The following is a 115,343-nucleotide window of genomic DNA, read 5'->3' on the forward strand; positions in this document are numbered from 1 at the left end:
GCTCACCCTCGCCAACAGCGACCTCGAGCAGGCGCGCGACCAGGCGCTCGAGGCCACGCGGGCCAAGAGCTCGTTCCTCGCGGCGATGAGCCACGAGCTGCGCACCCCGCTCAACGCCATCATCGGCTACACCGAACTGCTGCTCGAGGAGCACGCCGAGCTCGCCTCGCCCGGGTTCGCCGCCGACCTCGAGCGCGTCGCCTCGTCGGCGAGGCACCTGCTCGGCCTCATCAGCGACGTGCTCGACCTCTCGAAGATCGAGGCCGGCAAGTTCGCCCTCCACCCCGAGGACATCGACCTCGGCGCCCTGCTCGGCAGCATCGACGCCGCCTGTCGCCCCGGCCAGCAGCGCCGCGGCAACCGCTTCGTCCTCGACGTCCCCGAGCCGCTGCCGGCCCTGCACGCCGACGCCACCGCCGTGCGCGGGATCCTCATCAACCTCCTCGGCAACGCCCACAAGTTCACCCAGCACGGCACCGTCACCCTGCGGATCCGCGAACACACCGAGGCCGGCGCCCGCCGGATCGTGTTCGTCGTCGAGGACACCGGCATCGGCATGAGCGAGCCGCAGCTGCGCCGGATCTTCGACAACTTCACCCAGGCCGACGCCTCGATCTCCCGCCGCTTCGGCGGCACCGGCCTCGGCCTCGCCATCTCCCTCAACTTCGTCCAGCTGATGGGCGGCGACATCTCCGTCACCAGCGCCCCCGGCGTCGGCTCGGCCTTCACGTTCTGGCTGCCAGCCGGTAAGTCATAAAAGACTGGACTTGCCCCATCGGGCATGTCCCATGGTGCATGTCTTGGAGAGCATGTCGCTCCGAACATGCTCTAGAGCGCATGTCCCCGGGGACATGCGCTCTATCCGGCTCCGACCCTTCGACGCCATCGGCCCACACTCGTGCGACAAGCGCCTTCGAGCATGCCTTTAAAAGCATGCTCTTAGGGGCAGCTTACTTCGAGGGCCCTGCCGGCAGCGCCGTCGGCTCGGCCAGCGCCGCCGCCAGCGCTCGCTTGCGCAGCTCGGCGCGGATGTGGCGCTCGACCAGCCCGCTCACCAGCGTCGGCCACACCAGCGACGCCGCCATCAGCGACCACACCGACCACTGCAGCTTCACCATCAAGAAGAACAGCAGCGGCGTGAGCGGCAGCGAGATCGCCACGATCAGCGGGCGAAGCAGGAGCTGCCGCTCCGCATCGTTCCAGAACCACCACGTCGGCAGGAACCCGAGGCGCTGGGGCCGATCCGTCAGGGCGCGGCGGGCAGGGAGCTCGGACATGGGCAGGCCGCTCGAGGTCTAGCACGTGCCGCGGACGGCTGAGGCCGCAGCCGGCGAGCGATCTGCGCCGCCCGCTTCGTCCCGCCCCGGCGCCACCCCGCGAGCTCCGCGTCGTCACCGCGCGTCGTACATGCGCGAGGTCTCCGTTTGCACCCCTTGCGAGCGTTGCTCAAGGTCTCGACGCGACCACCCGCGCGGTGGTGGCGACAAGGAGTCGACCATGAATTTCGCACCGCAGAAGCAACACCAGTGGCTGCAGCAGCTCATCGGCGAGTGGACCTACGAGACCGACCCCTCGGTCGACCCCGGCCCGGGCGGAGCCAGCCGCGGCCGCGAGACCGTGCGCGCGCTCGGGGACCTGTGGATCGTCGCCGAGGGCAGCGGCGATCAGCCCGGCAGCAGCCCCGGCGCCTCGCTGATGACCCTCGGCTACGACGCGCAGAAGGAGCGCTTCGTCGGCACCTGGGTCGGCGCGACGATGCCTCACCTGTGGGTCTACGAGGGCTCGCTCGACGCCAGCGGCCGGCTGCTCAACCTCGACAGCGAGGGCCCGGCGATGTCGGGCCAGGGCCTCGGGAAGTACCGCGACGTCATCGAGCTCGTCAGCCCGGACCACCGGATCTTCTCGGGCAACGCGCTGCGGCCCGACGGCTCGTGGCAGCCGCTCATGCGCACGCACTACCACCGCGTCCGCTAGCCTCGCGCCTGCGGCCTCGCGCGGCCGGCATCGCGCGCTCGTGCCGGGGAGCGACATGCTTCTCGGGACATGCCTCATCGGGCATGTCCTCATGCGCATGACCACACGGGCATGTCCAAACGGACACCTCGTGGGCGCGCGCCCCCGTGTCGCCGCGCACCTGTTGGTCCGCCGGCCCCCAGCACCCGGGCAGCCCCGAGTCCGGGTGCTCGCACGTGCGCGCGTGCGGGGAAACTCTCGACCTCGCCCTGCAATTTCTGGCCGCCGATCGGCGACTACGACGGCCCATGAAGCGCTCCACCTTCGCCCGCACAGCACCCTGCCTGACCCTCGTCCTCGCGCTCGCCTGCCAGCCCGACGCTGCCGACAGCACCACCGACGGCGCCAGCGACTCCACCACGCTCGCCACCACGGGCACCGACACCGACGCCCCGACCACGACCGAGACCACCAGCGACGAGGCCCAGCCGGCGCCGTGCGACGGCATCCCGCCCGCGCTAGCGAGCGGCGGCGCCGTCGCCGTCGCGGTGATGGACGCGCCGGACGAGATCAGCGTCCAGCTCAGCGACGACGCGATCACCTGCGCCGAGAACGAGCCGACCCTGACCTGCAAGGGCGACTGGTTCCTGCGCATCAACCTCCCGCTGGCGGTGCAGACGCCAGGGAACTACGCGCTGAGCGATCTTTCGACCCTCGCGCTCACGGGCGTCGAGGAGTGCAACAGCTCGACCGGCGGCAACCTCAAGGGCACGCTGCAGATCGTCTCCGTCGACGAGGTCGAGGTCACGGCCCGGCTGTGCAACCTCGAGGGCGCGTGGGCCGACGCCAACCCGACCGTCGCCGCCGACTTCAGCTTCGTCGCCCCGCGCTGCCCGTGAGCGACGGCGGCGGCGCAGGGCGGCGAGGCGCAGCCCCGGCCGCCCTGATAGGCTGACGCAGCATGCCTCCCCGGACGCTCGTGAAGGCCGACCCGCTCGCCGTCGCGGTGACGCGGGCCATCCAGCGCGGCGAGGTCGCCGAGCTGGGGCGGCTGCTCCGCGACCACCCCGACCTGGCCACCGCGCAGATCGTCGACGACGACGGCAGCGCCCGCACGCTCCTGCACGTCGCCACCGACTGGCCCGGGCAGTTCCCGGCCGGCGTCGCGACCGTCCGGGCCCTCGTCGCCGCGGGCGCCGTGATCGACGCCCCGTTCGTCGGCCCGCACCGCGAGACGCCCCTGCACTGGGCCGCCAGCGCCGACGACATCGCGGTGCTCGACGCGCTGCTCGACGCCGGCGCCGACATCGAGGCGCCGGGCTCCGTCATCGCCGGCGGCACCGCCCTCGCCGACGCGGTGGCGTTCGGCCAGTGGCGGGCCGCGCGACGGCTGGTCGAGCGCGGCGCCCGGGCCACGCTGTGGCAAGCCGCCGCGCTGGGCCTGACGGCGCAGCTCGAGGCGGCGCTGGCCGCCTCACCGCCGCGTGAGGCGATCACGAACGCGCTGTGGTGCGCCTGTCACGGCGGCCAGCGACAGACGGCCGAGCTGCTGCTCGCGCACGGCGGCGACCCCGAGTGGGTCGGCCACGACGGCCTGACCCCGGCAGCGGCGGCCCGGCGCAGCGGCGCCCACGAGCTCGCGGCCTGGCTGCAGGCGCGCGACTGATCGCGCATGCCCTTCAGGACATGTCCGTTCGCGCATGCTCATGAGGACATGCTCCATCGAGCATGTCCCCATGGACATCCCGCCTCACCCGAGCGCGCGCTCGAGGTTGAACGCCGCGCTGATCAGCGACAGGTGCGTGAACGCCTGCGGGAAGTTGCCGAGCGCCTCGCCGTGCTCGCCGGTCTCCTCCGAATACAGCCCCAGGTGGTTGCCGTAGCCGATCATGCGCTCGAACAGCAGGCGCGCCTCGTCGAGCAGCTTCGGGTGGGCGCGGCCGGCCCGGGTCAGCGCCTCGACCAGCCAGAACGAGCACATGTTGAACGTGCCCTCCTTGCCGGGCAGGCCGTCGGGCAGCTGGTCCGGGTGGTAGCGGTAGACCAGGCCGTCGGACACCAGCCCGCCCTGGTTCGGCGGGCGCTGGATCGCCTCGAGCGTCTTCAGCATGCGCGGGTCGTCGGGCCCGAGGAAGAACACCAGCGGCATCAGCAGCGCCGACGCGTCGAGCGAGCGCTCGTCGTACGCGGCCACGAACGACTGCTCCTCGTCGCTCCAGCCGCGGGTGAAGATCGCCTCGTAGATGTCGTCGCGGGCGCGGAGCCAGCGCTCGCGCGGGGCCGGGAACGAGCGCTTGTCGGCCAGGCGCAGCGCCCGGTCGAGCGCGACCCAGCACATCACCTTGGAGTTGAGGTTGTGGCGCATGCCGCTGCGCGGCTCCCAGATCCCGTGGTCGGGCCGGTGCCAGCTCTCGCCGACAAAGTCGACGATCCGGCGCAGGTGCATCCACGCGTCGTAGGAGATCGGGCGGCTGTGCTTGTTCGAGAGGTAGACCGCGTCGAGCAGCTCGCCGTAGATGTCGAGCTGGAACTGGCTGTGCGCCGCGTTGCCGACCCGCACCGGCTTGGCGCCGCGATAGCCGGCCAGGTGCGGCAGCTCGTACTCCTCGATGCAGGTGTCGCCCTCGACCGTGTAGAGCAGCCGCAGCGGCGACCCGTCCTCGCCGGGCGGCTCGTGGTAGCGGCGGTCGAGCCAGCCCATGAACGCGTCGGCCTCCTGCGTGAAGCCGATGCGCAAGAACCCGTACAGCGTGAACGCGGCGTCGCGCATCCACGTGTAGCGGTAGTCCCAGTTGCGCACGCCGCCGGGCGTCTCGGGCAGGCCGAGGGTCGGCGCCGCGACGATCGCCCCGGTCGGCTCGTAGGTCAGCAGCTTGAGCGTCAGCGCCGAGCGGTGCACCGTCTCGCGCCAGCGCCCGCGGTACGAGCAGCGCGACAGCCAGCGCCGCCAGTAGTCGACGGTCCAGCGGAACAGGGTCTCCGACTCGTCGGGATCGGGCCCACGCGGGCAGTGGCTGTTGCCGCCGCCGCGGAACACGAACACCGCGTGCTCGCCCTGGCGCAGGACGAAGCGGGCGTGCACGCCGCCCCGCTCGCCGCGCGTCAGCGGCACGCTCGACGACAGCGACATCGTCACGTCGGGCGCTTGGAACACCGCCCCGAACTCGGTGAGCTCGACCTCGTGCGACGCGCGCGCGTAGTCGAAGGCCGGGCGGCAGTCGGCGCGCAGGCTCACCTCGCCGCGGACCGCCCGCACGCGGCGCACGATCTGGTGGTGCCAGCCGTGATCGAGCTCGTCCCCGACCGGCATGAAGTCCTCGATCTCCACCACCCCGCCCTCGCAGAAGAACCGCGTGACGAGGATGTTGGTGTCGGGCCAGTAGAACTGCTTGCTCGGGGCCGCCTGGTCCTCAGCGCTGATGCGGAACTCGCCGCCCTTCTCGTCGTCGAGCAGCGACGCGAACACGCTGGGCGAGTCGAACCGCGGGTGACAGAACCAGTCGATCGCGCCGTTGGTGCCGACCAGCGCGATGGTCCGCATGTTGCCGATGATGCCGTGATCGTGGATGGGCAGATATGCCATCGCCTCACTACTCCTCGTGGAACCACGTCATCCCGCCGTCGACGAAGTACGTCGAGCCGGTCACGTAGGCCGCGTCCTCCGACGCCAGAAACGCCGCGATCCCGGCGACGTCGGCCGGTTGGCCGATGCGCTTCAACGGGATCCGCGTCAGCAGCTCCTCGCGCTTGCGCCGGTCGTCGACCACGTCGCGGTTGATGTCGGTGCGGATGGCGCCCGGGGCGATCGCGTTGACGGTGATCCCGCGCGGGCCGAGCTCGGCCGCGAGGTCGCGCGTCAGCATGCGGACCCCGCCCTTGGCCGCGCAGTAGGCGGCGTGGCCGGGGAACGCCAGCTCCTCGTGGACCGAGCTGACGTTGATGACCTTGCCCGCCCGCTCGCCGGCGAGCCACCGCCGCACCACCGCCTGCGTGGTGAAGAAGGTGCCCTTGAGGTTGGTGTCGATCACCTTGTCGTAGTCGGCCTCGGTCACCTCGACGAACGGCGCCCGCACCTCGACGCCGGCGTTGTTGACGAGGATGTCGATCGATCCCAGCGCCTGCCACGCATCGGCGACCAGCGTCTCGCACTCGCCGGTGCGCCCGACGTCGGCCTGCACCACCACCGCGCGCCGCCCCTCGCCGCGGACCAGGCGCGCGACCTCCTCGGCCGCCTCGCGGCTGCCGTTGTAGTTGACCGCGACGTCGGCGCCCTCGCGCGCGAAGCGGAGGGCGATCTCGCGGCCGATGCCGCGGCTGGAGCCCGTGATCAGGGCCGTCTTCCCATTCAGGCGCATGCGTCCTCCCATGCCCACGTCACGAGGCCATCCGTCGCAGCTCGCCGGCGGCGAGCGACGGGCGGTGCTTGCTCGCGCGTGCGCATCTCTCGAGGTGTGACGCACGCCGGCCCCACGAGCACGGCCTCGCGGCCGCATCGGTCGCCGCCGCGGGCCTCCACGCCGGCTCAGGCGGCCACGCGCGGCCGAACTTCGCGGCCCGCGGTGTTGACGCGACCGCACGCGCCCCTCGGCGCCCGCGGCTCGCGGAGTTGACGCGGCCGCCCCCACTGGCTCAGGCGACCTCGCGCGACCGATCCACGCGGTGTCGACGCGAGCCCACGCGACCCGCGGCTCGCGGAGTGGCCGCCCACGCGGGCTCAGGCGGCCATGCGCGGCCGCGATGTCGAAACAACCGCTCGAGACCGCGGCTCCCGGAGTGGCCGCCACGCGGGCTCAGGCGGCCACGCGCGGCCGCGGTGTCGACGCGAGCGCACCCGGCCCGCGGCTCGTGGTTGACGCGGCCGCCCCGGTGCGCTTGGCTCACCGCGTGGTGATCGTCGTCATGGGCGTCTCCGGGGCCGGCAAGACCACCATCGGCCTGCGCCTCGCCGCCGCTCTCGGCGCGCGCTTCGTCGACGCCGACGATTTTCACCCGCCGGAGAGCCGGGCCAAGATGGCCGCCGGCGTCCCGCTCGACGACGCCGACCGCGCCCCGTGGCTGCACACGCTGTCGGCCGAGATCGACGGCTGGCTGCATCACGAAGGCGCCGTCGTGCTCGCCTGCTCCGCCCTGCGCGCCGTCCACCGCGCCGCGCTGCGCCGCGACCCGTCCCACGTCGTGTTCGTGTACCTGCAGATCACCCCCGCCGTCGCCCGCGCCCGCCTGCTCGCCCGCCGCGACCACTACTTCAAGGCCGACCTGCTCGAGAGCCAGCTCGCGACCCTCGAGGAGCCCGACGACGCCGTCACCGTCGACGCCGACCAACCCGTCGAGGCGATCGTGGCCGACATCGTCGCCGGCCTGTGACAGGCTCAGAAGCGGCCATCGTCGCGCGGCGCACCGCATGTCCTCGCGAACATGTCCTCCTGGACATGGACATCGGGACCTGCTCGCTCGAACATGTCCCGAGGTCACCAGCGCCAGCGCTCGAGATCGCGGCTCACGCCCGCCCGCGCGTGCTCCAGGCCGGGCGCTCCCGAGCCGCCCTACCCTGACGCGTGGACCTGCAGCTCGCCCACGCCCTGGTACGTCCCGTAGAGCGTCGGCGACGTGAAGATCCGGACCGCGTAGGTCCCCTTCGCCAGCGGCCCGCACGACACCGCCACGTCGCGCGTCCCGGTGACCTCGCACTCGACCGCCGCCGCGCTGTCCTCCGGGACAGCCTTGACGATCAGGTTGCGGCCGCGCGGGTTGTCGAGGCTCAGCGTGAACTCGCGCTGCACCGTCACCTGCGAGCGGCGGGGCTCGACCAGCTGCAGGCCGTCGGCGAAGAACTTGGGCCGCATCATCGGCTGGCGGGCGAACTCGCCGCGGGACAGCGGCTGCTCGCGCAGCTGCCAGGCCGGCTCCTCCGGGAAATGCGTCACCCCGATCAGCGCCGGCGGCACGAACAAATAGTCGGAGCGGTACTCGCGGACGAACGCGCCGTCCTTGAGGTGACCCGAGTCCCACGTGGCGTCGATGAGGTACCAGCGGCCGTCGATGCGCGCGGCGTTCCACGCGTGCGACTCGCCCTCGACCTCGCGCGACAGCCCGCGCGCGTCGCCGACGACGACCACCACCTCGTCGCCGGTGACCGCCGCGATCGCCCGCATCAGGTTGGCGTAGCCGGCACACACGGCCAGGCGCGCGGCGAACACCGCCTCGGCGCGCTGGTCGGGGTAGACGTCGCGGTTCAGGTACGACGCGGCGTCGTAGGCGAGGTGGGTGGCGACGAAGTCGTGGATAGCCTTGATCCGGCGCGCCGGGTCGGGCTCGCTGGCGGCGAGGTGACGGCCGACGGTGTCGATGCTGGTGCGCGCCGCGTCGGGCATCGCCAGCACCGCCGGGTGGAGCTCCGCCGGCGACGGCCATGCCGGGCCATTCACCGCGACCACGGGCTCGCTCGCGGGCGCGGGCTCGACCTCCGGCGTCGGCGTCGGCTCGGCGCCCGTGGGCACGGGCGTCGGCTGCGGCGGCCGCTGCCACGGGTCACGCCACGCGTCGTCCTCGGCGGGCGCCGGCTGCGGCGCCGGAGCCTCGGCCGGCCGGGTCTCGATCAGCCCCTCGTACTCGTTGTCGTGGGCCGCCTCGTACAGCCACTGCAGGCCGTCGGCCGCCCGCAGCAGCCCGGCGCGGGCGCGGCCCGTCAGCGGGTGCTGCACGCCCTCGAGGAACCAATCGCCGCGCGTCGAGATCGCCGTGAACACCGCCTCGGGCCGCGACCACAGCAGCGCCGTCAAGAACGCCAGGTTGACCACCAGCGTGCGCAGCACGATCCGGTCCCACGTCGTCAGCACCCGCCGGTCGCGCTGCGAGCCCCGGCGCAGCAGCCGGGACAACATGTCCCAAGCGACAGGTACGATCGGGAACAGCAGCAGGCCCGCGACGCACACCAGCCACACCGGCCCGTTGCGGTAGGCCGCCAGCGACGAGGCGACCCACACCCCGAGGGCCGGCGCCACCACCACCACGGCCGCCCAGATCGCGCGAAGAAGCCAGAATAACAACGTTCCGAGCCAGCTCAGCCGCGCACGCGTCATCCTGGCCGAGCCTAGCACGGCGCCGGCGGCCGCGCCGTCCCTGGCGCAGCGGAGCGGCCTGCGCCGGTGGGGCGCGCGCGCTCACGGGAGCGAAGGGACGCGCGACACGACCCTCGCTACATTCGACGATTCAGCGCACCGCGACGCGCAGCTCAGCGGGGCTCGATGTGGAACACCAGCTCGGCGTGGTCCTCGCGGCCGAGGGCGTCGCTGACGGTCAGCGGCAGCACCCAGTCGCCGGGCGTGGTGAACTCGAGGCTCACCATCCACTTGAAGCCGTCGGGCGTGACCGGCCAGGCCTCGGCCGCCAGCGCCGCCTCCGACTCGTGGCGCGCGCGCCAGCCCGGCGCCAGCGCCAGCGTGAACGGCGGCTGCGGCACGTCGCCGTTGAACTGCGGGTCGTCGGGCACGGGATCGGGCCCGACCTCGATGTCGGCCGCGAGCGCCGTCGGGCCGACGTAATCCGGCCAGGCGCGACCCTCGGCGGCGCGCAAGGCGATCGAGAACTGGCCGTTGTCGGTGGCGATCGGCGTGTCGATCTCGACGTACGGACTGGGGTCCTCCTCGGGCGTACACGCGCCGGCGGTCACGACCGCGGCGACGAGGACGCTGCTGCTGAGTGCGGTTCGAATGCAGGGCACCATGGTGCACCTCCCGAGGAGTCATACGCCGGGGCGACGGCCGGGCAACCGCAAGTCATGCGTGCCAGCGGCCTCGAGCGGACGCGAAGGCCTCGCGCGCCGCTCGCCCGGGCTGTCTCATCGGCCAGGTGATGCCGGCGCGATGACGACCTCGGCCTTGAGGATGCGGTCGCCGACCACCAGCGCCAGGGCGGCCGGCAGGCCGTCGCGGACCTCGCCGACGTGGGTGTAGCGGCCGTCGAGGTGCGGGGCGCGGGCGTGCATGATGAAGAATTGACTGCCGCCGGTGTCCTTGCCGGCGTCGGCGATGCCCACGGCGCCGCGCGCGAATGGAGCGGCGCCTGGCTCCGAGGGCAGGGTGAACCCCGGACCGCCCCAGCCGGTGCCGCCGGGGTCGCCGCCCTGGACGACGTAGCCGGGCACGACGCGATGGAACGTCAGGCCGTCGTAGAAGCCGCGCTGGGTCAACGCGACGATCGCCGCCACGTGCCACGGCGCGGCCGCGGGCGCGAGCGCCACGTCGACGCGGCCGCGCTCGGTGTGCAGCCGCCACAGCAGTTCACGGCCGAGCACCGGCGACGGATCGTGCAGCGGCAGCGGGACTTCGCGGCCGGGCCCGTTGACGCCGGGATCTTCGCCGGCGATCGCCTTCACGCAGGCGCGGGCCGCCGCGCGCACGCTGGCGTTCACGTCGGTGAGCGCGGCGCGACAGACCGGCAGCCCGCGCGCCCCGCCGACCTCGGCCAGCGCGCCCGCGAGGCCGGCGAACAGCTCGCCGTCGCGTTCGCCCGCGGCCCGCTCGACCAGCGCGTCGACGATCGCCGGCGCCTCCGGCCGCGGCGCGTCGCCGGCGAAGCGCCCCTGGACCGCCTCGGCCGCGGTGCCCACGACCGCCGGCGAGCTGTCCCGAAGGCCAGCCGCGATCAGGCCGCCGAGTTCGAGCGCGTCCCACTGCCGACCCGCCGCCGCCAGCGTGGCCGCCCGCACCCGCGGATCGTCGCTGGCCGCCAGCGCCGTCAGTCGGGCCGCCCGCGCCGGCCCGCCGAAGCCCTGGCCGAGCAGACCTGCCTCGAAGGCCAGCCGCTCGAGGTCCGCCGCCGCCCCGACCGCCTCGGCGCAGCGCAGCGGCGGCCGCCACTCGCCCGCGCGGGCCGCCAGCGCCGCCAGCCCGCACGCCAGCCGCGCCTGCACCCGCCGCGCCTCCGGCCGCGCCGCCGCCAGCCGGGCCTCGGCGCGCGCGTGGGCCTCGGCGGCCCCGGGCAGGACGTCCTTGCCGGCTGTCACGATGGACATGGCCTCGAGGACAGGGTGTCCAGAACCTGTCCCATCGAACATGTCCTTTTGTTCAAGCTCGGCGCGCAGCCAGTCCCACAGCGCCGCGGTCGCGGCCGGCTCGGCCAGCTCGCCGAGACCGCGGACCGCCGCCACCCGCACCCACGGATCGGCGTCGCCGAGGCCCGCGCGCAGGGCCGCCAGCGCCTGCGGGGGCCGGTGCCGGGCCAGGCCCTTCAGCGCCAGCGCCCGCACCTCGGGCTCGGCCGCCGCGGCCGCACGCACCAGCGCCGCCGCGCCCGGGTCGATCGCCGCCTCGCGCACCGGCGCTGCTACCTCTGCGTCGGGCTTCGCCGCGGGCGCGTGGGCCAGCCCGTAGACCGCCGCGTAGACCCGCCGCGGATCGCCCTCGCCCGCCATCGCCACCAGCCCGGCGCGGGCCGCCTCATCGAGCGGCAGCCCGCGCCGACCGAGGATCCCCAGCACGATCGCCGCCGCCTCGCGCACCGCCGGCGCCTCCTCGGGTCGCAGCGCCGCGGCCAGGCGCGCGCTCGCGGCCCCGCTGCCGAGCCGCCGCATCGCCAGCACGATCGCCAATCGCTCGTCCGCCCCCGCCGCCGGCCACCGCTGCCACACGGCGTCCTCGAACCGCGCCACCTCGGACCCGAGCGCCCCGGCGACGTCGAGCGCGCGCATGGCCGCCGCCCGCGTGGCCGCGTCGGGGCTCGCCAGCAGCGCGTCGAGCCGCGTCAGCGCGACCGCGTCGCCGATCCGCCCGAGCCCCTCGATCGCCGCCGGGTTCGCCTCCGTGGCCAGCCGCGCCAGCTCGGCCGAGCCGCCCTCGCGCCGCGCCTCGAGGCGAGCGAGCGCGAGGCCCGGATCGTCGCCGCCGTCCGGCGGTCCCGACGGCCGCGCGCACCCGGCCACCAGCGCGATCGACAGCAGGAAGGAGCGCGGAGCCAGCATGGCCGAAAGGTCAGGTCACAGGCACCGCTGCCCGCAGCTGCCCTGCGCGCAGGTGAACAGGCCCACGATCGCCGGGCTCTGCATCGGGTTGACCATGCACTCCTGCGCGCACTGCTGCGGGTCGCTGTCGGCGATGCAGGCGAAGAAGCAGGCGCAGTCCTCGTCGGCGGCGCAGGCCACCTGCTCGTCGCAGCAGCCGTCCTTGAGGCAGGCCAGGCACGGATCGTCGCCCGGGGCCGGCGCGCACACGTCGGGCTCGCCGGTGGTCGTGCTGGTGTCGCCGGTCGAAGTCGAGGTCTCGCCGGTGGTGGTCGAGGTCGTCGTGCCCGGCTCGGTGGTCGTGATCGGTTCGCCGGTGGATGTCGTCGTGCCGGGGAAGGTCGTGGTCGGCTCCTCCGTCGTCGCCGTCCCCGTCGCCGTCGCCGTCCCGTCGGTGGTGCCGGTCGTCGTCGTGCTGGTCGTCGTCGTCGTCGCGTCGGTGCCCGTCTCGGTGCCGGTGCTCGTGGTCGTCTCGGTCGCGGTGCCCGTCGCCTCCTCCTTGCCGTTGCAGGCCGGCGAGGCGACGAGGATCAGGGAGAGGCAGGCGAAGGTCAGATCGTGGCGCATGGTCGAACTCCTGGGTAAGGCGAGTGAAGCCGCGATCGTACGGCACGGCTCCGCCGCTCACCAGGCCCGCGTCGAATGACATGTCCTTGAGGACATGTCCCTCGCGCCAGGGGCCTCAGATCCCCATGCGCGACAGCGCGTCGACCACCGACTCGATCGCGGTCGCGACCTGCGGGTGGTCGACCTCGAATTGCCGGGCCGAAGCGCGCAGTTGATCGACCGTCTCGACGTCGGCGAGCGTCGCCACCGGCCGCGTCGCCAGCTCGCCGCGGTGATGGGCCTCGAGGCGGTCGGCGATCTCGCGCAGCGTCTGCGACAACATCCCGCGCACCTCGGGATCGGCGGTCGACACCGTCTCGAGCTCCTGATGCAAATGTGTAAGGGTCTGGCGCAGTTGGTCCGAGTGACTCACATGGGGGACCATAGAGGATCTTGGCGGGCTGACAAGCGGGCGCAGCCCGGCGGCTCTGGCTTCCAGCGGCGCGGTGACCGGCGTACAGTCCCGGCTCGATGCAGCAGCCAAGGATCAGCCGTCGGCGTCTGGCCGGCCTCTTCGTGTGGGCCGGCGCGGCCCATGCCCTCCCCGCCTGCGGTCAAGCCGCCCCTGCCGAGAAGCGCGTGCTCGTGCTCGGAGCGGGTCTCGCCGGCCTCTCTGCGGCCTGGGAGCTACAGCAGCTCGGCTACGAGGTCACCGTGCTCGAGGGCCGCGACCGCGTCGGCGGCCGCGTGTGGACCTTGCGCGAGGGCCTCGAGCAGGGCCAGTTCGCCGAGATCGGCGCGGTGCGGATCCCCGACGTGCACGAGCGGACCCTCGAGTACTGCGAGATGCTGGGCCTCGAGCTCGACGAGTACAAGGACGGCGCGCCGCTCTACTACATCGACGGCAAGACCTTCCTGCACGTCGAGGGCGAGCCGTGGCCGGTCGACGGCCTCACGGACGACGAGAAGGGCCTCGGCCTCGGCGACTACTGGACCCGCGAGATCGCGGCGACCTTCACCGAGTTCGGCGACCCGCGCATCAACGGCTTCCCCAAGCCGGGCATCGTCGCAGAGTACGACGGCATGGTCTACGCCGATTTCCTGCGCATGAAGGGCACCAGCGAGGCCTACCTCAAGCTCTACGCCGCCGACAACGGCTCCGAGATCAGCACCATCGGCACGCTGGCGTGGATGGGCGCCGAGGTGGCCGACAAGGACTGGGGCGCGACCTATCACATCCGCGGCGGCAACGACCAGCTGACCGAGAAGCTCGCTGACGAGGTCGGGCGCGCCAACATCCAGCTCGGCAGCAAGGTCACCAAGATCGAGCACGACGACGCCGGCGTGACGGTCACGTTCAGCGGGCCCGACGGCGAGGCCTCGCTGTCTGCCGATTACCTGGTGTGCGCGATCCCCTTCACCACCCTGCGCGACGTCACCATCGAGCCGGCCTTCTCCGCCGACAAGACGCGGGCGATCAAGGAGCTGTTCCTGATGAACGCCGGCCGCGGCTACATCCAGACCAAGACTCGCTTCTGGGAGAAGGACGGCATCGGCGGCCTCAAGATCGCCAAGACCGACGGCCCGGCCGAGCGCATCTGGAACCTCAGCGACGTCCAGCCCGAGGGCACGACGATGGGCGTGATCCAGTCGTACACCCAGAACCACAACGCCGACGCCTACTGCGGCGTCGCCCCGGCCGAGCGCGAGGAGTTCTGCCTCGCCGAGGTCGAGAAGTTCTTCCCCGACATCCGCGCCGAGAAGGTCGCCTTCTTCCACTACTGCTGGTCCGACGACCCGTGGGCCAAGGGCGCGTGGACCGACATCCTGCCCGACCAGTGGTGGATCGTCGCCGCCACCCGCAAGCCCGAGGGCCGCGTCACCTTCGCCGGCGAGCACACCTCGGTGTGGGCCGGCTGGATGCAGGGCGCGATCGAGTCCGGCCAGCGCGCCGCCGACGAGATCGCGGCGATGGGCTGAGCTTCGGGGCATGTCCTGCAGGACATGCCCTCTCGGACATGCGTGAAGGGACATGCCCGACCGGGCATGTCCCTTTCGTCATGCGCGCGCGGAGCGGACCCCCCGACCGCGACCTCTGCCTGCGCGCGCGGGGCGAATGCACGGCCGAGCTCGCCGAGGACGGACAGCCGTCACTCGCGCTGCGCCCGGCAGCCCGACCCTCGCGCTGGCCTGCCCACGCGGCGTGCCCTGCCCACGCGGCTTGCCCTGCCCACGCGGCGTGCCCTGCCCCGCGTCCCTGCGCACGCGGCAGTCCGCACCTGCACGCGCGACCGCGCCGTGCGTCGGACTCGCCGTGCGCGCCGGGTGATTGTCCGCGACGGCGCGAGGGAGCGCCGCCTCCGCGTGCTCGCCTCCCTCACCTCGCCGCGGCGGCGCCGCCGGCTTTCTCGCGTGCCCGCCGGCGGCAAACGGCCGATCATCGCGGCGCCTCCTCGCCATGACGGCCCCCGCGTCCCCCTCGATCTTCGCCAACCGCGACGTCGCCCTCTACTGGTGCGTCCGCCTGTGCTCGATGATGGCGTTCCAGATGCTGGCCGTCGCCGTCGGCTGGCAGGTCTACGAGCTGACCGACAGCGCCCTCGCGCTCGGCTACGTCGGCCTCGCGGGCTTCATGCCGGCGGTGCTGCTGGTGCTCGTCGCGGGCCAGGTCGCCGACAGGTTCGATCGCCGGCGCGTGGTCCAGATCGGTCACGTGCTCGAGGGCCTGGTGTCGCTGGCGCTGGCGCTCGGCTGCTGGCAGGGCTGGCTCGACGTCACCGGCATCTTCGTCGGCGTGTTCGTGCTCGGGATCGGCAAGGCGTTCGCCGCCCCGTCGCTGTCGGCCCTGTTGCCCGCGCTGGTGACCCCGGCCGAGCTGCCGCAGGCCGTCAGTGCCACCAGCGCGGCCACGCAATCGGCGGTGATCCTCGGCCCCGCGCTCGGCGGCTTCCTCTACCTCGCCGGGGCCGGGGCGGTGTACGCCGTCGGCGCCGCGCTGTTCGCCGCCTCGGTCACGCTGCTCGGCGTCATCCGCCGCCCGCAGGCGCCGGCGATCGCCGTCTCGCCCGACCCCGAGGCCGGCTCGGTGTTCGCCGGCATCCGCTACATCCGCAGCCAGCCGGTGGTGCTCGGCGCCATCTCGCTCGATCTGTTCGCGGTGCTGCTCGGCGGCGCCACGGCGATCCTGCCGATCATCGCCCGCGACCTCGTGCACACCGGCCCGATCGGCCTCGGCTTCATGCGCTCGGCCCCGGCCGTCGGCGCGCTGGCGATCTCGTTCTGGCTGGCCCGGCGACCGATCGAGCGCCGCGCCGGCCACGTGATGTTCGCCGGCGTGGCGGTGTTCGGCCTGGCGACGATCGTGCTCGGCGTCTCGGAGTCGCTGGCGCTGTCGCTGGTCGCCCTGCTGGTGCTCGGCGCGGCCGACATGCTGAGCGTGGTCATCCGCTCGTCGCTGGTCCAGCTCGAGACCCCCGACATCTACCGCGGCCGCGTCAACGCCGTGAACTACCTGTTCATCGGCGCCTCGAACCAGCTCGGGGAGTTCCGCTCCGGCGTCACCGCGGCGTGGATGGGCCTGGTACCGTCGATCGTGTTCGGCGGGGTCGGCACGCTGGTGTGCGTGCTGCTGTGGATGAAGTGGTTCCCGGCGCTGGCCCAGCGCGACCGCCTGACGGGCGGCTGAGCCGGGTCGATGGGACCGACGAGCCGATTGACCCCCCCAGCCTGCCCACGTTACAGAAGATAGCATCCCATCAGTTGCGTATTAGCCGACACCACCTCGATCCGTCGGTCGAGCCACATTTCATCACAATTATGATGAATATTGCATGCTCGACATAATGGAGCGATATATTTGCCTTGCCCGCTACGACGATCGACGATTTGTACATGTGCGCCAACTGTCGCCTCGTTGCTGCACCCTAATACTGCGCAAGACACTCGTCTCGATCCTGTCGCATTTTTCCAGTGCTGAAGCCAAGAGCCACAGCTACACCTTCGCCAGGAACTTCCGCCGAGGTTCTTGACCAACAAATTCGAGTTCATGTTTGGCACAAGTTTGAAGGTTACCTGAGCTCCATTCGCGACCAAACTGTCGCTGAAGAGCAAAATCGCCCATCAACACAGTTCCGGGCGCGATAGCGTCGTTCACCCGCTCACCATCGCGCGCGCCGGTTCAGCCCGCGAACGCCTTGCCGGCGATCACGCCCAGCGGCGTCGTCGACCCCGCCGCCCCGCCGCCGACCGACGCCGCTGAGGGGTCGAACGCTCGCAGGCACGTCAGCAGCACGTCGGACATGTTGCCGTCGCTGTACGGGTACGGCGTCACCTGGTGGTGGATCCCGGGGTACACCAGTTGCCCGCGGCCGTGGCCCGCGAGCACGATCGGCTGGCGGGCGATGGTATGCGAGATGCCCTCGGCGCAGTCCGAGCTGCAATAGACGATCGACGAGTCGAGCAGGTTGGTGCCGTCGATGTCCTCCCACGCCTTGAACTTGCGCAGCAGGTCGGCGAAGCGCTCCATGATGTAGACCACGCCGTCGTGGACCAGGTCCTGCGCGCCGGCGTCGTGGGTGTGGAAGTGGTGACCCGCCGTCTGCCCGAGCTCGGCGAACACCGTCTCGGCGGCGCCGCCGATGAACATGCAGGTGGCCACGCGGGTGATGTCGCAGGCGAACGCGTAGACCAGCAGGTCGGCCATCACGTCGTTGACGGCGGTGATCGGCTCGACCCCGTCGACGTCGACGTTGGCCTGGCCCGGCACTCCCGGCAGGCTGCACAGCGGCGCGGCGGCGGTGATCTTCTTCTCGAGCGCGGCCACGCCATCGAGGTGGGCGTCGAGCCGCTGGTTGTCGTGCTTGCCGAGGCGGCCGCGCAGGCGCGCGACGTCGTCGCGGACCGCGTCGAGGATGCTGGTCCGCAGCGCGCGGTCGTCGGGCCGCGGCACGAACGCGCCGAACAGCTCGGTCCACACCTCCTGCGGGCTGTAGCGGGGGTACTGCGGCTCGTTCGGGCCCTTGTGCGACAGCGCGAACATGGTCGTGCCCGAGTCCATGATGCTGACGTGCTTGGAGATCCCGAGGTGCACCGAGGCGATCGGGGTGCGTTCGCCGACGACCGCGGCGATGCGCTGGTCGATCGTCGGCCCGCCCGCCTTCGAGAACAGGCCGTCGATCTCGACCATCGTGTGCCCGTTGAAGGCCGTCATGCCCTCGTGGTGGGTGATGATCTGCTCGCAGCGGTTCTGCAGGCCGGTCAGCACGGTCACGTAGTCGCGCACGTCGGCGAGCGGGGCCAACTGCTCGCTCAGCGGATAATCGGGGCCGGTCGCGCTCGGCTCGAAGCGCGGCAGCAGCACGCCGTTGCCGAAGAACCACGTCATGAAGCGAGTCGGCAGCGGCGTGGCGTCGGCGAGCGCGGTGCCGTGCGCGTCGAGCATGGCCTCGAGCAGCGGCAGGGCGACCACGGCCTGGGCCGCGCCGCGCAGGAAGGTGCGACGAGCGAGGGGACGACGAGTCATGACGGGCTCCTATCGAGGGTCCGCGACCGCGCGGAACAGCGGGCTGGCGACGAGGTCGACGAGCAGGCTCTGGACGCGGTGGCCGCTGGCGACGAACCTGTCCTCGAGGACATCCAGCGCGGGCAGCTCGCCGAAGGTCTCGAGGTGGCCGAGGCCGCCGCGCACGAAGTTCTTGATCACGCAGGCCGCAGCCCGCCGATCGTCGACCAGCAGGGCCGCCAGCTCGCGCGCGCCGGCGAACCGGCCGAGGTCGTCGGTGCTGGCTTCGACGTCGATGGCGAGCCCCTGATCCTCGGTGCGGAAGCGGCCGAGGGCGTCGTAGTGCTCGAGGGTGAGGCCGAGCGGGTCCATGCCGCGGTGACAGCTGGCGCAGCTCTGGTCGGTCAGGTGCCGCTGCAGCCGCTGCTTCATGGTCTCCGGCTTATTTGGGTCGGCGGCCGGCAAGTGAGTGTCGACGCCGGGCGGCGGCGGCAAGATGATGTCGCACAGCAGGCGGGTGCGAATGAACTGACCGCGGCGGGTCGGCGAGGTCAGGCCAGGGTGGGCGAAGCGAGCCAGGAAGCTGGCGTGGCCGAGCAAGCCGGCGCGGCCCTGCGCCGCCGGCGAGGCGACGCGGTGAAAGCCCGGCCCGTCGGGCGCCGGCAGCCCGTAGAGCCCGGCCAGCGCGGCGTCGACGAAGGTGGTGTCGCTGTCGAAGAACCGGCGGATGTCGCCGTCCTCCTGCCATACGATCGCGTCGAGCAGATGCAGGGTCTCCTGCGCCATCGACCCGGCCAGCGCGGGCGAGAACTCCGGGAACAGGTCGGCGCTCTTGGCCAGGGTCGGCAGGTCGCGCAGCAGCAGCAGCTCGCTGTAAAATTTGGTGAGGGTGGTCCGCGCCTCCGGTTGCTTCAGCATCGCCGCGGCCGCGGCCCGCACCTGGGCCTCGGTCTCGAGCTCGCCGGCCTCGGCGGCGGCCAGCAAGGCGGCGTCCGGGGTGCGTCCGAGCAAGAAGAACGACATGCGCGCGGCCAGCTCGAGCCCCGTGAGCCGCCGCCGCGCCGGGGCGTCGGAGTCGGGCTCGCCGAGCTCGAACAAATAGATGAAGTGCGGCGATTGCAGCAGCGCCATCAATTCGTATTCGAGGCCGACAGCGAACGAATCACCCCAGGCGCGGCCGTCCTCGGCGATCTGCACGAGCGCCGCGACCTCGCCGTCAGTCAGCGGCCGCCGCCAGGCCAGGCGCCCGAAATCGGCCGCCACGGCGGCGTAACAGGGCGAATCGGCGGTGGCATCATGGACGCACGGGACGAAGCTGGCGAGCCGCTCGCGATCGGCGACGGCGGCCAGAGCGACCGCTCGCGCGGAGGCCTCGCATTGTTCGATGGCGCTCGCCTGTAGCGCCAGCTCCGCCGCGCCGATGGCGTCGAACCCGTGCAGCGGATAATCCTCGGGGGGCGCAGCCGCGGCCGCCGCCTCGTCGCCGAGCAAGTAGCGGATCGAGCCGACGTATTGATGGCGCAGGAGGCGTCGCAGGCCGCCAGGGACCGGCGCGAACGAGTCCTCGTCGCCGCCGCCGGTGGTGCCGTCGATGGGCAGGTCGGTGCTCGCGTCGTCCGCGTCGCCCGGGCCCCTGCCCTCATTCGCCGGACATGCGAACAAGGTGAGACACGATGCGACAGCGATCGTCATCTCTCTTAAAAAATGATGGGTGAGCGACCGCGACATCAGCGATTGCTATGAACGAGGTTTGTCGACCACGCGACGCGAACCGTCGACCAGATCACGCCGCCGCCAGCGCGACCCACGAGTGGCCCAACCTGCCCCATTGTCGGCCCAAAACCCCTGGCGGCCGCAGCACCGCTGCGAGCGATGCTCGTGTCGATGCAGCCCATCGTCGCTAGCGCAGCGACGCTACGCGTCGTTGCCGAGCATGCGGGCCGAACATCGCTCCGCGCTTCGTCGCGTCGCGCGCCCGGGCCGACTGTCGCCGAGACTCGACACGCGGTCGGAGGCGGATTTCATCGCGAAGGTTTGCTCCCCCGCGGCGTCCGGGCTCCACTTTTGACCTGCCCACAAGAACAGGTCGACCGACGTGATCGGCTGCCGTCGCCGCTTCTCCTCGACATGGCTCTCTCGGCGGAGTTAGAGTCCGCGGCGTGCAGAGCGGTAGTTCGTCGAGCCAGCGGGACATGCGCGGACGCCTCGTTCACGGTGCGTTCTCCGCCGGCAGGTCGCTGCTCGCGTCGCGCACGGAGGTGCTCCTGGTGAACGCGTCCCTGCAGGTGCACGGCACGTGGCGGCCTGCCCAGGGCGACGCCGTCTGTGCGATTGCGCTGAGCGAGAATGGAGAGCAGGCCGCCATTGCGACGGAGTCGGACCGCGTCGTCGTGTGGTCGACGCAGACGCTGACCGCACGCGTGCTGCTCGAGGCGAACAGATCGCCCGAGGAGAAGCTGATGGCGGCGATGCTCGGTCAAGAGATAGACCTGCCCGCGGCGCAGCTCGCGGTGGCGAACGATGGCGAGACGGTGGCGCTCGTGCGCGCCGGGGCGGGTGGCGCGTACACGCTGGAGCTGCTCGGACCAGCTCGGGCCAGGGTGGAAGTCGGGTCCATCGATCCCTGGACGCGCGTGTCGATGCACGAGGAGCTCGTCGTGCTGGGCCGCAGCGCGTACGCACGCGAAGACCTGGCACGGCTGCCCCTCGGCGAAGAGGTCTTCGCGCGGTCGAACGGCGTAAAGCTGGTCCGAACGAGCGAAGGCGAGATCGCGCTGCGTGCCGCGGACGCCACTACATCGCTCGGCGAATGGGATGACGCGGGCTTTGCGTCCCACGAGGTCGTGCTGGTTCGACTTCGCCAGCACAAGGAAAGGGGTCCGCGCTCCCTGGAAGTGCAGCGCTGGCCGCTCGCCCCGGGCGTGATCGAGACGCGATCGATCCCGTGGGATGCGCCCGACAGGAGCGACCCTTTTGGCGAGCGCGCTCCACTCTGTGATTGCGCGAACCTTCGAGGCGTCGTCCATGCGGGCGAGGCCCACGCGTGGGTCGACCTGCGGACCGGTGAACGGATCGGCGACGTGGAAGCGCGCGATATGGATTGAGCGGGCCTTCGGGGCGAGGAACGGGCGCCAGGCATGACCCGCGACCACGCGCGCAGCGGCTATACTCGCGGCCGGACTCGCATGGCCATCACCCGTCGCGCGCTCTCCAGCCAGGCCCTCGCCGTGCTCGCCACCGCCGGCCTGGCGCAGCTGCTGGTCTCGCCCGGCGTGCTCGCGGCGTCGGTGCGGCCGGCGCTCGGCGCCTGGCTGCGCGAGCTGGCGGAGATGACCCGGGCCCTGCGCGGGCGGCAGCTCGGCGCGCGCGAGTACCAGGGGCTGCTCGATGATCTGTGCGGCCGCGTCGAGCTGTCCGACCTCCACGCGGCGATCGACCTCGAGGCCCTGAGGGCCCGCATGGCCGTGCCGGCGACCGGGGCCGGCAGCTGCGAGGTCGATTTTGCGGCCCTGGCCGGCGCTCCGACGCGTCTCGGCTTCGGCCGGCGGGTGTTCGCCTGCCGCCGCGGCCGCGCGATCGTCCCCCACGGCCACGACGACCTGTGCACCGCCTTCATCGTGCTCGCGGGGCGCTGGCGCGGCCGCCACTACGACCGGCTCGAGAGCCACGCCGATCACTTCGTGCTCCGCCCGACCATCGACCGCGCGTTCGCCCCCGGCGATAGCTCGAGCGTGTCCGACCACCGCGACAACGTCCACTGGTTCGAGGCCGAGACCGACGACGCGTTCGTGTTCAACGTGCACGTCGCCTGCGCCGGCGCCAGCGGCTCGCGGGTCTACCTCGACCCCGAGAGCGAACGCCTGGCGGGCGGGACGATCCGGGCCGCCAGGCTGAGCAAGGCCGCGTGCGTCGCCAAGTACGGCGGCTGAGCGAGAGATACGGCGGTCGAGCGAGGCCGCTTGCGCGCCAAGCACCGCGGCGGAGCGCGGACGAGCATCGGCCCGCATGCGCTCGACCTGCGCGGCTCATTATGTCCGAATGAGCATGTCCGATCGGGCATGCCCCCTCGAACATGCCCTCTTGCGCATGCCCTTCAGGACATGCCCGGAGCGCCAGCCAGCAGCGCCGCCACCTCGTCTTGCCCGTTGAACTCGGCCCACTCGCGCGGCGTCGCCCCGTAGATCGCCTCGCGGGCGTCGACCGCGGCGCCGTGGTCGACCAGCGCGCGCACCACCTCCGCGTGGCCGTGGCCGGCGGCCACGTGCAGGGGCGTCGGCAGGCCGGGGCCGGCGAGGCCGTCGACCGCGGCGCCGGCGGCCAGCAATGCGAGGACCGCGGCCGTGTGGCCCTCGCGCGCCGCCAGGTGCAGGGCCGTCACCTCGGCGGGCGTCTCGGCGAGCAGCCGGCGCGTACGCGCGTCGATCTCGACGCCGGCGCGCACCAGCACCTCGACCACCTCGGGTCGGCCGTTCTTGGCCGCCAGCGCCAACCACGAGGCCAGCAGCGCCGGCGGCTGCGGCCCGGCCTGCAGGCGCGCGGCCATCGTCGCCAGGTCGCCGGTGACCAGCGCCGTCGCCACGTCGTCGCCCGCCCCGAGCCCGCGCAGCAGCGCGATCTGGGCCGCGTCGCCGCGCGCCATCGCCAGCGCCAGCGGCGTGAGGCCGTCGTCGGTGGCCGCGTGCAGCTCGGCCCCGAGCTCGACCAGCAGCGTCAGCGAGTTCTTGAGCCCGCGCGCGACCGCCAGGTGCAGCGCCGTCATGCCCGCCGACACGAAGCCCATGCGCTGATGCACCGCGCCGGGGTCGGCCGCCACGGCCGCCCGGATCGCGTCGAGCCCGGACGGCAGCGCGGTGAAGATGTCTTCGCGGGCGCCGGCGGCCCGCAGCAGCCGCGCCACCGCTGGCCGATCCTGATGGCCCTGCGGCGCCCAGCGGACCACGACGGACCAGCCCAGCGGCGTGAGCGCGAACCACCCGTCGCGCGTCTCGAGCGCGGCGCCGTGGGCCAGCAGCAGCTCGGCGACCGCGGGCACTCCCATCTCGGCCGCCCAGTGCAGCGCCGTGGTGTCGCTGGCCGCCTCGCGCGCGTGCACGTCGGCGCCGGCCTGCAGCAGCGCGGCGACCACCGGCTGCTGCCCGCGGTGGGCGGCGAAGATCAGCGGCGTGCTGCCCAGCGACGGATCGCGGGCCCCCGCCAGCGCCGGCTCGGCCTGCACCTGGGCGACCGCGGCCGCGAGATCGCCGCGCTGGATGGCGTCGAACAGCGCGGACCCGGGAGACGGCTGGGGCGGGGCACTCATGCGGCGCCGAGGATCGCCCGGTTCACCGGCGGCGACAAGCCGCGGTCCCGCGCACGACCTGGCCTTCGGGACAGATCGAAGCGCGACCCGCGGCCGGCGCCGAGGAGCGTTCCGTCAATCATCCTCGCCACTTGGCAAAAACGTTCAAAAAAGATCCGCCGCCGTGTCGATCCGGCTCGGCCTCGTTCGACGTGGTCCTGAAGGCCGGGCGCGCCGCTGCGACCGGGCCTCTCACGACGAAAGGGTACCGACATGCGATTCATGATGATGGTCAAGGCTGACGAGCGTGGCGCCCCCCCGAGCCCCGAGCTGATGGCCGAGATGAGCGAGTTCATCGCCGAGACCCGGCGGGCCGGCGTGCTGCTCGACACCGCCGGCCTCGCCCCGATGGCGATGGGCACCCGGATCCGCGCCGCGGGCGGCGAGCTGACCGTGACCGACGGCCCGTTCGCCGAGGCCAAGGAGGTCGTCGGCGGGTTTGCGATCGTGAAGGCGAGCACCAAGGAGGAGGCGGTCGAGCTCGGCCGGCGCTTCATGCAGGTGCACACCCGCGTGCTCGGCGGCGCCTACACCGGCGAATGCGAGATCCGGCAGATGTTCGGCCCGGACGACGCCTGAATCGCGACTGCCACCATTGCCTGTTCACACCGCATTGGCTCCCTACCCCCTTCGAATCCGGAGATCGATCATGCCCACCTCCTCCTCTCACAAGCGCGCCCGCGCCGGCCGCATCCTCAGCGCCTTGCCGGTGCTGTTCCTCCTCGCCGACGCCGTCGGCAAGTTCGTCCAGCCCGAGGCGGTCGTCACCGCCTCGGCCGAGCTCGGGTTCCCGCCCGAGACGCTCGTGGCCCTCGGCGCGCTCGAGGCCACCTGCGCCGTCCTGTTCGCCCTGCCCCGCACCGCCGTGCTCGGCGCCGTCCTGCTCACCGGTTACCTCGGCGGCGCCACGGCGACCCACGTCATCCACGGCTCGTCGTTCGGGTTCACCGTGGTGTTCGGCGCGATCGTGTGGCTCGCCATGCTGCTGCGCGACGATCGCCTGCTGGCCCTGATGCCGCTCCGCCACCCGCGTTCGCTGTGAGCGTCACGGCTTCGGCGCCACGCACAGCGGCCGCGCCGCCTTGGTCGTCAGCTTCACCGAGGTCTGGCTGCCCTTCGGCAGCCACACCACCAGCGCGCGGCCGCGGTGGGCCGCGGTGGTCCAGTAACCGCCGGCCTTGACGCCCGCGACCTTGGCGAAGCTCTTGGCCTCGTTCGGGTTGGCCAGCTTCCACCGACTGATGTCGAGGTAGTTGTTCTTGCCGAGGGTCGCGCAGTACTCCTTGGCCCAGTGCTGGTTGCCGGTCTTGCCGAGGACCGCCGGCGTCACCAGCTCGCCGGACACGATCAGCGGCGGCGGCGCGGCCGGCGGGCTCGCCGGGGTCGGCGTCCCGCCCGTCGCGCCTGCGGGCGCCCCGGCCTCGCCGGAGGTCGCGCTCGCGCCTGGCGCTTCGACCCTGTCCTCAGGGACAGGCGGAACGACCACCGGCTGCGTCGGCGGCGTCGCCACCTGGCCGCCCGCGGAAGGATCGGTCCCGGCGCTCGGGCTCGGGTCGGCGCTGCGGAGCGCCTCGGTGACCAGCGTCGGCAGCTCGATCGGCGGCGCGTCGGGGCCGCGACCGAGGAACCACCACGCCGCGAAGCCGGCGGCCCCGAGCACCAGCAGGCCCATCAGCCGCGTCGACCAGTGCGTCGGCGTCAGCGACGGCGGCCGCTGCAGCGCGATCGTCGGCGCGAACACCGTCGCGTGGGTGACCGTGGCCGGGCTCTCGAACGGCTGCAGCGCGTCGGACAGCTCCCTGGCCGACTGGTAGCGGTCATCTGGCTTTTTGGCCAGGCAGCGCAAGATCACCGCCGACAGCGCGGGCGGGACCCGCTGGCGCAGGTCGATCGGCTCGGGCTCGGCGGAGATCACCGCCAGCAGCGTCGCCGGCACCGTGGCCCCGGTGAACGGGTCGACGCCGGTGAGCGCCTTGTAGAGCACCGCGCCGATGGCCCAGATGTCGGTGCGGGCGTCGGCGAACACGGCCCCGTTGATCTGCTCGGGCGCCATGTACTCCGGCGTCCCCATCATCACGCCGCTGCCGGTCAGGGCCCCGTCGCGGTCGATGAACTTGGAGATCCCGAAGTCCATCAGCTTGAGCACCGTGGGGCCGGTCTCGGGCTGATGGATGAACAGGTTCTCGGGCTTGAGGTCGCGGTGGATGATGCCGGCGCGGTGGGCCGCGTCGAGCGCGTCGAGGGCCTCGCGGATCAGCGCGACCGCGGCCGGCGGCGTCAGCTTGCCCCCGCTCTCGAGCCGCTGGCCGAGGTTCTCCCCGCGCAGCAGCTCCATCACGATGACCGGCCCGAGCGCGCTCGTCTCGAGGTCGAGGATGTCGCAGATCCCCGGGTGCCCGATGCGCGCCGCCACCCGCGCCTCGTTCTGGAAGCGGGCCACGATCTCGCGGTTCTTCGACACCTCCGGCAGGATCAGCTTGAGCGCCACGTCGCGGTCGACGTGCACGTTCTTGGCCCGCCACACTGCTCCCATGCCGCCGCGGCCGAGCTCGCTGACGAGGCGAAACTTGCCCGCCAGGATCCGGCCCTCGAACGGCAGAACCATGTCCGTGGCCGGACAGCGCAGCGTCGCCTCGTCGTGGTCCGCCCCGCAGAACGGACATGCTTCGAGGTGCGCGCCTGCCGACTCGGCGTTCATCGGGCCCGCAACGTAGCACAAGCGTCCGCGAGCCGGCTCGCGTCGAAGTCCGAACCGGAGGGCGCCTGTCACGGCCGAAACGCGCCCTGTACCCGGGTGTTCCCCGGCGACCCCGGCCCGGTGTCCTCCGGTCCGCGGGAGTTGGAAGCGCACCGCGCGCAAGCGCCCGCGCACGCACACACGCCGAAGATCGCCTGGCGCAGCCGAGCCCGGGGGCGCGCATGAACCTGTCCTTCAGGACATCCGCGCCGGCGGCTGCCTCGACAGCCGGTCCCGAGAGACAGGACCGGCGCGCCGCGGCGGACCGTCACCTGTCCCGTGGGACATCTTCTTCGTCGCGTGCCGCGAGCGCCGCCCGGCGATCGCGTCGCGGCCACCTGTCCCACGGCACATACGGCCGTCGCCATTACACTCGAGCCGTGTCCTCGAGGCCACCAAGCGAACGGGCCCGGATCTACCGGGCCCATCCGCCGCATCAGGCTCGTCACCTGTCCCGGAGGACAGCCGATTTGCCCGTCACATGCAGCCCGGCACCCAGTCGGGGGGGCTGCAATCCTCGAAGCCCTGGAGAATGCAGCCGGACGGCGCGTCCCAGGCCTTGTCGGGCTCGCCCACCTTGCAGACGACCGGGATGAACGGCGGGCACGCGCCGCCGTTGGCGATGCAGCCCAGGAAATCCTGGTTCCCGTAATCGGCGCACAGATCGCCGTCGACCTCGACGTGGGGCGCGCCGTAGATCGCCCGGCACTCGGAGGGCTCGTCCAGGCACTCGGCCTCGTCCAGCGACTCGCACGTATCGCAGTACACCAGCGCCGGCGCCTCGCAGGCCGTGAATCCGGCTGGCGCGCAGCCGGTGTCGACGAGGTCGTAGATCGCGTCGGTGCCGTCCTCGCAGAAGATCGTGCTGTTGTGCTCGCACTCCTGGGGCTCCGAGCAGCCGAGGAAGACCAGGCCCTCGCTGCAGCCGGGGAACTCGAGCGCCTTGCCGTGGTACGCCTGGCATCCGTAGGCCTCGCAGTCGGCCTCGCCGAGCTCGACGCACTCGGGCGGGATCGCCATGCCGGTGGTCGAAGTCTCGACCAGAGTCGTCTCCGACGGGTCGAACATCGTCGTCGCGGTCTGCCAGGGCTCTTCCGGCGCGTCGGTCGTCCCGCCGGTGGTGCCCACGCTGGACTCGCCGTCAGTGGCCGTCGGGTCGCCCGTGGTGCCGGACGAACCACTGTCGGTCGCCGAGAGGTTGCCGAGCTTGGTCGGCAGCTCGCACGCGGCCAGCGCGAGCGTGATCGTGATCGTAAGGATGCGGGGGACGTAAGCGAAGTTGTTCATGTCGTTGCCTCACCCTCTCGTCTCCGACCGTCGGCCCGTCCGTCACTGCCCGCAGCGATTAAAATGGCCGAACCGCTGGGCCACCGCCGACGCCGGGAATGTGCGCACCAGCGATTGCGCCGCCGACAGCGCCGCGGGCTCGTCGCCGAGTCGGCACAGCGCCTCGATGCGCGCCGCCTCGCGCACGTCCGCCAGCGCCCCGCCGGGGAACCGCTGCGCGTGCTCGGCCACCCCGGCCAGCGCCGCTGCCGGATCGCCGGCCGCCAGCTGCGCCTGCACGCGATCGATCGCCGCCACCTCCGCGGCCAGCCGCGCCCCCGCGTCGCTCGCCTCGGGCTTCGGCGCCTCCGCCTCGCTCGTCGCCCGCGGGCTCGCGGCGCTCTGGGAGGATGTCCCTTTGGACATGTCCTTCGGGACCTGCACCGGGATCACCGCCGGCGCGGCGATCGGCGCCGGCGTCGGCGCGGCCGCGAGGACCGGGCCCGGCTGCTTCGCCGCCACGACCGGCGCGCTGGCCACGGACGGGCGCTCGGCCGCGCGGGCCGGCGCGCGCGCGACCACCAGCCCGATGGTCGCCGCTCCGGCCACGATCATCGTCGTCGCCGCCGCCGTCTGCGAAGTCACCCACGCCGCCAGCCCGACCTTCGCCGCGCTCTTGCCGAACATCGGCAGCATCAGGCCCCACGTGCGCGACTCGGCCTCGCGCGGCGGCGCCTGGCGCTGGCGGGAGGCGTCGCGCAGCGAATCGAGGCGACCGCCGATCACCAGCGCCTGCAGCTGCTGCCGCGCCAGTCGCAGCCGCGAATACACCGTATTGACCGGCAGCCCCAGCTCCGACGCGATCTCCGGCGCGCTCATCCCCAGCAGCTCCGTCATCTCCCACACCGTGCGGTTGCCGTCGGCCAGCTCGCCGAGCACGCGCGTCAGCAGCTGGGCGTCGTCGTGGCGCTGCTGCGGCGCCGCGGCCTGCGGGCGGGCCAGCTCGGCGAACGCCGCGTGGCGCCGGGCCAGGCGCGCGGCCCCGCGGCGGTGGCGGAACGCGACCCGGCGGGTCACCCCGAACAGCCAGGCCCGCGGCGACACCTCGAAATGCAGCTCCTCGAGCCGGCGGTACGCGGTCAAGAACACCTCCTGGACCACGTCGTCGACCGTGCCGCCCGGCACGCCGAAGTGCTGGGCCGCCGACCACACGAACGCGAATTCGGCGCGATACAGCGCCTGAAAGCGTCGCAGGTGGGGTTCGTCCTCGTGAGCGGTTTCGCGCGGGGTCATCGCCGGTCCGGCTGGTGCCCACGATTCTCCGGCCTGCCGGCGATCCGTCACCATGGATCTCCGAACCGCATCTCGACCCCCAGGAGCAGCCGCCCCGACGCCCACGGCGTCCACAGCGGCACCGGCTCCGGGGCCGCGTCGAGCTCGAACTGCGGGTGCACCGGCGACAGCGCCAGCTGCAGCGCGCCCCACACGCTCCAGCGGGCCCCGGCGTGCCACGCCAGCCCGGCCCCGAGCACCCCCGCCAGCCAGCCCTGCGCCGCCGCCCGGCCCGTCGCCAGCCCGCGCGCCTCGCCGCGCATCGCCCCCGCCTCGAGCCCGACGCACAGCGGCACCTCGACGGGCCCGCGCCCCAGCCGGCCGCAGCCGTGCACCGCCCCGGCGAACAGCCCCGCCCGCACCTCGACCTGAAACCCGGCCACGTCGCGCACCTCGCCCCGCGGCGCCACGAACAGCCCCTGGACCTCGACCCGCCAGCGCGGCCACAGCAGCCCGCCCGCGAGCCCGACCGCCCCGGTGATCCGCGGCGCCGCCCCCAGCTCGCCGCCGCCGTGCAGGCGCACGAACCCGCCTGGCCGTTTGGACCTGTCTGAAGAGACAGTCTCGCGCGCCGGCTCGGGCTCCGCGATCGGCGCGAACCGATCGTCCAGCGGCTCGGCCGTCACCGCCTCCACGACCGGCTCCGGCCGCGGCTCGCTCGCGACCTCGGGCTCGGCCTCGCTCGCGGGCGCCGGCACGCGGGCCGGCTCGACCGCGGCGGCCACCAGCAGCGCCACCACGTCGGCCAGGGCCGCGCACGACGGGTCGCTGACCTCGCGGGTCTCACCGCGCTCGCCGGCGGTCAGCCGCAGCCGCAGGGTGAAGCCCCGCTCGCCGCGCACCACCGTCGCCTCGACCGCGGCCTCCTCGGCCGTCAGCGGCCGGCCCAGCCGGCGCGCGACCGCCCCCAGCACCTCCGCGCGCTCGGGGCAGCCCGCCGGCGCGCGCCACTGCAGCGCGTCCTCGGACGGCGCGGGCACCTGCGCCGCGCCGAGCAGCGGCGCGAGGGCGAGGCGCACGAGCATCGTCGGCCCAACATACCACGCGACCGCCTGCGGCGAGCGCCCGCGCGCGGACCCGCCCGCCACCTCTGCGCACATGGATGGGTCCGATCGTCGCACCGCCCGGCGACACCGCGAGGGCCCGGCTACGATCGCCGCGCATGAACCTCGAAGCCTGGCTGCAGCCCCTGATCTGGCTCGCCGGCGTCGGCCAGATCGCCCTCGCGCTCGCCTCGCTGGCGATCCCGCGGCAGCTCGGCTGGCGACTCAAGCTGGCCGGCATGTCGCCGCTGCTCCGGCAGATGTTCTGGGTCTACGCCGCCTACATCCTCGGCACCAACCTCGCATTCGGCCTGGTGTCCGCGCTGGCGCCCGCGAGCCTGCTCGACGGCAGCCCGCTGGCCGCCGCGGTGTGCACATTCATCGCCATCTATTGGCTGTCGCGGGTCGTCGTGCAATGGACCTACTTCGACCTGACCGAGCTGCCGCGCTCGCGCTTCAACACCTTCGCGCGCGTCTCGCTCGAGCTCGCGTTCGTGGCCCTGACCGTCGTCTACGCCGCGGCCGCGTACACCAATGGCTGCGCTCCCCGGGCCGACTTCCATGCCGATCGCCGTTGACGTGGCGCTCGCCGTCACCGGCGCGGCGCTGAGCGGGGTGCTCGCCGTCGGCTTCGTGCTGCCGCGATTGCGCGATCGGGCGGCCGCCCGCGCGCTCGCGTGGACGAACGTGCTCACCGGCCTCGTCGCCGTCCTGCTCGCCTGCGTCGCCGCGCCGGCCGGCTTTCGCATGTTTGCGATCTGCGGCGTGGTCCTGTTCGCCATGAAGGGCGTGGTCGCCGTCGAGGAGCGCCACGCCCACGATCGCCGGCTCGATCCGCTCGCGTGGATCGGCTGGGCCGCGGCGTGGCCCGGCATGCGCCCCGACCTGTTCGCCGCCCTCCCGTGGCGCCCGTTGCCCGGCGCCGGCGCGCTGCTGCGCAAGGGCGCGATCCGCCTCGGCGTCGGCGTCCTGTGCCTGCTCGCCGCGCGCCTCGTATTCCCCCGCTCCGAGCTGCTCGCCGCCGCCCTGGCCCTGCCCGGCCTCAGCCTGGTGCTCCACTTCGGCCTCTTCAACCTGCTCGCCGGCGCCTGGCGCCTGGTCGGCGTCCCCGCGTATTCGCTGTTCGACCACCCGCTCGCTGCTCGCGGCCTGTCCGAGTTCTGGGGCCGCCGCTGGAACCTCCCCTTCACCGAGATGACGCAGCGCGCCGTCTATCGCCCGCTGCTGCCCGCGCTCGGCCGCGACCGCGCCGCCGTGCTCGCGTTCGCCTTCTCGGGCCTGCTCCACGAGGTGGCCATCAGCCTCCCGGTCCGCGCCGGCTTCGGCGGGCCGATGCTGTACTTCCTGCTCCACGGCGGCGCCACCCGCCTGGAGCCGCGCCTGCGCCCCGCCTTCGCGCGCCGCCCGTGGCTGGCCCACGCCTGGACCGTCGGGTGGTTGGTGCTGCCGATGCCGCTGCTGTTCCACCCGCCGTTCCTCCGCGGCGTGGTCTGGCCATTGCTCGGCCTCGCGTGAGGCGGGCGCAAATGCATGCATGTCCCATTCGACATGTTTATAAAAACATGTCCTTACGGCCATGCATCATCGCACCCGTCGCCGCGATCGCGCCGACGCACGACCTCCCGGTCGCGCCTGGCGCCGTGGAAGGTCGATCCCGCGCGGCACGGCGCCCTGTCGTGCGCGGCTCGCTCGCGTTACCATCGCCGCGTGAACTTCTCGGCCCGGCTCGCCCCCCACCGCTCGACCTGGGCCATCGTCCGCCTCACCTGGGCCCCGCTGTTCGTCACGATGGCGGTCGTCCTCGGCGCCTCGGCGCTGCGCAGCGCCGCCCCGACGGCCGCCGACGGCTTCGCGTTCCTCGCCGGCCCGCTCTTCATCGCCGCGGTGGTCTACGTCGTCTTCACCTGGAAGCGCGGGCCGATGCTCACGATCGAGGGCGGCACCCTGAGCCTCGGCGAGCGGCGGATCGCCGTCGCCGAGGTCCAGGCCAGCGTCGAGCAGCACGTCTTCAAGGTCTCGTCGCGCTACATCCGCGGCACCTTCTGGCACCCGCTGCTGGCGCTGCGCCTGCCCGACGGCAGCACCGTCCGCATCGTCTGTCCCCTCGGCGGCGGCGGCGAGGCCAGCGGGCGCAAGCCCTCGCCGGCCCCGGATTACAACCTCGAGCCCGCCCCGTGGAACGAGCTCGCGGCCTTGCTCGGCGCCAGCGGCCGCTGAAGCGGGCTCACGGCGTGCAAGCGGCCGGGCCGACCCTGACGTCGTCGACGTTCCAGCTGCCGACCAGATACACCAGAGTGCTGCCGACGTTGAAGCACCAGCGCGCGCGGAAGTCGGCGTTCTTGTGCGGCGTGACGTTGTACGAGAAGAACTTCCACTCGGTGTCGTAGGTCCCGGTCGCGAGCGTCTCCCAGAGGACCACCCAGTTGGTGCCGTTGTACACCGACAGCGTGTTCTTCATGTACGGCGTATAATCGCTGTTGATGTAGCGCCAGTACGACAGGTGGACGTCGGCCGGCGCCGCGGACAGATCGATCGTCGGGCTCTCGAGGCAGTAGTAGTCGTGGATGGTGGAGTTGGGGATGCAGCCGCCGAGGACGACACCGGCGACGCCGTTGTCGTCGGTCGGGGTGTGGTCCAGCGCGGGGTCCTGGCCGTTCTGGCAGCCGACCGACGCGGCCGCGGGGCCGATCGCCCACTGCGTACCGAGCGTCCAGCCGGCGCCGTTGTCCGAGAAGTCCTCGTTGAAGAGATCCTCGAGCGACGGGCCGCACACGCCGGCGTCGCACACCTCGAGGTTGGTGCAGGAGTTGCCGTCGTCGCACGCGGTGCCGTCCTGGACCTCCTGGGCGAAGCAGCCACTCACCGGGTCGCAGGCGCCGGTATGACAGGCGCCGGCCTCGCCGCTGCAATCGAGCGGAGTGCCGCCGCCGCAGCTACCGGCGTTGCAAGTGCTGCCCTCGAAGCAGACGGTGCCGTCCTCGCACGCCTGGCCGTCGTTGACCGGCTCGGCGACGCAGGTGAAGCCCGGCATCTGACACGCGCCCTCGGTGCAATCGCCGTCGAGCATGTCGCAGTCGGCGTCGCTCAGGCACAGCGGCGCGGTGCACAGGCCGAGCGTGCAGATCGCCGACAGGCAGTCGCTGTCCTCGAGGCACAGCCCCTCGCCGAGGCAGCCGTTGCAGGTCGCCCCGCCGCAGTCGACGTCCGTCTCGTCCTGGTTGAGCACGCCGTCGCCGCAGGTCGCCTGGGCGCACGCGCCGTCGGTGCACACGCCGCTGGCACAGTCGCTGGCCTCGGCGCACGCGAGCGCGTCGCCGCAGGCCGGGCAGGTCGCGCCGCCGCAGTCGACGTCCGTCTCGTCGGCGTTCTTGACCAGGTCCTCGCAGCTCGGCGCCGCACACACGCCGCCGACGCAGCTGCCGATCTCACAGTCGCCGTCCTGCGTGCACTGGAGGCCGTCGGCGCACGGCGAGCAGGAGCCGCCGCAGTCGACGTCGGTCTCGTCCTGGTTGAGCGTGCCGTCGTCGCACGAGGCCGCGGGCTCGGTGGTGACCTCGGTGGTGCTCGGGTGCAGCGTCGAGTCCGAGGAGGCCGTCTCGTCGGCGGTGGTGCTCGTCGAGGTCGTCGGCGTCCCCGTCGTCGTCGTCGTCGAAGTCGGCGGCTCGTTTGTGGTGACCGGCGTCCCAGTCGTCCCCGGTTCGCCGGTGCTGGTGTCGGTGGTACTGGCGGATACTTGCCCGTCCGTGGTCGTCGTGCCGGCGTCTCCGCAGCCAGCGAGCGCGAGGGCGCCGACGAAGAGCGATACTTGGGTCCGTGGGGTGGTCATCAATGCGCAGAGTGCCAGGATCGCGCCAGCGACTGGAAGCCCACCGTTCGGGGAGACTCGGCGAATGATGGCAGCGCGCAGACCGCCGCACGTCCGGCGCACTGCGTAGTTGTAGGTACCGCGACCGGGGGCGCCGGCGCCGCCGAGACCGCTGTCGCGGCGTCAACCCGCCATTGCCATGTAATCAACGTTCAGGCCGGTCGTCGCACCGAGCTGAACGCGGGTCGGCGAAACGTCGTATTGCGGGGAATGCACCGACATCGGGGGTTCACCTCGCCGTCGAGCCCGCCGTTCTACCAGTTCTCGGCGTAGGAGTATTCCTGACAGGAGCCTGGTTGCGCGGCGGCACGATCTGCCGCTCGTCTCGGGCCTGTCGTCTCGATGTCGTCGCTACTTCGATGGATCTCGCGACGATCTTCCAAAGTTGGACGCGAGGATGGCCGTCGATCGGAGGTCAACGCCGTGCGCCGGGCTTCCACCCGTCCGGAAGCCACCACGCGGAAGGGGTGCACGTGCAGCCGATTCACGAGCCGGCGAATCAGCAGATACGCTGCATACGTCAGCAGGGTCAGGTTGGCCAGGTACGCCGCTGGCATGAAGACATAGACCAGCGACGAGTACCCACCCCACCGGATGTATGACCTCTTGTCTACCACCTGCCAGGATCGTCCGCCGCACACCATCGCCCGGGCGCCACGCCGGGCTCCGCCGGCACCCGAGCGCGCTGCAGGCGACCCCTCTCGCCGACATCTTCGCCTCCGGGTGCGCGGCCGCGTGGAAGCCGAGGCGCTCGCGCGTGTGCTCGACGTACTGGAGGCGCGGCGATGATCCCTACGTCGGTGCGGATCTTCGTCTGCACGCAGCCGGTCGACATGCGGCGCAGCTTCGATGGACTCGCCGCGGCGGCGAAGCAGGTGATCGGCGAAGACCCGCGGAGCGGCGCGCTGTTCGTATTCACGAACCGGCGCTCCAACCGCCTCAAGGTGCTGTGGTGGGACAAGAACGGCTACTGCCTGTCAGGCAAGCGGCTGCATCAGGCGTTATTCCGGCTCCCGTCCGCGAATGACCCTTCCGACAGGAAGATGCTCGCCGATCGTCTCTGGCCTTACTCGGGCAATTCAGGCCTTCTACGGAAGCGCCGTTCGACCGCACCGAGCCAAACAATATAAACCATGATAATACCGATGCCCCAGAATGGGCCCGTGGCAAATACAACAAGAGCGCCGAGCGACAACTCTAGGGTGAGCCGTGCGGCTCCTCCGAGGTTCCCGAAATGGTGGCGGAAGAAGGCTTGTTGGAACTCCTCGGTAGCGCAGAAGCCAAGAGGTTGATCAGGGCCAGCCTGAACCAAGGCCGCGGACTGGGCGGGTGTGGACTGGGCAGGTACGGATTGGGCGGGTAATCGCGCCGATCGCCGTTGGATGCGGTCGCGCATGCGCCGCTCGATTACACCAGCAAGAGGAAGCAGTAATAGACTATACACCCATATTTGCCACGTCGATAAACCGAACAAGCTATCCAAGAGCGCGAGCGGGATGAAGGCCAAAGCCATTGCCCCAATACCCAGCGGTGTGCGAATCGCTATGTTCCAGAATTCGCGCGTTGGCCAGAAACCCAAGTACTGGGCGGGGAAGGGCCGCTTCCCGTAGATTTCCATGTACTCCTTCATTTCTTGTCCCTCTTGTTCTGGGCCTTATCACATTTGTTCTTCACATAGGCACCAGCGGCGAGCCCGGTTGTTGCGCCGCAGGGACCACAACCGGTCACCGTAACAATGCCGACCGTGGCGGCCGCAAATGCTCCAGCTAACCAGCATTTCCATCGCGCTTCGTCCTCACCGAGGCCCGCTAGCTCAAGCCCTTCATCCAACCAGATCTGCACGATGCTGGCGGCGATCCGGGCGACCCGCTTCGGAGATAGGGATGTAGACGAGTGACCGAACTCGCCCACGAACTCCCAATCGACGAACCGAAGGTCGACGATCGGAACGCGCTCGACAACAAATGTGGCCGTGCCGCTCCCGCTAGCATCGATGCGCAAAGCAATGCTCAGCGGGCCGACGTCCGGCAGGACATAGTCGATCTGACCGGCGATTCCGTCCGTGAAGTTGAATGAGGCGGTGAGGTTCCGAACGTGGCTTGGCGCCGTTAGTACTTCAGCGAAGGTCGCCTCGACCTCATCGCAAGCGGATACCGGGCCGGGTAAGGAGAGGGAGAGGATGAGGGCGATGGCGTGCATGAGCGTCCTGGGATGCTGGATGAGGCTCAGAGATCTGCAAGGTGAAGGGCAGACTTTCTCGAACCCGTCGCTAGCCGCCGATTCCGCGTAATCCCGGGCGCCGGCGATGACGCCGCCGATGCCACCTCACTTAGCCGCTAGGTGCGGCGACCTCGGCAGCGCGGTTGGCGAGTCTAGCGAGCGAGCAGCAACAACTCCGCCATGGCGAACAGTCGCCGCGCCCGACTCGACTCGCTACCTCCGTCGACGGCATCGACCGGCGCTCATGGATGACTACCGCTGCCCGGCCGACAAAAGCACCGGGTCGAGGAGTCGACTACGGGTAGAAGAAGCATTCTTGACCCTGGTAGTTGCCCGAGCAAATGCTGTTGCATTGACTTCTAGCACTAACATGGGCGTCCGAGCAACTGCTGCCTACACCGTTAGCGGTGCGAGGAACTGGATCAGCACCGCACCAGCACCAACCCCAGGCAGTGTAGTAAGAAAGGGGCAAATCACCGCCGCGTGCGGCATCATCCAGCGTGCCGGCCTCCCCCTCTGCGGCGTCGGCCGGACTGGCCGCATGGGACGTCGCGGCCCGCCACCTCGTCGACGACGACCCGGCGGCGGCGGCGGCTGTCCTTTCGGACATGCCCGCGACCACGGCGCGCGAGCACGCGATCCGGCTGGTCATCCTCGAGCGCCTCGGCGACCTCGCGGGGCTCGAGCGAGCCGCCGGGCCCGCCGCAGCGGTCTTGCTCGACCCGGCGGCGCGGGCCGACCTCGCCGTCCTCGTGCGCACCCGCCCGCTCGTCGCGGCCGCCCTGGTCGGCGCCTGCGCGCCGCTGCTGCCCGCGCTGGTCGACGTGTGGTCCGGGCTGCGCGCTCACCTCGGCGACGGTGAGGTCCGCCGGGCCGCGCTCGCCGGGCTGCACGCGCTCGCCCCGGCGGCCCCGACCGGCCCCGAAGACCACGCGGCGCTGGCCCGGTTGCTGGCGCTGCGCGGGCTGCTGGCGGCCTCCGAGGGCCGGAGCGCCCCGGCGATCCGCGACCTCGAGGCGGCGCTCGAGCGGGTCAGCCCGGACCTCGACGAGGACGAGGAGCTCGCCGAGATCCACGCGCCACGCTCGCGCGCCTGCTGGCCCCGGAGTCGCCGGCGCAGGCCCGGGTGCACGCGCAGGCTGCCATTCGCCGCAGCGTCACGCCCGAGCGGACCCGCGAGCGCATGCTCGCAGAGCCGGCGCTCGCGGGCTTGCTTGCCGACGACGCGCCGTGAAGCCGGGACCTGGCCTCATTCATCCCGCCGACACCTCCCGGGTTGTGTGGCACGCTCCGGCGAGGCGCCGGCAGATCCGGCCGCCGATCGGAGGACACGATGATCACGCTCTATGGTTTCGGACGCATCTTCCCCGAGGGGCACGGCGAGACGAAGGACCTGCGGGCCCAGTGGGCGCTCGAGGAGACCGGGCTGCCGTATCGAGTCCACGCGCTCGACCACACCGCCGGTGAGCTCGACGGCGAGGCCTTCAGCCGGATCAGCCCCTTTCATCAAGCCCCGGTGATCGACGACGACGGCTTCATCGTCGCCGAGTCGGCGGCGGTGGTGCTCTACCTGGCCGAGAAGGCCGGCAAGCTGATCCCGGGCGATTTCCAGGGCCGCACCCGCGTCGTCCAGTGGTGCTTCGCCGCGACCAGCACCGTCGAGCAGACCCTGGTGTGCCTCGATCTGATCGGCATGTTCGACCACGACAAGGCCGCCCACAAGGTCACCGCGGAGGTGCGCAAGATCGCCGACCGCTGGCTCCGCGACGTCGAGCGCCGCCTCGAAGGCCGCGAGTGGATCGCCTGCGACGCGTTCACGGCCGCCGACATCATGCTGGCCTCCGTCCTGCGCGGCGTCCGGAAGACCGACCTGCTGGCGCCGTATCCACGGACCCAGGCCTACTACGCGCGGGCCATGGCCCGCCCGGCCTGGCAGCGCACCCTCGGCCTCTACGCCGAGCGACTCGGCGCGAACCTCGACGACATCCGCTGACAGGTCGCCCGGGCGCGGACGATCCCGCTTTCCCCGCGTACCCACAGTTGCTTCACCACGGCGAAGCTGGCCTCGCCGCCCCGATCGACTTCGCCGTTGTCAGCCGCAATCTCGCGCCCGACCCGCGGCTCGGCTGAGCCGAGCCCGCCGCCGCGTCATTCGGCGTGGAAGATCACCCGCTCGAACGTATCCGACCCGTTGAGATTCTCGTTCGCGCCGCAGCGATAGCCGGTCCCGATCTCGTCGCCGAGGGTGTGCCAGCACAGGCGCAGGCTCGAGTTGTCCTCCGGGCCCCCGAATTGCGTGTCGCACTCGGTGCGATTCACGCTGTCGCCCGCGCGCGCGAAGCCCCACGAAAAATTGTCGCTGAAGTACCAGGCGACCCCGTTGGCCTCGTGCTTGCCGTCGCCCTGGCTGCCGACGTCGAACAGCACGTCGGCCCGCTCGCCCATCGCCAGCAGCTGGAAATCGTCCGCGCCGACGGGGCGGCACGCCATGAGCAGCTTGGAGCCGGTACACGCCTCGCCGAGGATCTCGTCGGTGAGGTCGGGCTCGACCTCGTCGTAGAGATTCGCGAAGCACTCTTCCCAGCCGACGAGGTCGCCCGCAGGCACGTCCTGCTGCGGTCCCTCGGCCCAGTACAGCTTGTCGTGGTGACCGTCGTCGTCGTCGTCGTCGTCATCATCGCGGTCCGGCACGTCGACCTCGCAATCACAGTCTTGGACGTACGGAATTGTGCATAACAAGCTGCTGAGCACGATCGTGGTGTAGTGCATCGAAATCCTCCCTCGGCGATATCCCGCTCGAACTGCCTCGAAGATGCGACAGGTCGCAGGGGTAGCAACCATGCAGATTGACGCCGCTCACGGTCCGCCGCAGCGACGCGAGCACGCCGGGCACACAGCGTTCCGTGGATCCGTCGAGCTGCTCCCGGCGCGTGGGAACGCTCCAGCCCGCTCTTGCCCGCGACCTCAGGGCCACGTGCGCCGGCCACTTGTCAGCGATCGACGCCGCCCGGGGACAGGCACACGCGCGGCGATCACTCTCATTCTGTTCAGTAGATGCAGACGGAGCCGGCTCGCTCGGTCGAAACTCAAGCGCCCCTCTTCACGGACGAACGCCTCGCCAGCGTCGCAGCGACCGGGCTCGCGCTATAAGAAGCGACGATGAGCGACCCGCTGCGAATCCCCGTGCGCGCCCCGAACGGGCTCCTGTGGGTGAACGTCTTTCTCCAGCCCGCGGTGATGCTCCTCTGCCTCTGGCTCGCGATGACCGCGACGACCGACAGCGCGCGAACCCTCATGTGGCAGCTCGTGGCGCTCTCGACGGCCGGCTTCGTCGGCGCCGCGTGGCTGCTCGCGCGCCGCCGGCGTTCGGAACACGCGATCGTGATCGACGACCGCGCCCTCACGATCCCCGGCGTGCTCGGCGGCGCGACCGAGGTCGTCCTCGCGTCGATCGAGAGCGCGAGGCTCGAGGTGACCCGCTCCGCGACCGAGACGCTCTCCGTGCTCCGCCTGGAGGCGAAGAATCGGCCGCCGGTCCTGGTCTCGAGCCGGCTCGTCGGCGCCCAGGCCGTGCAAGCGACCGCCGACTCGCTGCGGGCGCGCGGTGTGCCGGTCGCCTGACCGCGAGCACCGGCCGATCCTCCGTCGTGCTCGCCACGGCCTCGCTGCCGCGGCCGCCGAATGCACCCTGACCGCCCCGGGCTCAGGGGCAGCTCGCGGGCGATTCGACGTACAGCTGGCCCAGCTCCGTCAGTTGCCCCGACCCGGCGAGCAGGTCGATCGTCGGCGCCGGGTCGAAGCGGCCGCTGAACCACGAGTAGCGGGCCACCGCCGGCTCGGCCTCGAGGTATTCGAGCGCCTCCTGCATGTATTGCAGCTGCACCGCGACCGACTTGTCCTCCGCGTCGAGGCAGGAGAACTCGGTCAGCCAGATCGGCCGCTCGTAGCGCTTCATCTCGCCGATGTACCATTCGAGCGCGGGGCGGTCGCAGGCGTACCAGTGGACCGCGAGGTGGTCGACGCGGCAATCGGGGCAGGCGGCGAAGAACTCGTCGAACCACTCGAACGGGTCGGTCTTGTTGCAATCGCCGCCGCAGTAGTTGACCGCCGGCGACACGATCTCGAGCCCGTGCGCGTCGGCGACCGCCTCGACCTGCGGCCACAGCGCGGCCGCCTCCTGCGGCGTCAGGTTGGCCTGGGCGCCGAAATTGGGCTCGTTGAACGCCAGCAGGTAGCGCGCCCCGGCCGGGATCGGCGGGTCCTGATCGAGCGAGGCCCCGCCCCACAGCATCGGCACGAACTCGACGTCGAGCGAAACGTAATCGCCGACCTCCTGATCGGGCGGGACCGTCCAGTTGTACCACCACGACACCCCGGGCGCGAGCGCGGCCATGTCCGCGTGCGAATGATAGCCGTACGCGATCCCCCGCTTGCAGCCCGAGCGATCGACGCCGCCCGAATCATCCGTGCTGCTGCCCTCGCTGGTCGGCCCGTCGCCGCTGGTCGGCCCGTCGCCGCTCGTCGGCCCGTCGCCGCTCGTCGGCCCGTCGCCGCTCGTCGGTCCGGTGGACGGCCCCCCGCTGCCCGTCGGCGTCGTCGTCTCGCCCCCGCTCGTCGGGCCCGCGGTCGTCGACCCGGCCTCGCTCGAGTTTCCGCCGTCGTCACCACAGCCGGCCGCCAGCGCCAGCATCAGCCACCATTGTCCGCGCATCATCATACCTCGCATCTTTCTCAGTTCGGCAGCCGCAGCCCGAGCGCCTCGCCGATCGTCGCCTGCGACACCGCCCCCGGCAACCCCGGCAACAGCGGCGCGAGCGCGGGCGGGACCTGCTCCGGGTGCACGATCGCCAATTGCACAGTGCGCGACGCCGTGTCCATCAGCACGATGAAATAGCGGTACCCGTCGATCGGCCGGCGGAACGCCACGCCGGGGCCCTGATTCGGGGTCGCCACCGCGCCCGCGGCCGCCTCGACGTTCTCGCCCTTGTCGATCAGGTCGACCTCCGGCCCCAACTGCGAGGCGTCGCACCCGTCGCCGCACGGCCCCTCGCCGACGTAGCCGGCGTAGCCGAAGAAGTTGGTGCTGAACACGCCGAAGTTCTGGTACTGGTTGTTGTCGTTGACGACCTCCCACACGTTGAATTGGCCGCACCCGTCGCCGAGGTACCATTCATCGGGGTTCTTGGCGTAACACTGGCAATTCGAGAACGAGCCCGCGCGCACCAGCTCGCCCAGGCTGAGGCCGATCCACGGCGCGTTGTACCAATTGCCGGCCATGTCGTCCGAGCACGGCTCGCCGACCGCGTCGGCGTCGGGCATGCGCGCCAGCAGCACGAACAGCTTCGAGCCGGCCCAGCCGTCCCAGTCGCCATCCTGCGAGCCCGGGCAGAACGGCTCGCTGCCCGCCCCGCAGGCGAACGGCGTCGCGGTCGAGACATTGACGAGACACTCGGTGCCGACGATCCCGTCGAACCCCGTCATCTCGGTCTCGTTGCCCTTGAACGCGACGCCCTGCCCGTCGCCCGGCCGGCGCTCGTCCCAGCTCGAGGCCAGCGCCCACTGATCGGCACCCTCCGGCTGGTACACCGCGAATTGCTTGAGCTGCAGCGGCCCGCGCAAGGTGAGGATCAGGTCCTCGTCCCACGGTGTCAGCCCGTCGCCGTCGACCTGCTGCTGCGCCAGGCAGCAAGTGTCGCTCTGATACGCGTCGCACGGCCCCACCGCTGGATCGCGCCGGCTCGGATACCAGCCCGGTGCGCCGATCTGCTGGAAGGTGATCGTGCCGCCGTGCGACGGCGCGTCGAGCTCGTCGGTGTCGAACTCGGCCGGCCCCAGGCCATCACCGCCCCCGGTCGGGTCATTGCCAGCGTCGGGCTTGGGCCCCCCGCTCGAGTCGCTGCCGGTGGGGTCCGCTCCACCCGTCGGATCGACGCTGCCCGAGGTACTGGTGGGGGGCTCGCCACCCGTCGAAGGCCCGGCGCCGGTCGGCCCGTCACTCGTGGGCCCCGCGCCCGTCGGCCCTGCCCCGTCCGTCGGCTGCTCCGCGCCGCCCGGGGTGCAGGCGACCATCCATGCCAGCGCGACCGAAGCGTGAATCGACCCTGTCCGCCGCATCCTCGACCTCCCGAAGCCGGGTGACTCTACCGCGACCCCGACCGGCGAAGCCATCGCAATCGTCCGAGCGCGCGAATGTAGCCACCACGCAGCACGCATGATGCAGCGCCCGTGTCCCCGCTTGCCGAGGCTACCGACCGCCGCGCCGGCATGGGCCGCCGCCCGACAGGGGTTCCATGACCCGGGCCCGCGGCCAATGGCACCACTGCCGCAGTGCCACGATTCACGACGATCAACGCGGCTCGCTGGCCGCGAGCAGGCCCTCGGGCGTGGCCGGCAGCCGCACCGCGCCGATGGGCGCGCCGATCACGATCGCGTCCTCGCTGTCGGCGGTGAACGCCAGCTCCACCGGCGTCCCGCCGTGCAGCCGCGCGATCGTCCCGGCGAACGCGCCGTCGTGCGCCGACCACAGGCCGACCTCGCCGCGCTGATCGGCGATCAGAATCTTCGAGCCGTCAGGCGAGAACACCGCCGATCGCCGCACCCAGTTGCGCCGCCCCTCGAGCTGCACGCTCGGCGAGAGGTCGTCGGCCCGCCACAGCCGCGCCGCGCCGCTGTCGTCGAGCCCGAGGATCGCGCTGTCGTCCGGCGAGTACTTCGCCGATACGATCCGCGCCGCATTGCCGCGCAGCTCGGCCAGCACCTCGCCGGTGCGCGCGTCCCAGACCTTCGCGTCGCCGCGGCTCCCGTGGGCGAACATCTGCGCGCCGTCGTGAGCCCCCGCGATGCCCGAGAGCTCGCTGCGGAGCCCGTCGAACTGCACGCTCGCGCGCGTCCACGGATCGAGCAGCTCGAACCGCGTGGTCCACCCGGGGATCACGAGCTGCCCGATCGCCGTGCCCTCGATGCGGCCGTAGGGCAGGTTCGGCCGCCGCAGCGTGTGCAGGCCGCGGCAATCCGCCGTCGACCACAGGTGCAATGCGCTCTCCGTGTCGACGGTCACCACCGCCTCGGCGTGCGGCAGGAACACCGGCCGCTGCCACATCTCGAGCGTGGTCGGCAGCGCGCAGCGCAGCGCACCCGTGTCGGCGTCCCACAGCTCGGCGGCGCCGGCGGGCGAGGCCGCGAGCAGCGTGCCGGCGCCCGACAGCACCAGCTTCGCCACGTCGTTGGTCGCCTCCGCCGCGAGCAGGGCCCCGTCGGTCACGCGATGCACCGTCACCACCCCGTCGCCGGCCATCGCCAGGCGGTCGCCGGCGACATCGATGTCCATCGCCACCGGCGCCCGGGCCACGCGCCAGCGCGCCGGCACGGCCAGCGGCAGCTCCCACACCAGCGTCGGCCCGGCCGCCGTGCCCGCGAGCAGCTGGCCGCCGTCCGGCGAAAACTGCAGCGACATCACGTCGTCGTACGCGGCCCGCAGCGTCGCCCGCAGCGCCCCGGTCGCGACCTCCCACACCCGCACCGTGCCGTCGCCGGCCCCGAGCGCCAGCCACCGCTCGTCGGGTGACAGCGCCGCGGCCCCGTAGTGCGCGACCTCGCCGTCGACGCGCCGGATCATCCGCCCGTCCTCGGGCGCCCACGCGAACCACGCCCCGTCCATGATGACCGAGATCAGCGTCTCGCCGTCGCCGGTGAACAGCAGCTGCTGCGGCGAGAACGTCGGCCCGACCGCGCGCTTGACCAGCTTCGGCGCCGCGCCGCCCACGTCCCACATGTAAATGTCCATGTCGTTGCCGGCGACCGCGACGCGCTCGCCGTCGCCCGAGATCGCCAGCGCCGTGTACATGCGCGCCGACGTCGGCAGGTCGCCCAGCTTGCGGCCGTCGGGCAACGACCACAACCACGCGTAACCGTTGTCGCCGGTGACGATCCGCGAATTGTCGCGCGAGAACGCGGCCGCGTGGGCCCTCTGCGGCAGCGCGGCGATCAGCGCCCCGGTGCTCGCGTCGCGCACGCGCAGCTCGCCCTCGGCCAGCGCGGCGATCCGGGTCCGATCGGGCGACATCGCGATCAATTGCTGCTCGTCGCCGAGCCGCGCCGTGATCGCCCCGCTGCGCACGTCGCGGCGCACCAGCCCGTCCTCGCCGGCGGTGACCAGCGCCCCGTCGGCCGCGACGTCGGCCCCGGCCACCCCCTCCAGCTCGACCAGCCGCTGCCCGCTGCCCGCGTCCCACAGCCGCAGCGTCCTGCCCTCGACCAGCGTCAGCACGACCTCGCCGCCCGCCGCCCAGCGCGCGTGGTTGACGTAGCGCCCGTCGACCGCGCCGTACTGCATCACCACCCGCGGCGCCATCAGCGTCGCCGCCAGCGCCCGGCTGGCCGCCGCGATCGGGCCGCCGGTGCGCAGCGCCTCGCCCGCGGCCGCCCGCGCGATCGCCCGCGCGGCGTCCGTTCGATCTGTCTCTTCGGACATGTCCTGCGCGCGCAGGATCGACGCCTGCAGCCGCTGGGCGTCGACCACCGCCTGGCGCTCGAACGCGCTGCGCTCCGCCTTGTCGGCCTGGGCCGCCGCCTCGCGCTCGGCCTGCTCGGTCTGCGCCCGCGCCTCGGCCCGCGTGCGCGCCTGCTCGTAGCCCAGCCAGGCCAGCGCCACCCCGCCCGCGAGCGCCAGCCGCAGCCCCGCCACCGCCACCCGGTGCGAGCGGGCCCACAGGCGGGCCCGCTCGCGCAGCGAGTACGCGTGGGCCGCCACCATCTGCCCGGCCTGGAACCGCCGCAGCTCCTCGGCGAACGCGGCCGCGTCCGGGTAGCGATCGGTCGGCGCGCGGGCCATGGCCCGGTGGGCGATGGTCGCCAGCTCGCCCGGGATCGCCGGATCGACGCCCCGCAGATCGCTCGGGTGGCCGGCCAGCACCTGCGCCGCCAGCCCCGTCCCCGTCACCGCCGCGAACGGCGGCTGCCCGGCCAGCACGTGATACAGGATCGCCCCCAGCGCGTACACGTCGGAGCGCACATCGACCACCTCGCCGGCCGCCTGCTCCGGCGGCATGTAGCGCAGCGTCCCCAGCACCGTGCCCGCCTGCGTCATGTCCGAAGTGCCATGGTCCAAAGGACCTGCTCCATCGGACATCTCATTTTCGACCGCCGTCAGGTCCTTGGCCAGGCCCCAGTCGATCACCACCGTCTCGCCGAAGCGACCGACCAGCACGTTGGCCGGCTTGAGGTCGCGGTGCAGCACCTTCTGCGCGTGCGCGTAGGCGATCGCGTCGGCCACCGCGATCACGTGCTCGACCAGCCGCAGCCGCTGCGGCAGCGTCGTCGCCTGCTGGATCTTCGCGTCCAGGCTCTCGCCGTCGACCAGCTTCATGCAGTAGAACGGCTCGCCGGAGGCGTGCCAGCCGAGGTCGTACAGCGGCACGATGCCCGGGTGCTGCAGCCGGGCCGTGATCGCCGCCTCGAGCGCGAACCGCCGCTGCGCGTCGGGGCTGGCGCGCAGCAGCTCCTTGACCGCGATCACCCGCCCGAGCCGGCGATCCTCCGCGCGACGGATCACCCCGATCCCCCCGGCCGCCAGCGCCTCGCGGAACACATAGCGCTGCTCCTCGGGCAGCTCCGGGCGAGCCGTGGGCGTGAGCGTCGGCGGCTCGGCGGCGTCGGTCAGCGTCGCCGAAGCGTCGGCCAGCGCGGACACGCGGGCGAGCAGGCGGTCCTGGGCGCGACGGACGATCTCGGTGGGCGGGACAAGGTAGGGCACGGGCATGGCGAACTCCTCGCCGGTGGGGTGTCCGCAGCCAGTATTTCTGATCCCCGGAGATTTTTGAAAAGTCGCCGGGCGCTCACCGCTCGCCGTCGCGCACCCGGCCGAGGTGGGCCTGCAGCTTGCCGTAGATGCTCTGCATGCAGCTGTCGAGCCCGTGCACGCTGGCGTCGCGCAGCGCCGGGTCGGCGACCAGCCGCTCGACCGCCTCGCGCAGGCGCGTGCGGGCCCGTTGCAGCCGGCGCGCCACCGTCGGCTGCGGCACCTCGAACAGCGCCGCCAGCTCGGCCTGCGTCAGCCCCTCCCAGTCCTTGAGCTCGACCAGGATCTGGTCGTCGAGCGCCAGCGATCGCAGCGCCTGGGCGACGATGTACTCGAGCTCGCGGTCGGCGAACAGCGCCGAGACCGAGCCCTCGGTCGCCGGATCGATCGCGCTGTGCTCGGCCGGCTCGAACCGCTTGCCGTGGCGCTGGCGCCGGCGGATGTGCGCCACCAGCACGAAGCGGGCGATCCCGTAGACATAGGCGCGGAACGGGCTGTCGCCGCGGAACGCGTCGCGCCGGCGGACCACCAGCTCGAACGTCTCCTGCGCCAGATCCTCGCACGCCCCCGCCTCGGTCTTGCCGTAGAAGAAGCGATAGATCGCCGCGTAATAGCGGGTGATGAGCTGCCGCCCCGCCTCGGCCTCACCGCCGCGCCATGCCTCGAGGAGCGCCCCTTCGTCCACCCGCGCATGCTACCGCGCCCCTCGCCCCCGCGCGAGCCTCTTTGCGAAATCACCGCCCTCGCTCCCGATGACCAACTCCGAGGGAACGACGGCGCGTGACCGATGGCGCGAGCCATGCCACGTCCGCCCGCGTCACAGTCGACGACCTCGAGCCGCCCGCGGCGCTCACTTCTTGTCCGCCGACACCGTCCACGATCCGGTGAATCATGCCAGGACATCCCTCGCCGAGCATCGGTCAAATACGCAATCCGGCGAATCCCCGCGCCTCACGACTCGCGCATGGTCCCGCGAATCACGGCAGTCCCATGATTCGCGGTCTCCTTGTCATCACCGTCAGCGTTTGCAGCGACGAATCGCCGCCACCAGCGCGTCGGCCACCGTGGCGAACGTCTCGGCCCGCGGCGCCGCGCCCTCGGCGGTCAAGGCATTGGCCACCGCAGGGCGCACCCCGCTGACGAAGCAATGCACCCCCAGCAGGCGCACCGCCGCGAAGATCCCGTGCAGCCGCTCGGCTCCGTTCACCTCGATCGACTCGAGCCCCGTCATGTCGAGGATCGCCACCTTGGCCCGCGTGTCGCAAATCGCCGCCAGCAGCTTCTCGCTCACGTGCGCCAGCTGCTCCTCTGCCAGCGTCCCTGCCAGCGGCACCGCCAGCACCTCTTGCCAGATTCGCAGCACCGGCGCCGACAGCCGCAGGATCTGCGAGCGCTGCGCCTCGATCTCCGCCACCCGTCGCTCGAGCTCCGCGTTGCTCTGCTCGAGCGCCGCTGCCCGGGCCGCCGCCACGCTGCCCAGGTGCTCGCGCTCGCGGGCCACCTGGCTCTCGAGCAGCGGCCCTGCCGTCCGCAGGAAGCTGCGCGCCAGCGTCACCTGGCGCGGTGAAAAGGCCGCCGCCCGCGAATGCACCCCCAGCAGGAGCGCCGCGCCCCGGCTCGTGCGCAGCGGCATCATCAGCGCCGCGCGGACCCCTGGCACCGCGGTCAGCGGCTGCAGATCGGGCACCCGCGCCACATCGAAGACCGCCACCACCTCGCCGCCCTCGACCCGCTGCACGAACTTGCCCGCGGCCAGGCGCACCGCCGACAGCCTCGTCTCCGTCGCCGTCACCGCCCGGTACGTCGCGCCCGCGTCGGGCACCAGCACGGCACCCGCCTCGTAGCCGAACACCGGCGCCAGCACGGCCAGCAGCGCCGCCTCGGCGTCCGGCAGCGACCGCGCCGTCGCGGCCGCGCCCACCGCCGTCAGCAGCCCCTCGGACTCGCGCCGCAGCTCGCGTTCGCGGTGCAGCGCCTGCTCGAGGTGGGCCACCGTCTCGCGCAGCATCTCTTCGTCGCGCGCCACCGGAGGGGCTCCTACGCGCGCACCAGCGCGGTGACCGAGATCATCAAATTGCCGTGGCGATTCTCCCCGCCGACGAAGCAGCCCTGCTCGCCGAACGTGAAGCAACCGACGAACGGCGCCCCGCCGAGGGCCGCGCGCAGCCCCGCCGCGATCGCGTCGAGCTGCGAGCGCAGCGCCAGCATGCAGCCGGCGCAGAACACCACCAGCGCCCCCGCCACCGCCTGCCGGTCGACCCCCGCGAACGCCAGCGCGTCGGTGGCCACTCGCTCCGCGCGGCTCGCCAGCGCCTCGTGCGTCCCGTGCATCAGCACCAGCTCGTCGCCGACCTCGAAGCTGGCGAACAGCTCGATCGCCCCGTCCGGCCGCACCAACGCCGGGTGCGCCAGGCGATACGACGCCACCTCGCCGATCCCCCCGACTCGCCGTCCCAGCGGCAGCAGCGTCGATTCGGCCAGCACGTTGCCGCCGCCGCGCGCCGCCGCGATCGCCCCCTCGGTCCACCCGTCGTAGATCTCCGCCGCCGGCCGGCCGTCGATCTCGAGGATCGCCCGATCGTGCGCCTGCGTCACCTTGCCGCTGCGCGTCGTCGGCGTGTAACCGCTCTGGAACGCCGAGGCCACCCGGCCCGACGGATACAGCGCGCTGACCACCACCGCCTCCGAATGCGTGGTCGCCCGCGTCCATTGATACCAGCGGCCCGCGATCGCGTCGTCCGCCGCGCTGCCGCCGACGATCGGCACATCGGGCCCGACCACCGCCTCGATCCCCGCGATGCACGCCTCCTCGCGGCCCGGCGACGCCGTCATCCACACCAGCATCGGCACCTCGCCCGGGCGGCCGGCGTCGTCGATCGCCGCCGTCACCGCGCGCTCGCCCGCCGCCTGCGCGTCCGTCCCAAGGTCCGCCGACCCGACCCCGTACGCCCCGGCCGGGTCGTGCACCCCGAGCAGCGCCAGCCCCCGGTCGTGCACCCCCGCGTCCGTCATCACCGCCGCCGACGAGCTGCTGCCGTGGGCCACCGGCGCCCCGAGCTCGACCAGCGCCCGGCGCACGTCGTCGCCCGCGTGGGCCTCCGTCGATTGCACGAACAGCCAGTCCGGCGGCCCGCCGAGCGCCTCCACCACCGTCGCGTACGCCTCTCTCGCCGCCTGCGCGGTATCCCGCTCGACACTGTGCGCACTCGCTGACCGCATGGCTCCGAGGTTACTACAGGATGCCACTGGCGGCGCGCGGGCAGACATTCGCAGGCCGCGACATGTCCGCGGAATCATCCCTCGCCCGAGCCGCGTCGACCTCGGCCTACATCGCACATCAGGGCCCGTACGGCGGTCGCCGCGCGGACACCTTCAAATCGGGGTCCACGGCACCCGATCTCCCCACGTGTCCCGAAGGACAGATTTTATGGATGAGCCCGTTCTATGTCCCGAAGGACAGCTCGCAATCGACTTCGCGCAACATGTCCCGAAGAACATCTTGGACGACACGATCGCCGCTTGGAAGACATGACCGGAGGGACAGATCACGCCCCATCACCGGCGAATGCACCGTCGCGCCCTGTTATCCCGCGGCGCGCAGCTCCACCAGCATGCCCGGCCCCACCAGCACGTGCGGATCGGCCGGGTTCGCCTGCCAGCCGCCGCCCACCGGCAACGCCAGCCGCGCACCGCTCCGCACATGGGTGAAGACCGTCACCGGGCTGGTCTCCACCGTCCATTCCGCCGGCCACGGCCCCGCGAATTCGGCCACCCGCTCGAGGCTGTCCCCGGCCCGCTCCTCCTCGCCGCTGGCGAGCTCCCAGATCCGCCAATCGCCCGCGGCCACGCGGGCGGCCATCCGACGGCCGTCGCGCGAGAACCTCGGGCTCGGCTGCAGGTACGCCTGCGTCGCCTCGTCCAAATTCGTGAGCTCGCCGCAGCGCTGCACCAGCGCCCCCTCGGCCGTGCGAACCTCGACCTGCCCGCCGTCCTGCACCGCGAGAAGGCCCCCGTCGGCGCTCATCCCCAGCCGCCAGCCCGCCAGCTCGAACGTCACTGAACCGACGCAGCGCCCGTGCGGCAGCTCGTGCAACGCCACCGTGGTCGCGCCCTGGGCCAGCGCCGCCATGCGCACCCCCTCGCGGTCGTACGCCAGCCGGTCCCCCAGCGAGAAGCCGAGCGGCTCCCGCATCGCCAGCGCGACCCCGCTGCGGGTGTCCCATAGCTGCAGCCCCCCCTTGCGTGCAAATCATGTGACGTGTCCCAAAGTACAGCCACGGATCGGCCGGCCCGCCCTCGAGGTAACGCCCGAACTCCACCTCCATCCGCGCCAGCGGCTCCCCGGTGCGACCGTCGAGCAGGTCCCGGTCCCACACCAGCCGCGTGCCGTCCGGATCGAAGCACGGCGGGAAGCCCTGCTCGGGCGGCGGCGTCTTCAGCCGCATCAGCGCCGCCAGCGACCACACCTTCACCGCTCCCGCGAACGTGGCCACGAACTCACCGCTCGGCGACACCGCCATCTCCCAGCCGAAGATCGGCAGCACGCGCTCGCGGCGACCGTCCCAGCCGATCATCCCGCTGCGAGTCGTCGAGACCACCAGCTTCCCGCCGCCCTCCGCGACCTCCGACACCGGTGAATCGGTGACCAGCGCGCGCTCGATCTGCAGCGTCGCCGGATCGACGACATACACGAACCCGGCGGCGTACTCGTCCTCCGAGCCGTACACGAGCAGGCGTTTCTCGTCGGCCGTGAACTTCGCGCTCGCGGTGCCCTCCGCTGGGCAAGGCAACGCCTCGCGCGGCGCGCCCTCCGAGCGGAGCAAGTACGTCGGGCCCCACCCGTCGCTCACGAACTTCGGGTACGCCGGCGCGGCCTCGTCGTCCAGATCCGGCTCGGTCACGAATTGATCGCCGCGCCACTGCCAGCGCACCCGCTCCTTGCGCCGCTCGGGCACCCCGGGGTTCGGGTACATGCGCCGCGCCGACACCACGATCTCGTCGTCCGTCACGAAGCGCAGCACGGCCAGCCCCGCCAGCGACACCTCGCTCGAGGTCAGCTCGGCGAGCAGCCCCTCCGTCAGCGGCAGCCGGCGCATCGGCCGGATCCACGGCCTCTGCCGCGCCGCCAGCTCCTCCGCCCAGCGCCGATACAGCGCCGCCGTCGTCCGGTCGCCGAACGTGCGCGCCAGCATGCAGCTGCCCACCGAATCCGGGTACTGCGCCAGCAGCTTGCGGTCGCTCTCCAACACCCGCCGCAGCCGCGCCCGCACCTTCTCGCCCTCGATCTCTGCCAGCCACACCTCGAGCGAATCGGTGGCCAGGGCAGACTCGAGCGCAGCGATCGAGGCAGTCACCCCGGTCTTATCGCACGTCCCCGTCGACACCGGCATCCGTGCCCCCCTCACCCCGGTCGACATGCCCCCCCTCGCCCCCTCTGCGCAAATCCGGCCACTGGCACGCGGCATCATCGACGACACTCTTTTCGGCCTTCACGGCAGGCTGGTCCAGGAGCGCGAATATTGCTACTTGATCGACCTGGGACGCCGCGCGACGGCTCCAGCCCTCGGACGACGAGACACCCATGAGCAAGCGCCAGGAGCCGCCCGAGCAAGCGTGGGGTCTCTACGAGACCCTGATCACCGAGGCCGTCGCCGCCAACGTCCGCGACCTCTCCCCTCGTCGCTCCGCGCGGGTCGAGCGGCTCCGCCCAGCCGACGCCGCCGACCGCCTCGCTTTGCATCTCGGCCGGATCGTCAACCGCGCGCTCGCGGCGTTGCCCGACGAGGAGCGGGTGCCTCGCGGCGTTCAGTTGGCGCGGCAGTTGATCGCGCAGATCGCCTCCGAGCTCGCCCTCGACCTCGCCCCCGACCTCCCGCGCGAGCCCGGCGAGGTCCTGCGGGCGCTGCTGGGCCGCCTGCCGGACGGCAGCGCCGAGCTCCTGAGCGAGCCGATGATCCCGCTGCTCGACACCACGCTCCTCACCAACGCCCCGGGGGAGCCGCGGCTCGGTCACCAGCTCCACGCCGAGATCCACTCCTCCGATCGCATCGATCTGCTGATGGCATTCATTCGTCGCAGCGGCCTCGCCCCGTTGCTGGACGCCCTTCGCCGCCACTGCGAGGCCGGCCGCACCCTGCGGCTCTTGACCACCACCTACACCGGCTCGACCGAGGCGCGCGCTCTCGATCAGCTGCGCGCGCTCGGGGCCGACATTCGCATCTCCTACGATACCGGGGCGTCGCGCCTGCACGCCAAGGCGTGGCTGTTTCACCGCCGCTCGGGCTTCTCGACGGCGTACATCGGCTCCTCGAACCTCACCCACGCCGCGCAGGTCACCGGCCTCGAGTGGAACCTCCGCGTCTCGAGCGCGCGCAACCCCGACGTGATCGACCGCGTCGCCGCGGTCTTCGAGACCTACTGGAACAGCGACGACTTCATCGCCTACGACCCCGACCAATTCGCCGCCGAGAACGAGCGCGCGTCCGGCCCTGTCCTCCTGCTCAGCCCCATCGAACTGCGCCTGGAGCCCTTCCAGGAGCGCATGCTCGAGCAGATCGCCCTCGCCCGCGCGCAAGGTCATCACCGCAACCTCCTCGTCTCCGCCACCGGCACCGGCAAGACCGTGATGGCCGCCGTCGACTACGCCCGGCTGCGCGCGAGCCTGCCGCGCGCCCGGCTCCTGTTCGTCGCTCACCGCGAGGAGCTCCTCGACCAGAGCCTCGCGACCTTCCGCCACGCCCTCCGTGAGCCCAGCTTCGGCGAGCTATGGGTCGGCGGCCAGCGGCCGCGGCGGTTCGAGCACGTGTTCGCCTCGATCCAGAGCCTGAACGCCGCCGGCCTCGCCGACCTCGACCCACGCCAGTTCGACGTCGTGATCGTCGATGAATTCCACCACGCCGCCGCGCCGTCGTACCGCGCCTTGCTCGATCACATCACCCCGCTCGAGCTGCTCGGATTGACCGCCACTCCCGAGCGCAGCGACGGCCTGCCGCTGCTCGGGTGGTTCGACGGCCGGATCGCCGCCGAGCTGCGCCTGTGGGACGCCATCGATCAGCGCCGCCTCGCCCCGTTCCTGTACTACGGCATTCACGACGGCCTCGACCTGCGCGACGTCGCCTGGCGTCGCGGTCGCGGCTACGACGTCGCGTCGCTCTCGAACCTGATCACCGCCAACGACGTCTGGGCCCGCCGGGTGCTCGCCCAGCTCGTCGCGCGCATCGACGATCCTCGCGCGATGCGAGCGCTCGGCTTCTGCGTCAGCGTCGACCACGCCCGCTTCATGGCCCGCGTCTTCAACGAGGCCGGCATCGCCGCGCTCGCCGTGTGTGGCGACAGCCCGGACGGCGAGCGCCGCGCCGCGCTCGACGACCTCGCCGCGCGCCGCGTCAACATCGTCTTCTCGGTCGACCTCTTCAACGAGGGCATCGACGTGCCCGCCGTCGACACTCTCCTCCTGCTCCGACCGACGGACAGTCCGACGCTGTTCCTGCAGCAGCTCGGCCGCGGCCTCCGGCGCAGCCACGGCAAGGAGGCCTGCACCGTCCTGGACTTCGTCGGCCGCCACCGCGCCGAGTTTCGCTTCGATCGCCGGTTCCAGGCCCTCCTCGGCGGCTCTCGCCGCGACCTCGTGCAGCAGATCGAGCACGGCTTCCCGTTCCTCCCGGCCGGCTGCCATCTCGAGCTCGACCCGATCGCCGCCGACATCGTGCTCGCCAACATCCGCCAGGCGACCCCCTCGCGACGCCCCGCCAAGATCGAAGCCCTGCGCCGGCTCGCCCGCGAGCACGGCGCGCCCACGCTCGATCAATACCTCACGGAGGAGGGCCTCGATCTCGCCGATGTCTACAGCGGAGACGGCTGGTCGGACCTGTGCGAGGCCGCCGGCCTGTCCCTTCGGCCAGCCGGGCCGCGCGAGGCCGAGCTCCGCCGCGCCTGCGCGCGCCTGCTCCACATCGACGACCCCGAGCGGATCGCGGCCTTCCGGGACCTCGTGGCCCGCGACGCACCTCCGCCGCTCACGGGCATGCCGGAGCGCCAGCGTCGGCTGCTGCGCATGCTCGTCGCGGCCGTGACCGAGCGCGCCCTCGACAAGACCACCACGCTCGCCCAGGCCAGCGCGCTGCTCTGGCAACACCCGCAAGTGTTGGCCGAGCTCCGCGAGCTGCTCGCCGTGCTCGCCGGCCGCATCGATCACCTCCACCACCCGCTCGCGGAGCGTCCTGATGTCCCGCTGCAGGTCCACGCTCGCTACACCCGCATCGAGATCCTCGCGGCGTTCGGCGTCGGCGCCGAGGCCAAGGTCGCGCCGTGGCAAACCGGCGTCTACTGGGCCAAGGAAGCGCGCGCCGACCTCCTGGCCTTCACGCTCGACAAGACCAGCGGCAACTTCTCACCGACCACCCGTTATCGCGACTACGCGATCAGCCGCGAGCTTATCCACTGGGAGAGCCAGGCGATGACCCGCGCCACCAGCGAGACCGCCCGGCGTTACCAACAGCACGTCCAGCTCGGCACCGCGATCATGTTGTTCGCCCGCGTTCGCAGCGACGAGCGGGCCTTCTGGTTCCTCGGGCCTGCCACTTACGTCCGCCACGAAAGAGAGGCGCCGATGGCCGTCACGTGGCGCCTGCATCACGCGCTCCCCGGCGACCTCTTCACCGCGTTCGCCGCCGCGGTCGCCTGACCGCTGCGTATCGCAGCGCTCCCTCTCGACTCACGGCCGCTCGCGCCCGCATGGTCTGCAGGGTCGCACGCGTGCCGTGACGCGCCGATCGCGTCCTTACACTCCCGTATGGGTCGGAGCCCGCCCACGTCCTCGGGTCGACGCCGAGGCACCGCGCTCACCCGATCTCGAGGATGTCCCGAAGGACAGCTGACCTCACATCGCGCCTGCGGCGCGAGGCTGCCGGGGACGTCCGCCTCGCTCGGCCCTGCGGCTCACGCGCGACGCTCCAGGAGCGCGACGGACGGGCGAAGCGTGCACCTCGTCCCTCGATCCTCGGGTTCGTGCCCAGGATGTCCGCGGACGGCTCGTCAGTATCTGCGGGCTGGCTGCGCGGTGTAAGCTCGCCGCGATGGCCGCAAGCGACAGGTCGAACGAAGAGCTCACCGCCGAGGTGGAGGCGCTTCGGCGGCAGGTGGAGGAGCTCGAGGTCGACGCGCGGCGGTACCGGGCGATGGTCGACAATGTCGCCCTCAGCGTCCAGGTCTGCGACGCCGCCGGTCGCGTCGTCGAGGTCAACCGCGGCTTCGAGCGGCTGTGGCACCTCTCGCTCGCCGCCGTGCACGGCCACGTCATCCTCGAGGACAAGCAGCTCGAGCCGTCCGGCAGCCTGCGCGGCGTTCGCCACGCCTACGCCACCGGCGAGGCCACCCGGCTGCCCGCCATTCGCTACGATCCGCGGCACACCGAGGGCGTCTCCGACGGCTCTGCGGGGTGGGTCGCCTCCTCGATCTACCCCGTGCGCGACGACGCCGGCCGGCTCGTCGAGGCCGTGATCATGCACTACGAGATCGGCGAGCTGAAGCGCAGCGAGGAGGAGCTGCGGATCCAGAACGAGGCGCTCGAGGCCGCGGTCGCCGCCCGCACGGCCGAGCTGTCCGAGCACCTGCGCCTGCTCCACGCCCAGCAGCAGTCGCTGCGCGAGCTCTCCACGCCGGTGATCCGCCTGTGGCCGGGGATCCTCGCGCTGCCGCTGATCGGGGTGATCGACGCCGCCCGGGCGACGCAGATCATGGAGAACCTGCTCTCGGCGATCGTCCATCACCGCGCCTCGCAGGTCCTGCTCGACGTCACCGGCGTGCCCGTCATCGACGCGGAGGTCGCCGCCCACCTGTGCCAGACCGTCGGCGCCGCGGCGCTGCTCGGCGTGCGCTGCATCCTCGTCGGCATCTCGCCGACCATGGCGCAGACCCTCGTCGAGCTCGACCTCGACCTCACGCGCCTGGCCACCGCCGCGAGCCTGGAAGACGGCCTCCGACAGGCGCTCGCGCAGCGCAGCCCGACCCCCCGCGGCTGATCGTCGCCAGGCGTCGCGCCGGAGCAGCCGCCGCCGGCAGGCGCTCGCGCAGCGCGACCCGGCGTTGGGACCCAGATCGTCGTGATCATGCGCTAGCCCGCGCCGAGGGTTGACATCCGCCCGAGGCCGGGGAAACGATCGCGGGATGATGAGAGCATCCGCCGCCCGCGGCCGAACGCAGGTCATCGGCGTCATCAACACCTGCATGACCTTCCAAGTGGCGGTGATCGTGCTGTTCGTGGCCGTCCGTGGCGGCGAGCGGCTGCCGCAGCAGCTCGTCCGCACTCTCCTGGCCGCCGGCCTGTGCTACGCGCTCTACCGCGGCGCTCCGTGGGCGCGCTGGACCACGGCCGTGCTGTACGGCTTCGCCGGCGCGCTGGGGATGGTCCTGCTGGCGACCGACCACGACACCGTGAACGCGATGACGCTGTTCCAGTTCGCTATGGCCACCAGCTTCCTCTCCTGCACCGTGGTCCTGGTGCTCTCGCGCGACGTGGCGGCGTACTTTCGCCGCGACACCGCCGTCCGCTCGCCGCCCGGGCAGCCCCGCGCCCCGGACAAAGTGCAATGACCATTGGGACATGTGTCGGGAGGGCTACTGCCCCATCCTCCGACGCCAGGCCACGAAGCTCGACCCGATCGCAGTCGCCAGCCGCGAGAGGGGGTCCTTCCGTCCCTCAACGCCAGGTATAGAAGCGTTCCATCTGCTCATGACGCCTCCGGCGTGTGCTCCAAGCACCTTCGCCCGCAGCGAGTCATTTATCACAACAGATGACCCAAGAGACATGTTGCGCCCCCGCTCCTCCGCCGGGCGGCCGCGCGCGTCGGCTCGCCCAATCGCGCGAGGCGCTCATCCGGGTCCCCCTCCCCCCGGCCGCCCTCACCAGTAACTCCCCCGAGCGCGCCTCCTCCTCGTACGAATCGGCGGTCCGCGCCTCGGTCGATACCCCACCCATTCGCGCACGAAAACGCCACCGACGCGCGATCTAAGTCAGTTGACTTTTCAGGCGAATGACTTAGTGTACCGGCCCGGGAGGATGCGCTCCCAGACCACCTCTAAAAAGCCCACGGGAGGGGCTCCTCCCATTCCCTGGAATGCCGCGCCCCCGGTCGGATCTGCCGTGGTCGCGCCGGGACCGTCATCGCCCTGCGATGATTCGCGGGACCGCGCCCTCGCCGGCGCGCCCGCGCATAGGTCCGCCCGTGGCTCGACGAATGATGGCAGCGCCCTTGCCCCTTCGGGCCGGCGCCTCTTTGCAGCGAAGGATGTGCGACGATGAATGCAACGACCAAGAATGACGCCGGATTCTCGCCGGAGGCGCTGCGCGAGAAGTATCGCATCGAGCGCGAGAAGCGGCTGCGCCCCGACGCCAGCGCCCAGTACGTCGACCTCAGCGGCGTGCACGCCGAGTTCGACCGCGATCCTTACGTCGAGCCCGGCTTCACCCGCCCGGCCGTGGCCGAGACCGTCGAGGTCGTGGTCGTCGGCGGCGGCTTCGGCGGCATGCTCGCCGCCACCCGGCTGCGCCAGGCCGGCGTCGACTCGATCCGGATCGTCGAGAAGGGCGGCGATTTCGGCGGCACCTGGTACTGGAACCGCTACCCCGGCGCCGCCTGCGACGTCGAGTCGTACATCTACATGCCGCTGCTCGAGGAGACCGGCTACATCCCGAGCGAGAAGTACGCCAAGGCCAGCGAGATCTTCGCCCACTGCCAGCGCATCGGGCGGCACTTCGATCTGTACCGGGCCGCCCTGTTTCAGACCTCCGTCGCCGGCATGGACTGGGACGACGACGCTCGCCGCTGGATCGTCACCACCGACCGCGGTGACCGGCTCGCCGCGCGGTTCGTCATCATCGCCGGCGGCGTGCTTCACAAGGCCAAGCTGCCCGGCATCCCCGGCATCGAGAGCTTCCAGGGCCACAGCTTCCACACCAGCCGCTGGGACTACGCCTATACCGGCGGCGGCCCGGCCGGCGGCATGGAGCGGCTCGCCGACAAGCGCGTGGGCATCATCGGCACGGGCGCGACCGCGGTCCAGGCCATCCCGCACCTCGGCGCCTCGGCCAAGCAATTGTACGTCTTCCAGCGCACGCCCTCGAGCATCGGCGAGCGCAACAATCAGCCGACCGACGCCGCGTGGGCCCAATCGCTGCAGCCCGGCTGGCAGCGCGACCGCATCACCAACTTCTCCGCGATCGTCTCGGGGCGCCCGCAGGACGTCGACCTCGTGCGCGACGGCTGGACCTACATCTTCGACGGGGGCAGCGGCGCGCCGGCGACCAGCCCCGAGGAGGCGGCTCAGCAGCGCATGATGACCGATTTCCGCAAGATGGAGGAGATCCGCGCGCGGGTGGACACGCGGGTCCAGGACCGGGCCACGGCCGAGGCACTCAAGCCCTACTACTATCAGTTGTGCAAGCGGCCCTGCTTCCACGACGAATACCTCGACACCTTCAACCGCCCCAACGTCCAGCTCGTCGACACCGGCGGCAAGGGCGTCGAGCGCATCACCCCGACCGGCGTGGTCGTCGACGGCCAGGAGTACCCGGTCGACTGCCTGATCTACGCCTCGGGCTTCGAGGTCTCGAGCGAGTACACCCGCCGGCTCGGCTTCGACATCCGCGGCCGCGGCGGCCAGTCGCTGCGCGACAGCTGGGCCGAGGGCGCCTCCACCCTCCACGGCATGCACAGCCGCGGCTACCCCAACCTGCTGATCTTCAGCACGACCCAGAGCGGCTGGGCGATCAACTTCGTCCACATCCTCGACGAGCAAGCCAAGCACGCCGCCTACATCATCGAGCAATGCCGGCAGCGCGGCGTCGAGACCATCGAGGCGACCGACGCGGCCCAGCAGGCGTGGTGGCAGGTGATCTACGCCAGCCTCGCCAACATGGCCTTCGGCGGCGCCGAGTGCACGCCTGGCTACTACAACAACGAGGGCGGCGCGTTCGGCATGCGCGAGGTCAAGATGGCCGCGTTGGCCAGCGGCCCGCTCGAGTTCATCAAGATCCTCCACGACTGGCGCGAGCACGGCGGGCTCGAAGGCCTCGAAATCACCCGCGCGGCCGACCCCGCGAGCCCCTGAACGCGCCCCGGAGGACCTCATGCGTCGCGCGCTCCAAGCACTCGTGATCACCTGCCTCGCGCTGGGCCCCACCAGCCAGGCCCAGGCCGCCCCGCCGCCCAAATACCGCCAGGAGGTCGTGGTCGCCGGCTCATCGTTCCAGGGCGTGCACGGGCTGGTCGTCGACAAGGGTCGATTGCTGGCCGGCAACCTGCTCGGCCAGACCGTGCACGCCGTCGACCTCGCCACCGGCGCCGTCTCGACCGTGGTGGGCCCGCCGCTCGGCGGCGCCGACGACCTGACCCTCGGGCCAGATGGCTCGATGTACTGGACCGGCTTCTTCTCCGGCCAGCTGATGCGACGCACCCCGCAGGGCAAGGTCCGCGCGATCGCCAAGGACCTGCCGGGCCTCAACTCGCTGGCGTTCCGCGGCGACGGCCGGCTCTACGTCACCCAGCTGGGCCCGGCCGACGCCCTGTGGCAGGTCGACCCGACCGGCAAGCAGAAGCCGCGGCAGGTCCTGGCCGCGCCGGGCTTCCTCAACGGCTTCGAGTTCGGCCCCGACGACCGCCTGTACGGCCCGCTCCTGCTCAAGGGACAGGTCGTGCGGGTCGACGTCGACACCGGCAAGATCGAGGTCGTCGCCGGCGGCTTCACCATGCCGACCGCGGTCAACTTCGACAGCAAGCGCGAGCACCTGTTCGTCGTCGACGCCGCGACCGGCGAGCTCGTGCGCGTGCGCGTGGCCACCGGCGAGAAAAAGCTCGTCGCCCAGCTTCCGACCGGGCTCGACAACCTCGCCGTCGGCCCCGACGACCGGGTCTACGTGTCCAACATGGTCGACAACGACATCCGCGTGGTGAACCCCGCCGACGGCTCGGTGCGCACCGTGGTCGCCGCGCGCCTCACCGTGCCCTCCGGCCTCGCCGTCGCCCCGGACGACGTCGACGAGCAGCTGTGGGTCGCCGACGTGTACGCGCTGCGGCGGGTCGGCGGGCGTGACGGCAAGATCGCCCAGACCACCCGCGTGCTCTCGACGCCGATGGTGTTCCCGATGCACGTCAGCCTCGGCGACAAGCACGGGATCCTCAGCAGCGCCTACCTCGCAAGCGTGCAGGTGCTCGACCGGGCCAACGGCGCGGTCCTGCGGACGATCCCCAACACCGGCGGCGTTCAGGGGGCGATCGAGCTCGGCGACGGCGCGCTGGTGGCCGCCGAAGCGACCACGGGCCGGCTCGTGCGCATCGACAAGGCCGAGCCCGCGACGACCACCGTGCTCAGCGAGGGCCTGCAGGGCCCGGTGGGCCTGGTCGGCGACCTGCAGGCGGACGAGCCGGCGGTCTACGTCACCGAGGTGCGCGCGGGCCGGGTCACGCGCGTGCGCCTGTCGGACGGGGCCAAGCGCACGGTCGCCAAGGGCCTGCGCGCGCCCGAGGGCATCGCCCGTCACCCCGACGGCGGCCTCGTCGTCGCCGAGGTCGGCCGCAAGCGCCTGGTCCGCATCGACCCCGCGACGGGCCGCAAGACCGTGCTGGCGAGCGGCCTGCGCATCGGCCTGCCCGAGAGCCGCGGCCTGCCGCCCGGTTACGTGCCGACCGGGGTCGCCGTGGGCCGCTCGGGCACCATCTACGTCTCGTCGGACGTCGAGAGCGCCCTCTATCGATTCGTGCCGGTCCCCTGAACACTCACCCGATCGGCTGATACAGCTGGATCAGGTTGCCGCAGGTGTCGGCGAGGATTGCGATCGACACCGCGCCCATCGGCGTCGGCTCGATCGTGAAGGCCACCCCGCGCGCGCGCAGCCGATCGTACTCCGCCGCGAGGTCGTCGACCTCGAACGCCGTCAGCGGGATCCCCTGGGAGAACAGCGCCGCCTGGTACGTCTTCGCCGCCGGGTTGGCGTTGGGCTCGAGCACCAGCTCGACATCGCCGGGCCCCTCCGGCGAGACCACCGTGATCCAGCGGTACTCGCCGATCGGCAGGTCGTGCTTCGGCTTGAAGCCGAGCACCTCGGTGTAAAACCGCAGCGCCTTGTCCTGATCGTCGACCATGATGCTGTTCAGCTTGATCTTCATCGCTTCGCCTCCGTGGATGCGCGGCGAGCATGACAGCTGCCGTACGGTCACGCTTCTCGAAAATTGCGAAACGTGCCCGGCGGCAGCCCGCCCATCAGCGTCAGGCAGCCCGCGACCGGGCTCACCGGCCGCGACGGCGGCACCTGCACCAGCCCTCGCAGACGCCGCTGATACGCCGACGGCGTCACCCCGACCCGCCGCCGGAACAGCGCGCTGAAGCTCCCGAGGCTGGAGAAGCCGACCTCCAGACACACCTCGGTCACCGGCATGTGCCCGGCCGCCAGCAGCCGGCGGGCGCGACCCAGCCGCGCGTGGATCCGGAGCTGATGCGGCGTCGCCCCGAACACCGCCTCGAACTGCCGGATGAAGTGGTACTGCGAGATGCCGACGGCGCGCGCGACCTCGCCGACCGACGCCTGGCCCTCGCCGACCTCGCACAGCAGGTCGCGCGCGCGGCACAGATGGCGGAAGACGTCGGGCCGCAGCAGCATCCGCCGCGAGCCTACCGCGGAGCGCCGGCCACCGCGAGCGTCCAGATCGCCGGGTCACGCAGGCCCTGCAGCGTTGCGCAAACGAGTCGCCGCTCGACCCTCGCCAGGCCCCTCAAACCGGCCCTGCGAAGCCTCCTGCGGGTGGTACGGGCCTTGCTAACTCGAGCGGCGAGGATCTTCGAATGACCACCACCTTCGCCTTCATCGCAGCCTTCCCCGGTCTCTTGCAGAACATGCTCGGCTGGCTCTGCGGCGCGCTCGTCATCCTCGGCCTGTTCCTCTTCAACCGCAGCCGCATGCGCGAGCCTTCGCACGAGTGATGCGGCCGAGCCCGGTGCGGACGCAGCATCTGCACCGCCGCGCAGGGCGTTCGCCCGCGCCAGCGAGCCCGGCGGGGAATCGCAGCGAGAACCGCTGGCACGCGGATTGCTGCTATGACGGCGCATGCACGTCGCCCTCCGCTGTCTCTTCACCTCGCTCCTGTTCGCCGCCGCCTGCGACGCGCCGCCGCCCGCGCCGCGCGTCGAGACCCGCAACGCCAACCCGAGCGGCGACCGCCAGGGCCTCTCGGGCTGCCTCGACGATTGCAGCGCGCAGAAGCTGAGCGGCACCGACGCGGCGACCTGTCGCAACAATTGCGAGGCCTCGTTCAGGGTCGCCCCCACCGCCGCCGGCGCGCCCGCGCTCGACACAACGGTCAAGTGCCTCGACCGCTGCCACCGGCAAGCGCCGAAGGACGCCGCCTGCGCCGACGCCTGCAAGGGGTCGGCGCAATCGCTGGAGTCGGAGTTCCCCGGCGCGCTGGGCCGCCTCGGCGCCTGCGTCGACGCCTGCCACGCCGATCGCAGCCTGGCCGACACCGACCGCTACACGTGCGTCAACAACTGCGCGCAGACGGCGAAGATCGCCGACAAGCCGGCCGCGCAGTGACGCGGCCCTGCGCGCTGCGGTGAGGCACCGCAGCCGCGCTTCACCGCTTGCCGTAGGCGTGCAGGCGGTACTGGATCGTGCGCACGCTGATGTCGAGGATCTCGGCCGCGCGGGTCGTCGAGCCGCCGACCGCGTCGAGCGTCGAGAGGATCGCGTGGCGCTCGATCTCCGCCATCGTCGCCCCCGGGATCCGGATCCCGCCCTGCACGTCGGGCGCCCCCTCGAAGGGCAGGTGGTCGGCGTCGATCTGGTCCGCGTCGCACAGCACCACCGCGCGCTCGATCGCGTTCTCGAGCTCGCGCACGTTGCCGGGCCAGGTGTGGCGGGCGATCTTCGCCTGCGCCCGCTCGCTGAAGCCGCGGATCGACGCGTGGTTCTCGGCGACGAAGCGCTGCAGGAAGTGCTCGGCCAGCAGCAGCGAGTCGCGCCCGCGCAGCCGCAGCGGCGGCAGCTCGACGTGCACGACGTTGAGGCGGTAGAACAGATCCTCGCGGAAGCGGCCCTCGCGGACCTCGCGGGCCAGGTCGCGGTTGGTCGCCGCGATCACCCGCACGTCGACCTTGATCGACTCGCCGCCGCCGACGCGCTCGAACGTCCGCTCCTGCAGCACGCGCAGCAGCTTGACCTGCAGCGTCGGCGAAATCTCGCCGATCTCGTCGAGGAACAGCGTGCCCTTGTCGGCCTGCTCGAAGCGCCCGATCCGCTGGCGATCGGCGCCGGTGAACGAGCCCTTCTCGTGGCCGAACAGCTCGCTCTCGAGCAGCGACTCGGCCAGCGCCGCGCAGTGCAGGGCCACGAACGGCTGCTTGGCGCGCGGGCCGAGGCCATGGATCGCGCGCGCCAGCTCGCCCTTGCCGGTCCCGCTCTCGCCGGTCAGCAGCACCGTCGCCCGCGCCCCCGCGACCTGCTTGGCCGTGCGATAGACCTGCTGCATCGCCGGGCTGGTGCCGAGCAAGCCTTGCAGCCCGCTGCCGTCGCGCTCGCGCAGCTGCCGGCGCAGGTTCTCCGCCTCGCTCCGCAGCGCTCGCCGCTCCATCGCCCGCCGGATCGCCAGCACCAGCGCGTCGATCTCGACCGGCTTGGTCTGGTAGTCGTCGGCCCCGGCCTGCATCGCCGCCACCGCCGACGCCACCTCGCCGAACGCCGTCACCACGATCACCGGGATGTCGCGGTCCTGCTCGCGCAGGCGCTTCAACAATTCCATGCCGTCCATCTTCGGCATGCGCAGGTCGGTCACGACCACGTCCGGCGCGAACTCGGCGGCGGTCCGCAGCGCCGCGGCCCCGTCGGCGTCGATGCGCACGTCGAAGCCCTCGTGGCGCAGCAGCTTCTCGAGCCCGTGCCGCGCGCTCGGCTCGTCGTCGACGACGACGATGCGCGGCAGCTGTGGTTCCTGCGTCATCCGTGGTTCTCCATACGCGAGCGGATCGCACTGTCGGGCGGGCCGTCGAGCGGCAGCACGATGCGGAAGACCGTGCACCCGCGCTTGCTCTCGACGTCGAGGGTGCCACCGTGATCGGTGACGATGCGATACGAGATCGACAGACCGAGCCCGGTGCCCTGCGCCTTGGTCGAGAAGAACGCGTCGAAGATCGGCGCGTCGTCGGGGATCCCGGGGCCGTCGTCCTCGATCTCGAACGACACCGTCTGCGGCTGCCTGCGCGCCCGCAGGACCACGCGTCCGGCCCGGCCCTCGCCGCTGACCGCCTCGACCGCGTTCTGCGTCAGGTTGAGCAGCACCTGCTCGAGCTTGGCCCCGTCGGCCTCGAGCTCGAGCGCCTGCGGCGGCACGTCGAGCTCCACCGCGACCCCGTGCTGATGCGCCTGCGCGGCCACCATCTGGGCCGCGCGCTCGAGCAGCGTCTGCGCCATTACGCGCTTGACCAGCAGCGGCTTCGGCCGCGCGAACGCCAGGAACTCGGTGACCAGGCTGCCGAGGCGCTTGATCTCGTCGGCGACCACGCCGACGGTCTCGATCAGCTCGGGGTGCGCGCCGGACCGCTTCAGCGAGCGGTCGAGGTAGGTGACGTGCAGCTGCGCCCCGTTGAGCGGGTTGCGGATCTCGTGGGCCAGGCCGGCCGCGAGGGTGCCGATCGCCGCCAGCTTCTCCTGCTGCTTGGTGCGGGCCAGCAGCGCCTTCTCGTGGGTGGTGTCGCGGCCGATGGCGAACACGCACACGTCGTCGCCGCTCGACGGCGCGTGCGTCAGCTGCCACAGCACGCTGCGCCGCTGCCCCGAGCGGGTGCTGATCGCGGTCTCGATCGCCCGGCTCACCACCTCGCGCTCGCCCGCCGTCGCCGCGAAGCCGCCCAGGACCTCGCGCAGCGCCGCGCCCTCGCCGGTCTCGTCGATCGCCAGGCACTCGAGCAGCGGGCGCCCGATCACCTCGTCGCGCGCGAACCCGGTGACCCGCTCGGCCTCCTGATTGAACAGCAGGATCGCCCCGCGCGCGTCGAGGCCGACGATGACCACGTGGGCCAGCTCGACCGCGTTGACGTAGCGGTGCTCCGTGCGCGCCAGCGAGGCGTCGAGCGCCTTGCGCTCGAGCCGCTCGACCTGCTGGATGCGGGCGACGAAGTTGTCGCGGTAGCTCTCGAGCATGATCGCCAGCTCGAGGTCGAGCAGGCGCGACACGGCGTCCATCACGTGCAGCCCCGCCGGCCCCTCGGCCTCGGCGATGCGCTGCAGCGACGAGCGGATGAGCGCCATCGCCGTGAACATGTAGCGCTGCGGCAGCCCGACCTTGACGTGCACCCGGCCGATCTTGGCCGTGTCTTCGAAGTACGCCTCGTCGTAGCGGCCGCCGAACAGCCGCTCCATCCACAGCACCAGCGACCGCTGCAGCCGCGCGATCTGGGCCTCGCCGGTGAACACCGCGTGCGCCTCGTCGTGCAGGCGGATCCGGTCGTAGAACTCCTGGGCGATGCGAGCGAAGTGCGGCGCCGCGACGTCACGGAAGCCCCGCAGCAGCGCCGCGTCCTCGGCCGCGAACGCGACGTAGCGCTTCAGCTCCTCGAAGCGGGTCTCGGCGGCAGGCGGGTCCCGTGCTGGAAGACCATGGTTCGACAGGGAAGACCGTCGCTCTCGCTGGGTGCGCGTGAAAATTACCATCTCGACCTGCGCGCCAACAAGGGCCCGGAAGGCCGCGGACTCGGCCTCACGCCGCGGCCTCCAGCAGCCGCAGCAGCCCCGGGTAATCGATCGGCTTGGTCACGATCCGGCAGCCCGGCGCTGCCCCGAGCGCGAGCCGCTCGGCCACCTGCGGGTGCGCCGTCACCAGCACCAGGCGCAGCGCCGGATGGCGCGCGTGGATCCGCCGCAGCGTCTCGACCTCGCCCGCGCGCGCCGGCGAGACGTCCATCACCAGCACGTCCGGCCGCGGCCCGCGCTCGACGCAGGCCTCGGCCCCGGCGGCGTCGCCCGCGACCTCGACTTCGAACCCGTCGACGCGCAGCAACTTGACCAGGACGGTCGCCGTCTTCGGCTCGCCGTCGACGATGAGGATCGACACCGGTCGCTCGGTCACCACGCCGAGAGGCACGGGCTGCTGGATTGCGCATCGAAGCATGGTCGTGAGGGGTGGCACGGGGAAAGTCGCGGCGTGGTCCGGAGGCTTCGAGCAAGCGTCATGCCATCGCTATTCGGGCCGCTGACCGGGGGCTGCGACAGCTCTTTCCCCGCCGGCAGCGCGAGCGCCTTGCGCACCGGTGCAAGACCTGCACGTCGCGCCTCCCGGGCGTCGCCAGCGAGCGCCACGCCGCGCGTCGAGGGCTCTCGTAAGGTCAGCTTCACCGCCCTCACCGTCGCCCAGGATATTCGCGCTGGCGCCTTCGTCGCACGCGCAACTCCTGCACCGAAGTGCACCGCCTGCACGCACGATCCGCCGTCGGCTCGCCGCGATCCACGATGATGCTCGATCCTCTCTCGCTGGCGCTCGCGAGCTCCGGCGACCGACAATCCCGGCCCTGCGCGTCCTCTCGAGGGGCTCCCGCAAGCCGTGCACCGCCACGCAATCGGTGCACCCCCTTGCGCGCGAACGTTGCGTGCTTCCCTGCCCCCGAATTGGCACGCCTGTTGCTGAGGCCACCGGGCAGCACCACCGCGCTCGGCCGGCTCCGACTGTCGGCGCGCGTCTCGGTGAACCTGGCCTGGAGGACAGATCGATGCCCAACCCGAACCCCGCCGCCCCCCGGATCCTCATCGTCGACGACGAGCCGAGCGCTCGCTCGGCGCTGACTGCCCTGCTGCGAGAGGAGGGGTACGAGGTCCAGAGCGCCGCCGACGGCTACAAGGCGCTCGGGCGGACCGACGAGTGGCGGCCCGACATCGTGCTCACCGACGTCAAGATGCCCGCCCTCGGCGGCATCGAGCTGCTCGCCCGCCTGCGCGAGCGGCTGCCCGAGGTCGCGGTCGTCATCATGTCCGGCTTCGGCTCGGTCGAGGGCGCCGTCGAGGCCATGCAGCTCGGCGCCGACGACTACCTCAGCAAGCCGCTCGACCTCGACCAGGTGCTGCTCACCCTCCAGCGCATCGTCGCCGGCCGCGCCCTCGCCAGCGGGATCAAGGAGGCGCGCGCCGCCTGCGGGTCCGCCGACGCCGAGACCCTCGCCGACCTCGTCGGCCAGAGCCGGACCCACCGCGAGCTCGTCGAGCTCGCCGGTCAGGTCGCCGAGGCTCCCGTCTCGCTCCTCATCACCGGCGAGCGCGGCACCGGCAAGCAGCACATCGCCCACCTCATCCACCAGCTCAGCGGGCGCCCCGGCCGGCTCGTGCGCGTCGGCTGCAGCACCGCCGACGAGGCCACCCTCACCGAGGAGCTGTTTGGCGCCGAGAGCCGCGTGCTCGCGGCCCACCGCGGCACCCTCCTGCTCACCGACGTCGACGCGCTCCCGCCCGCGCTCCAGGCCCGGCTGCTCGGCCTCTTGCAAGATCGCTGCGTCACTCGCCTCGGCGGCGCCCGCCTCGAGATCGACGTCCGCGTCGTCGCCACCAGCCGCGACCTCGCCGGCGCCGTCGCCAGCGGCCGGTTCCGCCAGGACCTCGCCGAGCGCCTCGCGGTCGTCGGCCTGCGCGTGCCGGCCCTGCGCGAGCGCCGGGACGACATCCCCCTGCTCGCCGCCCACTTCGTGCAACGCCACGCCCGCAGGCTCGGCAAGACGGTCACTGGTTGCGCCGAGCGGGTGCTGCAGATCCTGTTCGGCCTCGACTGGCCCGGCAACGCCCGTCAGCTCGAGACGTGCATCGAGCGCGCCGTGATCCTCGCCCGCGGCCGCGAGATCGAGCCGCGCGACCTGCCGCGCGAGTTCACGGCCGCGACCGCCGATCACCGCGGCGCGCCGGTCATCCCCGGCGCCAGCCTGTGGGACATCGAGCGCTACGCCATCCTGCAGACCCTCGAGCACACCGGCGGCAGCACCAGCAAGGCCGCCCGGATCCTCGGCATCTCCCCGCGCAAGATCCAGTACCGCCTCAACGAGTACGGCCTCGTCAAGCAGTCCGCCGTGGCCCACTGCGCCCCGCGAACGAGCGAGCCGCCCGCCACGGTCAGGCCGCAGCGCACGGGCTCCCTCGCCGACGCGTGACGCGTTCACACCCCCGGGCGTCGGTGGCATGCATCGACCCGGGATCGTGGTGAAGACAATCGTTCGGGCGGCCGCGTCAGGCGTCGCGGGGCTCGCCGGACGGACGACGGCGCTCGTGGGCCCGGGCGAGCGCCGCGACGAGCAGCGAAGCGACGAGCAGCCCGGCGAGGATCGGCCACGCATCGGTCTGAAACCGCCCCGACGCGTCGAACATCTCGCTGCCGAGGTAGCTCACGAGCAGCAGCGGCGGCACATAGCCGATGAGCGAGCCCCAGAAATGAGTCCAGAACCCGACCCGCGACACGCCGAGGAAGGCGTGCAGCACCTGCGGCATCCAGAAGATCAGGCGCAGGACGACGACGGTCCGGAACGCGGCGTGATCGAGCGATTCGTCGTACTTGCGGAGCCGGGCCGGAATGCGCTTCGAGACCCAATCCTTCGCCACGAAGCGCGCGAACGAGAAGCCGACCACGCTCGCACCCATCGTCCCGATCATCGACAGCGCGAAGGCCGTCCGCCACGGCCAGATCAGCGGCGCCGCGACGATGAAGATCGTCCCCGGGACGCCGAACGGCTGCAGCACCGTGTACGCCAGGATGAACGCGAGGTAGCCCCACGCCCCCATCGCCACGAGCCCCTCGGCCAAGATCTTCGGCTCGGCGAGCCGCTCGAACACCCCGAAGCAATAGGCGCCCGCGAGCGTGAGGAGCACCAGGACGACGACGCTGAGCCTGGCGCCACGCCGCGCGCGAATCGTCGGGCTCATGCCGCGACCCTGTTGATGTCGGCCATCTCGAGGATGAACCGATCGGCCCGCCCCTCGACGACCCGAAGCATCGCACGGCCGAGGATCTCGGAGGTGGTGAACAGGCTCGGGAACCTCCGCGTGAGCCACGGGAGCAGCGGGAGCACCGGCTTCAACACCACGAGCCCGGCCTGATAGAGGCGCGTGCGGCTGCGGATGCCGGGACCGGGCCGGATGAAGCCGGGGCGCACCGCGCCGGCGTGGCGAAACGGCATCGACTTCAGCGCCCCCTCCACGCGCTGGCGAACCCTCGCCCACATCGAACGGCCGCCGGCGCCCGCTGCCGAGCAGTAGCAGAAGGAGAACTCCGGGTTCAGCCGGACCAGCGCGCGCGCCCACAGCAGCGTCAGCTCCTCGGTCACTCTGGCGTAGGCCGCCTCGTCGAGGCCCACGGAGCTGACGCCGACGGCCCAGATGCAGGCGTCGTAACCGACGAGCTGCTCTTCGACGGCGCCGATGTCGAAGAGATCGGGCAGCAGGAGCTCGCGCAGCTTCGGGTGCTCGACGCCGCACGTACGCCGCCCGATGCTGAACACCGCCTCGACCTCGGGGGCCGCGAGCGCTTCGCGCAGCGCGCCTGCCCCGACCATGCCGTTCGCGCCGAAAATCACGAGTCTCATCCCATGCACCTCTTCATTCCGTGGATCCGCACGATCATCCGCGCTGGCATGATTGTGCCGTCCGAGCTCAGCGAGCGAGCGCCTCGCACAGCAGCCGAGCCGCATCCTGGTCGTTCACGGTCGGCGCCCCTTCGAAATCGCTGGTCTTACGAATCGCTCGGCGAGGACCTGGAGCCGCCGTTCGAGCACCGCGCTCGTCGGCATATCGGCGAGCAGACCGTCGAGCGCGAGCAGGAAGACCTCGGCCTGCTCCTCGTCCCCCAGGATGGTCGACACGCAATCCAGCGCGACCCTGTGGTGCTCCGCGTCGGTCGCGGGGTCCAGTCGCTCGCAGACTTCGAGGAACTCGCTCCCCATCGGCGTCCCGACCATGTCGGACCACGGCTCCAGCACCATCACCCTGCACACCGCGAGCAAGCGCTCGTATCGGCTGCCTCGCGCGCCCGTCGCCTGCTTCGCCGCGGGGTGCAGCGAGACCAGCCAGTCGACGAACACGGCCCTGTAGATGTCTTCCTTGTTTTTGAAGATCCGGTAGAGCAGCGTGCGCGAGAGGTTCGCCCGCTTGGCGATGTCCTCGAGCGAGGTCTTGGCGAAGCCGAAGTTGAGGAAGCACCACCGCGCGGCGAGCAGGACCCTGGCGCGGCGCGCAGCCGCCTCGTCCTCGTTCATGGTCGCGCTCACGCGAACACTTTGACAATCGGAGCAATATTTGTCAACTCGTCACCGAGCGAGAGCCGCCCGACCCGGGCACCGCGCCTCTGGGCGGCGATTTCGCGCCCGCGCAGCGATTCGCAGCACCGCGCGAACGATGAGCCTGCGCGAGGCTTGCGTGCCCCGTGCACCGCTTGCGCCTCGCCGCCGGCGACAGCTCCGTACCCCGCCGAAAATCGCCAGCGATCCTCACTCCGCGCCGCGCGGTGCGACGGTTGCAACCTCGCCATCGCCACAGGAGCAAGATTCGCATGACCACAGCACGGCGATGGGTCCTCGGCCTCGATCTCGGCGCCTCCTCTCACGGGGCCGCGGCCTTCGTCCGCTGGCTGCACGAAGCCGGCGAACCGGTGACCAGCGTCCACGTGCTCGAGACCTGGATCCGCGGCTACTTGCGGAGCGACGACCACGAGCGGCTTCAGGCCGTGCTCGCCCGCACCGCCGCCGACATGGGCCTCGACGCCTCCGGCGACGTTGAGGTGGTCGAGGCCGCGCGCGCCGAGGTCGGCCTCGCGCGCGCTGCCGAGGGCGCCACCGGCCTCGTCCTCGGTCGCCCCGCGCCGCCCAAGGGCGCCTCTCTTTCACGACTCGGCCCCACCACGCGGCGACTCCTGCGAACCTTGCCCGCGCCCGTCATCGTCGTCCCGCCCGCCTGGCGCCCCGCCGATGCCGGCCCCGTGCTCGTCGCCACCGACCTCGAGGAGACCAGCGTCGGCGCCGTCGAGTTCGCCCAGCAATTCGCCGCCCGCCACCGCCGCCCGCTCGAGCTCGTGCACGTCGGCCAGACCCACCACCACGATTTCCTCGCCGCCCTCGAACCCCGCTGGCTCGCCGCGCGCGAGATCCACCACGCCGACGTCGCCGACGCCGTGCGCGAATGGGCCGTCGAACGCGACCTGCGAGGCACCCGCCACGTCGTCTACGGCGAACCATCGCTGCAGATCGCCGCCCTCGCCCAGACCCGCGACGCCGCCCTCGTCGTCGTCGGTTCACGTCGCCTCGGCACGGTCGCCCGCGCATTCCTCAGCAGCACCGCCTCGGCGCTCGCAAGCTGCGCCACCTGCCCGGTCGCGGTGGTCCCGTCGCGCTGAACGAACATCCGCCCTGCCAGCCACGAGGACGGCGCTCGAGCACCACCCGGTGATCAAGCACGGCCTGCGAGCGGACCTCCGCGGCCCAGCGCGCAAGGTCCATCAAAGTGCTCTCGAGCTTGCGGCCTCCCCGTCTCCGCGTCGCGCAGGCGCTCATCATCAGCCGGCCCCAGCAGCAGCGCCTTGCCACCCACCCGCCGGTCGAACGCCCGCAGCATCCGCCCGCCGCCCGGCCAACTACGATCGGCCCCTCGCCCAGCTCGTCGAGGATCACCGGCTCGCTCGCCAGCCGGCTCGCCTCGTACGCCCTCGCCTGCCCGCCGACCGCGATTACTGCCACCAGTGCCCGCGGCGGCAGCGGCGAATCGCTGGTGTCCACCACCGTCGAGAGCTTGTCGATGCCCGGCTCCCAGTCGCGCTCGTCGCTGTCCGAACGGCCAGGTTCTCCCAGTAACACCTGCCCCGCCGGAAAATCCATTTCAAACCGTGCGACCGTCAGCTCGTCGTCATGAACCTGCTCGAGCCTCACCCGCGCGCGGCGGTGAATCAATTGCCGCGGGTCTGCAGCGCCTCGGCGAGGCCCGGCACGTGCTCCGCGCCGACTCTGACCTCGATGCTCGCACCATTCTTGAAATCGTCGCCGATCGGCTGATAGGAGCCGCCGAGGCAGCGGGCGAGGAACGCTTCGGTGACCGCGTTGAACGAGATCTCGTTGGCGGGCTGCTGGAAGCCATGGCCCTCGTCCGGATACAGCACGTAGGTCACCGGCAGGCCCTTGGCCTGCATCGCCGCGACGATCTGGTCCGACTCGGCCTGCTTGACCCGCGGGTCGTTCGCGCCCTGGCCGATCAGGAGCGGGCGCTCGATCTTGTCGACCCGGTGCAGCGGCGAGCGCTCGTGCAGCAGGGCGCGGCCCGCCTCCGTGCCGAAGTCGCCGACGCGGGCGGCGAAGCGCGCCGCCTTGGCCGCCCAGTACGGCGGCACGCTGCGCAGCAGCGTCTCGAGGTTCGAGGGGCCGACGACGTCGACCCCGCAGGCGAACACGTCCGGCGTGAAGGTCAGGCCGACCAGCGTCGCGTAGCCGCCGTAGCTGCTGCCCATGATCGCTACGCGCGCGGGGTCGCTGATCTTCTTCGCGTTGGCCCAGGCGACCGCGTCGAGCAGGTCGTCGTGCATCTTGCCGGCCCACTCGTGGTCGCCGGCGTTCAGGTGGCGCTTGGTGAAGCCGGCCGAGCCGCGGAAGTTGACGCTCAGCACCGCGTAGCCGCGGCTGGCGAGCCATTGATGGACCGCGTCGAAGCCCCACTCGTCGCGCGTCCACGGGCCGCCATGGACCAGCAGGACCAGCGGGACGGGCGCGCTCGGCAGGCCGTCGCCGTCGGGGTCTGCGGCCGCCGGCAACGTGTAGAAGCTGACCAGCTCGAGGCCGTCGCGCGCGGGGATGACGACCGGGTGCATCTTGCGGAGGGTAAGCGCGGCGAGCTCGGCGTCGGCGACGAACAGCAGGTCGGCCCGGCGGGTCGTGCGGTCGTAGCGGTAGTAGCGGTTCGGGCCGGTGTCGAGGCGGTAGGCGACGATCCACTGCCGGCCGTCGAGGGTTTGGCTGGTGATCGTGAAGTCGCCGTCGCTGACCTCGCGCAGCGCGGCGAGGTCGGCCTCGACCGCCGGGTCGAGCGCCTGCCACCGCTGGCGCATGTGCGTGAAAGTGACAGCGAGCGGGCGATGCGTCCGGGGCTCGGTGAGGACGAAGTCGACGCCGGTCTTCGCGTCCTCGGCGAGCACCTGCTGCTTGCCGGTGCGCACGTCGCGGGCGATCAGCACCTCGGTCTCGCGGTCGCGGCTGTCGAGCAGGTACAACGTCTCACCGGTCGCGTCGACCCCGATCGGGCTGGTCGTCATCCCGTCCTCGAGGCCGATCGCAAACACCCGCTGCCAGTCCTTGCCCTTCGGCGCCAGCAGCTCGCTGCTGCCGTCGGCCAGCTCGCGCATGGCGAAGCGGAGCTTGTACTGATCATCGGCGATGTAGCGGGCGATCCGCTGCTCGTTGCGGTGGACCAGGGTGCGCGCGCCGGTCCGCACGTCGACGCGGTAGAGATCGTGCCACGCCGGATCGCGGTCGTTCATGCCGACCAGGATCTCGCGCGGCCGACGGGGGCTGACCCCGACGATCTGCGCGCTCACGCCAGGGTGAGGGCTGAGGTCCCGCGACTCGCCGGTCGCCGGGTCGACCGCGTACAGGTGCCAGTTCTCGTCGCCGACCCGGTCTTGCAGGTAGAGCACGCGCTCTCCGTCGGCGCTCCACTCGGTCTGGAAGATGCTGCGGCGGTCCTGGGTGATCGGTTTGGCCGCGTCGGGCTGGCCGGCAGGGCCGACCCAAACGTTGAGCACGCCGTCGACCGGAGCGAGGTACAGGAGGCGCGCGCCGTCGGGGCTGAGCTGAGGGGCCTCGCGGTCGGGGTTGCCGAACAGCACGCTGCGGGGGATGAGCGTCGGATCGGCCCGGCCGGACGGGGCCGCCGCCGTGGGGGCGACCGGCGGCCCTGCTGCGGGTCCGCTCTCGGGGGAGCCGATACGCGCCGCGCAGGCGAAGGCGGTCAGGGCGAGCGAGGTGAGCAGGAGTCGGGTGCGGGCGGGCATCGGTGGAGGACCACGCCGGCGCGCCGGCGAGGTCTCCTTGGACCCGGGGCGAGCGGTGTTCGGTTTCAGGTCGGCCCAGGGCCGCGAGGCGGGGGTGGGCTCGTCGCTCGCCGCCTGTGAATCCACGAGGCGCTCTCCGGCAGGGGCTATCGACTTGCACCGGCGGGCGATTCGTGCCGGCGTACGAATGCATCCATGTCTCTCGGATATAATGATCATAGGGGCATGTTCTCGTGAGCGCCGAGCAGCACGCCGCGATGCGCGGTTTGCGCACCCATCGCGCGCCTCGTAATGATGTTGCCGCCGTTCGTCATGCAGACGCCTGGTCATCCGACGACGCTGAGGGGCTCAAGCCCGCAAGGTCCATGGTACAGCGGATGACGAACTTCAAGGCGGGCGAGGCGGGCGAGATCCATTCGCCGGTGCTCCCGCGCAGGCGGACGCAGGTATTATCGATAAATGCTGGTCGTAGGGTTATACGCCCGCCAGTCGAACCAATAGTCCCAAAGGACAGGCACGGCCGGCATACACACCTTCGAGCTAGCGTGCGGCCCCTCGACCGCGCAGCCGCGGAAATCCCACAGGCTCCCGCTCTCGGCGTCGCGCAGGTGCTCCACGTCAGCCGGCGCCAGCAGCAGCGCCTTGCCATCCACACGCCGATCGAACACCCGCAGCATCCGCCCGCCGCCCGACCACAGCACGATCGGCACCTCGCCCAGCTCGTCGAGGATCACCGGCTCGCTCGCCAGCCGGCTCGCCTCGTACGCCCTCGCCTGCCCGCCGACCGCGATCCCAGCCACAAGTGCCCGCGGCGGCAGCGCCGAATCGCTGGTGTCCACCACCGTCGGCAGCTTGTCGATCCCCGGCTCCCAGTCGCGCTCGTAGCTGTCCGTACGGCCAGGTTCTCCCAGCAGCACCTGCCCCGCCGGGAACTCCGTCGTAAACCGCGCGATCGTCAGCTCATTACTATGAACCTGATCGAGCTTCGCCCCGCGCATCGACCCGGCGATGCACTCGCCGCTGACCTGCTGCCAGAAGCTCCCCGTCTCCTCGTCGCGCATGAGGAAGTTCTGGTTGTGGATCCCCGCGAGGTGGAAAGTCAGCGTCTTGCCCTGGATTGTCCGCGCCCACACTAGACCAGTGTGGCAGAGCGTTCAATATGTCACGACGAGCGCCGTATCCCCCACGTAATCATTCAACACATGGTGATACGCCATCACCTCGACCGGGTACCCCCGCGCCTGCTCCCCGACGCGCACTGCCATCACCATCGCATCGTCCGGCAGCCCCGATTCGCCGGCCGCCGCGAACCTCGGCGCCGGCATCGGCGCGAACATTTTTTCAAACACGTTGATCCGCGACAGCGCCCCCGCGCCGATCGTCAGCACCAGCATCACCACCGCCCCGGCGCGCCGCCACCAGCCGCCGGGCCACGCGCGCGCCACCGCGACGCCCGCCAACAAACCTGCCCCGAGGAGCAACCACGGCCCGAAGCGCAGCACCCACAGCGCCACTGCCAGCTCGGTCGGGCCTTGCGGGCGGAACGGGCGCATCACCCACAGCGGGGTGACGAGCGTCGCCACGGCGACGAGCAGCGCGCCGAGGCCGAGCAGGACGAACGGACGACGGGTCGAGGAGGTCATGACGCCGAGGTTACACCCGCACCCTCGCCCTGTCGCCTCCTCGCTTCACCGGTCCTCGGTCAGGTATCGGTCCCACAGCTCGCCCAGGGTCGGGCACTCTCTTCGGGCTCTGGAGGGTGCGGCTGCCTTCTTCGTGGGTTGCGGTCTCCTTTCCCATGCCAGCCGCTACGGAGGCGGCGGGCGAATGGGGGAGCTTTCGTCGAGGACGAGGGCGCGCGAGAATGCGTAACCGACGACGCTCCAGCCCCACACGCTGCTGTAGAAGAAGCCGACGCCAGCCGCGAGGAGGCCAAGCGGCGTGAGTGCCATGGCGGCGCCGGCGATGGCCCAGGCGCGAAGGTATGAGGAGCCGCCGTCCAGCGCTCGCCGCAACGCCTTATCCGGTCGGTACAAATAGGAGAGATCGTTGAATGCTGCGTTGTAGGTCATCCCGCCGGGCAGCGCATAGATCGCGATCAGGAAGCATGCGAGCGCGAGCGGGCCTGTCACCCAGATCAGGGCCGAGTACGCATGGCAGTGAAGGACCGCGGTCGCGCCCGCGAGGAGGATGGCGGGCGTGAGATAGACGGTGATCGCCGCGAAGGCGCGGAGCCCTCGGCGCAAGGTGTGACCCCAGGGCGCGAAGCCGCGGAAGTACGGCGGTTCGTCGTGATATACCCGGTAGACGACATCCAGACGGTGACCGAGATTGAGAATCCAGCCCAGCAGGGGGAGTAGAAGCAACGTACCCCCCAGCAGCACGTCACGCCGCCCCTCGGGGGTGCTGATGGGGAAAGCGAAGCACTCGCGGAGACTCGGGGCGGGGCGGCGCATGCGAAGGACCTTCAGACCTTCCGCCTGGTGGGCGCGGCGAGGCCGACGATGCCCAACGCTTGGAGTGCATCGCCCCGTCCAACCACCGCGTACAGGGCGATGAAGCCGACGAGGACGCAGCCGATCCAGGTGACGGGCAGCGGCATCCTGGGCAGGGGACCACGGCTCGACCTGCGGAGCAAGTGCCGCCGTCGACCGCGCTCCCGGCCGCTACGAGGCCCGTTGCTCACCGCCAGCGGCCGCGCGTGCTCCTCGTCCGCAGGCAGATTCCCCGACCCGCGCCGCCATCTCGCAGCCTCGCCCTGTCGCCTCCCTCGCTTCACCGCTTGCGATCCGGCGCCAGCGGGTCCTCCCCCCATTCGGGCTCGAACTGCCCGCCGAGCCCGTCCACCAGCCGATTGTAATAGTTGAAAAGCGCCGTGATCTGCACGATTTGGTGGATCGCCACGTCGTCGAACCCGTGCTCCCGCAGCCCCGCGATCTGCCGCTCACCGATCGCCTTGCTGTCCCGCGTCAACGCCACTGCCACGTCGATCATCGCCCGGTCGGCCGGCGACAGCGCGGCGTGGTCCGGGTCGCGCTCGAGCGCGTCGGCGATCGCGTGGACATCTGGTTGTGCCTCGACCTCGGCCCGGAGGTCGTCGCTGTGCGCGCGCGTTCAATACACGCACTTGTTGGTGCGGGACACCGCGACCGCGATCATCTCGCGCTGGGCCCGTGACAGCGGCCCGGGGCCGAACATCAGTTCGCGGTACAGGTCGAGCGACGCCTGCAGGACGCGCGGCTGCACGCTCTGGATCCGCAGCACGTGGAAGATCTTGCCGGCGCGCGCCAGCGCGGCGCGGTAGATCCGCGCCAGGAGGCCGTCTGCGTGGTCGGGGTCGACGATACGGATCCATGCCATGCCGGCACTGTACCGCGAACGCCGCCCTGCCGGACAGGTGCACGCCCTCTCGGCCCCTCGCTATCCTCTGCCCTCGCGCCGGCCAACCGGGCTATCCTCCGCCGGTGCGCCTCGCCTGGGCGACCGACATCCACCTCGATTTCCTCGACGACGAGCAGGTGCGGCGGTTCGCCGCCGAGCTCGCCGCGCCGCGGGCCGACGCGCTCGTGCTGAGCGGCGACCTCTCGCACGCCGAGACCCTCGAGCACCACCTGCGCCTGCTCGCGCAGGGCGTGCCCGGGCCGATCTACTTCGTCCTCGGCAACCACGACTACTACGGCAGCTCCGTCGCCGCCGTGCGGACCGCCGTGCTCGACCTCGGGGCACGCCGACCGCGGCTCTCCTGGCTGCCGGCCGCTGGCGTCGTGCGCCTGACCGATCGCACGGGTCTGATCGGCTGCGACGGCTGGGCCGACGCGCGGATCGGCAACCCCGCGACCACGCCCGTCGTGCTCAACGATTTCTTCCACATCGAGGAGCTGGCCGACACCCTCGATCCGGCCGCGCGCGCCGACCCGCGGCAGTTCTTCCGCGGCAGCGACCGCGGCCGCTTGCACGCCGAGCTGCGGGCCCGCGGCGACGCCGAGGCCGCCACCTTGCGCCCGCTCCTGCGCGACGCCCTGCACGAGTTCGAGGCCGTCGTCGTCGTCACCCACGTGCCCCCGTTCGCCGAGGCGTGCTGGCACGACGGCCGCCACTCCGACGGCGACTGGCAGCCCTACTTCACCTGCGCCGCCGTCGGCGACGTCCTGCGCGACGCCGCCGCGGCCTGGCCTGGCCGCCAGATCACCGTCCTGTGCGGCCACACCCACGGCGCCGGCGAGGCGCGGATCCTCGCTAACCTCAGCGTGCTCACCGGCGCGGCCGAGTACCGCCGCCCGGCCCTCCAGCGCGTGATCGACGTCGCCTGATGCGACATGTCCCTCGGGACATGTCCACGCTCACCGATCCTGCCGCCGTGCTGCGGCGATAGACATGTCCTTCGAGACATGTCCGAGATCACCGCTCGATCTCCCCGCCTCAGCGGCTTACTCGAAGCCTCTACATGTCCTTCGGGCCATCGACATGCCCCTCAGGACATGTCCCGGGTCATCGCCCCATCACCAGCGCGATCACCAGCGCCGTCACCAGCGCCGCCATCAGCGCCACCGTGCCGACCAGTTGCAGCCCTCGCCGGCTCTCGGCCGCCGCCGCGCGGACCGCTCCTGCTGCGCTGTCGCCCTTCGACCGGTCCTTCGCTGCCACCACCGCCGCGATCGCGGCCGCGAGCTCGTCCATCGACGCGAACCGCCGCTCCGGGCGCTTGTGCAGCGCCTTGCGGAACAGCTCGTCGACGGCAGCCGGCAGCTCGGCCTCGGGCGCCAGCTTGCGGGCCGAAGGCACGTCCGCCGTCAAGATCTGGCGATACGTGTCGGCCGCCGTCGGCCCGCGGAACGGCAGCTTGCCGGTCACGAGCTGGAACAGCACCACCCCGGCCGCGTACACGTCGATCCGGTGATCGATCGGGCCGCCCGTCGACTGCTCCGGCGCCATGTAGAAGCTCGTGCCCATGATCGTGCCCTCGGCGGTCAGCGCGACCGACTCCTGGCTGATGTTGTCGACGCCGCGCGGCAGTCGCTTGGCGATGCCGAAATCGATCAGCTTGATGAAGTCCTGGACCCCGCGGAAGCCGACGCGGAAGCAGTTGGCCGGCTTGAGGTCGCGGTGGATGATGCCGTGGCGGTGCGCCTCGGCCAGGGCGCTGCAGATCTGTTGCACGATGTCGGCCGCGCGCCGCAGCGGCAATCGGCCCTCGCGCAGCAGCGTCGCCTGCAGGTCTTCGCCGTACAGCAGCTCCATCACCAGGTAACACACCCCTTCGGGCGTCACCCCGAAGTCCAGCGTCTCGACGATGTGCTCGTGCACGATCTGCGAAGTCGCCTGCGCCTCCCGCTTGAATCGCTCGCGCGTGATCGGCTCGCGGCTCCACGGCTCGCGCAGCAGCTTGATCGCCACGCGCTTGTGGGTGTGGACGTGCTCGCCGGCGTAGATCTCGCCCATTCCGCCCTTCCGCAGCAGCCGCACGAGGCGGTAGCGGTCGTCGATGAGCGTGCCTGCGGGGAGGGAGTCCTGCACCTGCGGGTCGCAGGGTAGCACAGATCTCCGGGCCGCTCGTGGCCTCCAGCCCGCAGCGCGGCTTCGATCGGGGCGCGAGCGCCCCCGTCTCGGTCCCGGGGAATCGTCGTTTCTCGCTCCCCGTCACGCCCGGGCCACGCGCGTGCGCGCGCACGATGCACTCATGCCATTGGCCGCGAATCTTGAGACTAGCGGCAATGTCTACACATTGGCCCGAGACGCCGCGAGCGACAGCGAGTTCGCCTGCTTGTTCGTCGACGTCGCGGGCGACGGATCGGTCGATCCGTCGCCCGCGAGCTCGCCCGCCGCTCAGGGGTGACCGAGGTCGGCGTAGGCGTTCCGCGACACCCGCATGTAGTTGGTCGGCGAGTGGTCGCCCCACGAGAACGTCATCGGCGGCGACATCGACAGGTACAGCGCGTCCTTGGCACAGGCCAGCGCCCCGATCACGTTCGCCGTCAGCCGCGCCCGCAGCTCGCGGTCGAGCCGCATCTCGTCGACCCATACGCCGTCGCGGCTCGTCGACACCAGCTGGCGACCGAAGTGCATGTAGCGCCCGACCGAGCGCGGCGGCATCTTCGTGACGTAATCGTTCTCGTACATGAAGCGATACGTCTTGTCGCCGAACTGTTTTTCGAGGGTCCTGGCGAGCGTCGGGTCGGCGAACATCGCCGGGCCGTAGGCGTACAGCCCGCGCACCAGCTTGCGCATGGGCGCGAACTTCGGGTCGATATAGATACCGGCCGTCGCCATACCGGCGAGCGAGCCGCCCGTGCTGTGCCCGGTGATGTAGAGCGCCTCGAGCGTCGGCTTCTTCTTGCCGATCTGCTCGACCTCGCTCTCGGGCCGCTTCCCCGGCTTCTTCGGGGACAGCTCGACCAGCCGCTTGCCGAGCGGCTTGCCCGTGTACAACGCTGCCAGGAATTCGCGCAGGGTCGGCCACAGGGCCATGCCGCTGCGATAGAGCCCGCCGTGCGCCGAACCGACCGACGGGAACGGCACCATCGTGCCCCGCGGATCGGTGAGCCAGCGGATGATGTCGTCCTGCTCCACGCCGCGGAGCGTCAGGATCCCGAGCTTCTTGTCGGCGCTCTGGAACAGGTAGGCCGCCGCGTCGACGAGCACCGCGTCGTTGCGCACGCGGACGCCGACGACCTCGCCGTCGAGGCCCAGCTGACACAGCCGGTCGGTGTACGTCGTCAGGCCGCCGTACGACCAGGCCGACGCGATCGACAGCACCTCCACGACGCCGTGGTCGTATTGACCCTCGTCGACGCCGTCGATCAGATGTTCCGCCAGATCGCCCTTCTTCTTGGTCCCCGGGCACTTCGTGAATGCATGTTCGAGCCGCATGTCTCGCCTCCGATCCGGGTATTGGGCTCCGGACTCGACCGAGGTTCATGGATCGACCGGATCGCGGTGCAACGATAAAAAGCGCGTCATGTCGGCCGCGCCGCCCGCGGTTCACATTCGAGCCAGGCGTCGCTCGCAATGGCCGTATCGGGCCGAGATTCGCTATGGGCCGCGCGCGAGCGCCCGGGTCACGCGACCGCCTGCGCGGCGGCCGGGACGGCGACCTCGATCGCGCACGCGGGGCGAGTCAGGCGCCTATGTCGAATGTCCCTTGGGACAGCTATGAACATGCGCTTTCGGTCAGCCAGCGCTCGCCGCGTCGACCACGGGCGGGAAGCCGTTGATCTGGCGCCACACCTCGAAGCCGAGGCGGACCCGCTCGAGCAGCACCCAGCCGTTCGCGCGCACGCCCTGGCGCAGCCACCGGTGGTCGGGCCACGGCAGGTCGTCGGGATCGGGCAGCACCACCACGCGATAGCGACCGCTCTCGTCGGCCAGCGCGTCGACGAACTCGACGACGCCGCCGAACGTGCCGATCGCCACCGACGGCCAGCCGATGAACTGCACCGCCGGCCAGCCCTCGAACTGCAGGCGGACGTGCCGACCCGCGGAGATGAGCGGGCCGTCGCTGCCCTCCATCCACAGCTCGACCGCGCTCGTGTCCATGTCGGGCACGAAGGACGCGATCACGTCGCCGGCCGCGACCATGTCGGTCCCGTGGCGGCCGATGAGCTTCAGGATCGTCCCGTCGCGCGGCGCCACGATCTTCATCCGCTGCTGCCGCGCCATCCGGACCTCGAGCTGGATCAGGTCGGCCTCGGCCGTGGCGAGCGTGCTCTCGGCCGACGCCACCGAGCTGCGCGCCTCCTCGATGATCGCCCGCGCGCTGGTGTCGACCGCGTCGGCGGTGGCGTCGAGCGCCCCGATCTCCCGCAGCGACGCCCGCAGCGAGGCCCGCGACGAGTCGAGGTTGGCCTTGCGCGTGGCCGCGTCGAGCCGCGCCAGCTCGAGCTCGCGGGTCGACGCCAGCCCCTCGTCGAACATCGCCTGCGTGCGCGCGAGGTTGAGGCGGGCCGTCTCGGAGGCCGACACCGCGGCATCGACCGCTCGCTGGGCCGCTTCCTGGCGGTCGCGACCGATGCGCGCGCGCAGCCCCGCCGACGACGACTGCGCCGTGCGGCTCAGCTCGAGCGTCGTGATCTTGGCCCGGTTGATGTCGACCGAGCTCTGGGCCGCCATCCGGCGCGCCTCGATCGCCATCCGCTCGCGCTCCAGCCGCGCCAGGATCTCCGGGTCGTTGTCGCTGATGTCGGCGATCGGCTCGCCAGCCAGCACGTGGGTGCCCTCCTCGACGTGCCAGGTCTGCAGGCGCCCGTCGATCGGCGCCTCGATCGCGGTCTGGCGGTCGAGCGGCGCGTAGGCGATCACGCGCCCGTCGCCGGGCACGCTCTGCTGCCACGGCACCAGCGCCAGCGCGGACCCGAGCATCAGCAGCGCCAGCATCATCAGCCGGACCGCCAGGTCGGTGCCTCGCGGCTGCCGCACCGACAGCAGGCTGGGCCGCGACACGTCGTACGCCGGGACGATGTGCATGGGTAATTCCATGGGAGCCTCGTTCAGCGGTCCGCCGTCTCGCGCAGCGTCGTCAGCCCGGCGCTCGCGGCGCGCAGCAGAGGCGCGCGACCCGAACGCGAGGGCATGGGCGCGGAGATGGGAGACAGGTCGGAGTTCGTGGACATGGGCAGAGGGCTTCGCGGGTCGCTGCCTCGAATCGAGGCCGTGCGAAGCCAGGCCACGGGCCGCGGCGGCTCGGGCAGACAGAGACTTGGTGCTTCCGCGCGACTTCGGCGTTACTGCCGCTTCGATCCTGCGAGGACCCAAGGCGCGGCCTGACAGCGCATCGACCAGACGGTCCGACACGTGCCGACGAATCATGAGTGAGGTGCGCGATTCACATGCTGCGGCGAACCAGCGACGAATCGTCGTTGGACGCGGCAGATCGGCTGCGCAGAGCGCAGCTCAGCACCGACCGACCGGAGGCCCGCGCGCCTTGAGCGTCGCCCGTATGCCCATTCGCGGCGACGCGCTCGGCGCTGGCAACGGCCAGGGCGAGAACGCGTCGACCATGGCCATCGCGACCTCGTCGGTCCGCGGCGGCAAGACCGGAGCGGTCTCGTTCCTGCGGGCCGAGTGATCGGGCGACTCTTGCTGGCGCGAGACGACCGGGACATCGTGCTGCCCGACCGAGCAGACCTCGTCGTCCGCGCCCTCGAGGATTCGCATGCGGGCGCCGGTGGTGAAAAGCAACGCGGTGGACACTGCGATCAGCAGCGCCAGCACGAGTCTCCAACCGGTCATCACACGCATGAAAGCTGATCGAGCCTATCACAGGACAGGCGAAGCTGCTCGCACGAGCAGGCGATGATGCGTGAGAAATTCCCGGCCCGGGCGCCCCGGAGCCCGCGTTTACGCATTGCTGCGGCGACAGCTTGCGGCGCGTCACCCGAACAGGCGTCCGATCATCGCGTCGTCGACCGGCGGAAAAGCCGGCTCGTCCTCCGGGTGCGTGGCGAGGTGAGCCGCGAGCGAGGCCTCGACGAAGCCGCACAGCGCCGCGACCGCGGCCGCAGCCCGGTCGTCTGCGCGTGCCTCTGCGCCGAGAAAAGGCTCGAAGCGCGCCGACGCGCCAGCGCCAGCCGGGGCCGGCCGCGCGCGGAAGCCCGCGATCCGCGAGGTCCACGCCGGGCTGCCCGCCAGCTCGAGCACGACGAGCGCGCGCGGTCCGGCGAGGATCATGAAGTGGACTGCGCCCGGCGGACCCGGGATCACGAAGGTCTCGCTCATCACCGCACACGCGGTCGCGCCGGAGATCCGCCGGACCTCGGCGCAGGCGTCCGCGATCGCCTCGATCATCGGCCGGGCCGCGCTCGACGGCGTCACCGCGAACCACGAGGCGGGGCCCGGTAACAGTTGCAGCGCCGCCTCGACCAGGCCGGCGAGGTCGATGCGCCCGCTGTCGAGCGCGCTCCGGATCAGTCGCACCACGGCCTCGGCGCTCGGACCGGGGAGCCGGCGGTGGACGTGAAACGCATAGAGGCCGTCGGCCGCCGCGTGGTGGGCCGAGCACAGGTTCATCACCACCCACGCGGTGTCGACAGCCCACGCCGGCTCGCCGAACACCGCCAGATCGTCGGCGGTCGCGTCGGGCCATAGCCGCTCCAGCAGCGCCGGTTCGCCGCCCGCCGCCGCGAGGTACCGCGCCCCGGCGCGCCGCGCCTGCGCCCGCAGCCGCGTCACGTCGCCCGCCGCGTGCTCGAGCTCGGTGAGCGCTCGCCCGATCTCGGGGTCGTCGAAGCGCCGGGCCAGCGAGCTCGCCAGCGCCGCGTCGCGGGCCACCGGCCAGCGCTCCGAGTCGTACCCCTCCCCGTCGCGCACCGCCGTGCCCACGTAGCTCTCGGGCGGCAGACGAGCGAGCAGCGGCGCGAGCGCCTCGCGCGTCACGACCCCGTCGCGGACCAGGAAGAAGAACGGCCCCGGAGCATCCATCACCAGCCCGAGTCTACGCGACGCCCCGCAGCGAGCCCAGCAGCCCGCGCGCCGCCCGTGCGTCGTCGCTCGCGTCTACCCGAGCCTCTCCGGCGCGCCCGCGCTCGCCCCCCTGAGGCGTCCACGTCTGCGCCCCCTGCCGAGCTCGCTGCCTCGACCCCTCCGAGACATGACTCGAAGGGCATGCCCGATCGACCATGACCGATCGGACATGCCCCTTCGAACATGCCCTCGTGGACATACTCATCCAGCGAGCTCCGGAGCGCGAGCGACCGGTCCCGCCGTGCCCGGCGCTGCCTGATCTCCGGCCGCGCCTGCCAGCGCCCCCTCGCCTGCCCGACCCGGCTACACTGCGGCCATGCCCAAGCAGAGCGCCGGCATCCTGCTGTTCCGCGGCCATGGCCCCGACCTCGAGGTCCTGCTCGTCCACCCTGGCGGTCCGCTGTGGGCCCGCAAGGACGACGGCGCGTGGACGATCCCCAAGGGTGAGTTCACCGCCGACGAAGAGCCGCTCGCGGCCGCCCGCCGCGAGTTCGCCGAGGAGACCGGCGTCGCGCTCACCGGCCCCTTCCACGCCCTCGCGCCGATCCGCCAGCGCGCCGGCAAGGTCGTGCACGCCTGGGCCTGCCGCGGCGACTGCGACCCCGCCGCGCTGCGCAGCAACACCTTCGAGATCGAGTGGCCGCCGCGCTCGGGCCGGCGGCAGAGCTTCCCCGAAGTCGACCGCGCCGCCTTCTTCTCGCTCGCCGCCGCCCGCACCAAGATGAACCCGGCCCAGGTCGACCTCCTCGATCAGCTGGCCCGCCTGCCGGTCGCGCTTGACCCTCACGTGACGTGAGGCCCTATCCCTGTCGGCGAGGCGCGAGGCAACGCCATGGCACTCACCGTCAAACAGGTCGCGAGCATCGCCGGGGTCAGCGTCCGCACGCTGCATCACTACGACGAGATCGGCCTGCTGCGCCCCTCGGGTCGCAGCAGCGCCGGTTACCGGCTCTACAGCGAGGCCGACCTGTCTCGCCTGCAGCAGGTGTTGTTCTTCCGGGCGCTCGAGTTTCCGTTGCAGGAGATCTGCCGGCTCATGCGCGACCCGGAGTTCGACATCGGCGCGTCGCTGCGGATGCAGCGGCAGCTGCTGCGCGAGAAGGCCGTCCGGCTGCAGAGCCTGCTCGTGGCCGTCGACGCCGCCCTCGCCCGCCTCGGAGACGAGCGACCCATGACGAATGACGAGATGAAGCAGATGTTCGATGGTTTCGACCCCTCGGTCCACGAAGCCGAGGCGCAGCAGCGCTGGGGCGAGACCGAGGCCTACCAGGAGTCCAAACGCCGCGCCGCGACCTACGGCAAGCGCGAGTGGGAGGCGATCAAGCTCGAGGCCGACGCCACCTTCGCGCGGCTCGCCGAGCTCATGAAGGCCGGCGTCGCCCCCGACGCCGCCGACGCGATGGACGCCGCCGAGGCCCACCGCCAGCACCTCGAGCGGTGGTTCTACCCCTGCTCGCCCGCGTTCCACCGCGGCCTCGGCCAGCTCTACGTCGACGACCCGCGGTTCACCGCCAACATCGACAAGACGAGCCCGGGCCTCGCCGCCTACGCCGCGGCGGCCATCACCGCCAACGCCGGGCGCGCGGGCTCGGCATGATCCGCCGGGGCGCGGCTGACCCGGCCGCGCCCCCCGAGCGAGCGAGCCCCGTCGCATCCCGAGCAGGAGAAACCCGCCGCGCGCGCCGAGCGCGGACCGCGACGATTTTTTCTGAGCCGTCTCCGAAGGCTCGTGCGACCTCTGTCCCCACGATGCGAGCGCGGGTCGTGGGGAGCGACATCGAGCCAGCGCCGGCCGTGACGGCCGGGGCCGCGGCGTTGCTCGAGCTGGCGCGCGCCGGCGACCCGCGGACCGGCGAGGTCCTGTTCGACCTCGTCGGCGCCCAGGTCAATCGCCTCGTGTGGCGCGTGCTCGGGGCCGACGAGGACCACGACGACCTCGTCCAGGAGGTGTTCGTCGCCCTGCTCGCCGGCCTCACGCGCGTGCGTGAGGCCGACGCGTTGCGCGGGTGGGTGGCCGCGGTGACGATCAACACCGTGCGCAGCGAGATCCGTCGCCGCCGCGTGCGGCGATGGTTCGGCATGCAGGCGGCGCCCGACGACCTGGGGCACACGCCCACCGCCTCGCACGAGGCCCGCGAGCTGCTGGGGCGCACCTACGCCGTGCTCGGGCGCCTGCCCGCCGACGAGCGCATCGCCTTCGCCCTGCGCTTCATCGACGAGCAGCCGCTCGGCGACGTCGCCGCCGCCTGCAGCTGTTCCCTCGCCACCGTGAAGCGCCGGATCTCCGCGGCCCAGGCCCGGTTTCGCCGGCTCGCCGAGCGCGACCCGATGCTCGCCGAACACTTGCGCGAACTCGAGGTGCAGCGATGACGGATCCCGTGCAGCGTCTGGCCCGCGAGGTCGCCCGCACTCTCGGCGACGGCCCGGCGCCGATCCGCCGCCAGCGCCAGCGCGCCGCGGTCGCTCGCCTCACGCGTGCGCCCCGGCGCGCGGCCCGGAGCGCGTGGTGGCTCGCGCCGCTGGTCGCCGCCGCCATCCTCGTCCTGGTGCTCGCGCGCCCGGCCCCCTCGGTCGCCCCGCTCACCGTCACGGTCGCCTCGCAGGCCGTCATGGTCGGCGCCCGGCTGGCCGCGCCCGAGCACGAGGCCCTGGTGCTCGAGTTCTCCGATCGCAGCCGCGCCGAGCTCAACCCCGGCAGCGCCGCGCGACTCACCCGGGCCGAAGCGACCCGCGTCGAGCTGCACCTCGAGCGCGGCGCCGTCGCCCTCGACGTGCAGCCCGCCGCAGGCCGCGAGTGGTTCGTGATCGCCGGCCCCTTCACCGTCGCGCTCACCGACGCCGCCGCCCGCGCGACCTGGGACCCCGAGATGCGCGCGCTGATCGTCGAGGTCCATCGCGGCAGCGCGAGTGTCGACGGCGCCGCGCCGAAGCATGTGAGCGCCGGCCAACGCCTCGAGCTGCGCGACCCGCCGGTCGTGGCTACCACCGCGGGTGACGCGAGCCCATCGCTCGACGCGACCACGTCGCTCCCGGTAGCGAGCGCGAGCTCATCCCGCGCCCCGACCGATCCGTCGATCCCGCTCTCGCGCGAAGCCACGAAGCCGCGCCCTTCCGGGTCACCGACCTGGATCGCGCTCGCCGACGCCGGTGATCACGCCGCCGCCCTCCTCGCCGCCGAGCGCCTCGGCTTCTCCTCTCTATTAAAAACTCTGGACGCCGAACGCCTCGACCTGCTCGCCCGCTGCGCCCGCTTCGCCGGCGACGGCCCGCGCGCCCGCGACGCCTTGCAGGCCCTGCGGCGCCGCTTCCCGGGCGACCCACGGGCCCGCACCGCCGCCTTCTTGCTCGGCCGCGTCGCCCTCGATCTGGGGCGCGATCCGGCGCATGCCCGCGAGTGGTTCACCACCTACCTGTCCGAAGAGCCAGACGGTCCTCTGGCTGGCGACGCCCGTCGTCGGCTCGACGAGCTCGCCCCGCGAAAATAAATGAGCCGCCCATGAATCCGAGTTCGGCTGCTGCAGCGCCTCTTGCGGATTCGCCGGCCCCGACACCTGCCCGGGCGGCCTGACATCGCGACCCTACTTCGAGCTCTGGGAGGACGCCCCCGACGACCCAAAGGACATCGGCATCTGCGCGCTCCCGTGATCCGCACGACCGCGCGGCCAGGGTGACCCGCCGCAAGCTCGCCGCCGTCGCGCTCGCACCCCGGCGAATCATTCGCTGTCCCTCAGGACATGCCCCAATGAGCATGTCCTGAGGGACATTCAAGCATGCCATCCAATCGCCGGCGCGTGCATACGAGCCGCGCCAATTCACAGTCGCCGAAGCCCTGGCCATCGGGCATCCTTCCGGCCGATGGCTCGCCCCGCAGCTTGCTTGCTCGCCGTCCTCCTCGGAACGACCGGCGGCTCCGCGCGCGCGGCCACCGTGGTGGTGGTCCGCGCCGACGGCGGCGCCGGGCCGCGCTGGGGCCTCGCCGAGCAGCGCGTCCGCGACGAGCTGCGCGCGCTCGGCATGACCGTCGCCGACGCGCGCCCGTCCAGCCTCGACGACGGCGCGATGGCGGCCCTGCTCGCCGAGCACGCCGCCGTCGCCGCCGTCCACATCACCCGCGCCAGCGATCGCGCCGAAGTGACGCTGTGGCTCGCCGAGCCCGCCCCGCGCCGGATCGCCCTCACGCTCGAAGGCAGCCAGCCCGCAGCCATCGCTGCCCTGCACACCGCCGAGCTCGTGTACGGCGAGAGCCGCAGCGCGACGCCCCCTCGACCCGTCGCCGACGCCGACGCCGCTCCGCCCGCCCCGCTGGTCTCGTGGGACCCCGCCGCGAGCACGAGCCCGCCGCCCGCGATCCCGGCCCCGCCGCGACCCGCCCCGGCAATGTCGACCGAACCGTCGCCGCAATCGCTCGTCCCCCCGCTGCCCGCCGCGGCCGAGGCGCCCCGGCCGTCCTCGCGACCGCCGATCTCGCAGCCCGAATTGGCCGCCCCGCCAGCGCCGACTCGCCCGCCGCAGCCCTCCGAATTCGATGACGAGCTCCCGCCCCTCGTGCGCGCCGCACCGGCCCCCGCGGGCCGGCAGGGCCTCCTCGTCGCCGTCGACGTCGGCGGCGGCCCGGGCGGCGCCGGCGTGCTCGTGGGCCCCGAGCTGGCCGCGCGACGCGAGCTGACGTCTCGCCTCGAGTTCGGCGGCGGGCTGTTCTCGCTGCTGTCGCCGACCTGGATGGCCGGCCCTCGCGGATCGATCCGCCTCGGCCTGGTCGCCGCGCGCGTGCAGCTCGGCCTCCGCTGGCAGCTCGCGCCCCGCCTGTCCCTGCGCCTCGCGCTCGGCGGGGGCATCGCGCTCGGCTGGGCCGTCGGTCGCGCCCTCGAGCCCTGGCGCAGCGCCACCAGTTTCGCGCCCGTCGGCCTGCTGTCGCCGGCGATCACCTTCGTGATTCCTTTCGCTCGCCGCGCCTCGCTGCACGCCGGGTTCGCGGCCGACATCCTGCTGCCGGCGATGCGCATCCACAGCGCCGGCCTCGAGACAGCCCGGCTCGGCCTGCCGCTCCTGCGCGGCGTCCTCGGTATCGCCTGGGACTGGTCGCTGCGCCGCCCGTGAGGCGCGAAAAAAACTACGCCCGCTCGGCGACGGAACCCGCGAGGCGCGGAGAACCGCTCGAGTGAAGGACGATCATGGCTGCCCCATCCCCTCCACGCATTCCCCTCTTTATCGCCGTTGTCTCGCTCGGCGTGCCGGCCTGCATCGAGAACTACCAGGTCGGACAGAACCCCGCGGAGACCGACACGGCCGGCGACCCCGGCACCGACAGCGATGATTCGGGCCCATCGGCGCCGGCCACCTGCGGGGACGGCGTCCTCGACGCCGACGAGGCCTGCGACGACGGCAACGACGACCCCGCCGACGGCTGCGATCTCGAGTGCCGTCCGACCGCCGTCGTCGCGTGGACCCGCACCGACCGCGGCGGCGCCGAGCTGGGCGCCCGCGCCGTCGACATCGCCGTCGACCCGACCGGACGGATCGTCGTCGTCGGCGCCGAGCATCGCCCGTCCGGGTTCGAGCGAGCCTTCGTGCTCGTCCTCGATCCCGCGGGCGAGGTCGTCTGGCGCCACACCGAGGCCGACGGCGTGGCCGACGCCAGCCTGTTCTTCGACGTCGAGGTCGACGCCGGCGGCCGGATCTTCGTCGCCGGCAACGACACCGTCGAGGACAAGGCCACGAGCCTCGTCCGCGGCTTCGCCCCCACGGCCGAGCCGCTCTGGACCTTCCGCCAGTCGCTCCCCCAGCACTTCGGGCAGGCACGGGCCCTCGCGCTCGGCCCCGACGCGCTCTACTCGGTCAGCAACGAGGGCCAGCTCGACGGCACCATGGAGCTCATCGTCCGCCGCCACGACCTGCTCACCGGCGCCGCCGCCTGGCAGAGCCCGCACGGCGCGCCCATGGTCGAGTACGGGGCCGACATCGTCGTCGCGGGCGGCCGGCTCGCCGTCGTCGGCTCCACGTTCCCGCTCGACGGCGAGGTGCCGCACCCGCTCGTCGCCTCGTTCGCGTTCGACGGCGCGTTGCTGGCCAGCGCCGTCGAAGCGCCGGTCGAGGGCGAATGGTACGGGGTCGCGCCCATCGGCGCGGCGGGAGACTTGCTGCTCGCCGGCTACGTGGTCCACCAGGGTGAAATCGACCGGGACGCGGTGCTGCGGCGCGTCGACGCCGACGGCCAGGAGCTCTGGACCTTCTTCGACGACGGCCCCTCCGAGCTGTTCCAGAACGTCGCCGTGCGCCCCGACGAGACCTTCATCGCCGCCGGCGCCGGCCGGATCGGCGACGCCTACGCCGTCTATAGTTATACGCGCCGCTTCGCCGGCGATGGCACGACGATCTGGTCGTCGCAGCTGTTCGACGCCGGCCCGAACATGGACGAGATGGCCACCTCGATCGCGCTCGGCCCCGGCTTCGTGGCCGCCACCGGCATGTGGTGGGAGGGCGCCGCCAAGGGCACCGGCGGGGCGAGTCAGGCCAACTTCTGGGTCCGACGATTCGCCGACCAGTGAGCCGGCCGCCCTCGCATGCCTCGCACGCTCATGCATGCGAGGGCCCGGCGAGCGCTCGCTATATTCACCACGCGCATGCACCCCGGCGCGCGCCTCTCGGCGCCTTCGCCTGCATCGCACTCGCAGTCGCCCCGGCCCCCAATGGCTTCGGGGCCAGAGGCTCGTCGGTGAGCTAGCGAAGACCGCGGCGATCGTGCGGCGCATCATGAAACATGCTGGGAGCGTGCGAGCGCCGGCGCTGGACAGCGAAACGGTCGCCCCCGAGGGTCGCGCTCGCCGGTGCTCGCAAGAGACCGGTGCGCCACGTCGCGAGGACGACCGCTCCGTCGAGCGATCAGCCCTTCAGCTGCGGCACCTCCGGCGGGAACACGATCTCCTCCACGCTGTCGGCCCACTCGGCCGTCACCCCCCTCGTGCCCAGGCGATTCTCGAGCGACCGGATCGCCACGTAGGGCACGGGGATCTGGATCCCGATGCCCACGTAGCGGCCGATCACCTCGAATTGCCAGTACTCGGGCCTCTGAATGTACACCACGGGCTCGAGCCACACCTCGATGTCCGCCCGGGGCAGCATGCCGCGGACGACCAGGAAATACGTGTTGGAGTCGGGGTCGAGCACCACGTGGGCCTCGGCGCGGACATCCTCGATCGCCCGCTCGAGCGGGAACCACTCGTTCAACAGAGGACCTCTACTCTTGCTTCCCATGACATTCCTCCGAATTGCCCGAATGTTGCAGATCGATCGCGGTTCGGGCGCGACGCACAGCCGATGGACCGAAATCCAGCCACAAAGCCTACTGCTGTCGGCTGAAAACGCCAGAAGTTTGGGTCCTTGCCCATGAGACGCAGACGGGCGCGCCGCCGGAGAGCGCGGCGCCTGCCCGTCCACGAGGCGCGCGCGAACTCGCAGAGTAATGGTGAGAGCATCTGGAGAAGAGGGTGAGCGCCCATCTTCCAAATTGTGCGCCAGATCGCTGGTTGGCGACTTACGCTATTCCAAAGCTATAGGGCGAAAGGAGCCAGGTATAGGAGCGATACTGAGCGCGCAAAGAACAGCCTGAAACGTGAAACGAAGGACTACGTTATCGACGTCCACTACGAGAATTCCGGCACGCCGTCGGAGCGGGTTCAGGCGATGAAGCGGTGGATCGCCAAGAACTTGAACTTCGAACAGTACATGACGTCCAGGTTGGTGATGGAATCTGACGGGACCGTGTTCATCTATTGGCTTACGAAGGTCTGACAACCCGCCCACACGTCGAATCCGCCGCCTTCGCCGCGGGCTCGTCGCCGAGCCGGCACAAGGCCCCGATGCGCGCCGCCTCGCGCACTCCCGCCAGCGCCCGCCGGGGAACCGCTGCGCCTGTCCCATGCAGCCCGGCGCCCATTCGGGGGGGCTGGAATCGCTCCGGACTTTCGGCATTTTTCAGCCGGCAGAACTAGCCGTCCTCCGGACGGGCCCCAGCGGGCGGCGGATCCGCCTGATCGGCGTCATGAACAAGGCCATGAGAGCGCGCCGCGCTGCGGCCGCAACGGTCGCTCTTTCGCGGCTCGATCGCGGCGGGGGGCGAACGCATCTTTTCCACTCATGGTCGATTCGCGCCCCCGTGACATTCGCCTCGCTCATAGCATTCACATCTCAGCGCCCGCACACGTAGCGCTCGAATCGCTGTACCAGCGGCGAGGTCGGGTGCTCGGCGACCAGGCGGCGGGCGGTCGCCTCGGCCTCGGCGCCGCGGTCCAGCCCGCACAGCGCCGCGACCCGCCCCGCCTCGCGCGCGTCCACCAGGGCGCTGCGCGGGAACTGGCCCGCGTGCGCGTCCAGCAGCGGCAGCGCGGCCGCGGGCCTCCCCGCGTCCAGGTGCGCCCGCGCCTGGTCGAGCAGCGCCACCTCGGCCGCCAGCCGGTCGGGCTTGCTCGCGGTCGGCGGCGTCGGTCGCTGCGGCGCCGGCGGCGGCGATCCTGCGTCTGGTTCGGAGCGGCCCGGCTCCCCACCTGTCTCTCGGGACAGGCTCACCGGCTCGCGCGCCACCTCCGTCCCGATCGCCCGGATCGGGGTCGGGCGCGCCACCGCGTGCACCGTCGCCCCGCCGGCCACGATCAGCGTCGCCGCCACCGCCGCGCGGCTCGCCGACACCACGCCCAGCACCCCGATCGCCCCGCTCTTGCCGAGCGCCGGCCCCAGCAGCGCCCACGAGCGCTGCGCCTGCCCGGGCGGCGGCGCGTCCTCGCGGCGGGCCCGCTCGGCCCACGCGCTCAGCTCCGCCTCGCCCAGGCGCGCCTGCAGCTGGCCCCGCGCCGCGCGCAGCCGCGAATAGACGGTGTTGACCGGCAGCGCCAGCTCGGCCGCCATCTCCGGCCCGCTCATGCCCAGCAGCTCGGACATCTCCCACACGGCCCGCAGCTCGCCGCTGAGCTGCGCCAGCGCCTGCTCGAGCTGCTGCGCCGTGTCGCGCCGGCTGTGCGGCGAGTCGTCGCTCCACGGCCAGCTCTCGGCCAGCGCCGCCACCCGCCGCGCCAGCCGGGCCGCGCCCCGGCGGTAGCGCCAGGCCACCCGCCGCGTCACCGCGAACAGCCACGCTCGCGGCGAGACCTCGTAGTGGAGCGCGTCGAGCCGGCGATAGGCGGTCACGAACACGTCCTGCACCGCGTCGTCGACGTGCGCCGGCGGCACCCCGAAGCGGCGCGCCGCCGCCCACACGAACCCGAACTCGCGGCGATAGATGGCGTGAAACCGCGCCCGGCGGGGGTCGTCGGCGGGCGCGGGCGCGGTCTCGGTCGCCGGGAGCTGCATGGCCTGAAGCTTGGATTCTCCGGCGACCCTGACTTCTGTCACCGCGGATCGCGAAACCGCAGCTCCGCCATGAGCAGCAGCCGGCCCGAGACCCGCGACGAGGCGAACAGCCCCGCAGGGGGCCCGGGGTCGCGCACCTCGAACCTCGGCACCAGGAGCCCCGCGACCCCCTCGAGCGCCGCCCCCAGGCGCACGCGCGGATGCACGACCACCGCCACCCCGGCCGAGGCCACCAGCGCCAGCCAGCGCCCGGTCACGGCCCGCGCGCCGACCACGTCCTGCGCGACCCCGCGCACGCCCCCGGCCTCCAGCCCGCCGCACAGGGGAAATTCGACCCGCCGCCCGCCGAGCCGCGCGCAGCCGAGCACCGCCGCCATGCCGGCGAAGGCCCGCAGGCTGCCCTCGGCCCGCACCTCGGTGCGCGGCGTCAGGAAGGCGCCGCGCAGCTCCAGCCGCGCCCGCCGCCACAGCAGGCCGCCCGCCAGCATGATCGCCCCCGAGACCCCCGGGAGCGCCCCCAGCTCGGCCCCGCCCTGGATCCGCAGCAGCCCCCCGAGCCGCCGCGCCGGGCCTGCAGGCGGCTGCAGCGGGCCCTCGACGCTCATGGCCGCCGCCCGGCCGTCCGGCGCAGTCCCTGCGAGCTCCGCCTCCTCGGCGCCCGCCAAGACCGGCGGGCCGACCGACTCGAACCCCGGGCTCCCCGTCGCGTGCTCGGGGCTCACCGTCTCCGCCGCGGTGGTCACGCCGGAGCTCTCCTCCGTCATCACCTCGCCCTCGCCTGCCACCTCGACGGGCAATTCGGGCGCCGCTTCGGCCCCCGAGGCCGCCGCTTCGCGCCTCGCCGCGCTCGCCACCAGCAGCGCCGTCGCGTCGACGAGCGCGGCGCAGCGCTGCGACGTCAGCGTGCGAACCGCGCCCCGGCCTCGCGCCGCGATCCGCAGGGTCAGGCGATAGCGCGGCGCCTCGGCGTGGAGGGCCACCCGGGCCTCGACCTCGACCTCGCCGGCGAAGGCCCGCCCGAGCCGCTGCTCGATCGCCGCCACCAAATCCCGCCGCCCCGGGCAGCCGCCCGGCGCCTCCCACACCAGCCCGAGCGCCGGCGGATCCGGCACTTGTGCGGCGAGAAGCCCGGCGACGACGGTGAAGATCGGCACCACGAGGGGCGGCGAAGCTACCACGAATCTCCCGCGCCCGCCGAGCGCGGCGCCTGCGTGGGTGACGCGAACGCGACGACCGCTCCTCGCATGATTGCCAATCGACGCACCATACAATCACCGCTCGCATCCTCGACGCTTTGACCCCATCGCGGCGAGCTTCATGGCGCTCGACGCGAGGGCCGCCCGCTCGCTGTTCGATGCATCTCACTCGCCGAGCAGCTCCGTCAGCCTCTTGATGTCGACCTCCATCCTCGACGCTCTGACCCCACCGCAGCGAGCTTCATGGCACTCGACGCGAGGATCGCCCGCTCGCGACTCGATGCCCCCCTCACTCGCTGAGCAGCTTCGTCAGCGTCTTGATGTCGACCCCCAGAGCCCGCGCCGCGTGGGCCTTCACCCCCCCGTTTTGAGCCACCGCCCAGCGCGCGTAACGGCGCTGGATCTCCCGCAGCGGCAGCACCGCGTCGCCGAACCCCGTGGATCCGCCCTCGCCTGCGTTCGGGTCCTCGCTGCCGAAGCCGCGGGGCAGGTCTGCCGGCGTGATCGTCTCGTTGCGCGACAGCAGCACCAGGCGCTCGATCAGGTGGGCCAGCTCGCGCACGTTCCCCGGCCAGCGGTAGGCCAGGAACGCCGCCATCACCTCCTCCCCGATCCGCCGCGGCGCCGCTGTCGGATAGCGGCGGCGCGCCGACTCGAGGTTCTGCTCGATCAGCAGTGGGATGTCCTCGCGGCGGTCGCGGAGCGGCGGGATCTCGAGCACCACCAGCGCCAGCCGATAATAGAGGTCCTCGCGGAACTCGCCCGCGCGCACCGCCGCCGCGAGGTCGAGGTTCGTCGCCGCCAGGATCCGCGTGTGGACCCGGCGCTCGCGGGTCCCGCCGATCGGGCGGATCACCCCGCGCTCGATCACGTGCAGCAGCTTGGCCTGCAGCGCCGTCTGCAGCTCGCCGATCTCGTCGAGGAACAGGGTCCCGTGGTCGGCCTCCGCGAACAGCCCCGGGCTCGCCTGCGTCGCCCCGGTGAAGGCTCCGCGCGTGTGGCCGAACAGCTCGCTCTCGAGCAGCTGCTCGGGGATCGCCGCGCAGTTGACCGCCACGAACGGCGCCGACGCGCGCTGGCTGCGGGCGTGCAGCGCCGCCGCGATCGTCGTCTTGCCGGTGCCCGTCTCGCCGGTGAGCAGCACTGGCACATCGGTGTCGGCGATGCGCGCGATCACCTCGAACACCGCCCGCATCGCCGTGCTGCGGCCGACCAGGCCCTGCGGCGCCGCGTCGTTCAGGCGCCGGCGCAGCTCCCCCGTCTCGCGGCGGAGCCGGCGGTCGTCGAGCGCGCGGCGCAGGAACAGCACCAGCTCGTCGACCCCGAACGGCTTCGTCAGGTAGTGGAACGCCCCGCGCCGGATCGCCTCCACCGCCGTATCGATCGCCGCGTACGCCGTCATCACGATCGTCGGCAGCTGCGGCACCAGCTCCTGCGCCTGCACCATCAGCGACACCCCGTCGCCGTGCTCGAGCCGCAGGTCGGTCACCATCGCGTCGAACTCGTGCGACTCGAGCCGCGCCAGCGCGGCCGCGGCGTCGCGCACCACGTGCACCTCGAAGCCGCGGCGGCCCAGCTGTTCGCCGAGCGCGTCGCCCCACTCCGGCTCGTCGTCGACCAGCAGCACGCGCGGGCGCAGGACCTTATGTTCGCTCGTCATGACATCTCCCGCGGCAAGCGCAGCGTCGCTATCGCGCCGCGAGGCGACCGCGCCGTCAGGGTGACCGACCCGCGGCTCATGCGGGCGATCTCGTTGGTGAGCGCGAGCCCCAGGCCGGTGCCCTGCGCCTTGCGCGAGAAGAACGGCTTGAGCAGCCGCTCGCGATCCTCCTCGCGCACGCCCTCGCCCTCGTCGAGCACCTCGAACACCACGTCCTCGCCCTCCTGGCGGATCCGCAGCGTCACGCAGCTGCCGCGCGGCGACGCATCGCACGCGTTGACCAGCAGGTTGACCAGCGCGTGCTCGACCAGCAATGCATTGACTCGTACGTCCGCCACGTCCGCCGCGATCTCCATCTCGAGCGCCACCTCGGCCGCCTGAAAGCGGTGCGCGATCAGGTCGTGCACCGCCTGCGCCAGCTTCGCCGGGGCCACCCGCGCCTGCTCCGGCATGCTGCCGCGCGCGACGCGGAGGAACCCCTGGACCACGTCGCGCAGGCGGTCGACCTGGCCGAGGATCGTGCGCGCGTCCTGCTCCTCCGGCGAGTCCTGCAGCGCCTCGCGCAGCGCCTCCGCCTTGACGCGGATGAGCCCCAGCGGCGTGCCGACCTCGTGCGCCACTCCGGACGCCAGCGTCAGCATCGTCGCCGTGCGGTTCTCGCGGGCCAGCACCGCCTCGCCGGCGCGCCGCTGCTCCGCCAGCTCGAGCTGGTGGCGCGCCAGCGCCTGCGCGCGGAACTCCCGGAACGCGAAGTAGCCGAACACCACCGTCGTGATGCCTGTCAGCAGCACCTTGATGATCACCCGCAGCATCCCTCGCCGGTCGCGCTCGACCTCCTCGCGGGTGCTGCCGACCACCGCCACGCGCCAGCTCCCGAGCGCCCCGCCGTCGGCCACCGCGACGCTGACGAACGCCGGATACTCCGGCAGCCCGAGCTGCAGCGCCTGCGCGTCGTTCAACATGCCGGTGTCCTGGCCGCGCGCCACCAGCTCCGCGAGCACCCCCGGCCCGGTGGAGCGGCCGTGCAGGTTGAAGAACCTCGCCGCTCCGGGCGGCTGCACGAACACCCGCTCGTCCGCCGAACCGAGGTGGTCGGCCGCGTGGAACAGCTCGCCGATCCGCACCTGCACCTCGCGCTCGCGCCCGTCCTCGCCGACGATGCGCGACCGCCACGTCCCCGCCGCGTCTGCTTGCGATGCTGTCGCCGCCGGCGAGTCGCGGACCAGGTTCGCCAGCTCCGCCGCCAGCTCCACCGACAGCAGCGACGCCAGGTTGCCCAGGCGCCGCTGCTCGCGCTCCATCGCCAATTCGGACTCCGCGTCCTCGAACCGGATCCCGACCAGCGCCACCGCGGCGACGCTGAGCACGGCGCCGAGGAGCAGCACGAGGCCGCTGATCCGCACACGGCTGCGTTCGGCGAAAGCGAAGGTCTGTCGGGTCACTGGCGGGTTCCTCGCCGAGGGTAGCGCGGTTCGTCGTTCGAGCTGCAATCCGCGCGCCACCCTCGCGCGCGGCCGCTGCGGCCCGGAAAATCGCCGACCCGCGCGGCCGAGGCGGCCGCCCGCTGGACCCGCCGATGGGAGCGGCTCCCCGTGCGACCAGGGAAAATTTCCAGGTCGGGCCGGCCCCCTCTGGATTTCATCAACGATCTCGCCCCGCTCCGTCCCCGGCATCGTCCGTGAAACAGCGTGAACCAGGCTTCGAGCCACGGTCCCGCGACGGGGCCGGCGGGTTCGGGCCGCGCGCCGGCAGACCGCGCGCGAGACAGGCGGACCTCGATGAACCACGACCTCCCAGGCGCCCCGCTGCGGCCCCGCACCTCCCTCGTCCTCACGCTCCTGCGCGCCTGCTTCGGCCGCGCCGCGATGCACCGATCGTGGCCGCGACTGCTCGCGCTCGCGGGCGTGCTCGTGCTGCTCGGCGTGACGGCCTGCCACGCGCCGCACCACAAGCACGAGGAGATCGGCGTGTTCGCCGTCACCACCCCGCTGCGCCAGGACACCGCGCTGACCCGCGAGTACGTGGCCCAGGTCCAGGCGATCCAGCACATCGAGGTGCGGGCCCAGGAGCGCGGCTATCTGACGGGCATCTACGTCGACGAGGGCCAGCGGATCGAGGAGGGCACGAAGATGTTCCAGGTCATGCCGCTCATCTATCGCGCCGACCTCCACCGCGCCGAGGCGGAGGCCGACATGGCCTCGATCGAATTCAAGAACACCAAGATGCTGGCCGACAAGGACATCGTCTCGCCGGCCGAGCTCGCGCTGGCCGGCGCCAAGCTCAATCGCGCCAAGGCCGAGCTGGAGCTCGCGCAGACGCACATGCGCCTCACCGAGATCCGGGCCCCGTTCACCGGCCTGATGGATCGATTCGTCGTCCGCCTCGGCAGCCTCGTCGAGGAGGGCGACCTGCTGACGACGCTGTCCGACAACCGGACCCTGTGGATCTACTTCAACGTGCCCGAGGCCGAATACCTCGACTACAAGGCCGACCCCGAGCAGACGACGGTCGTCCAGTTCAAGATGGCCAACAACCGGCTGTTCGACCAGCCGGGCCGGGTCGAGACGATCGAGGCCGACTTCGACAACACCACCGGCAACATCGCCTTTCGCGCGACCTTCCCCAACCCCACCGGCCTGCTGCGCCACGGCGAGACCGGCAACGTCATCGTCACCAGCCAGTACGCCAACGCGCAGCTGATCCCGCAGAAGGCGACCTTCGAGATCCTCGATCGCCGCTACGTCTTCGTGGTCGACGACGAGGGTATCGTCCATTCGCGCCCGATCGCCGTCGCCGCCGAGCTCCCGCACGCCTTCATCGTCGAGAGCGGCCTCGAGGACTCGGACCACATCCTCCTGGAGGGGCTGCGCAAGGTCCAGGACGGCACCCACATCGAAGTCAAGTTCGAGGAGCCCGCCGAGGTGTTCGCTCACCTCGACCTCCACGCCGAATAGAGGGTGACAGCATGTTCGCCAAGATTCTCCATCGACCGGTGCTCGCGATCGTCGTCTCGGTCCTGATCGTCCTCCTCGGCCTGCTGGCGATCCGCTCGCGCCCGGTCTCGCAGTTCCCCGAGATCGCGCCGCCGCAGGTCCAGATCACCGTCTCCTATCCGGGCGCCAGCGCCGACGTGCTCGTGCAGTCGACGCTCATCCCGCTCGAGCGCGCCATCAACGGCGTGCCCGGCATGCGCTACCTGTCCTCCGACGCGACCAGCGCCGGCGAGGCCACGATCCAGGTCATCTTCGACCTCGGCACCGACCCCGACCAGGCGATCATCAACGTCAAGACCCGCATGGACCAGGTGATGAACCAGCTGCCGAAGCTGGTCCAGCTCGAGGGCGTCGTGCTCATGCGCGTGCAGCCGAGCATGTTGATGTACGTCAACCTCTACAGCACCGCCGCCGACGCCGACGAGAAGTTCCTGTTCAACTACGCCAACGTCAACATCCTGCCGGAGATCATGCGGGTCAAGGGCATCGGCCAGGCGCGCATCCTCGGCAGCCGCCAGTTCGCCATGCGCGTGTGGCTGAACCCCGACCGGATGCGGGCCTACAACGTCTCGGCCGAGGAGGTGATGACCGCGATCAGCGAGCAGAGCGTCATCGGTCGCCCCGGCCGCGTCGGTCAGGCCACCGGCAAGACCGCGCAGTCGCTCGAGTACGTGCTGGTGTGGGAGGGCCGCTACAACAAGCCCGAGCAGTACGGCGACATCATCGTGCGCGCCACCCCCGACGGCCACGTCCTCCACCTCAAGGACGTCGCCAAGGTCGAGCTCGGCAGCGAGTTCTTCAACATCTACTCCAACCTCGACGGTCACCCCTCGGCCGCGATCGTGCTCAAGCAGACCCTCGGCAGCAACGCCCAGGAGGTCATCGAGAACGTCAAGGCCAGGCTCGACGAGATCAAGGCCGCGAGCTTCCCGCCGGGCATGGACTACGCGGTCAGCTACGACGTCTCCGCGTTCGTCGACGCCTCGATCGACCAGGTCGTGCACACCCTCGCCGAGGCGTTCGTGCTGGTCGCCCTGGTCGTGTTCGTGTTCCTCGGCGACTGGCGCTCGACGCTGATCCCGACCCTCGCGGTGCCGGTGTCGCTGGTCGGCGCGTTCATCTTCATGAGCGCGCTCGACATCAGCATCAACCTCATCACCCTGTTCGCCCTGGTCCTGGCGATCGGCATCGTCGTCGACGACGCCATCGTCGTCGTCGAGGCCGTGCACGCCAAGATGGAGGCCAGGCACCTGCCGGTCTACGAGGCGATGAAGGAGGTCCTCAACGAGATCAGCGGCGCCATCATCGCCATCACCCTGGTGATGACCTCGGTGTTCGTCCCGGTCGCCTTCATGCCCGGCCCGGTCGGCGTGTTCTACCGCCAGTTCTCGGTCACGATGGCCGCTTCGATCGTGCTGTCGGGCTTCATCGCCCTGACGCTGACCCCGGTGCTGTCGGTGCTGATCCTCAAGCCCGTGCACGGCCACCGCCCCAGCCGCAACCCGATCACCCTGTTCGTGCGCGGCTTCGACCGCGCCTTCAACTGGGTCGCCGACCGCTACGTGCGGCTGATGCGGGCCATCCTGCGCCGGGTCTGGCTGACGATCCTGCTGCTCGGCCTGTTCGTGTACGGCATCTTCGCCGTCAACCGGGTCCTGCCGGCCGGCTTCGTGCCCAACGAGGACCAGGGCATCGTCTACGCCATCATCCAGACCCCGCCGGGGACCACCCTCGAGCGCACCAACGCGGCCGCCCGGAAGCTGCAGGACATCGCCCGCGCCATGCCCGAGGTCGCGTCGGTCTCGTCGCTGGCCGGCTACGAGATCCTCACCGAGGGCCGGGCCTCCAACGCCGGCACCTGCCTCATCAACCTCAAGGATTGGTCGGACCGCGACAAGTCGGTCACCGAGGTGATCGAGGAGCTCGAGGAGAAGTCGCGGGACATCGGCGCGGTGGTCGAGTTCTTCGAGCCGCCGGCGGTCCCCGGCTACGGCGCGGCCGGCGGCGTCTCCTTCCGCATGCTCGAGAAGACCGGCAGCAACGACTACTACGAGTTCGATCGCATCAACCAGGAGTTCATGGCCGCGCTGCGCGAGCGGCCCGAGCTGACCGGCCTCTTCACCTTCTACGCCGCCAACTACCCGCAGTACGAGCTCGTCATCGACAACCAAAAGGCGATGCAGAAGGGCGTCTCCATCGGCAAGGCGATGGAGAACCTCGACCTCATGATCGGCAGCTCGTACGAGCAGGGCTTTATCCGCTTCGGCTTCTTCTACCGCGTCTACGTCCAGGCCTCGCCCGAGTTCCGGGCGCTGCCGCCGGACGTGCTCAAGATGTACGTCAAGAACGACGCCGGCGAGATGGTCCCCTACTCGTCGTTCATGACGCTCAAGAAGCGCCAGGGCCCCAACGAGATCACGCGCTACAACATGTACAACTCGTCGGCCATCCGCGGCGGCAACGCGCCCGGCTACACCACCGGCGACGCCATCCAGGCCATCAAGGAGGTCGCCGCCGAGGTGCTGCCGCGCGGCTACGACATCGCCTGGGAGGGCCTGTCCTACGACGAGGCCCAGCGCGGCAGCGAGGCCATCTACATCTTCGGCGTCGTGCTGGTGTTCGTCTACATGGTGCTGGCGGCCCAGTACGAGAGCTTCATCCTGCCGCTGGCCGTGATCACCTCGCTGCCCGCAGGCGCGTTCGGCTCGTTCTTGATGCTCCAATTGATGGGCCTGGCCAACGACATCTACGCCCAGGTCGGCCTGGTCATGCTGGTCGGTCTGCTCGGCAAGAACGCGGTGCTGATCGTCGAGTTCGGCGTGCAGACCCAGCGCGAGGGCGCCAGCGTGTTCGAGTCGGCCGTCGCCGGCGCGCGGGCCCGGTTCCGCGCGATCCTCATGACCTCGTTCGCGTTCGTCGCCGGCCTCTACCCGCTGGTCGTGGCCAGGGGCGCCGGGGCCGTCGGCAACAACACCATCGGCGCGTCGGCGCTCGGCGGCATGGTCGTGGGCACCGTGTTCGGCGTGATCATCATCCCGGGGCTCTACTTCATCTTCGCCCACCTGGCGCGGTACGAGAGCTTCCTGCGGGTCGGCGGGCGCGCCGAGCCGCCGCCCCCGCCGGCCGCGCTGCCGCTGTCCGAGGTGTCGCTGGCGGCGCTGCTGGTCGACACGCTGGCCGACAACGACGCGTCGTCGACGACGCATTCGCCGGAGTCGGACACGACGCAGCCGACCGCGCTGCCGGAGGAGGACTCCGATGCGTAAGCGATGGCGATCGATCGCCGCCGTGACGGCGGCCTGCACCCTGTCGCTCGCGCTCGGCTGCGCCGGTCTGCTGGGCGACAACAAGGCCCGGGAGGCCAGCCAGGAGGTGCCGCAGTCGTTCGGCGCGCTGGCGACCGCGAGCGGCCCGAGCGTCGCGGTGCAGCAGCAGTGGGACTCGTTCTTCGCCGACCCCGATCTGCGGGCGCTGATCGAGACGGCCCTGAAGAACAACCAGCAGCTCAACATCCAGCTGCAGGAGATCATCATCGCCCAGAACAGCGCCGCGCGGCTGCGCGGCGACTACTTGCCGCGGCTCGAGGCGGGGGTCGGCGCCGGCGTCGAGAAGCCCGGCGAGCACACCGCGGAGGGGGTCGCCCACCGCCTTCACAACCTGCCGCGGCCGCTCGGCGACTTCCGCTTCGGCTTCGCGGCCTCGTGGGAGACTGACATCTGGAGCAGCCTGCGCAACGCCCGGAAGGCGGCGGTGCTGCAGTACGAGGCGTCGATCGAGGAGCAGCACTTCCTCGTCACCGAGATCGTGGCCGAGCTCGCCAACTCGTACTACGACCTGGTCGCGCTCGACATCCAGATCGAGATCCTCGACCGCAACATCGAGCTGCAGAAGAACGCGCTCGAGGTGGTCAAGCTCAAGAAGCTGGCGGCCCGCGACACCGAGCTCGGGGTCCAGCGGTTCCAGGCCGAGGTGCAGAAGAACCAGGGCCGGCGGTTCGCGCTCGAGCAGCAGCGGATCATCGTCGAGAACCGCGTCAACTTCCTGGTCGGGCGGTTCCCGCAGCCGGTCGCGCGCAACACCCGGACCTTCGAGGCCGCCCGGCCCGACATCGTCGCCGCGGGCCTGCCCTCGGACCTGCTCGACAACCGCCCCGACGTGAAGGCGGCCGAGCTGCGGCTCGAGGCGTCGAAGCTCGACACCCGCAGCGCGAAGGCCAAGTTCTACCCGTCGCTGCGGCTCGACGCCGGCATCGGCTTCGAGTCGTTCAACCTGCAGCACCTCGTCGATCCGCGGTCGCTGGCGTTCAACCTGGCCGGCGGCCTGGTCGCCCCGCTGCTCAACCGCGCGGCGATCAAGGCCGACTACCGCTCGGCCAACGCCCGCCAGGTCCAGGCGGTGTTCGACTACGAGCGATCGATCCTGCAGGCGTACACCGACGTGTACAACCAGCTGACCGCCATCTCGAACCTGCGCCAGCGCTACGACCAACTGGCGAGCCAGGTCGAGACGCTGCACGCGGCCATCGAGGTGTCGAAGGTCCTCTATCAATCGGCCCACGTCGATTATTACGAGGTGCTGATGATCGTGCGCGACTCGCTCGAGGCCGAGATGGACCTGATCGAGGCGAAGAAAGATCAGATGCAGGCGGTGGTGTCGATCTACCAGGCGCTGGGCGGCGGCTGGCGACAAAGCCAATGACCGCGGGCCGGGGGCGTTCGCCCGGCTTCGTGCGATGATTGGCGGCAGTGGTTCTCGGCGAGTCGTCGCTCTCGCCCGTGCGCCGATTCTCAGGGATGGTTGGCCGCCTGACGATTCACGGGCCGTGCGCGTAAGCAGGCGCCCGGGCCCGTGCGACGATTCGCGGCGGTGGTTCGTCGCCGTTCGGCGCGCTGGCCGCCCGCGCGGGCAGGCGCCCCGGGCCCGTGATACCCTGCCCACCCGTGCCTCGCCCCGGCAAACGCTCCGAGCCGCCCGCGCCGGTGCCCGGCGAAATGGCGCTGCGGGCCCTCCGCGAGCTCGTCGCGGGCTTCCCGGCCGACGCCGCGGCCACGGAGCCCGACCTCCGGCCGCTGCGCCGCGCGCTGGTCCGGCGGGTGACGCGATGGATGTTTCGCCTGCACGCCGGGGCGCGCGGGCTCGAGTGGGGTGATTCGCTGTGGCGCCTGTGCGCCGAGGCCGGGGATGCGCCGTCGCTCGCGCAGGCCCGCGCGCTCGCATGCGAGGACCTCGTGGACGGCCCGCAGCCGGACGCCGCGGCGGTGGGTCGGGCCCTGCAAGCCCTGCAAGCTGTCGACGATCCGCGAGCTTGGTACCGCGACCTCGACCTCGAGGCGCTCGGCGGGGTCCACGAGTCGCTGCTCGACTACCGCCTGCTGCGTCTGCGCGGGCCAGGGCTCGAGCTCGGCCCGGGGGACGTGGTGATCGATCTGGCGGAGATCCTGTCTCATGAGCCAGACGCGCGAATGGCCAGGGTCGCGGCCGCCGGTGGGTCGCCCGACGCCGCGCTGCAGCAGGCGCTGGTCTCGGCGCGCACGCCCGCGGAGGTCCTCGAGTCCCTGGCGCTGCGACCCCCGCGGCGAGCGCACCAGATCTTGCCGGCCGGGTCGCTGGTCGTGGCGCCAGGCGAGGATCGGCGGCGCGCCGGGGCTCACTACACGCCGCGCGGGCTGGCCGACCCGATCGTGAACACCGCCTTGGGCCCGCTGCTGGTGGCCCTGGGCGAGCGGCCGACGCCGACGCAGCTGCTGGCGCTGAAGCTGTGCGATCCGGCGACCGGCTGCGGGGCGTTCCTGCTGGCGGCCTGCCGCCTGCTCGGCGACCGGCTCGAGCGCGCGTGCCACGATCATGGTGTCACGATCGCGGCCGGGGTCGACGCGACCGCGCTCGCGCGCCGCGAGGTCGCCCTGCATTGCCTGCACGGGGTCGACAAGGACCCCGACGCCGCCGAGCTGACGCGGCTCTCGCTGTGGCTGCTGACCGGCGCAAGCGGCTCTCCGGACGAATTCATGAGCGCGGCGGTGCGCTGCGGCGACGCGCTGGTCGGGCTCGACCGGGCCCGTATCGCCGCGTTTTCATGGCACCCCGACGCGGACGAGCCAACGAGGGCGGAAGACCGCCCACATTCGCGCGAACGGCCGATCGGCGACGCGGCGGTCGCCGTGTTCTTCGCCCACGACAGCGACCGCCGCCGCGACGAGCAGCGCGAACGGCTGGCCCGCGCCACGGTGGAGCCGGCCCGCCGCGGCGACCCCGGGGCCCTCGCTGCCTTGACGCGCCTGGCGGCCGGGCTCGGCGACCTCGGGGTGCTGCCATTTCACTGGGAGCTCGAGTTCCCGACGGTGTTCGCCCGCGACGAGCCCGGGTTCGACGGCTTCATCGGCAACCCGCCCTTCTTTTGGGGCAACCGCATCGGCCGCGCGTTCGGCGATCGTTACCGCGATTGGCTGCTGCGCACCTGCCCGGGCGCGCACGGCAACAGCGACCTCGCGGCTTATTTTCTCCGGCGGTGCTTCGCCCTGCTGCGCCGGGGCGGCACGCTCGGGTTCGTCACCACCAACTCGATCGCCGAGGCCGACACCCGCGCCACCGGCCTCGAGCCGCTGCTGCGCGCCGGCGGCGTCGTCTACGAGGCGGTCCGCAGCGCCGCCTGGGACGGCGGCGCCAGCGTGCGCGTCGCCCACGTGTTCGTGATCAAGGGCCCGTGGTCCGGGGTGCGTCGGCTCGACGGCGAGGCGGTGACCGCCATCGGCAGCGACCTGCGGCGGCCGCGAGCGGCGTGGACGGCCGTGCGCCTGCGCGAGCGCGCGGGGGAGAGCTTCAAGGGCGTCGATTTCGGCGGCACCGGCTTCCTGCTGACACCCGCCCAGCGCGAAGCGCTCGTCGGCGCGGCGCCGCACGAGGCGGCCTGCATCTGGCCGGTGATGAACGCCAGCACCTTCACCTCGTCGCCGCACGTGCGGCCGGCCGGCTTCATCATCAACTTCACCGGGCTGACGCTGGCGGAGGCGGAGCAGTTCCCGCGCTGCCTGGCGATCGTGCGCGAGCGGGTGCTGCCGCGCCGCGCGATCGACAAGCGCAAGGCCCGGCGCGAGCGCTGGTGGCTCTACAACGAGGCCTGCAGCGGGCTTTATCGGGCGATCGCCGGCAAGGCCGCGGTGCTCGCCTGCCCCGTGGTCGCCAAGTACGTCACCTTCGCCCTCGTCGACGCCCACGCGGTGTTCACCAACGCGCTCAACGTGTTCACGTTCGACGACCACGCGTCCCTCGCGGTGTTGCAGTCCCGCGTGCACGAGCTGTGGGCCTTGACGCAAGGCTCGAGCCTGCGGGCCGACCCGCGCTACAACCCCTCCGATTGCTTCGAGACGTTCCCGATGCCGCCCGAGTGGCGACATTCGCATTTTCTCGCCGATGCCGGGCGGCGCTACGACGAATGCCGGCGCCGGATGATGATCGCCGGCGATATCGGTCTGACGCGCCTCTACAATCGCTTTCACGATCCAGCCGATCGCGCGGACGATATCGCCGAGCTGCGCGAGCTCCACGCGGCCCTCGATCGCGCGACCCTGACCGCCTACGGCTGGGACGACCTGGCGACGCGCGCGAGCGCGGAGTTCGCGGCCCGCGGCGACGGCACCCGCCTTGCGTGGCTGCCGGCGCTGGCCGACGCGCTGCTGGGCCGCCTCCTGACCCTGAATCAGCAGCGCGCCGGCGGGTGAGCGCTCACTCCTCGTCGGGGAAGGTAAATCGCAGGCTCACGTCCTCGCCGCCGGCCGCGGCGATCCGGCCGCGCAGGCGCTCTTCCGTCTCGGCCGACCAGACGCCGAAGCGACTGATGATCACCGGCCCGGTGGTGTACGCCTCCATGCGGACGACCGGGTCGCGGGCGCTGCCGCCACGGATGTCGACGACGACATCGAGCTTGTCGAAGCCCTCGTCCTGGTAGGCCCACGCCGCGAGGGCGGCGAGGACCTCGTCCTTGCGCTGCCGCGGCCACTTTCCGACCCTGGCGACGAACTCGAGATTGACCGACATGGGCGCGAACCTAACACGCGCCCCGGCCCTGCACGACGGGGACGCCACCTGCCGCGATTCGGAACTTCCCCGGGCGCACGCCTGCGCGGCGCCTGACGAATCGGGCCTCGCGACCGCGATTCGTCCGGGCTGAGCTTCTTTCACGCCAGCGGCAGATACAGCTCGGTGCGAAGCTGCTCGGGCGGCGCGTTGGTGGGGTTGTTGCGGTACAGCTCGTAGCTGTGGCCCTCCCCGACCCGCTGACCGCTGCGCGGCAGCCATTCGCCCATCAGGCGCGACCAGGCGTCGCCGAGCCCGGTGTACGGGCCGACGTGCACCGTCTTCGCGTAGCGCCCGGCCGGCAGGTGCTGCTCGCCGAGGCCGGCCGGCAGAGCCACGTCCGCGGGCACCACCAGGCCGGCGTCGGCGCGAAGCTGCTCCGGCGGAGTGACCTCGGGGTCGTCGTAATAGATGGCGACCATCGCCGCCTCGGGGAATCGCAGCAGTCCGGCCGGACCGACCAGCGCGCCGAGGCGGGCGAAGGCCGCGGAGATCCCATTGTAGGGACCGACGTGGGTGACGGTGGCGACCCGCAGCGCGGGCAGGGTCTCGATGTCGACGTTCATGATGGACTCCTTGGTGGCGATATGGACGACGAGCTCGCGCGTCGGGTCGTCGCAGTAGTGCACGCCCGAGGGCGCGGCGAGCTCGGGTTGCGGCGGACGCATGCAGCCGGTCCGCGGGTCGAGCACGCCCTGGCGAAAGGCCGACGGCGAGGCGCCGTAGGCCTGACGAAAGGCGCGGGTGAAGGCCTCGTGGGTCTCGTAGCCGGCGTCGAAGGCGATCGCGGTGACGCCGGCGTCGCTGGTCAGCAAGGCCCTCGCGGCCCGCTCGAGCCGCAGCCGGCGGTGCATCTCGAGCGGCGTCTCGCCGACCATGCCGCGGAACACGCGATGGAAGTGAAACGGCGACAGCGCGGCCCCGCGGGCCAGCGCCGCCAGATCGAGCGCCCGGTCGAGCGACTGCGCGATCTGCCCGATCGTGCGCAGCACCGCCGCTTCGTAGAAGGATCGCGTCTCCGGCTTCACGAGCACAGACGTACCGCAGCCCGGACCCGCCGACTTGACGGGCCTTGCGAATTTGCCCGAAACGACGCCAGAGCCCGTTCTGTGGCCCGCCACGGCCCGGCTCGGCGAGTGAGCCACGGCCTGACGCCTCGCGCTGCCCGACGAGACGGACCGTCGCGTCGTGCTGCGCGAGGCGCCTTTGCGGGGCGGCGCCTGACTAAAACTTCCCGGACCCGCCGGAGGCGCCGAGCACTTGCCCCGTGCAATAGCTCGACTCCGCCGACGCGAGCAGCACATACAGCGGGGCGATCTCCGCCGGCTGGCCCGGGCGGCCGAGCGGCGTATCACCGCCGAAGTTCGTCAGCTTGTCCGGCAGCTGGCCGCCGCTCGGCTGCAGCGGCGTCCAGAACGGCCCGGGCGCGATCGCGTTGACGCGGATCCCCTGCGGCGCGAGCTGCTTGGCCAGCGACTTCGAGAAGGCGACGATCGCCGCCTTGGTCTGCGCATAGTCGAGGAGGTTGGCCGACGGGTCGACGGCCTGGACCGACGCGGTGTTGATGATCGACGCGCCGGCCGGCAGGTGCGGCAGCGCGGCCTTGGTGATCCAGAACATCGCGTACACGTTGGTCTTGAAGGTCGCGTCGAATTCCTCGGTGGTCAGCTCGAGGATCGATCTGCGCTGCTGCTGACGGGCCGCGTTGTTGACGAGGATGTCGAGCCCGCCGAGCTGCGAGATCGCGGACGCGACCATCTGCTTGCAGAACGCCTCGTCGCGGATGTCCCCGGGGACAGCCACCGCCTTGCGGCCCTCGGCGCGGATCAACGCGATCACCTCCTGCGCGTCCGACTCCTCGGCCGGCAGGTAGTTGATGGCCACGTCGGCGCCCTCGCGCGCGAAGGCGATCGCCGCCGCGCGACCGATGCCCGAGTCCCCGCCGGTCAGCAGCGCCTTGCGCCCGACCAACCTGCCGGAGCCGCGGTAGCTCTGCTCGCCGTGATCGGGTCGCGGCGTCATCTTGCTCGCCAGCCCCGGCCACGGCTGCTGCTGCTTGGGGAACGGCGGGCGCGGGTACAGCGTGGTCGGGTCCTGCAGCCGGGCCGGCTTCGCCGAAGCGGCGGCGCTCGCGGGCGCGGCGGCGGCAGTGGCCGGGCCCGCGACGGCTGCCGCCGCCAGCCCGACGCCCATCGTGCCGACCATTCGACGCCGCGTGATCGTGTCGCTGTCCTTCGGGTTCATGCGCGCGCAAGGATGGACCCGCCGGCTCGCCGCGCCAGCTCGCGGCCGGTCGGCACAGGCCAGCCTCGAGCGGCGCGCCATCGACCGCGCGCGTGACGGCTGGGCCGGCCGACCGGGGCGGCTCGCAGCCGAGCGGCGCAGGGTGCGGCGCCACGAGGCCAGCGCGGCGGAGGCCTCACCGGTGCACAGGAGCCCGACCCGCGAGCTCGGGCACGAAGCCCCATGGCGAAGTCGCAGCGGACACGGGACGGCGCGGCTGCTCCTGCCACCGAAGGACCAGCGTCGCCCCACGAGCCCGCGCGGCCGCGCTCCGAACGTTTTTTCAGTCGCCCCGGCAATTCGCGGCCCGCCGCCGGCGACTCCAGCGCTGCGGAAATGACGATGCCCCGACTCATCCTCTCCTCGACCCTGCTGACCTTCGTCGCCGCGTGTCCTGCCGACCCGGCGAGCACGACCGCCGACCCCTCCACGTCGGACTCGTCCTCCGACGCGACCTCGACCGACGGATCCGACGCGACCTCCGAGGCCCCCACCTCGACCGGCGACGCATCGACCACCGAGGACGACCCGACGACCAGCACGACTGGCACGACCGACTCGACCGGCGACACGAGCAACACCGGCATGCCCGCCGGCGGCTGCGGCGACGGCGTGCTCGACGACGGCGAGGCCTGCGACGACGGCAACGACGCCGCCGAGGACGGCTGCGAGGCGTGCCAGCCGGTCGCGCACGTCGACTGGACCGTCCAGCTCCCCGGCGACGCCGGCGGCCATGACCGCGCCCGCGACGTCGCCATCACCCCCGATGGCACGATCCTCGTCGTCGGCTACCAGGACGGCACGGCCGGCGTCCGCCGCCCGCTGATCGTCGCTCTCGCGCCCGACGGCAGCGTGCTGTGGAAATACGTGCACCCGAGCGAGCACGACTACGGCGGCTACGAATCGATCGCGCTCGCCGAAGACGGCACGTACTACGTCGCCGGCTACCTCACGATCGATCCGGGCAACGCGACCTCCGCGGCGCTCCACAAGTTCTCGGCCGACCATGCGCTCGAGTGGGTCCACGAGCAGCCGGCGCCCACCAACAGCAACGCCTTCGCGCAGGGCGTCGCGCTCGCGGACGACGCCGTCTATACCGCTGGCGCCGAGAACGGCGCGCCGATGCAGATGTTCGTCCGCCGCCATGACCTCGCCACCGGCGCGACGACGTGGGCGTGGAACGGCTCCGACCCCGAAGCCTCGGCGCGCGCGAACGGCCTCGCCGTCGCCGGCGACCGCCTGGTCGTCGTCGGCTCCTGGGTCATCGATGGCGAGGACCATCCGCTCGCCGCGGCCCTCGATTCGCAGGGCAACTTGATCACCCACGTCACCACCAACCTGAAAGGCGAGCTCACCGACGTCGAGGCGATCGGCGACGAGGTCGTGATCTCCGGCTGGCACGTCCCGCTCGACAGCTCGCCGCTGCTGTGGCGCTCCGACCTCGACCTCAACTCCGTCTGGAAGGAATTTCCCGAGACCGACGGTCAGCTCCACGGCGTCGCCGCCGATCCGTCGCGCGGGCTGATCGTCGCCGGCCTGGTCGGACACCCCGACTACGACGCCGACATCCACGTCGGGCTCCACGGCGACGCCGGCAACCAGCTATGGTCGAGCGTCGCCACCGGCATGACGCCGGACGGGGACGACCGCGGCGAAGACGTCGCCTTCGGCCCCCACTCGTTCGTCGCCGTCGGCGGCGTGGGCGGCCCGGACGGCACCTACGACCTGTGGATCCGCCGCGTCCTGTTCGGCTGATTCTCGATCGACGAGCGCGACACGCGTCGCAGCGGTCGAAGCCCGTGTTGCCGTGTCCCGTGTCGCTCTCGTCAGGGCGCGGTCCGGGGCGCCCGCGCGCGAGGGATGCTCCGAAGCCAGGCCTGGACCTGCTTACGATACTGGCGTTCGATCTCGAAGCTCAGCACCTCACCGTGGGTCTCGGTGACCACCGTGAGGATGCTGGTGAAGAAGCTGAGCGACGCGGACTCGATATCCCCCACCGCGACGCTCACCGATCCCGCGACGGCGCGCACCTGCTCCTCGGGCCGAAGCGGCTGAACCTGGGCGAGCATTCGTGCCCCTTCGGCGGCCGTGTCGATCACGTCGCGCGAATGCTCCGCGAGATCGAGGAGCGCGCCCATGAGCCCGCCACCTCCGCCGGCCTGCTGATGGGTCTCCCAGCCCTGCACGAAATAGAGGCAGTCCATCGCGAGGATGAGCCGGCCGTGGTCGGCTCGGCGCTCTCGCGGATCGAGGCTCGCCAGCCTGCGGGTGACGCTCTCGAGGACAAAAGGCCGGACCGCGTAACCATGAACCATTCGCGCGCGAGCGTATCACGCAGGAGCATCGCCGTGGCCGTCGTGGCCGAGGTCCGCGCTGACGAAGGCGATACCCGCTCGAATCGCGAATCGCGGCAGCGGATATGCTCGTAGTCGGTTTAATCAAGCATCGCCGCCTCATGCTTCTCGGGGAGCGCGGTGTGCCGGTTCGCTCCTGCCGCGAGCGCTTCGCAGGACCGCCTACTGCGTCACCAGCGCGAAGCGGACAGGCACCGAGGAGCTCACGTCTGACGGACCTGCAAGCACGTGTCCCACCACGGAGCGGACCATGCGAAGCCTGGCGCGTTACGCTCCGACCCGTACGCAGCCAGCACCATGCGTCAGAGGCGTTGGCGACCGCGACGACGCGGCCGCCCCTCCTCGGATTTAGCGCACGACGGGGCCGCATCGGACCGTCTTGACCGTCCATTTTATTGAACTAACGTTCCGTACAGTGGATCGCGCGACCGCGGTCCCCTTGTCCACGAGGTCTCATGAGCATCGACTCTTTGTTCCGGCCGCTGCAGGTCCGTTCGCTGCGCCTGCCCAACCGCATCGTCATGGCCCCCATGACTCGCTCCTTCTCGCCGGGTGGCATCCCGACGGCCGAAGTCGCCGCGTACTACCGCCGGCGCGCGCAGGGCGAGGTCGGGCTCATCGTCACGGAGGGCACGGTGGTCGAGCGTCCGGCGGCGCGCAACGACGCCAACGTGCCGGTGTTCCACGGCGACGCCCTGCCGCAGTGGAAGCGCGTGGCCGACGAGGTGCACGCCGCGGGCGGGAGGATCGCGCCGCAGTTGTGGCACGTCGGGTCGTCGCGCGGCACAGGGGCCGACTGGCGGCCGCTCGGTCGCGTCGACAGCCCGTCGGGGCTGGTCACGCCGGGCAAGCGGGCGCTCGAGCCGATGACCGAGGAGGACATCGCCGACACGATCGCGGCGTTCGGTCGCTCGGCCCGGGCGGCCCGCGAGCTCGGCTTCGACGCGGTCGAGATCCACGGAGCGCACGGTTACCTGATCGATCAGTTCTTCTGGGGCGGCCTCAACGAGCGCACCGATCGCTGGGGCGGCGCGACCATCGGCGAGCGCGCGGCGTTCGGCGCGGAGGTGGTTCGGGCGGTGCGCGCCGGCGTCGGCGAGGACATCCCGGTGATCCTCCGGCTGTCGCAGTGGAAGGCCCAGGACTTCGAGGTGAAGAACGCCGCGAACCCGCGCGAGCTCGAAGCGTGGTTGACGCCGCTGTCCGAGGCCGGGGTCGACGTGTTCCATTGCTCGCAGCGGCGGTTCTGGGAGCCGGAGTTCGCCGACTCGGAGCTCAACTTCGCCGGCTGGGCCAAGAAGGTCACGGGCAAGCCGACGATCACCGTCGGCTCGGTCGGGCTCGACGGCGAGTTCATCGCCGCGTTCGGCGGCGCGTCGTCGCGGCCGGCGTCCCTCGACGGATTGGTCCGCCGGCTCGAGGCCGAGGAGTTCGACCTCGTCGCCGTCGGCCGCGCGCTGCTGGCCGATCCGCAGTGGGTCCCGAAGATCCGCGAAGGCCGCCACGACGAGCTCGGCGTATTCGAGCGCTCGGCCCTGGCGACGCTGTCCTGAAATTGGGGCGAGCCGCAGCGCGGCCACGACTCATGCTCGCAGTTGGACCGCGGCCTCGCCCAGCACCTGGCCGTTGATGCGGAGGTCCACGATGTGCGCGCCGGGATAATAACGGCGCGTCGTCACCGGCTTGAACGAGTGGCGGCGCTCCAGCGCGCGCTCCTCTCGTGGGCCGAGCTCGATCGCCCAGCCCTTGAACACCTTGGGCGAGGTGCTGCCATTGGCCTTCACGTGGTGCACGGCATAGTCGATCACGAGGCGCTGGGGCTTGGCCGCGGTCGAGCGCAGCACCAGGCGCAGCGTGATCTCACCGCCGATGGCGACCCGGGTCGGGGTCACGCTCCACTCCGCCTCGCCGCGAAACGCCTGCCCCAGGCCCCAGGCGGCCAGCACCGCCGGATCTCCCTGCTTGATCAGCGTGCGGCTGGCGTGTCGCAGCAGCGCGCGACGCTCGGGCGACGCACCCGGCAAGTGGCGCCCCAGCCACTCGGCCACGAGCGCGGGGTGGTCCTTGGCGATGTCGTTCAGGTGATTGGCGACGCTGCGCCGCACGTACTCGCTGGGGTCGTCCTGCAGCGCGGCGAGCCACGGCAGCGTCGGCGTGGGGTCGAGCACCAGCGCTTGCAGCCGCAGGCCCCAGGGCAGGCGCGGACGGCTGCCCTCGCTGACCAGCCGTCGCACGTGCGCGCTCGGGTCCCTGACCCAGCCCGCGAGGGTCGCGTAGGACACCGCGGGGTGGCGCACGAGGAACGGCCGGATCGCAAACTCGGCGGTCAATCGCTGCGTCATCGCGTGGAGCGCCGCCAGACCACGCTCGGGCGTATCGATCGCCAGGCGGGCGATCGCCTCGGACAAGGGCCACACCGCCCAGCCGGCCAGGCCGCGCTCGCTGGTCCGTAGCGCGCTCAGGTCGTCACCCGCGCCCGGCGGCCCGAGGCTAGCCTCCAGCAGCCCGGCCGCGCGGTCGACGTCGGCCGGCAGCGTGGCCACCAGAGCATCGGCCAATTGCAGCACGCGGGCCTTGAGCTCCAGCGTGTCCAGGCGCGCCAGCGCCCGGGCCGCGAAACCACGGCGATCGAAGCCTGGATCGACGCGCGTCAGGTGGTGGCCGATGGCCTGCACGACTTCGGCGTTGATCAGGTTCTTGAACGGCTCGGCCATGGCGCGGCAGCATAAGCCGACTCGGGATGGTTTCGCGCCTCCTCGGTGGCGCGGCTCGGGGCGCGCGGCGAGCGGCATTCGCGGTCGCTGCCGCGAAGCCCGGCGGCACGGCCCCGTCGTCGCAGGCGAGCGCATCGTGTTCGCAGAACGACGCACGTCGATGCAGCGCCGCGTGCACACGCTGCTCGGCCTCGACCTTTGGCGGCTCGCGGCCCGCCGTCAGATGGCCCGCCCGCGCGTGCTAGACGCAGCGCATGAAGATCGCCATCCTCGGTCCCGGAGGGATCGGCAGCACCTTCGCCTTCCAGCTCGCGCGCGCCGGCCACGACGTCACCGTCATCGCCCGCGGCGCTCGCCTCGCGCACCTCGAGCGCGAGGGAGCGATCCGCAAGAACACGGGAGAGCGCGCCGTCGTCGACGTCCAGGCTGCCCTCGATCCCGAGACCGCGTGGGACCTGGTGCTCGTCTCGGTGCTCGCCTCGCAGGTCGACGCCGTGCTGCCGGCCCTCGCCGCCAGCGCCGCGCGCACGATCCTCTTCATGTTCAACACGTTCGAGCCGCTCGATCGCCTGCGCGACGCCGTCGGGCGCGAGCGCGCAGCCTTCGGCTTCCCGGCGATCCTCGCCTGGCTCGACGACGGCGTGTTGACGACCAGCAT

The 115,343-nt window shown here is 71.8% G+C and carries 98 protein-coding genes (2 of these 98 only partly in view); 44 read left to right on the plus strand and 54 right to left on the minus strand.

Annotation, left to right across the window (positions count from 1 at the left end; all coding sequences use genetic code 11):
- A protein-coding gene (locus POL25_RS41515) for a GAF domain-containing sensor histidine kinase (RefSeq protein ID WP_272091976.1) crosses the window boundary here: on the plus strand, positions 1-757 show its 3' end. It extends 890 nt beyond the left edge of the window; only the last 757 of its 1,647 coding nucleotides appear in the window; the start codon falls outside the window, past its left edge; it ends in the stop codon at positions 755-757.
- Positions 758-950: 193 nt separating this feature from the next.
- On the opposite strand, the gene POL25_RS41520 is transcribed toward POL25_RS41515, so the two are convergent.
- Entirely contained in the window at positions 951-1,277 is a 327-nt protein-coding gene (locus POL25_RS41520; RefSeq protein WP_272091977.1) for a hypothetical protein, read from the minus strand.
- A gap of 220 nt (positions 1,278-1,497) precedes the next feature.
- On the opposite strand from POL25_RS41520, the gene POL25_RS41525 reads away from it, so the two are divergent.
- From POL25_RS41525 to POL25_RS41535, 3 genes are all read left to right on the plus strand, one after another.
- The gene (locus tag POL25_RS41525) at positions 1,498-1,974 is read left to right on the plus strand and encodes a DUF1579 domain-containing protein (RefSeq protein WP_272091978.1); all 477 of its coding nucleotides are present in this window, start codon (positions 1,498-1,500) and stop codon (positions 1,972-1,974) included.
- Between the two features lie 287 nt (positions 1,975-2,261).
- Positions 2,262-2,852, plus strand: a complete 591-nt coding sequence (locus tag POL25_RS41530; protein ID WP_272091979.1) for a hypothetical protein — start codon at positions 2,262-2,264, stop codon at positions 2,850-2,852.
- 62 nt (positions 2,853-2,914) lie between these two features.
- Positions 2,915-3,619, plus strand: coding sequence for an ankyrin repeat domain-containing protein (locus POL25_RS41535; protein ID WP_272091980.1), 705 nt, complete (start codon positions 2,915-2,917; stop codon positions 3,617-3,619).
- A gap of 84 nt (positions 3,620-3,703) precedes the next feature.
- On the opposite strand, the gene POL25_RS41540 is transcribed toward POL25_RS41535, so the two are convergent.
- Positions 3,704-5,536, minus strand: a complete 1,833-nt coding sequence (locus POL25_RS41540; protein ID WP_272091981.1) for a glycoside hydrolase family 15 protein — start codon at positions 5,534-5,536, stop codon at positions 3,704-3,706.
- A 7-nt stretch (positions 5,537-5,543) separates the two neighbouring features.
- Positions 5,544-6,308: a glucose 1-dehydrogenase gene (locus tag POL25_RS41545; protein WP_272091982.1), complete on the minus strand. Its 765-nt coding sequence runs from the start codon at positions 6,306-6,308 to the stop codon at positions 5,544-5,546.
- Positions 6,309-6,837: 529 nt separating this feature from the next.
- Between POL25_RS41545 and POL25_RS41550 the strand changes: the two genes are divergently transcribed.
- Positions 6,838-7,317, plus strand: a complete 480-nt coding sequence (locus tag POL25_RS41550; protein ID WP_272091983.1) for a gluconokinase — start codon at positions 6,838-6,840, stop codon at positions 7,315-7,317.
- 179 nt (positions 7,318-7,496) lie between these two features.
- Here the strand turns inward: POL25_RS41550 and POL25_RS41555 are convergent, their stop codons facing one another.
- The 5 genes from POL25_RS41555 to POL25_RS41575 form a co-directional block, all read right to left on the minus strand.
- Positions 7,497-9,032 (minus strand): transglutaminase domain-containing protein, encoded by a 1,536-nt coding sequence (locus POL25_RS41555; RefSeq protein WP_272091984.1) that lies wholly within the window; start codon positions 9,030-9,032, stop codon positions 7,497-7,499.
- A gap of 152 nt (positions 9,033-9,184) precedes the next feature.
- Entirely contained in the window at positions 9,185-9,676 is a 492-nt protein-coding gene (locus POL25_RS41560; RefSeq protein ID WP_272091985.1) for a hypothetical protein, read from the minus strand.
- Between the two features lie 114 nt (positions 9,677-9,790).
- The gene (locus POL25_RS41565) at positions 9,791-11,911 is read right to left on the minus strand and encodes a peptidylprolyl isomerase (protein ID WP_272091986.1); all 2,121 of its coding nucleotides are present in this window, start codon (positions 11,909-11,911) and stop codon (positions 9,791-9,793) included.
- 15 nt (positions 11,912-11,926) lie between these two features.
- Complete coding sequence (locus POL25_RS41570; protein WP_272091987.1) at positions 11,927-12,517, minus strand: hypothetical protein; 591 nt, start codon at positions 12,515-12,517, stop codon at positions 11,927-11,929.
- A 115-nt stretch (positions 12,518-12,632) separates the two neighbouring features.
- Positions 12,633-12,929, minus strand: a complete 297-nt coding sequence (locus tag POL25_RS41575; protein WP_272091988.1) for a DUF4404 family protein — start codon at positions 12,927-12,929, stop codon at positions 12,633-12,635.
- A 98-nt stretch (positions 12,930-13,027) separates the two neighbouring features.
- Between POL25_RS41575 and POL25_RS41580 the strand changes: the two genes are divergently transcribed.
- Both POL25_RS41580 and POL25_RS41585 read left to right on the plus strand, forming a co-directional pair.
- Complete coding sequence (locus tag POL25_RS41580) at positions 13,028-14,476, plus strand: flavin monoamine oxidase family protein (protein ID WP_272091989.1); 1,449 nt, start codon at positions 13,028-13,030, stop codon at positions 14,474-14,476.
- A gap of 478 nt (positions 14,477-14,954) precedes the next feature.
- Positions 14,955-16,181 (plus strand): MFS transporter, encoded by a 1,227-nt coding sequence (locus POL25_RS41585; RefSeq protein ID WP_272091990.1) that lies wholly within the window; start codon positions 14,955-14,957, stop codon positions 16,179-16,181.
- Positions 16,182-16,673: 492 nt separating this feature from the next.
- Here the strand turns inward: POL25_RS41585 and POL25_RS41590 are convergent, their stop codons facing one another.
- Both POL25_RS41590 and POL25_RS41595 read right to left on the minus strand, forming a co-directional pair.
- Entirely contained in the window at positions 16,674-18,017 is a 1,344-nt protein-coding gene (locus POL25_RS41590; RefSeq protein ID WP_272091991.1) for a DUF1552 domain-containing protein, read from the minus strand.
- A 9-nt stretch (positions 18,018-18,026) separates the two neighbouring features.
- Entirely contained in the window at positions 18,027-19,688 is a 1,662-nt protein-coding gene (locus POL25_RS41595) for a DUF1592 domain-containing protein (RefSeq protein ID WP_272091992.1), read from the minus strand.
- Positions 19,689-20,188: 500 nt separating this feature from the next.
- Between POL25_RS41595 and POL25_RS41600 the strand changes: the two genes are divergently transcribed.
- Positions 20,189-21,100: a hypothetical protein gene (locus POL25_RS41600; protein ID WP_272091993.1), complete on the plus strand. Its 912-nt coding sequence runs from the start codon at positions 20,189-20,191 to the stop codon at positions 21,098-21,100.
- A gap of 81 nt (positions 21,101-21,181) precedes the next feature.
- On the plus strand, positions 21,182-21,925 hold the full coding sequence (locus POL25_RS41605) for a cupin domain-containing protein (protein ID WP_272091994.1): 744 nt from the start codon (positions 21,182-21,184) through the stop codon (positions 21,923-21,925).
- Positions 21,926-22,089: 164 nt separating this feature from the next.
- Here the strand turns inward: POL25_RS41605 and POL25_RS41610 are convergent, their stop codons facing one another.
- Positions 22,090-23,295, minus strand: a complete 1,206-nt coding sequence (locus POL25_RS41610; protein ID WP_272091995.1) for an ankyrin repeat domain-containing protein — start codon at positions 23,293-23,295, stop codon at positions 22,090-22,092.
- Positions 23,296-23,547: 252 nt separating this feature from the next.
- Here POL25_RS41610 and POL25_RS41615 point away from each other — a divergent pair, with 252 nt between their 5' ends.
- On the plus strand, positions 23,548-23,913 hold the full coding sequence (locus POL25_RS41615) for a YciI family protein (protein ID WP_373372149.1): 366 nt from the start codon (positions 23,548-23,550) through the stop codon (positions 23,911-23,913).
- 70 nt (positions 23,914-23,983) lie between these two features.
- Positions 23,984-24,376 (plus strand): DoxX family protein, encoded by a 393-nt coding sequence (locus POL25_RS41620; RefSeq protein ID WP_272091997.1) that lies wholly within the window; start codon positions 23,984-23,986, stop codon positions 24,374-24,376.
- A 3-nt stretch (positions 24,377-24,379) separates the two neighbouring features.
- Here the strand turns inward: POL25_RS41620 and POL25_RS41625 are convergent, their stop codons facing one another.
- From POL25_RS41625 to POL25_RS41640, 4 genes are all read right to left on the minus strand, one after another.
- Entirely contained in the window at positions 24,380-26,032 is a 1,653-nt protein-coding gene (locus POL25_RS41625) for a serine/threonine-protein kinase (RefSeq protein ID WP_272091998.1), read from the minus strand.
- A 516-nt stretch (positions 26,033-26,548) separates the two neighbouring features.
- Positions 26,549-27,358: a hypothetical protein gene (locus POL25_RS41630; protein WP_272091999.1), complete on the minus strand. Its 810-nt coding sequence runs from the start codon at positions 27,356-27,358 to the stop codon at positions 26,549-26,551.
- A gap of 42 nt (positions 27,359-27,400) precedes the next feature.
- Entirely contained in the window at positions 27,401-28,630 is a 1,230-nt protein-coding gene (locus POL25_RS41635; RefSeq protein WP_272092000.1) for an RNA polymerase sigma factor, read from the minus strand.
- 47 nt (positions 28,631-28,677) lie between these two features.
- Positions 28,678-29,694 (minus strand): hypothetical protein, encoded by a 1,017-nt coding sequence (locus POL25_RS41640; protein WP_272092001.1) that lies wholly within the window; start codon positions 29,692-29,694, stop codon positions 28,678-28,680.
- 137 nt (positions 29,695-29,831) lie between these two features.
- Here POL25_RS41640 and POL25_RS41645 point away from each other — a divergent pair, with 137 nt between their 5' ends.
- The 3 genes from POL25_RS41645 to POL25_RS41655 all read left to right on the plus strand — a co-directional run bounded on the left by POL25_RS41645 (position 29,832) and on the right by POL25_RS41655 (position 31,929).
- Positions 29,832-30,290 (plus strand): hypothetical protein, encoded by a 459-nt coding sequence (locus tag POL25_RS41645; RefSeq protein ID WP_272092002.1) that lies wholly within the window; start codon positions 29,832-29,834, stop codon positions 30,288-30,290.
- Positions 30,274-31,227, plus strand: coding sequence for an MBOAT family protein (locus POL25_RS41650; protein ID WP_272092003.1), 954 nt, complete (start codon positions 30,274-30,276; stop codon positions 31,225-31,227). Before POL25_RS41645 ends, POL25_RS41650 begins: the two co-directional genes overlap by 17 nt.
- Positions 31,228-31,419: 192 nt before the next feature.
- Positions 31,420-31,929 carry a hypothetical protein gene (locus POL25_RS41655; RefSeq protein WP_272092004.1) on the plus strand — a complete coding sequence of 170 codons (510 nt, stop codon included), beginning with the start codon at positions 31,420-31,422 and terminating at the stop codon, positions 31,927-31,929.
- Positions 31,930-31,936: 7 nt separating this feature from the next.
- Here POL25_RS41655 and POL25_RS41660 read toward each other — a convergent pair whose 3' ends face one another.
- Both POL25_RS41660 and POL25_RS41665 read right to left on the minus strand, forming a co-directional pair.
- The gene (locus tag POL25_RS41660; protein WP_272092005.1) at positions 31,937-33,538 is read right to left on the minus strand and encodes a hypothetical protein; all 1,602 of its coding nucleotides are present in this window, start codon (positions 33,536-33,538) and stop codon (positions 31,937-31,939) included.
- 293 nt (positions 33,539-33,831) lie between these two features.
- A complete protein-coding gene (locus POL25_RS41665) occupies positions 33,832-34,134 on the minus strand; it encodes a hypothetical protein (RefSeq protein ID WP_272092006.1) in 303 nt (100 codons plus the stop codon).
- Positions 34,135-34,362: 228 nt separating this feature from the next.
- Between POL25_RS41665 and tnpB the strand changes: the two genes are divergently transcribed.
- On the plus strand, positions 34,363-34,707 hold the full coding sequence (gene tnpB, locus POL25_RS41670; RefSeq protein ID WP_272092007.1) for an IS66 family insertion sequence element accessory protein TnpB: 345 nt from the start codon (positions 34,363-34,365) through the stop codon (positions 34,705-34,707).
- A 496-nt stretch (positions 34,708-35,203) separates the two neighbouring features.
- Here tnpB and POL25_RS41675 read toward each other — a convergent pair whose 3' ends face one another.
- A complete protein-coding gene (locus POL25_RS41675; protein ID WP_272092008.1) occupies positions 35,204-35,776 on the minus strand; it encodes a hypothetical protein in 573 nt (190 codons plus the stop codon).
- Positions 35,777-36,297: 521 nt separating this feature from the next.
- Between POL25_RS41675 and POL25_RS41680 the strand changes: the two genes are divergently transcribed.
- Positions 36,298-37,134 carry a hypothetical protein gene (locus POL25_RS41680; RefSeq protein WP_272092009.1) on the plus strand — a complete coding sequence of 279 codons (837 nt, stop codon included), beginning with the start codon at positions 36,298-36,300 and terminating at the stop codon, positions 37,132-37,134.
- On the plus strand, positions 37,131-37,790 hold the full coding sequence (locus POL25_RS41685) for a glutathione S-transferase family protein (protein WP_272092010.1): 660 nt from the start codon (positions 37,131-37,133) through the stop codon (positions 37,788-37,790). The genes POL25_RS41680 and POL25_RS41685 overlap by 4 nt, the downstream gene beginning before the upstream one ends.
- Positions 37,791-37,945: 155 nt before the next feature.
- Here POL25_RS41685 and POL25_RS41690 read toward each other — a convergent pair whose 3' ends face one another.
- Entirely contained in the window at positions 37,946-38,566 is a 621-nt protein-coding gene (locus POL25_RS41690; protein WP_272092011.1) for a hypothetical protein, read from the minus strand.
- Positions 38,567-38,956: 390 nt separating this feature from the next.
- Between POL25_RS41690 and POL25_RS41695 the strand changes: the two genes are divergently transcribed.
- Positions 38,957-39,418 carry a hypothetical protein gene (locus POL25_RS41695; protein ID WP_272092012.1) on the plus strand — a complete coding sequence of 154 codons (462 nt, stop codon included), beginning with the start codon at positions 38,957-38,959 and terminating at the stop codon, positions 39,416-39,418.
- Positions 39,419-39,500: 82 nt separating this feature from the next.
- On the opposite strand, the gene POL25_RS41700 is transcribed toward POL25_RS41695, so the two are convergent.
- The 7 genes from POL25_RS41700 to POL25_RS41730 form a co-directional block, all read right to left on the minus strand.
- On the minus strand, positions 39,501-40,508 hold the full coding sequence (locus POL25_RS41700; RefSeq protein WP_272092013.1) for a glycosyl hydrolase: 1,008 nt from the start codon (positions 40,506-40,508) through the stop codon (positions 39,501-39,503).
- 20 nt (positions 40,509-40,528) lie between these two features.
- Positions 40,529-41,911 carry a DUF2403 domain-containing lipoprotein gene (locus tag POL25_RS41705; protein ID WP_272092014.1) on the minus strand — a complete coding sequence of 461 codons (1,383 nt, stop codon included), beginning with the start codon at positions 41,909-41,911 and terminating at the stop codon, positions 40,529-40,531.
- Between the two features lie 232 nt (positions 41,912-42,143).
- Complete coding sequence (locus POL25_RS41710) at positions 42,144-45,554, minus strand: WD40 repeat domain-containing serine/threonine protein kinase (protein WP_272092015.1); 3,411 nt, start codon at positions 45,552-45,554, stop codon at positions 42,144-42,146.
- 76 nt (positions 45,555-45,630) lie between these two features.
- Complete coding sequence (locus POL25_RS41715; RefSeq protein WP_272092016.1) at positions 45,631-46,278, minus strand: RNA polymerase sigma factor; 648 nt, start codon at positions 46,276-46,278, stop codon at positions 45,631-45,633.
- Between the two features lie 333 nt (positions 46,279-46,611).
- Positions 46,612-47,619 carry an STAS domain-containing protein gene (locus POL25_RS44795; protein WP_272092017.1) on the minus strand — a complete coding sequence of 336 codons (1,008 nt, stop codon included), beginning with the start codon at positions 47,617-47,619 and terminating at the stop codon, positions 46,612-46,614.
- Between the two features lie 11 nt (positions 47,620-47,630).
- Positions 47,631-48,812 carry an FIST signal transduction protein gene (locus POL25_RS41725; protein WP_272092018.1) on the minus strand — a complete coding sequence of 394 codons (1,182 nt, stop codon included), beginning with the start codon at positions 48,810-48,812 and terminating at the stop codon, positions 47,631-47,633.
- Between the two features lie 364 nt (positions 48,813-49,176).
- Complete coding sequence (locus POL25_RS41730) at positions 49,177-49,785, minus strand: hypothetical protein (RefSeq protein ID WP_272092019.1); 609 nt, start codon at positions 49,783-49,785, stop codon at positions 49,177-49,179.
- A 191-nt stretch (positions 49,786-49,976) separates the two neighbouring features.
- Here POL25_RS41730 and POL25_RS41735 point away from each other — a divergent pair, with 191 nt between their 5' ends.
- From POL25_RS41735 to POL25_RS41760, 6 genes are all read left to right on the plus strand, one after another.
- Positions 49,977-50,501 (plus strand): hypothetical protein, encoded by a 525-nt coding sequence (locus POL25_RS41735; RefSeq protein WP_272092020.1) that lies wholly within the window; start codon positions 49,977-49,979, stop codon positions 50,499-50,501.
- Between the two features lie 673 nt (positions 50,502-51,174).
- Positions 51,175-54,276, plus strand: coding sequence for a DUF3427 domain-containing protein (locus POL25_RS41740; RefSeq protein ID WP_272092021.1), 3,102 nt, complete (start codon positions 51,175-51,177; stop codon positions 54,274-54,276).
- A 391-nt stretch (positions 54,277-54,667) separates the two neighbouring features.
- Positions 54,668-55,612, plus strand: a complete 945-nt coding sequence (locus POL25_RS41745) for an STAS domain-containing protein (protein ID WP_272092022.1) — start codon at positions 54,668-54,670, stop codon at positions 55,610-55,612.
- A gap of 205 nt (positions 55,613-55,817) precedes the next feature.
- Positions 55,818-56,183 (plus strand): hypothetical protein, encoded by a 366-nt coding sequence (locus tag POL25_RS41750; protein ID WP_272092023.1) that lies wholly within the window; start codon positions 55,818-55,820, stop codon positions 56,181-56,183.
- Positions 56,184-56,888: 705 nt separating this feature from the next.
- Complete coding sequence (locus POL25_RS41755; RefSeq protein WP_272092024.1) at positions 56,889-58,700, plus strand: flavin-containing monooxygenase; 1,812 nt, start codon at positions 56,889-56,891, stop codon at positions 58,698-58,700.
- Between the two features lie 19 nt (positions 58,701-58,719).
- On the plus strand, positions 58,720-60,360 hold the full coding sequence (locus POL25_RS41760) for an SMP-30/gluconolactonase/LRE family protein (protein ID WP_272092025.1): 1,641 nt from the start codon (positions 58,720-58,722) through the stop codon (positions 60,358-60,360).
- 4 nt (positions 60,361-60,364) lie between these two features.
- On the opposite strand, the gene POL25_RS41765 is transcribed toward POL25_RS41760, so the two are convergent.
- Together POL25_RS41765 and POL25_RS41770 are read right to left on the minus strand one after the other, a co-directional pair.
- Positions 60,365-60,754 carry a VOC family protein gene (locus POL25_RS41765; protein WP_272092026.1) on the minus strand — a complete coding sequence of 130 codons (390 nt, stop codon included), beginning with the start codon at positions 60,752-60,754 and terminating at the stop codon, positions 60,365-60,367.
- A 47-nt stretch (positions 60,755-60,801) separates the two neighbouring features.
- Entirely contained in the window at positions 60,802-61,245 is a 444-nt protein-coding gene (locus POL25_RS41770; RefSeq protein ID WP_272092027.1) for a helix-turn-helix transcriptional regulator, read from the minus strand.
- Positions 61,246-61,427: 182 nt separating this feature from the next.
- On the opposite strand from POL25_RS41770, the gene POL25_RS41775 reads away from it, so the two are divergent.
- Both POL25_RS41775 and POL25_RS41780 read left to right on the plus strand, forming a co-directional pair.
- Positions 61,428-61,565 carry a hypothetical protein gene (locus tag POL25_RS41775; RefSeq protein ID WP_272092028.1) on the plus strand — a complete coding sequence of 46 codons (138 nt, stop codon included), beginning with the start codon at positions 61,428-61,430 and terminating at the stop codon, positions 61,563-61,565.
- A gap of 124 nt (positions 61,566-61,689) precedes the next feature.
- Positions 61,690-62,175 (plus strand): hypothetical protein, encoded by a 486-nt coding sequence (locus tag POL25_RS41780; RefSeq protein WP_272092030.1) that lies wholly within the window; start codon positions 61,690-61,692, stop codon positions 62,173-62,175.
- Positions 62,176-62,215: 40 nt separating this feature from the next.
- Here the strand turns inward: POL25_RS41780 and POL25_RS41785 are convergent, their stop codons facing one another.
- From POL25_RS41785 to POL25_RS41795, 3 genes are read right to left on the minus strand one after another with little or no spacing between them, the layout of a single operon-like run.
- Positions 62,216-63,577 carry a sigma-54-dependent transcriptional regulator gene (locus POL25_RS41785; RefSeq protein ID WP_272092031.1) on the minus strand — a complete coding sequence of 454 codons (1,362 nt, stop codon included), beginning with the start codon at positions 63,575-63,577 and terminating at the stop codon, positions 62,216-62,218.
- Positions 63,574-65,286: a protoglobin domain-containing protein gene (locus POL25_RS41790; RefSeq protein ID WP_272092032.1), complete on the minus strand. Its 1,713-nt coding sequence runs from the start codon at positions 65,284-65,286 to the stop codon at positions 63,574-63,576. Before POL25_RS41790 ends, POL25_RS41785 begins: the two co-directional genes overlap by 4 nt.
- Positions 65,287-65,332: 46 nt before the next feature.
- Entirely contained in the window at positions 65,333-65,743 is a 411-nt protein-coding gene (locus POL25_RS41795) for a response regulator (protein WP_272092033.1), read from the minus strand.
- Positions 65,744-66,338: 595 nt separating this feature from the next.
- Between POL25_RS41795 and POL25_RS41800 the strand changes: the two genes are divergently transcribed.
- On the plus strand, positions 66,339-67,757 hold the full coding sequence (locus tag POL25_RS41800; protein ID WP_272092034.1) for a sigma-54-dependent transcriptional regulator: 1,419 nt from the start codon (positions 66,339-66,341) through the stop codon (positions 67,755-67,757).
- Between the two features lie 76 nt (positions 67,758-67,833).
- On the opposite strand, the gene POL25_RS41805 is transcribed toward POL25_RS41800, so the two are convergent.
- The 3 genes from POL25_RS41805 to POL25_RS41815 form a co-directional block, all read right to left on the minus strand.
- Positions 67,834-68,523, minus strand: coding sequence for a TVP38/TMEM64 family protein (locus POL25_RS41805; protein ID WP_272092035.1), 690 nt, complete (start codon positions 68,521-68,523; stop codon positions 67,834-67,836).
- Entirely contained in the window at positions 68,520-69,182 is a 663-nt protein-coding gene (locus POL25_RS41810) for a Rossmann-fold NAD(P)-binding domain-containing protein (RefSeq protein WP_272092036.1), read from the minus strand. The genes POL25_RS41805 and POL25_RS41810 overlap by 4 nt, the downstream gene beginning before the upstream one ends.
- Positions 69,183-69,296: 114 nt before the next feature.
- Positions 69,297-69,863, minus strand: a complete 567-nt coding sequence (locus POL25_RS41815) for a TetR/AcrR family transcriptional regulator (protein ID WP_272092037.1) — start codon at positions 69,861-69,863, stop codon at positions 69,297-69,299.
- A 281-nt stretch (positions 69,864-70,144) separates the two neighbouring features.
- Between POL25_RS41815 and POL25_RS41820 the strand changes: the two genes are divergently transcribed.
- Both POL25_RS41820 and POL25_RS41825 read left to right on the plus strand, forming a co-directional pair.
- A complete protein-coding gene (locus POL25_RS41820) occupies positions 70,145-70,984 on the plus strand; it encodes a universal stress protein (RefSeq protein WP_272092038.1) in 840 nt (279 codons plus the stop codon).
- A 107-nt stretch (positions 70,985-71,091) separates the two neighbouring features.
- The gene (locus POL25_RS41825) at positions 71,092-71,496 is read left to right on the plus strand and encodes a hypothetical protein (RefSeq protein ID WP_272092039.1); all 405 of its coding nucleotides are present in this window, start codon (positions 71,092-71,094) and stop codon (positions 71,494-71,496) included.
- A gap of 34 nt (positions 71,497-71,530) precedes the next feature.
- Here POL25_RS41825 and POL25_RS41830 read toward each other — a convergent pair whose 3' ends face one another.
- The 6 genes from POL25_RS41830 to POL25_RS41855 form a co-directional block, all read right to left on the minus strand.
- On the minus strand, positions 71,531-73,621 hold the full coding sequence (locus tag POL25_RS41830; RefSeq protein WP_272092040.1) for a S9 family peptidase: 2,091 nt from the start codon (positions 73,619-73,621) through the stop codon (positions 71,531-71,533).
- 449 nt (positions 73,622-74,070) lie between these two features.
- Positions 74,071-75,264, minus strand: coding sequence for a DUF3179 domain-containing (seleno)protein (locus POL25_RS41835; protein WP_308477920.1), 1,194 nt, complete (start codon positions 75,262-75,264; stop codon positions 74,071-74,073).
- A 165-nt stretch (positions 75,265-75,429) separates the two neighbouring features.
- Positions 75,430-76,077: a DUF4013 domain-containing protein gene (locus POL25_RS41840; protein WP_272092041.1), complete on the minus strand. Its 648-nt coding sequence runs from the start codon at positions 76,075-76,077 to the stop codon at positions 75,430-75,432.
- Between the two features lie 11 nt (positions 76,078-76,088).
- Complete coding sequence (locus POL25_RS41845; RefSeq protein WP_272092042.1) at positions 76,089-76,223, minus strand: hypothetical protein; 135 nt, start codon at positions 76,221-76,223, stop codon at positions 76,089-76,091.
- Between the two features lie 173 nt (positions 76,224-76,396).
- Positions 76,397-76,600, minus strand: coding sequence for a carboxymuconolactone decarboxylase family protein (locus POL25_RS41850; protein ID WP_272092043.1), 204 nt, complete (start codon positions 76,598-76,600; stop codon positions 76,397-76,399).
- Between the two features lie 135 nt (positions 76,601-76,735).
- Positions 76,736-76,981: a carboxymuconolactone decarboxylase family protein gene (locus tag POL25_RS41855; protein WP_272092044.1), complete on the minus strand. Its 246-nt coding sequence runs from the start codon at positions 76,979-76,981 to the stop codon at positions 76,736-76,738.
- Positions 76,982-77,085: 104 nt separating this feature from the next.
- On the opposite strand from POL25_RS41855, the gene POL25_RS41860 reads away from it, so the two are divergent.
- Positions 77,086-77,931 carry a metallophosphoesterase family protein gene (locus tag POL25_RS41860; protein ID WP_272092046.1) on the plus strand — a complete coding sequence of 282 codons (846 nt, stop codon included), beginning with the start codon at positions 77,086-77,088 and terminating at the stop codon, positions 77,929-77,931.
- Between the two features lie 178 nt (positions 77,932-78,109).
- Here the strand turns inward: POL25_RS41860 and POL25_RS41865 are convergent, their stop codons facing one another.
- The 3 genes from POL25_RS41865 to POL25_RS41875 all read right to left on the minus strand — a co-directional run bounded on the left by POL25_RS41865 (position 78,110) and on the right by POL25_RS41875 (position 82,081).
- Positions 78,110-79,135: a serine/threonine-protein kinase gene (locus tag POL25_RS41865; protein WP_272092047.1), complete on the minus strand. Its 1,026-nt coding sequence runs from the start codon at positions 79,133-79,135 to the stop codon at positions 78,110-78,112.
- Between the two features lie 309 nt (positions 79,136-79,444).
- Entirely contained in the window at positions 79,445-80,488 is a 1,044-nt protein-coding gene (locus POL25_RS41870) for a lipase family protein (RefSeq protein ID WP_272092048.1), read from the minus strand.
- Positions 80,489-80,788: 300 nt separating this feature from the next.
- The gene (locus POL25_RS41875; RefSeq protein ID WP_272092049.1) at positions 80,789-82,081 is read right to left on the minus strand and encodes an HlyD family secretion protein; all 1,293 of its coding nucleotides are present in this window, start codon (positions 82,079-82,081) and stop codon (positions 80,789-80,791) included.
- A 472-nt stretch (positions 82,082-82,553) separates the two neighbouring features.
- Here POL25_RS41875 and POL25_RS41880 point away from each other — a divergent pair, with 472 nt between their 5' ends.
- A complete protein-coding gene (locus POL25_RS41880) occupies positions 82,554-82,682 on the plus strand; it encodes a hypothetical protein (RefSeq protein WP_272092050.1) in 129 nt (42 codons plus the stop codon).
- Between the two features lie 305 nt (positions 82,683-82,987).
- Here the strand turns inward: POL25_RS41880 and POL25_RS41885 are convergent, their stop codons facing one another.
- On the minus strand, positions 82,988-84,037 hold the full coding sequence (locus POL25_RS41885; protein ID WP_272092051.1) for a hypothetical protein: 1,050 nt from the start codon (positions 84,035-84,037) through the stop codon (positions 82,988-82,990).
- A 355-nt stretch (positions 84,038-84,392) separates the two neighbouring features.
- Between POL25_RS41885 and POL25_RS41890 the strand changes: the two genes are divergently transcribed.
- The 6 genes from POL25_RS41890 to POL25_RS41915 all read left to right on the plus strand — a co-directional run bounded on the left by POL25_RS41890 (position 84,393) and on the right by POL25_RS41915 (position 90,621).
- Complete coding sequence (locus POL25_RS41890) at positions 84,393-84,872, plus strand: NUDIX hydrolase (protein WP_272092052.1); 480 nt, start codon at positions 84,393-84,395, stop codon at positions 84,870-84,872.
- Positions 84,873-84,908: 36 nt separating this feature from the next.
- A complete protein-coding gene (locus tag POL25_RS41895) occupies positions 84,909-85,673 on the plus strand; it encodes a MerR family transcriptional regulator (protein ID WP_272092053.1) in 765 nt (254 codons plus the stop codon).
- A 197-nt stretch (positions 85,674-85,870) separates the two neighbouring features.
- Positions 85,871-86,446: an RNA polymerase sigma factor gene (locus POL25_RS41900; RefSeq protein ID WP_272092054.1), complete on the plus strand. Its 576-nt coding sequence runs from the start codon at positions 85,871-85,873 to the stop codon at positions 86,444-86,446.
- Positions 86,443-87,561, plus strand: coding sequence for a FecR domain-containing protein (locus tag POL25_RS41905; protein WP_272092055.1), 1,119 nt, complete (start codon positions 86,443-86,445; stop codon positions 87,559-87,561). The genes POL25_RS41900 and POL25_RS41905 overlap by 4 nt, the downstream gene beginning before the upstream one ends.
- A gap of 370 nt (positions 87,562-87,931) precedes the next feature.
- Positions 87,932-89,173 (plus strand): hypothetical protein, encoded by a 1,242-nt coding sequence (locus POL25_RS41910; protein WP_272092056.1) that lies wholly within the window; start codon positions 87,932-87,934, stop codon positions 89,171-89,173.
- 131 nt (positions 89,174-89,304) lie between these two features.
- The gene (locus POL25_RS41915) at positions 89,305-90,621 is read left to right on the plus strand and encodes a PQQ-binding-like beta-propeller repeat protein (protein WP_272092057.1); all 1,317 of its coding nucleotides are present in this window, start codon (positions 89,305-89,307) and stop codon (positions 90,619-90,621) included.
- Between the two features lie 334 nt (positions 90,622-90,955).
- Here POL25_RS41915 and POL25_RS41920 read toward each other — a convergent pair whose 3' ends face one another.
- The 5 genes from POL25_RS41920 to POL25_RS44800 all read right to left on the minus strand — a co-directional run bounded on the left by POL25_RS41920 (position 90,956) and on the right by POL25_RS44800 (position 97,713).
- Entirely contained in the window at positions 90,956-91,300 is a 345-nt protein-coding gene (locus POL25_RS41920) for a hypothetical protein (protein ID WP_272092058.1), read from the minus strand.
- Positions 91,301-92,260: 960 nt separating this feature from the next.
- Positions 92,261-93,415, minus strand: coding sequence for an RNA polymerase sigma factor (locus tag POL25_RS41925; RefSeq protein ID WP_272092059.1), 1,155 nt, complete (start codon positions 93,413-93,415; stop codon positions 92,261-92,263).
- A 38-nt stretch (positions 93,416-93,453) separates the two neighbouring features.
- Positions 93,454-94,572 (minus strand): hypothetical protein, encoded by a 1,119-nt coding sequence (locus POL25_RS41930; RefSeq protein WP_272092060.1) that lies wholly within the window; start codon positions 94,570-94,572, stop codon positions 93,454-93,456.
- 328 nt (positions 94,573-94,900) lie between these two features.
- The gene (locus tag POL25_RS41935; RefSeq protein WP_272092061.1) at positions 94,901-96,271 is read right to left on the minus strand and encodes a sigma-54-dependent transcriptional regulator; all 1,371 of its coding nucleotides are present in this window, start codon (positions 96,269-96,271) and stop codon (positions 94,901-94,903) included.
- Complete coding sequence (locus POL25_RS44800) at positions 96,268-97,713, minus strand: sensor histidine kinase (protein ID WP_272092062.1); 1,446 nt, start codon at positions 97,711-97,713, stop codon at positions 96,268-96,270. Before POL25_RS44800 ends, POL25_RS41935 begins: the two co-directional genes overlap by 4 nt.
- Positions 97,714-98,136: 423 nt before the next feature.
- Between POL25_RS44800 and POL25_RS41945 the strand changes: the two genes are divergently transcribed.
- The 4 genes from POL25_RS41945 to POL25_RS41960 all read left to right on the plus strand — a co-directional run bounded on the left by POL25_RS41945 (position 98,137) and on the right by POL25_RS41960 (position 106,979).
- A complete protein-coding gene (locus POL25_RS41945; RefSeq protein WP_373372152.1) occupies positions 98,137-99,225 on the plus strand; it encodes an efflux RND transporter periplasmic adaptor subunit in 1,089 nt (362 codons plus the stop codon).
- A gap of 11 nt (positions 99,226-99,236) precedes the next feature.
- Positions 99,237-102,530, plus strand: coding sequence for an efflux RND transporter permease subunit (locus POL25_RS41950; RefSeq protein ID WP_272092064.1), 3,294 nt, complete (start codon positions 99,237-99,239; stop codon positions 102,528-102,530).
- Positions 102,523-103,962, plus strand: coding sequence for a TolC family protein (locus tag POL25_RS41955; protein WP_272092065.1), 1,440 nt, complete (start codon positions 102,523-102,525; stop codon positions 103,960-103,962). Before POL25_RS41950 ends, POL25_RS41955 begins: the two co-directional genes overlap by 8 nt.
- Positions 103,963-104,204: 242 nt before the next feature.
- Positions 104,205-106,979 (plus strand): Eco57I restriction-modification methylase domain-containing protein, encoded by a 2,775-nt coding sequence (locus tag POL25_RS41960; protein WP_272092066.1) that lies wholly within the window; start codon positions 104,205-104,207, stop codon positions 106,977-106,979.
- Between the two features lie 4 nt (positions 106,980-106,983).
- On the opposite strand, the gene POL25_RS41965 is transcribed toward POL25_RS41960, so the two are convergent.
- The 3 genes from POL25_RS41965 to POL25_RS41975 all read right to left on the minus strand — a co-directional run bounded on the left by POL25_RS41965 (position 106,984) and on the right by POL25_RS41975 (position 109,578).
- On the minus strand, positions 106,984-107,295 hold the full coding sequence (locus tag POL25_RS41965) for a hypothetical protein (protein WP_272092067.1): 312 nt from the start codon (positions 107,293-107,295) through the stop codon (positions 106,984-106,986).
- 140 nt (positions 107,296-107,435) lie between these two features.
- The gene (locus POL25_RS41970; protein ID WP_272092068.1) at positions 107,436-108,362 is read right to left on the minus strand and encodes an AraC family transcriptional regulator; all 927 of its coding nucleotides are present in this window, start codon (positions 108,360-108,362) and stop codon (positions 107,436-107,438) included.
- Positions 108,363-108,558: 196 nt separating this feature from the next.
- Positions 108,559-109,578 carry an SDR family oxidoreductase gene (locus POL25_RS41975; RefSeq protein WP_272092069.1) on the minus strand — a complete coding sequence of 340 codons (1,020 nt, stop codon included), beginning with the start codon at positions 109,576-109,578 and terminating at the stop codon, positions 108,559-108,561.
- A gap of 381 nt (positions 109,579-109,959) precedes the next feature.
- On the opposite strand from POL25_RS41975, the gene POL25_RS41980 reads away from it, so the two are divergent.
- Positions 109,960-111,372: a hypothetical protein gene (locus POL25_RS41980; protein WP_272092070.1), complete on the plus strand. Its 1,413-nt coding sequence runs from the start codon at positions 109,960-109,962 to the stop codon at positions 111,370-111,372.
- 71 nt (positions 111,373-111,443) lie between these two features.
- Here the strand turns inward: POL25_RS41980 and POL25_RS41985 are convergent, their stop codons facing one another.
- Entirely contained in the window at positions 111,444-111,932 is a 489-nt protein-coding gene (locus POL25_RS41985) for a hypothetical protein (protein ID WP_272092071.1), read from the minus strand.
- Positions 111,933-112,426: 494 nt separating this feature from the next.
- Between POL25_RS41985 and POL25_RS41990 the strand changes: the two genes are divergently transcribed.
- Positions 112,427-113,524 carry an NADH:flavin oxidoreductase gene (locus POL25_RS41990; protein ID WP_272092073.1) on the plus strand — a complete coding sequence of 366 codons (1,098 nt, stop codon included), beginning with the start codon at positions 112,427-112,429 and terminating at the stop codon, positions 113,522-113,524.
- A 30-nt stretch (positions 113,525-113,554) separates the two neighbouring features.
- Here POL25_RS41990 and POL25_RS41995 read toward each other — a convergent pair whose 3' ends face one another.
- Positions 113,555-114,685, minus strand: a complete 1,131-nt coding sequence (locus POL25_RS41995) for a DNA alkylation repair protein (protein ID WP_272092074.1) — start codon at positions 114,683-114,685, stop codon at positions 113,555-113,557.
- A gap of 254 nt (positions 114,686-114,939) precedes the next feature.
- Here POL25_RS41995 and POL25_RS42000 point away from each other — a divergent pair, with 254 nt between their 5' ends.
- On the plus strand, positions 114,940-115,343 hold the start of the coding sequence (locus tag POL25_RS42000) for a ketopantoate reductase family protein (protein WP_272092075.1). 451 nt of this gene lie beyond the right edge of the window; only the first 404 of its 855 coding nucleotides appear in the window; the start codon lies at positions 114,940-114,942; its stop codon lies off the right edge, out of view.

The sequence above is a fragment of the Nannocystis bainbridge genome, from assembly GCF_028368995.1.
Taxonomy (GTDB): domain Bacteria; phylum Myxococcota_A; class Polyangia; order Nannocystales; family Nannocystaceae; genus Nannocystis; species Nannocystis bainbridge.

Bases quoted from the DNA above. Each gene is read 5' to 3' on its own strand.
- POL25_RS41740 (WP_272092021.1), top strand. From the start codon at position 51,175: ATGAGCAAGCGCCAGGAGCCGCCCGAGCAAGCGTGGGGTCTCTACGAG.
- POL25_RS41800 (WP_272092034.1), top strand. From the start codon at position 66,339: ATGCCCAACCCGAACCCCGCCGCCCCCCGGATCCTCATCGTCGACGAC.
- POL25_RS41730 (WP_272092019.1), bottom strand. From the start codon at position 49,785: ATGCGGGAGCCGCTCGGCTTCTCGCTGGGGGACCGGCTGGCGTACGAC.
- POL25_RS41785 (WP_272092031.1), bottom strand. From the start codon at position 63,577: ATGACGCAGGAACCACAGCTGCCGCGCATCGTCGTCGTCGACGACGAG.
- POL25_RS41775 (WP_272092028.1), top strand. From the start codon at position 61,428: ATGACCACCACCTTCGCCTTCATCGCAGCCTTCCCCGGTCTCTTGCAG.
- tnpB (WP_272092007.1), top strand. From the start codon at position 34,363: ATGATCCCTACGTCGGTGCGGATCTTCGTCTGCACGCAGCCGGTCGAC.
- POL25_RS41645 (WP_272092002.1), top strand. From the start codon at position 29,832: ATGAACCTCGAAGCCTGGCTGCAGCCCCTGATCTGGCTCGCCGGCGTC.
- POL25_RS41845 (WP_272092042.1), bottom strand. From the start codon at position 76,223: ATGCCGCTGCCCGTCACCTGGATCGGCTGCGTCCTCGTCGGCTTCATC.
- POL25_RS41780 (WP_272092030.1), top strand. From the start codon at position 61,690: ATGCACGTCGCCCTCCGCTGTCTCTTCACCTCGCTCCTGTTCGCCGCC.
- POL25_RS41950 (WP_272092064.1), top strand. From the start codon at position 99,237: ATGTTCGCCAAGATTCTCCATCGACCGGTGCTCGCGATCGTCGTCTCG.
- POL25_RS41665 (WP_272092006.1), bottom strand. From the start codon at position 34,134: ATGCCAGCGGCGTACCTGGCCAACCTGACCCTGCTGACGTATGCAGCG.
- POL25_RS41525 (WP_272091978.1), top strand. From the start codon at position 1,498: ATGAATTTCGCACCGCAGAAGCAACACCAGTGGCTGCAGCAGCTCATC.
- POL25_RS41830 (WP_272092040.1), bottom strand. From the start codon at position 73,621: ATGCCCGCCCGCACCCGACTCCTGCTCACCTCGCTCGCCCTGACCGCC.
- POL25_RS41635 (WP_272092000.1), bottom strand. From the start codon at position 28,630: ATGACCCCGCGCGAAACCGCTCACGAGGACGAACCCCACCTGCGACGC.
- POL25_RS41690 (WP_272092011.1), bottom strand. From the start codon at position 38,566: ATGCACTACACCACGATCGTGCTCAGCAGCTTGTTATGCACAATTCCG.
- POL25_RS41820 (WP_272092038.1), top strand. From the start codon at position 70,145: ATGACCACAGCACGGCGATGGGTCCTCGGCCTCGATCTCGGCGCCTCC.
- POL25_RS41955 (WP_272092065.1), top strand. From the start codon at position 102,523: ATGCGTAAGCGATGGCGATCGATCGCCGCCGTGACGGCGGCCTGCACC.
- POL25_RS41765 (WP_272092026.1), bottom strand. From the start codon at position 60,754: ATGAAGATCAAGCTGAACAGCATCATGGTCGACGATCAGGACAAGGCG.
- POL25_RS41890 (WP_272092052.1), top strand. From the start codon at position 84,393: ATGCCCAAGCAGAGCGCCGGCATCCTGCTGTTCCGCGGCCATGGCCCC.
- POL25_RS41565 (WP_272091986.1), bottom strand. From the start codon at position 11,911: ATGCTGGCTCCGCGCTCCTTCCTGCTGTCGATCGCGCTGGTGGCCGGG.
- POL25_RS41840 (WP_272092041.1), bottom strand. From the start codon at position 76,077: ATGCGCCGCCCCGCCCCGAGTCTCCGCGAGTGCTTCGCTTTCCCCATC.
- POL25_RS41570 (WP_272091987.1), bottom strand. From the start codon at position 12,517: ATGCGCCACGATCTGACCTTCGCCTGCCTCTCCCTGATCCTCGTCGCC.
- POL25_RS41700 (WP_272092013.1), bottom strand. From the start codon at position 40,508: ATGCGCGGACAATGGTGGCTGATGCTGGCGCTGGCGGCCGGCTGTGGT.
- POL25_RS41945 (WP_373372152.1), top strand. From the start codon at position 98,137: ATGCACCGATCGTGGCCGCGACTGCTCGCGCTCGCGGGCGTGCTCGTG.
- POL25_RS41910 (WP_272092056.1), top strand. From the start codon at position 87,932: ATGGCTCGCCCCGCAGCTTGCTTGCTCGCCGTCCTCCTCGGAACGACC.
- POL25_RS41760 (WP_272092025.1), top strand. From the start codon at position 58,720: ATGCGTCGCGCGCTCCAAGCACTCGTGATCACCTGCCTCGCGCTGGGC.
- POL25_RS41535 (WP_272091980.1), top strand. From the start codon at position 2,915: ATGCCTCCCCGGACGCTCGTGAAGGCCGACCCGCTCGCCGTCGCGGTG.
- POL25_RS41630 (WP_272091999.1), bottom strand. From the start codon at position 27,358: ATGAACAACTTCGCTTACGTCCCCCGCATCCTTACGATCACGATCACG.
- POL25_RS41585 (WP_272091990.1), top strand. From the start codon at position 14,955: ATGACGGCCCCCGCGTCCCCCTCGATCTTCGCCAACCGCGACGTCGCC.
- POL25_RS41875 (WP_272092049.1), bottom strand. From the start codon at position 82,081: ATGCACATCGTCCCGGCGTACGACGTGTCGCGGCCCAGCCTGCTGTCG.
- POL25_RS41545 (WP_272091982.1), bottom strand. From the start codon at position 6,308: ATGCGCCTGAATGGGAAGACGGCCCTGATCACGGGCTCCAGCCGCGGC.
- POL25_RS41790 (WP_272092032.1), bottom strand. From the start codon at position 65,286: ATGGTAATTTTCACGCGCACCCAGCGAGAGCGACGGTCTTCCCTGTCG.
- POL25_RS41750 (WP_272092023.1), top strand. From the start codon at position 55,818: ATGACCTTCCAAGTGGCGGTGATCGTGCTGTTCGTGGCCGTCCGTGGC.
- POL25_RS41580 (WP_272091989.1), top strand. From the start codon at position 13,028: ATGCAGCAGCCAAGGATCAGCCGTCGGCGTCTGGCCGGCCTCTTCGTG.
- POL25_RS41810 (WP_272092036.1), bottom strand. From the start codon at position 69,182: ATGAGACTCGTGATTTTCGGCGCGAACGGCATGGTCGGGGCAGGCGCG.
- POL25_RS41610 (WP_272091995.1), bottom strand. From the start codon at position 23,295: ATGAGTGCCCCGCCCCAGCCGTCTCCCGGGTCCGCGCTGTTCGACGCC.
- POL25_RS41995 (WP_272092074.1), bottom strand. From the start codon at position 114,685: ATGGCCGAGCCGTTCAAGAACCTGATCAACGCCGAAGTCGTGCAGGCC.
- POL25_RS41805 (WP_272092035.1), bottom strand. From the start codon at position 68,523: ATGAGCCCGACGATTCGCGCGCGGCGTGGCGCCAGGCTCAGCGTCGTC.
- POL25_RS41925 (WP_272092059.1), bottom strand. From the start codon at position 93,415: ATGCAGCTCCCGGCGACCGAGACCGCGCCCGCGCCCGCCGACGACCCC.
- POL25_RS41935 (WP_272092061.1), bottom strand. From the start codon at position 96,271: ATGACGAGCGAACATAAGGTCCTGCGCCCGCGCGTGCTGCTGGTCGAC.
- POL25_RS41770 (WP_272092027.1), bottom strand. From the start codon at position 61,245: ATGCTGCTGCGGCCCGACGTCTTCCGCCATCTGTGCCGCGCGCGCGAC.
- POL25_RS41695 (WP_272092012.1), top strand. From the start codon at position 38,957: ATGAGCGACCCGCTGCGAATCCCCGTGCGCGCCCCGAACGGGCTCCTG.
- POL25_RS41595 (WP_272091992.1), bottom strand. From the start codon at position 19,688: ATGACGATCGCTGTCGCATCGTGTCTCACCTTGTTCGCATGTCCGGCG.
- POL25_RS41975 (WP_272092069.1), bottom strand. From the start codon at position 109,578: ATGAACCCGAAGGACAGCGACACGATCACGCGGCGTCGAATGGTCGGC.
- POL25_RS41650 (WP_272092003.1), top strand. From the start codon at position 30,274: ATGCCGATCGCCGTTGACGTGGCGCTCGCCGTCACCGGCGCGGCGCTG.
- POL25_RS41530 (WP_272091979.1), top strand. From the start codon at position 2,262: ATGAAGCGCTCCACCTTCGCCCGCACAGCACCCTGCCTGACCCTCGTC.
- POL25_RS41870 (WP_272092048.1), bottom strand. From the start codon at position 80,488: ATGCGGCTCGAACATGCATTCACGAAGTGCCCGGGGACCAAGAAGAAG.
- POL25_RS41640 (WP_272092001.1), bottom strand. From the start codon at position 29,694: ATGCTCGTGCGCCTCGCCCTCGCGCCGCTGCTCGGCGCGGCGCAGGTG.
- POL25_RS41985 (WP_272092071.1), bottom strand. From the start codon at position 111,932: ATGGTTCATGGTTACGCGGTCCGGCCTTTTGTCCTCGAGAGCGTCACC.
- POL25_RS41590 (WP_272091991.1), bottom strand. From the start codon at position 18,017: ATGACTCGTCGTCCCCTCGCTCGTCGCACCTTCCTGCGCGGCGCGGCC.
- POL25_RS41855 (WP_272092044.1), bottom strand. From the start codon at position 76,981: ATGGCATGGATCCGTATCGTCGACCCCGACCACGCAGACGGCCTCCTG.
- POL25_RS41745 (WP_272092022.1), top strand. From the start codon at position 54,668: ATGGCCGCAAGCGACAGGTCGAACGAAGAGCTCACCGCCGAGGTGGAG.
- POL25_RS41605 (WP_272091994.1), top strand. From the start codon at position 21,182: ATGGCCATCACCCGTCGCGCGCTCTCCAGCCAGGCCCTCGCCGTGCTC.
- POL25_RS41520 (WP_272091977.1), bottom strand. From the start codon at position 1,277: ATGTCCGAGCTCCCTGCCCGCCGCGCCCTGACGGATCGGCCCCAGCGC.
- POL25_RS41555 (WP_272091984.1), bottom strand. From the start codon at position 9,032: ATGACGCGTGCGCGGCTGAGCTGGCTCGGAACGTTGTTATTCTGGCTT.
- POL25_RS41685 (WP_272092010.1), top strand. From the start codon at position 37,131: ATGATCACGCTCTATGGTTTCGGACGCATCTTCCCCGAGGGGCACGGC.
- POL25_RS41725 (WP_272092018.1), bottom strand. From the start codon at position 48,812: ATGCGGTCAGCGAGTGCGCACAGTGTCGAGCGGGATACCGCGCAGGCG.
- POL25_RS41620 (WP_272091997.1), top strand. From the start codon at position 23,984: ATGCCCACCTCCTCCTCTCACAAGCGCGCCCGCGCCGGCCGCATCCTC.
- POL25_RS41560 (WP_272091985.1), bottom strand. From the start codon at position 9,676: ATGGTGCCCTGCATTCGAACCGCACTCAGCAGCAGCGTCCTCGTCGCC.
- POL25_RS41755 (WP_272092024.1), top strand. From the start codon at position 56,889: ATGAATGCAACGACCAAGAATGACGCCGGATTCTCGCCGGAGGCGCTG.
- POL25_RS41705 (WP_272092014.1), bottom strand. From the start codon at position 41,911: ATGCGGCGGACAGGGTCGATTCACGCTTCGGTCGCGCTGGCATGGATG.
- POL25_RS41965 (WP_272092067.1), bottom strand. From the start codon at position 107,295: ATGTCGGTCAATCTCGAGTTCGTCGCCAGGGTCGGAAAGTGGCCGCGG.
- POL25_RS41895 (WP_272092053.1), top strand. From the start codon at position 84,909: ATGGCACTCACCGTCAAACAGGTCGCGAGCATCGCCGGGGTCAGCGTC.
- POL25_RS41980 (WP_272092070.1), top strand. From the start codon at position 109,960: ATGCCCCGACTCATCCTCTCCTCGACCCTGCTGACCTTCGTCGCCGCG.
- POL25_RS41990 (WP_272092073.1), top strand. From the start codon at position 112,427: ATGAGCATCGACTCTTTGTTCCGGCCGCTGCAGGTCCGTTCGCTGCGC.
- POL25_RS41795 (WP_272092033.1), bottom strand. From the start codon at position 65,743: ATGCTTCGATGCGCAATCCAGCAGCCCGTGCCTCTCGGCGTGGTGACC.
- POL25_RS41675 (WP_272092008.1), bottom strand. From the start codon at position 35,776: ATGCACGCCATCGCCCTCATCCTCTCCCTCTCCTTACCCGGCCCGGTA.
- POL25_RS41660 (WP_272092005.1), bottom strand. From the start codon at position 33,538: ATGACCACCCCACGGACCCAAGTATCGCTCTTCGTCGGCGCCCTCGCG.
- POL25_RS41600 (WP_272091993.1), top strand. From the start codon at position 20,189: ATGCGCGGACGCCTCGTTCACGGTGCGTTCTCCGCCGGCAGGTCGCTG.
- POL25_RS41625 (WP_272091998.1), bottom strand. From the start codon at position 26,032: ATGAACGCCGAGTCGGCAGGCGCGCACCTCGAAGCATGTCCGTTCTGC.
- POL25_RS41615 (WP_373372149.1), top strand. From the start codon at position 23,548: ATGCGATTCATGATGATGGTCAAGGCTGACGAGCGTGGCGCCCCCCCG.
- POL25_RS41710 (WP_272092015.1), bottom strand. From the start codon at position 45,554: ATGCCCGTGCCCTACCTTGTCCCGCCCACCGAGATCGTCCGTCGCGCC.
- POL25_RS41880 (WP_272092050.1), top strand. From the start codon at position 82,554: ATGCCCATTCGCGGCGACGCGCTCGGCGCTGGCAACGGCCAGGGCGAG.
- POL25_RS41540 (WP_272091981.1), bottom strand. From the start codon at position 5,536: ATGGCATATCTGCCCATCCACGATCACGGCATCATCGGCAACATGCGG.
- POL25_RS41905 (WP_272092055.1), top strand. From the start codon at position 86,443: ATGACGGATCCCGTGCAGCGTCTGGCCCGCGAGGTCGCCCGCACTCTC.